Origin of the sequence: Psychroflexus salinarum (assembly GCF_042677225.1) — a bacterium.
Taxonomy (GTDB): domain Bacteria; phylum Bacteroidota; class Bacteroidia; order Flavobacteriales; family Flavobacteriaceae; genus Psychroflexus; species Psychroflexus salinarum.
The window spans coordinates 230687-346029 of the sequence record NZ_JBHTIV010000005.1 but is presented as its reverse complement, the minus strand read 5'-3'; the positions used below and the strand labels follow the sequence as shown (position 1 = coordinate 346029).

Here is a 115343-nt window from a genome sequence, read left to right as displayed (position 1 = left end):
ACCACTCTTGAAGATGGTCTTGGTTTACCGGAAACCACTTTTCCAACTTTTCTTGCCGATCCAGGTAACGAACCAGCTTTTACTAATGAAGCAAATGTTACTTTTTCAGCGAATTTTCAAGGTGGTTTAAAATATAAAATTACTAAAAGATCTGACTTATTTGCTGAATTAAGATGGCACTATTATTTTTCAGATTTTGTAGATGGCTTAGAACCTATTGGTGACCAGAATAAGTACAACGATTGGATGTTTTGGTTTACTTTCGGTTATAACTATACTTTAGATTAGAAGTGGTTGTCATTGTAAAAAAGTATTTTAATATTTAATCTAAAGCTTGTTTTAAATCTTCCAGTAAATCTTCTTTATCCTCAATTCCAACACTAAGTCGAATTAGCGAATCTACAATTCCTATTTTTTCTCGTTCTTCTTTTGGAATGCTTGCATGTGTCATACTGGCTGGATGTCCAGCTAAAGATTCAACACCGCCGAGAGATTCAGCAAGTGTAAATACCTTCAGATTTTCCAGAAACTTCACCGCATCTTTAGTAGAATTGCCTTTGATAGAAAAAGAAATCATACCTCCAAAATCCTTCATCTGTCTTTTTGCAATTTCATGATTTGGATGACTTTCTAAACCTGGCCAATACACATTTTCTACTTTAGGATGATCTTTTAAAAACTCAGCTACAGCTCTTCCATTTTCAGAATGACGCTGCATTCTCAAGTGAAGTGTTTTTATCCCTCTCAGGATCAAAAAACAATCCATAGGTCCTGGTATGGCACCACTAGCATTTTGAATAAAGTATAGCTGTTTCGCAATATCGTCGTCATTAACAACGAGAGAACCCAAGACAACATCACTATGGCCTCCAAGATACTTGGTAGCACTTTGCATCACTATATCCGCACCAAGGTCAAGCGGTTGTTGAAGATATGCAGTAGCAAATGTATTATCAACGGCTAGCAAAATTCCATGTTTTTTAGAGACTGTCGAAATTGCTTCAATGTCAATGATATTCATCATAGGGTTGGTTGGAGTTTCAGTCCAAATTAATTTAGTTCTTTCGTTGATGCAGGATTCAATTTTTTCAACACTCTGCATCCCGATAAAATGAAATCTTATTCCAAAGTCCTTATATATCTTATTGAATAACCTATAAGTACCACCATATACATCATTAGTAGAAATCACTTCGTCGCCCGGCTTTAATGTTTTTATGATAGCATCAATCGCGGCTAATCCGGATCCAAATGCAATACCATGTTTTCCATTTTCGATAGAAGCTAGAGATTTTTCTAAAGCGGATCTTGTAGGGTTGCCACTTCTAGAATACTCATAACCATTATGATTGCCGGGAGATGTCTGGCTATAAGTTGTCGTTTGATAAATAGGAGCCATTACTGATTTATATGCAGGATCTATATTTTCTTGACCACCGTGTATTGCTTTTGTATTGAACTTCATTTGAAAATGTTTTAAGACTAAATTACGATGTTGTTCTATATATCAGTAATCAGTGGTTTTAGTTTATCCTATTCTTAACAAAATCAAGTACTCAAGCCTCTCAAAAGTTTTATTTTTACGTCACTATTGAAATTCAAATTATGAAAGACAGATTTTACAATTACATAGAACAGCTTCAAGATACCATCACAAGTAAATTGGAGGCTATTGATGGGACTGCATCTTTTGCACAGGATCTTTGGGAAAGAAAAGAAGGTGGAGGTGGCAGAACCAGAGTCATACAAAATGGCTCTGTTTTTGAAAAAGGAGGAGTTAATATTTCTGCTGTTCATGGCGATTTGCCTGAAGCCATGCAAAATTATTTCAATGTGCAAGACTGTGATTTTTTTGCTTGTGGTATTAGTTTAGTTCTTCATCCTAAAAGTCCGTTGGTTCCTACTGTTCATGCAAATTTCAGGTATTTTGAAATGTATAACAGGAAAGGTAAGATTATTGACCAGTGGTTTGGCGGAGGACAAGATCTTACGCCTTATTACCTATTTGAGGAAGACGTTAAACATTTTCATGAAATTTCGAAACAAGCTTGCGATCCTTTTGGTGAAAATTTATACTCAGATTATAAAGCTAATTGTGATAGATATTTTTGGAATTCACATCGTGAGGAAGCTCGAGGTATTGGCGGGTTGTTTTTTGATTATTTAAAGCCAACTTCTGAAAGAAGTCTTGAAGGAATTTATGATTTTGTGACTCATGTAGGAGACAGCTTTTTGGAAGCTTATGTACCTATAGTTGAAAAGCGAAAAGACCTAGGGTATTCACAAGAACAAAGAAATTGGCAAGAAATACGACGTGGCCGCTACGTAGAGTTTAACCTTGTTCATGATAAGGGAACTTTATTTGGGTTGAAAACCAACGGGAGGATTGAAAGTATTTTGATGAGTCTTCCGCCTCACGTCCAGTGGCAATATAATCATCAGCCTGACTCAGGTTCTGAGGAGGAGAAACTATTAAAGGTTTTACAAAAGCCTAAAAATTGGGTGTAACAAAAAAGGCTGTTTTTTATAAAAAACAGCCTTTTTTGTTAACTCAAATCATTTATGATATTATTCATCATCTTCGTCTTCAACTTCTTTTAAAACAAAATCTTCCATAAACTTTGTCGTATAATTACCTTCCACATAATCTGGATGTTCCATCAATTGTATATGAAATGGTATTGTGGTTTTGACACCTTCTACAACGAATTCACTTAAAGCTCTCTTCATTTTGCTTATAGCCTCAGGTCTAGTTTGAGCTGTTGCAATAAGTTTAGCAATCATAGAGTCGTAATTTGGAGGTATGATATAGCCACTATAGACATGAGTGTCCACCCGTATTCCATGACCTCCGGGTAAGTGCAAGGTTTCTATTCTACCAGGAGAAGGTCTAAAGTTGTGGAAAGGATCTTCGGCATTGATTCTGCATTCAATAGAATGTAATTTTGGATAATAGTTTTTACCAGAAATAGGAACTCCTGCAGCAACTAGTATTTGTTCTCTTACGAGATCATGATCTACAACTTCATCGGTAATTGGGTGCTCTACTTGGATTCGTGTATTCATTTCCATAAAATAGAAATTCCTATGCTTGTCCACTAAGAACTCAATAGTTCCAGCACCTTCGTATTTGATATACTCTGCCGCCTTTACAGCAGCATTTCCCATTTTTTCACGAAGTTCATCGGTCATGAAAGGGGAAGGGACTTCTTCTGTAAGCTTTTGGTGTCTTCTTTGTACGGAACAATCACGTTCAGATAAATGACAAGCTTTACCTGTTTGGTCACCTACAATTTGTATTTCGATATGTCTTGGCTCTTCAATAAGCTTTTCCATATACATATCATCATTCCCAAATCCAGCCTTAGCTTCCTGTCTTGCAGACTCCCATGCAGCTTCAAGCTTATCCTCGCTTTTCACTGCACGCATACCTTTACCGCCACCACCAGCAGTTGCTTTAAGCATAACTGGATAGCCAATTTCTTTAGCTACTTTTTTGCATTCTTTAAAATCTTTTAAGATGCCTTCAGAGCCTGGTACGCACGGAACACCGGCAGCTTTCATTGTAGCTTTAGCGCTTGCTTTGTCTCCCATTCTACCAATCATCTCAGGACTTGCACCTATGAATTTGATATCGTGTTCTTGACAAATTTTAGAAAATGCTGCATTTTCAGACAAGAATCCATAACCAGGATGGATAGCATCTGCATTTGTTATTTCAGCTGCTGAAATAATATTTGGGATCTTTAGGTAAGATTCACTGCTTTGCGGAGGTCCTATGCATACAGCTTCATCCGCAAATCTTACATGTAAACTTTCTTTGTCTGCTGTAGAATATACGGCAACCGTTTTGATACCCATCTCTTTACAGGTACGAATAATTCGTAGCGCAATTTCACCACGGTTGGCGATTAGAATTTTTTTAAACATGAACGTTTGTTTTGGTTAAAGAAAAAATCTAAAACAATTGGTTTCCTTATGAAGGATCAACCAAGAAAAGTGGTTGATCAAACTCAACTGGAGAAGAATCATCCACAAGCACTTTTACTATTTTTCCTGAAACTTCACTTTCAATTTCATTGAAAAGTTTCATAGCTTCAATAGTACATAGAACATCACCTTCTTTCACTTCACTTCCTACCTCAACAAAAGCTTTTTTGTCAGGAGAAGGTTTTCTGTAAAATGTTCCAATAATAGGAGATTTGATGGTGATGTATTTGTCATCATCGTTCGCCTTTGGAGCTGATTTCTCTTCAGATGATGGAGATTGAGGTTGTTGATGGTTTTGTACTGGTGCTTGTTGTTGCATTTGTTGCTGTGGCATGTTCATAGGAATCTGCTGAACATAAGTTTTACCATCGTCTTCACTACCAGTTTTGATTGTGATTTTGACATCGTCCATCTCAAGCTTTACTTCACTTGCTCCAGATTTAGCAACAAATTTAATCAAGTTTTGAATTTCCTTTAAATCCATAGTTTTAAGTTTTTTAGGGATTAAGAGTTATAAGCCCATTTCAAATATATGGAGCCCCATGAGAAGCCGCCACCGAAAGCTGCAAATATAATATTATCTCCCTTTTTAAATTGTTTTTCGTAATCGCTTAATAATAAAGGTAATGTTGCGGAAGTTGTATTTCCGTAACGTTGTATATTCATTAATACTTTTTCTGAATCTAAATTCATCCTTTTGTAAGTTGCATCAACTATTCTCTTGTTAGCTTGATGGGCAACCAGCCAATCGACATCACTTGCTGCAAGATTATTTTTTCTCATAATTTCATCACTTACACCTGCCATATTGGATACTGCAAACTTAAACACAGTTTTACCATCCTGAAACACAAAATGCTGTTTATTTTTCACAGTCTTTTCAGAAGCTGGTAATTGAGAGCCTCCGGCTTCGATTTTTAAAAATTGGCGTCCGGTTCCGTCAGTTTTTAAAATTTCATCTTGTAACCCCAACCCTTCATTATTTGGTGAAAATAAAACTGCGCCACCTCCGTCTCCAAAAATAATACAAGTACTTCTATCTGTATAATCTATTATTGATGACATTTTATCTGCACCAACAAGTAAGATATTCTGATACTTTCCAGATTCAATATATGAGGAAGCTAAAGACATTCCATATAAAAAACTTGAACATGCAGATTGAAGATCAAATGAAAATGCATTGACAGCTCCAATTTCAGTAGCGAGATAAGCTGCGGAAGAAGCTACAGGCATATCTGGTGTTGCAGTTGCAAAAATCACTAAATCTATATCTTCTGGTTTTGTTGATGTTTTGCTGAATAAATCTTCACAAGCCTTTATTCCCAGGAAAGAAGAACCCTGTTCGGGTTGCTTCAAAATACGTCTTTCTTTAATGCCAGTTCTTGCTGTGATCCACTGATCATTTGTTTCAACCATACTCTCCAGTGCTTTATTGGTGAGAACATAATCTGGAACATATCCGCCTACAGCAGTGATGGATGCTTTTACATCACTCATAAATAGTAAAATTTCTTCTATATTCTGAAACTATTTTAGTTCAAAATAATAATATATGAATCTGCAAATAAAGTTGTTTTTTTCTAGTTGACAAAAAACCATTTAAAGATTTGATCTTAAGTAACTCAGAAAAAGATATTATTGACCTATTCTTGTTTAATCAGTGTTCTGAATATGATAAACAAAAAAATCAGGCCGTTTTAAACGGCCTGATAGTGTTATTAAAATTTACAAGTCAAACTTGATTCCCTGAGCAAGAGGAAGATCTTTGGTGTAGTTGATTGTGTTGGTTTGTCTTCTCATATAAACTTTCCAAGCATCAGAACCAGACTCTCTACCTCCTCCAGTATCTTTTTCACCGCCAAAAGCGCCACCAATTTCGGCTCCAGAAGTACCTATGTTAACATTGGCAATTCCACAATCCGATCCTTCTACAGATAAAAATCTTTCTGCTTCTCTAAGATTATTGGTCATGATTGCTGAAGATAGACCTTGTACAACTCCATTTTGAAGCTCAAGAGCATTATCTACTTCACCAGAATATTTCATAATATAGAGGACAGGAGCAAAAGTTTCATGCTGTACAATATCAAAATGATTTTCTGCTTCAGCAATTGCGGGTTTTACGTAGCAGCCGCTTTCGTAACCTTCTCCTTCCAAGACACCTCCTTCAACTAGAATTTTACCGCCTTCCTTTTTCACTTCTTCTAAAGCATGCAGGTAATTTTTTACAGCATCTTTGTCGATGAGCGGTCCAACATGGTTATTCTCATCTAATGGATTTCCAATGCTTATTTGCTGATAAGCATCAACAATCGCATTTTTCACCTTATCATAGATTGATTCATGAATGATGATTCGTCTTGTAGAAGTACAGCGTTGACCACAAGTGCCCACAGCCCCAAAGACAGCACCAATCACAGTATTTTTGATATCTGCATCTGGAGTAACAATAATTGCATTATTTCCACCTAGTTCCAATAGGGATTTGCCAAGTCTTTTGGCGACTTCTTGAGCTACGATTCGTCCCATTCTTATTGAACCTGTTGCAGAAATTAAAGGTAGACGTTTGTCTTGGGTCATGTACTCTCCAACTTTATGATCACCAGTAATTAATGAAGAAATTCCTTCAGGAACTTTATTTTCTTTAAAAACTCGAGCAGCAATTTTTTGGCAAGCTAACGATGTTAAAGGAGTTTTTTCTGAACCTTTCCAGATACAAGCATCGCCACAAACCCAGGCTAAAGCTGTATTCCAGGACCAAACGGCAACAGGAAAATTGAAGGCTGAGATAATTCCAACCACACCTAAAGGATGCCATTGCTCATACATACGGTGTCCTGGTCGCTCAGAATGCATAGTTAGTCCATGGAGTTGTCTGGAAAGTCCAACGGCAAAATCGCAGATGTCTATCATTTCCTGTACTTCTCCTAATCCCTCTTGGTAAGATTTTCCCATCTCGTAAGAAACCAATTTGCCAAGTGGGGCTTTAAGTCTTCTTAACTCATCGTTGAATTGACGAACAACTTCCCCTCTTGCCGGTGCAGGCCATGTTCTCCACTCCTTAAAACCTTTATGAGCAGTACTAGCTACTTTTTCATAATCTTCTTTAGTAGTCGCTTGCACCTTACCAATCAAAGCTCCGTCTACAGGAGAATAGGATTCTATGATTTGTCCATTAGAGAAAAATTCTTCTCCTACAGAAGTTCCTTTATTTTCGTTTTGGATATCAAGTTGCTTTAAGGCATCATCGATTCCAAATTCTTTCGAAATTTTACTCATTTTAATTAAATTTTAATTTGTAACGAATTTATGAAAATTAAACTAGTATAAAAATTAAGCTGTAAAACGTTCGTCTACAGGCATCACTTCGCCACACTTGTTACAGGTTCTTAATTTCTCATCAGAATAAAATTCTTCAAAGTGTTTTAGAAAATCCTTTTCTATATCATGGAGAGGAAAATAAACTTCATGCAGTTTATGATTGCAATTGTCACAAAACCAAAGCAAACCATCTTTAACATCAAGATGGCTTCTCTTTCGCTCAATCACCAAACCAATCGATCCTTCTTTTCTTACTGGAGAATGTGGGACTTTTGCTGGATGTAAATACATGTCACCAGGTCCTAAAACCATGGTTTTCTTCTTACCTTCTTCCTGAATATGAACTTCTATTTCACCTTCTAGCTGATAAAACAATTCTTCTGTTTCATTATAATGATAATCTTTTCGAGCGTTGGGCCCTCCCACAATCATTACAATGTAATCACCTGCATCTTTATACAAGTTTTTATTTCCAACTGGAGGTTTTAATACATCTCGGTTTTCTTTTATCCAATGATTAAGATTGAAGGGTTTTTGAATTGCCATAAATTTCAATTTTATTTTAAATGTATTAAAATAACGAGAACTGCCTTTTCAGCTTAAGTTTAGATTAGCATTATTTATTCCAATTCACTTTTCCACCCTTAGCAGAATCTACTTCAATTTTATAGTTTCTATCACCAGAGATAATCCACCTTACTTTTATCGACTCCATTCCAGGGATATTTGGAACTTTTATGGTTTCAGGATTGTGAACTTGTTCACTTACTTTATTGAAATCTTCATCTTCCACGATCATTCCTGCAACTACATTAGCATTAGATATCGTTATCAAATCGGGTCTTTCAATTTTGTATTTTAAATCCTGGCTGCTGTGTGTTGGCATTAATCGTTCATTATAAACTGTAGCTGTTATTTCTTTTAAGCCATTACCTAAAGATTTTTCATCCACGTCCAAGATGCTAAGTTTTGGAGTTTGATAAGCGTGATAAATTGTAAATGCCATGTTTCTATGAGCATCTTGCTCAAGAAGAAATCCAGGATGAGCTCTACTGAAATTCTTTTTGAATCCCCCAATTTCTATGGGGCCATATTGCGGATGATTGTATTCTTTCCAATCTACAAAAGCATCACCAAAAGTTAAGTATTTATCTACTTTCAATTCTTCTTCCTGGTTTCCTCTTCCTTCATTTTTATGGTAGTAGAGGTAGGAGACCATCAATTCATTGGTGTAAGTATAAATTCCTCTTCCACCATAAAACCAGTCTAACTCACCGCCAAATACTGAATATAAATCTTTGTAAACCGTAAGATAACGATAACCTGGTATCATTTCTTCACCTTTTTCAGCAATTGCATCGTAAATGCGAACATCTTCTTTATTGTATGTATCAGCATCTTCTTCTGCTCCGGGACCTCTCAGAATCATCCCGCCGTAGTTATGGTAACTTTGAGCTCCAGCTATATTAGGATGCTCCATTACAAAACCTGCTACGGCTCTATTTTCTGGTAAGCTAAACGGGTATTTGTAAGCACCACGTTGCACATAGTCTGGTTGCCATTTCCAGCCCCAGTCCCTGTTTGGGTCATAGTAACCTATGCCATCTTCATTGACTTCTCCGTCTCCATCTTTGTCGATGCCTTCATATCCGAGCATTTCATATTCACCTTGTTCTTCTATGGGAACTTTTATTAAGCGTCTGTCATCCTGAGGGTCTTTGATGTACTGACCTGTTGGAGATTTTCTTATCATATAAGTAATATGATTATCGCCATTGAGATCGTCAAAACCATCTTCCCCTGCTTCACCATCGCCGTCGTTGTCCAGAACAATCATCCCCGACCTTGGAGAATGTGGTGTGTTGGGTTCTTTCATGAAATTATCTCGTGCATCTGGGTTGATGGTTGGAACTATGTAAAAGGTTTTGTCTTTTAATAATTCATTGATGAAGTCTAAATCATCAAACATTTCAGTCAGATACCAAGCGGTGTAAAGTGAAAATTCTGCGCCTTGAATTTCGTTAGAATGGATATTTCCATCTATATACATCGCTGGTTTTTCATTTGGTTTTCCTGTGTTGAAATCAGAAACCGTTAGCATATAGATATCTTTACCTTCGTAAGATTTTCCAATGCTTTCTAGTCGAGTTAGTTCTGGGTAAGCTTTGGAGATCTTTTTCATTAGATCCACAATTCCATCGTAGGTATTATAGCGATTCCAGCTGGCTTCTACTTTGGGTTGGTGCGGTGTTCCAATAGCTCTAAAAAACTTTTCTTGAGCTTGAGAAATTGAGCCAGACATCAACAATATAGCGAGACAAAATAGTGAGGTACAATTGATAATTTTCATGGCTTATAAATTTATGTTTAGTTCTGAAAAACCTGAGTGTGGGGCACCAGCTTTCAAATTTAATTTTCCGTTTCCTTTCACAATCCAAGATAAAGATTTGGTTTCCAAAGCATCCATTTTTGTCACCAACTCAATTTTGTTTCCAGCCAAAATATTATCCTTGGAAGCACTTAATTCAATTCTGATTTTTTTCAACCAACGTGAGCGTTGTCCAAGTTCAGAATGGGTTGGTAAGTTGGCGTTATTGAGCAAGTCAACAGTAATTCTTTTAAGCCCGCCTTTTAGACTTTCGACTTTTAAATTATGGAACTCAAGTTTAGGTTGATGTTGTGCCAATTTCTGAATAAAATCAGTATGCTCTATGGCGATGCTATCTACTTTTGAAAACGGTGGATTATCCATCACAAAAGGCTTAACTCCACCAACTTCAACTGTTTGATTTTTAAAATCGGGGTGATTGATTTTTTCCCAATCCACAAAAACATTATCAATATTTTCTTGCTCTGCCCATTTCAAAAAGTTTGACTCTTTAGTGTCTTTTATTCTTTTATCTGAAGTTGATGTTGAATCTTTTTCAGCTTCTGGAACCCACCAACCTGGTGTACTGTAGCTTAATCTTCCAAAATGGAAATACGCCCACTGAAAAAAATCGCCATCGGTTCCCGTATTCTCCTGCATGTAAGGTTTTTTAGAAACGGTTTCATTGTACAATTCTGATATCATTTTGTTGATGGCAACATCTCCTTCCAAAGGTGAAGAAACGATTCTCTTTTTGGCTCCTTGAGAATTATATTTAAGTGGAGACGATAAATTATTTGCTGGACTAAAACTCACAAACGCAAAAATATTCCACTGTTTAAAGAGGTAATCAAGCAAAGCTCTGCTTTCTTTTTGAGAGACAGCATAATCTCCAGCTAATGGTTCAAAAGCTGGGAAGTTGTAGGTAAAACTTTTGTTGAAAGCTATACCTTCTTCTAAGTCTTCATTAAACCTTCCATCTTTGTCATTGTCGATGCCTTCAGTATAAAGTTGATAGCGTTTTGAATTTGAAGAGGTAGTGTCCACTTCAATCATCACTTTAGGATTCTCCGGATGAGCTACATGTTTACCTAATGGACTTCTTATTCGAATTTGAGTGATAAGACCATCATTGTTTAAATCTTCATAAGGGTCTTCGCTTAATCTGCCGTCACGGTCATGATCATATTCTGTTGCATTTCCTCTACGCTCGTATCTCAATTTGTGATGGTATTGAGCATAAGCTTCCGGAGACATATTAGGGAAGACGTAAAAGGTAGTTTTGTCCAGAGCTTCCTCTTCTGTAGCAATTCGCTCCGCAAATTGTAAAGCAAGTTCAACGCTCAACACATGTAAGCCTTCAACTCCTCCAACTACGGCTATAGCTGGTTTGTTGTCAAGGTCTCCTTTGCCAATTTTAAGAGCATAAATATGATTGCCTCCCATAGTTTCGGTTAATGTGGAGAGTTCAACGTTTGAATTTTTTTTCAAGACTTTGAGACGTTTGGATATCTCTTTTAAATCTGGGTAATCTTCTTGGGAAAAAGCAAAGCTCTGAACCAAAAACAGTAGAAGGAAAGCTGTAATGTGTTTCATTATTAAAAATTTTCATAAAAATAACTTTATTTTTTTCTTAAAAAAATGAAATTTTTGAGCTTAATTTGATGTTTAGATCTGTAACAAATAGACAGGTTTAATACTAATCAGACAAACTTCATTAAATGACTACCAAGCAATTTTTTGGACTAGAGTGGAAACAATTTAGGCGATCTTCTTTTTTTGAGAAAGGACTGGCTATAAAAATTTTAATGCTTTTAGCTGCTCTTTATTTTGCAGGAATAGCAATATTGGCTGGTGTGGGTATTTTTTTTATTTTCAAAAAATCTTTTCCAGATCAAGATCCTTTTTTGATCATTAATAACTATCTAATTTATTGGGTTCTTGGAGATCTCGCTCTTAGATATTTTATGCAACAGCTTCCTGTGATGAACATTAAACCAATGTTGTTGTTGCCTATCAAAAGACAATCCGTAATTCAGTTTTTACTTTTGAAGACTTCTTTTTCTTTTTTCAACATTCTTCCTTTATTGTTTTTTATTCCCTTGACAATAGTCTTGATGGTTCAGGGATATAATCCGCTTATGGCCTTATTATGGTTTGTAAGTATACTGGCCATAAGTTTTTCTATCAACTTCTTGAATTTCATTTTAAACAAAAACAACTCGGCATTCTATGTTGTTGTAGCAATATTAGCCTCGTTAATTTGCTTGCAGTATTTTGGTATTTTTGATATTACGCCTTATACTGGTGTTTTCTTTAATTCTTTTTATTCTATTGGATTTACAGTTCTTTTACCCCTAGCTTTAGTCGTCTTTTTATTTAAAGCCAATTATAGATTGCTCCGAAAGAATTTTTATGTGGACGGAGCAGTACAGGCCAAAAAAGAGAAATTCAAAAATTATAATCTCGAGTTTTTAAACCGATTTGGAACTTTAGCTACGTTTTTGAAAAATGATGTGAAAATGATTACAAGAAATGCGAGACCAAAACAGGTGCTACTCATGTCTTTCTTCTTTCTTTTTTATGGGCTATTTTTCTTTACACAAGATATATATAAAGACATGCCTGTGGTTATTGCTTTCGCTGGAGTCTTTGTAACTGGTGGTTTTTTGATGACTTTTGGGCAATTGGTGCCTTCTTGGGATAGTGAATATTATAAGTTGATGATGAGTCAAAATGTATCTTATAGAAAATACTTGGAATCCAAGTGGCTTTTAATGGCAATTGGATGTGGAGTTTCTTTTATATTGAGTACGCCTTATATTTATTTTGGTTGGGAAACATATGTAATGATTGCAGCTGGAGCTTCTTTTAATATCGGTCTTAATTCGTTCATTACCTTATTTGGTGGTGCATTAAATAGAGTTCCGATTGAGCTAAACCAAAAAGCGAAAGCTTTTAGTAACACACAAGGTTTTAATCCGACTCAGTTGCTCATCAGTTTGCCGAAAATCTTAGGTCCAGTGATTATCTTTTATATACCTTATAAACTTATCAACTTCAATGCTGGTATCGTAGCCTTGGCATTGAGTGGCGTTTTAGGTTTGGTTTTCAAATCTTACTTTCTCAAAATGATAGAGAAAATTTATCAAAAGAATAAATACAAAACAATTTCAGCCTTTTCAGAAAAAAAATAACAACATTCTATGGAAACGATTATTCAAGTTCAAAATTTATCCAAAAGCTATAACGCCGATAAAGTTTTAGACATAGAAGCTTTAGAAATTCCAAAAGGCCAAAGTTTTGGATTAGTAGGGAATAATGGAGCGGGGAAAACTACTTTTTTTAGTTTACTGCTCGACCTTATTCAGCCAACTACCGGGCAGATTGAAAACAAAGGAATAATTGTAAGTAAAAGTGAAGACTGGAAGCCCTATACTTCATCTTTTATAGATGAAAGTTTCTTAATAGGCTATCTTACTGCTGAAGAATATTTTTACTTTATTGGTGATTTACGTAACACATCTAAAGCTGAGGTTGACGAACTTTTAGCTGAGTTTGAAGACTTTTTTCACGGAGAAATTCTCAACCAGAAGAAATACCTCAGAGATCTTTCTAAAGGAAACCAAAAGAAAGCCGGTATCGTAGCAGCCCTTATCGGTAATCCTGAAGTTGTAATCCTGGATGAACCTTTTGCCAACCTAGACCCTACAACTCAAATTCGACTTAAGAAAATCATTAAGGATTTGTCAAAACAGAAACATGTGACAGTTTTAGTGTCAAGTCATGACTTGATGCATGTCACAGATGTTTGTGAACGTGTGGTGGTTTTAGACAAAGGTCAAATTGTAAAAGATATCTACACAAGCGAGGCAACTCTCAAAGAACTTGAGCTTTATTTTGAGAGATAACTCATAAATACGTCCAAAAACATCGAGTTTATAAATTCTACCTATTTTTACGAAATTATAATTTTGTCTATTTTTTTAAGTTATTAAATTAAGACTATTTTTCATGCGGCTAAAACTTCTTTTTTTACTCCTTTTTTGTGCTGTCTTAGTATCATCATGCTCAAGGAAAAAAGATAAATTCTTGAACAAGAATTTTCATGCTATGACTACTTATTATAATATTGTTTATAATGGTAATTTGGCCCTGGAAAAAGGTAAAAAAGAAGTTGAAGCTTCTTACATGGAGGATTATTGGACAGTTTTACCAGTTGAAAGGATGGCAATAAAAAAAGCTAAGCCTAAAACTTTTAATAAAAACACCAATACATCTGAAAATTCAAATTTTGAAATTGCAGAAGAAAAGGCAACCAAGTCTATCCAGAAACATTCTATGTTTATGGGTGGCAAAGAATACAATCCGCAAATTGATGAGGCTTTTTTACTTCTAGGAAAAGCTAGGTATTATGATCAACGTTTTGTTCCATCTAAAGATGCTTTTAATTTTATATTGAATCATTACCCAAAAAGTTCAACTATAAATGAAGCTAAGATTTGGGTTGAAAAGACCAATTTAAGACTTGAGTATTTTGATATGGCCATTGAGAATTTAGTTTCTCTCATTAATTCTACAGAATTAACTCCTTTGGAAAGCTTTGAAGCTTCAACGACTCTGGCGCAAGCATATATCTTTGAAAACGAGAAAAGACTTGCTATTCCACCTCTGAGAAGGGCTATAGAAACTGCTCCGGATGATGAAAAACGAGGTCGTTTACTTTACATAAAAGGTCAGTTATATTCATTGTTAGGAGAAAAGGATAGTGCTATGGCAAGCTTTGACGATGTTATTGCTTTGAACAGGAAGTCACCTCGACGTTATATGATTCATTCAAAATTGGAGAAATTAAGACTTCAGGGTTTTGAAAACGCACCTTGGTATGAGACGGAGCTGTCCTTTCAAGAACTTACAGAAAACCGTGAAAATCGACCTTTCTTAGACTTTATTCATTACGATAACGCAGTTTTTCGTCTAGCAAAAGATTCTGTTGATTTAGCTATTGATAAATTCAACAAGTCACTTAGACAAGAGCCAAAAGATAAATATTTAAAAAGCAGAAATTATTTCAATCTTGGAGAAATTTATTTTGACAGAGCCTCTTATGAAACATCTGGAAAATACTACGATAGTACTTTAAGCAATCTGGCTCAGGAAAGTCTGGAATATAGACAAGTCAAAAGAAAACGAGACAACCTCGAAGATGTTATTAAGTATGAAAAAATTGCAAAAGAAACTGATAGTATTTTGAATTTGGTAGAAGCTTCTGAAGAAAAGCGGATTCAATTTTTCACGACTTATATCGAAAAGCTTAAAGAAGAAGAAAAAAGTGTTTTTGCCAGTAACAAGACTTCAAAACTAGGCAATTCAAGATTCGGAGCACAAAAAAGCCAGATAGGTGGAGGAAGAGCCAATACTTCAGAATTTTATTTTTACAACATTACTCAAAAACAAAGAGGTGAAGAATCCTTCAGAAAGACTTGGGGTAATATAAAATTAACAGACGATTGGAGGAGAAATCCTTCTAGAAAGACTGATTTGGAAAATGATGAAGTTATTGTTGAAGAAGAGAGTGTGAAGCCCGAGTTTGATCCTCAAACTTATATTGCTGAAATCCCAAGTGATGAAAAAGTAATCGATAGTATTTCTGACGAAAGAAATTTCGCATATTATCAACTCGGTATTATATATAAGGAGAAATTTAAAAAATATAATCTTGCAATTTCAAAATTGAATTTTTTGCTTGAGCACAATCCTGAGGAGCGCCTGGTCTTGCCTTCTAAGTATTATCTGTATAAAATTTATGATGAGATAGGAGAGGTAGAATTAGCTAATCAATGGAAAAATGAAATATTAAAAAGCCATCCAGATTCAAGATACGCTAGTATTTTGAGAAATCCTGAGGCTTATAGAAGCGATGCAGAGAACCCTCAAAATATTTACAATAATCTATATAAGAGTTACAAATCTGGTAAGTATGAATATGTTCTAAATGAAATTGATACTTATTCTAAGGTTTTTGTAGGAAATTCAATTTTACCAAAATTAGAACTTCTAAAGGCTCGAGTACTGGCTAAGCATGAAGGGGTGAAGGCATATACAGAAGCTCTCAATTATGTTGCTTTAACTTACCCTCAGTCGCAAGAAGGCAAGTATGCTCAAAAGCGATTTGAAGAATTAAAACGAAATCCACCTTCTTCTGAATTTGACATGAACCCAGGTCCAGATGAAGGTTACTTACTAGTGTTTGATTTTAATAAAAATAATACCGAAGAATCTCAAATTCAGGAATTAAAAAATAAATTGGAAGCTTCAATCCAAGACGAGCAAGGTCTTGAATTGAGTTTAAATATAAATAATTATAGTCAAAATCAAACTTTATTAACGATAAATGGTCTTAAAAGTAAATTAGGTGCAGAAGGCTTGGCAGAAAAGTTTATAAAAAATGCCATTTTTGATAAAAGTTTCACTTATTTTGTGATTACAGAGGAGAATTATAAGATTGCTCAGATTAATAAAAATCTTGATGAATATTTAGAAAAAAAATAAACAGTATGTTTTCAGAAAAAAAAAATAACCCTATGAATTCAGATTTAACAAAAGAACAAAACAAGATTGCACAAGGCACCGTTTTCAAAGGCGGTATTGAATCTCAGGGGAGTTTTCGTATAGAAGGTAAAGTAATTGGGAATATTAAAACCCCCGGTAAAATTGTAGTTGGCAAAACAGGATATATAGAAGGTCAAATCGAGTGTGAAAATGCTGACTTCGAAGGAGAATTCAAAGGAGAACTTAAGGTGACCAAGCTATTAACTTTAAGAGCCACTGCAAAAATTGAAGGTGAGGTTTTTGCCGATAAACTTTCAATAGAACCTGGCGCAGTATTCAACGCTACCTGTAGCATGAAGGGCGCAATAAAATCCATATCTGGTAATGCCAAAAAAGAACAATCAGCCTAATCCTTGGTTGTATTTTTCCGGGCTAGGTTTTCAAATGGGTATCATTATAATAGGTTCAGTTTTTCTTGGAATCTGGCTGGATGAAAAGTACACAGATTCTTCCAAACTCTTTACTATCATATTATCGCTTTTAGGGATTTTCGTTGCTTTAGCTCAAGTTATAACTTCACTTAAAAAATTCAAGTAATACTTCATGAAAAACATTTTCAGAAATCCCTATGTATCCATATTCATATTTTCAATTGTTATAATTTTAATTCACTGGGGAATTGACTCCATTTTTTCAATTATAACATATTATTCTATTATTTCGATCTATGCATTCCACATCATATCAGCTTTAGTTGTGGCTGGAATTATTCAGTTGATTTATGCAAATTATAAAGACTATGCTGGTTTTGCCTTTATGGGGACAAGTCTATTGAAGATGCTAGCAGCCATTCTTTTTCTGCTACCAGGTTTTCTTTCTGAAGATAAGCCATCCTTTGCTAATATTCTCAATTTCTTTGTTCCTTACTTCTTGTTTTTGATTTTTGAAGCGGTCCAGGTTATTAAACTGATTAACCCAAAAGAATCAAATTAAATTAAATAATTTTCAATAAAAAGCGCTCAAAACAAATTATATCTTATTGAAAAAATATTTTTTTGATGCTTTCATTTAAAATTAGAAAGTAAAAACTTACATTTGCACGAAATTTTCGAATTGATATTAAGTCAACTATCTATGGCAACACACAAATCTTCAAAGATTACAGTGGCTTTAATGCTCATGCTTATTTTAAATTCTTTTTCATCCTTCGCTCAGGTAGAAACTGAAGAAGTTATTGACGAAAGTTTCAATCCTACCGAAATGATAATGCATCACATCAGTGATTCTCACGGATGGCATTTTTTTGGGGAAGGAGAAGATTCTTTTACGTTGCCTTTGCCAGTAATTCTGTGGACAGATAAGGGTCTTACTAGCTTCATGTCGAGTGAATTTCATCATGATGTAGAGGGTGAGTATGTGGTTGAGTCCAATGGTCAAAAATTCGTAAACTATCATGAGAAAATTTATGTATTAAACGAAGGAGAGAGTGCTCTGAAGTTTGATGAAGAATCTCACGCGGCTCTTAATGCTAACAGACCATTTGATATTTCGATAACAAAGAATGTAGCTTCTATGCTTATTTCTGCTATACTGCTTGTGTTCATATTTTTGGGACTTGCAAAACATTACAGAAAATCCAAAGCTGCGCCAAAAGGTTTTAAAAATATACTTGAGACACTAGTAATATTTGTTAGAGATGAAATAGCAAGACCTCAAATAGGAGAGAAAAAATATATGAAATTTATGCCTTTTCTTTTAACGGTATTTTTCTTCATTTGGATTTCTAACCTTATGGGTCTTCTGCCAGGCGCAGCAAATGTTACTGGTAACATATCTGTAACAGTAGCTTTAGGTTTATTTACGCTGGCACTTATTTTAATCAATGCTAATAAAGACTATTGGCAACATATTTTTTGGATGCCTGGTATACCAACATTTGTAAAGCCAATTTTGGCTCTTGTTGAAATTTTAGGTGTATTCACAAAACCTATTGCTCTTATGATACGTTTGTTTGCTAACATTACAGCAGGACACATTATTATCTTAAGTTTAATCGGATTGATTTTTATTTTAGAGACTGCGGGAGTTGCAGCCATCTCAGTCCCTTTTGCTTTGTTTATTACAGTTTTAGAATTACTTGTTGCATTTTTGCAAGCTTTTATATTTACAATGCTGTCAGCCTTATTTATTGGAATGGCAGTTCAAGAACATGAACATCATTAATCTTTAATTTTTAATATTTATTTACTATGGAATTATTACACGTAGGACTTGCAGCTTTAGGAGCTGGATTGGCAGTTTTGGGAGGAGCAATTGGTATCGGTAAAATCGGTGGATCCGCAATGGAAGCTATCGCTCGCCAGCCAGAAGCTTCTGGGAAAATCCAGACAGCTATGATTATTGCAGCTGCACTTGTAGAAGGTGTTGCTCTTTTTGGAGTAGTTGCTGCCTTACTTGGGGTTCTTACCTCATAAAAATGATGAAAACCCTCATAGCCAACGGTTGGTTGGGTGAGGGTTTTATTTTTATTTAAAAAAAACACTTATCATATATGGATTTAATTACTCCTGAATACGGTTTATTTGTTTGGCAAGTAGTTGTCATGATTATTTTGATTTTCTTGCTTACTAAGTTCGCTTGGAAGCCGGTAATGAAAGCTGTAGGCGAAAGAGAAGCTTCGATTAATGATGCCTTAGCTTCTGCTGAAAAAGCTAAAGAAGAATTGGCTAACTTGAAAGCTGATAATGAAAAGTTGCTTCAACAAGCCAGAGCTGAACGCGATGAAATGTTGAAAGAAGCTCAAGAAATGAAAAAGTCTATCATCGAGGAAGCTACTGAAGATGCTAATGAAAAATCTGAAAGAATTCTTGAGAAAGCTCAAGTCACAATTGAAAGTGAGAAGAAACAAGCTCTAGCAGAAATAAAGTCTCAGGTTGCTGAATTGTCTGTTCAAATCGCTGAAACTGTTGTTAAAAAGCAGTTGGATGATAAGAAAGAGCAAATGACTTTAGTGAATAAAATGCTTGACGACGTCAAACTTAATTAATAAGATACATGGGAAGTAGAGCAGGAAAAAGGTACGCGAAGGCAATCATAGAATTGGCTCAAGAAAACAAACTGGAAGACAAAGTTTTAGAAAACTTTAATTCTATATATTCTACCGTTTCCAACAATAAAGATCTTAAACTGATGCTTACAAGCCCATTAATTGAAGTAAGCAAAAAAGAGGCTGTGCTTTTAGAAATTTTTGATGAAGTCGAAACTTTAGTCAAAAAACTTATTAAAACGCTTGCTCATAATAATCGTGTTGAATTATTGGAGCATGTCTCAGAACAATATATTGAACTTTATAATACCAAGCATCACATTCAATATGCAACTGTGACAACAGCTGTCGAAATGACTAAAGATCTTGAAGATAAAGTGCAAGAAAAAATTAAAGAAATTTCTGGTTACACAGCAAATCTAACAAACCAAGTCGATGAATCTATTCTTGGTGGATTTATACTCAGATTGAAAGACCTTCAATTTGATGGAAGTGTTTCTAGCGGTCTTAAACGATTCAAAAGACAATTATTATAAAACTAAGCGGTATGTATTTACCATTTAATGCAAAATAAATTATGGCTGAAGTAAACTCTGCTGAAGTTACAGCAATCTTAAAAAAGCAAATCTCGGGTTTCGAATCTGAAACCTCTTTAGATGAAGTAGGAACAGTTCTTAGAGTTGGTGATGGTATCGCCAATGTTTATGGTTTGACCAATGCACAACTTGGAGAGCTTGTAGAATTTGAAGGAGGACTTAACGGGATGGTGCTTAACCTAGAGGAAGACTCTGTAGGTGTGGTGCTTTTAGGTAAGTCCAATGACATTAATGAGGGAGATTCCGTAAAGAGAACCAAGAAGATTTCTTCTATACAAGTAGGAGAAGGAATTGTTGGTCGTGTTGTAAACACATTAGGAGAAACTATCGATGGAAAAGGTGATATCGAAGGTGAAACTTTCTTAATGCCTATCGAGAGAAAAGCTCCTGGAGTTATCTACAGACAGCCAGTAACCGAACCTATGCAAACTGGTATCAAATCTATTGATGCAATGGTTCCTGTAGGAAGAGGCCAAAGAGAATTGGTGATTGGCGATAGACAGACTGGTAAAACATCTGTTTGTATCGATACAATTCTTAATCAAAAAGAATTTTACGATAAAGGTGAGCCTGTATATTGTATTTATGTAGCGATCGGGCAAAAAGCTTCTACTGTTGCTGGTATTGCTAATCTTTTAGAAGAGAGAGGAGCTTTAGCTTATACTACAATAGTTGCCGCTAATGCGTCAGATCCTGCTGCTATGCAGGTGTATGCTCCACTTGCTGGTGCTGCAATCGGTGAATATTTTAGAGATACTGGAAGACCAGCTTTAATCATTTATGATGATTTATCTAAGCAGGCTGTTGCATATCGTGAAGTGTCTCTATTGTTAAGAAGACCTCCAGGTCGTGAGGCTTATCCTGGGGATGTATTCTACCTTCACTCAAGATTATTGGAGCGTTCAGCAAAAATTATCAACGATGATAATATTGCTAAACAGATGAATGATTTACCTGAAGCTTTACAAGGTAAAGTTAAAGGTGGTGGATCTCTTACTGCTTTACCAATTATTGAAACTCAGGCAGGAGATGTCTCTGCTTATATCCCTACCAACGTAATTTCGATTACAGATGGACAGATTTTCCTAACTTCAGATTTGTTTAACTCTGGAGTAAGACCAGCTATTGATGTTGGTATTTCTGTATCTCGTGTTGGAGGTTCAGCTCAGATTAAGTCTATGAAGAAAGTTGCTGGTACATTGAAACTTGACCAGGCACAATATAGAGAACTAGAAGCGTTTGCTAAATTTGGTTCAGACCTTGATGCTTCTACTCAAAATACGATTGAAAAAGGAAAGCGTAACGTTGAAATCTTAAAACAAGCAGAAGCAAATCCATTTGCTGTTGAAGATCAAATCGCAATCGTTTTTGCAGGAACTAAAAACTTAATGAGATCTGTTCCTGTTGATAAAATTAAAGAATTTGAAAAAGATTACTTGTCTTACTTAAACTCTAAGCACAGAGATGTCTTAGATCAATTAAAAGCAGGTAAATTGACAGATGAAATTACTGACACACTTACAAGTGCAGCCAAAGAAATATCTGCAAAATACAAAGCATAAAGTTTAGTTTATGGCTAATTTAAAGGAATTAAGAAGTAGGATAACATCGGTATCGTCAACGATGCAGATTACAAGTGCCATGAAAATGGTGTCTGCTGCAAAGTTAAATCGTGCTCAAAATGCGATTGAGGACATGCGTCCTTATGCTGATAAACTTACTGAATTATTACAAAGTTTGAGCGCTTCATTAGACAACGATACGAGCAGCCCTTATTCCAACCAGAGAGAAGTAAAATCTGTATTGATTGTTGCTATCTCCTCAAATAGAGGATTGGCTGGTGCTTTCAATACAAACATTGTAAAGCGAGTAAGAACTCTCATTGATGAAACCTACTCTAGCAAATCAGTTGATATTATTGGTATAGGTAAAAAGGCTGGAGATGTCTTGAAGAAGAAGCGTGAGATTAAATCTTCTCACAATGACATATATGACGATTTATCTTACGATGATGTAGCTGAAATAGCCGAGCATTTAATGGAAATGTTCAAATCTGAAAAGTATGATAAGATAGAGCTTGTTTATAATAGTTTCAAAAATGCTGCAACTCAAATTGTCACTAATGAGCAGTTTTTACCTATAAAACCAGCTAGTAAAAAGGGCGGAGAAAGTATTTCATCTGATTATATCTTTGAACCTAATAAAGTTGAAATTGTAGAAGAATTAATTCCGAAGTCACTAAAGATCCAATTGTTTAAAGCAATCAGAGATTCTGTCGCTTCAGAACATGGTGCAAGAATGACAGCAATGCATAAAGCAACTGATAATGCCACCGAATTAAGAGATGATTTGAAATTATCTTATAACAAAGCAAGACAAGCATCAATTACCAATGAGATCTTGGAAATTGTCGCAGGAGCTGAAGCTTTGGCAGATAAATAATTGTCTAAAATTTCAAATAATAAAAAAACCTCTTCCAAGAGGTTTTTTTATTTTCTTTAAGAGCCTATTTATATCTATGTCTTGTCCTCTTTATAATAAAACGTATTTTTGACGTTTTCAATTAAAACATTTATGCTCAATCCCTTCAAGATACGTCTTTTTCTAGTTTTAATAGGCTTTACCATTATCTCCTGTAACGACGATATCGAAGACGCTCAGCCCAGTGAAATTACCGAATCTATTAGTATAGAGCCAACTCCAGAGCCTAAGATTTTTGGATTTGCGTTAAGCGACTACGAAGTCGTTTTTGATACGGTAAAGAAAGGAGAAACTTTTGGTACTATTATGGACAATTATGGAGTTTCTCCCGGAAAAGTTTACCAGATTACACAAAGTATTCCAGATTCAGTAATGAATTTTAGAAGAATTAATTACGGTAAGCCTTATGTGATAGTTAAAAGTAAGGACTCTACTCAGAAAGTTGAGCATTTTGTGTACCAAAAATCTGTAATTGATTACGCAGTTATAAGCCTTGACAGTGTTAGAGGTGAAGCCAAATCAAAACCAGTCAGCATAAAAAGGAAGACAACTTCTGGAGTCATATCTTCATCACTTTCAGCAGCAATTGACGAAGCAGGTTTAGACTATTTGCTTACCAATAGATTTGCGGATATTTATCAATGGAGTGTCGATTTCTTTAAACTAAAGAAAGGAGACCAGTTTAAGCTTATTTATAAAGAAAGATACATAGATGATACAATCTACGCTGGATTAGAAAGTATCGATGCAGCTCTTCTGAAGCATAATGGGAGAGAGTTTTATGCTTTCGAATTTGAAATGGATTCTTTAACCGGTCGTACAGATTACTTTGATGAAAACGCCAAAACACTTAGAAAATTTTTCTTGAAAGCTCCTTTGCAGTTTAGTAGAATATCTTCCCGCTACACAAGACGTCGTTTTCATCCAGTTCAGAAACGTTGGAAAGCGCATAAGGGGACAGATTATGCTGCTGGAACAGGAACGCCTATTTGGTCAACCGCAGATGGGGTAGTAACTAAATCAAGTTACACCAGGGGCAACGGTAATTATGTAAAGGTGAGACATACAAATCAGTATGAAACACAATACTTGCACATGTCTCGTAGAGCTGTAAAAGTTGGTCAGTATGTAAAGCAAGGTGAAATTATTGGCTACGTAGGCCAAACCGGTTTAGCAACTGGACCTCATGTTTGCTATAGATTTTGGGTTAATGGAAGACAGGTAGATCCCTACAAACAAGATCTCCCAGAAGCAGAGCCTATGGAAGAAAAACTTAAGCCTTCTTATTTTGAATTTATTGCTCCTCTAAAAGCCAAAATTGATCAAGTTGAGTATAAAGAGATTCTTTAAAATTCAACTTCAAGATTTACTACAATAGCATTTTTAAGAAGCTAATCGCAATAAAAAACTATTTTTTTATTTCAATTAAGATTTAAGCTTGATTTTAGTAGCATCAGTAAAATTCAAATTTAATTTTTTAACAGTGTTTCTTAACATTGGCTTAATATTAGAACTTTTATCCTGAGCTTACTTTGCACCAAAATATAAACAAAAAAAATTTTCAAATGAAAAAATTGCTACTTGGCTTATTCTTGTTGATAGGAGTAGGTGTATTTGCACAAGGGGTAACGACTTCCTCTATTAACGGTCAGATTACAGACAATAACGATCAGCCTCTTCCCGGGGCAAACGTGATTGCTGTTCATACACCTACTGGGACGCAGTACGGTGTGGTTACCGATTTTGATGGGTACTACAGAATTCCAAACATGCGTGTTGGTGGTCCTTACACATTGACTATCACTTACGTTGGTTTTGAGGATATTCTATTAGAAGGAGTTTTTTTAAGACTAGGTGATTCTGAAAGAATTAGCAGACAAATGTCTGAATCTAACAACGCGTTAGATGAAGTAATCATTTCAGCTTCTAAAAACGGTATTTTTGATTCAGGTCAGACTGGATCCAATACTAACATTTCTCAGAGACAAGTTAAAAACTTGCCTTCTGCAACACGTTCTTTAGGAGACTTCATTAGAACTACTCCAGAAGCTCAGGTGGGCGAGAATGGAAGTATTTCATTAGGTGGTCAAAACAACCGTTACAACGCTATTTATATTGACGGTGCTGTCAATAATGATGCGTTTGGTTTGGCAGGTTCAGGAACAAACGGAGGTCAGACTGGTGTAAGCCCAATTTCTATTGATGCAATTGAGTCTTTCCAGGTTAACCTTTCTCCTTTCGACGTAAGACAATCTGGTTTTGCAGGTGGATCTATCAATGCGATTACGCGTTCAGGTTCTAATAATACAGAAGGGTCTGCTTATTACTATTTAAGAAATCAAGACTTAGCTGGTAAAACACCAACAGCACTTAGGGAAGACAATAGAGAAAAACTGACTGACTTTACAGCAGAGCTTTTTGGAGCTAGAGTAGGTGGGGCAATTGTTGAAGATAAATTATTTTACTTTATCAACTACGAAAGACAGGATGAACAAACACCTCAGCCATTTGTATTTGATCGTTACCAGGGTAATGCTTCAGCACAGGATCTAGCAAATCTTAAACAAGGGCTTATTAATAATTATGGGTATAACCCAGGGATATATGATAACAATACCACTTCACTTATTAGTGATAAATTGATTGCTCGTATCGACTGGAATGTGAACGATAAAAACACCATAACTTTAAAGAATAGTTATGTGAATGCTGAAAATACAGACCCAAGACAGAGTGGAGACAGAAGTATCAACTATACTAATGCTGGTGTATTCTTTCCGTCAAGAACCAATTCTACTACTTTAGAGTGGAGTACGACAAATGGTTCTAACATGTCTAACAACTTACTCATTGCTTATACTGATGTTTTAGACGATAGAAATCCTACTGGAGATCCATTTCCATCAGTTCGAATTTTTGATGGATCTGGTGCTATTTACTTTGGTTCTGAACCTTTCTCTACAGCAAATTTACTGGAACAGAAAGTGTTGAACATTACCAATAATTTTGAAGTATATAGCGGACGTCACAAATTGACTTTCGGAGCCAACTTCGAGTATTTTGATTCTAAAAATGTATTTTTTAGACAAAACTACGGATCTTATACTTTCAATTCATTGTCTGATTTCAATACATACCTAGATGATGTTGATGGAAATGAAGCTCCTGCAAGATTTTTTGATAGAGGATATTCTCTTCTTGGTGGTACAGGAGACAGCTCTTTAGGAGCAGCAGAATTTAGTTATTCTCAGTTAGGTTTTTATGCACAGGACGATGTTGACCTGACAGATGACTTTAAACTAAGTTTAGGTCTTCGTATTGATTTACCTTTCTTTGAAGATGGGTTAGTAAATAATGACTTTAACACCAGAACTGTTGAACTACTTGAAGCAAACGGAAAAGACTTACAAGGTGCTAGAGTTGGACAGGGTATCGATACTCAAGTACACTTTTCTCCAAGATTAGGATTTTCTTGGGACGTTGGTGGAAACAAAACAACTCAAGTAAGAGGTGGTGTAGGTGTATTTACCTCTAGAATTCCTTTGGTATGGCCAGGTGGACAATATAACAATAATGGAGTTACTGCTGGATTCGTAGACGAAAGAGCTATAGATGGAGATGTGTTTTTTAATCCAGACCCATTTGATCAGCCAGTTCAACCAGGAGCTGAACCAGGTACTGGTGCTACAGGTGGACAAATCGACTTATTCGCTCCAGACTTTAAATTACCTCAGGTTGCGAAATATAATATTGCAGTAGATCAAAAATTACCAGTATGGAACTTAATTGCATCTGGAGAATTCTTATACAATGATGTCTTAAATGCTGTTTTTTATGAAAACTTGAACATTAGAGGACCGGTAGGGAATTTTAACGGTGCAGACGGGAGACCTTATTACAATAGAAGAGATTTAATAGACGACAATTATTCTAGTATCTTTTTAGGAACTAACACTAGTGAAGGTTACTCTTATAATGCAACATTTAAATTGACTAAACCTTTCTCTAATGGATTTGCTGGGCAAATAGCCTATACGTATGGTGATGCTTATGAAATTTTCCCTGGCACATCGTCCCAAAACTCTTCCCAGTGGAGAAACCTTGAAACTGTTAATGGTAAAAATGCAAACCCAGGTATTCAGCGTACAGGCTTTTCTGTAGGCTCTAGAATTACAGGTAATGTTTCTTATGAGCACGAATGGAACGACAACGTGAAAAGTACAGTTTCTTTATTCTATGCAGGAGAAGAAGGGCGTCCATTTACTTACTTATACAACAGTAGAAATGACAACATCATTAACGATGACTCAAGAGATAATGCACTTATTTATATCCCTAGAGACGCCAGCGAGATTACTTTTGAAGGAAATCCTACAGAGCAACAAGAACAGTGGGAAGCTTTTAATAGCTATATTAATTCTAGTGATTACTTGAGCGAAAGAAGAGGACAGTATTCAGAACGAAATGGTGAAAGAGGACCATGGAGTCATATAGTAGATTTAAAATTCTTACAAGACTTCAGCTTAGACTTTAATAATAAAAAGCACACGTTCCAATTGTCATTTGATATTTTCAACTTTACTAACCTGATCAACAAGGATTGGGGTCGTAGACCTTTCATACCTGGAAGTATAGGTATTTTAGATGTTGAAGAAGGTGGACCAGATCCAGTATTTAGTTTCAACGCTGATGATTTTCAGTCTGAAGCAGATATCGAAAACTTTGATGATTCAGGCATCTTATCTTCAAGATGGCAAATGCAAGTTGGTTTGAGATATATCTTTAACTAATAATCAATTAGCATTTAATTTTTCTAAAATAGATCCGCCTTAGGCGGATCTATTTTTTTTACAATTAATTCAAACTTGTCTGAAGCTAAGTTGACTTTTTTCCTGTAATTTTAGCCAAGTCTATGATTAACAAGCGTCTCCTTATAAAAAATCTTCTTGCTCATAGTGGCGAGAATAGTTTCTACGACAAGAAATTGCGTGTTGATATTGGATCACGAGAAGGTAAAGCCAAATTCTTAAAACATGTTTGCTCTTTATCCAATACCAATCCCAAAAGCAATGGCTACATCGTCATAGGTATTGAAGATGAAAACAACCGAATACTAGGGGTGGATTTTTTCGATGATAGCAAGATTCAGAATCTGGTTAACGCCTACCTAGAGAACCCGCCAATTGTTTCTTATGAGAATATCCAGTTCCCACATTTACCAGAAGATAAAGTGGTTGGGCTGGTGACTATACGGCCTAAAATGGATAATAGCATTTGTGCTTTGAGAAAAAACATTTGGAAGTATTGGGGCGGGACCGTTTTTATGCGAGAAGGTAGCATAAGTAAACCCAAGGTTTTTGATATCGAAATAAAAGATATCAATTCTGAAATTGTCGCTGCCATAGAACAAAACTCACAGAACAATATTGAATTAACCCTCGATGGCTTTCATGATTTCATTTTGAAAAGCCGTGATTATGATCCCAAATACAAAGTCTTCAAGGAATATTTTGTGCTCTGCTGGGCTGCTAAACCTAAAACCGTTGGAGACAAAACCTTTTATTCCAGAGTAAATATTCAGTTGATTAACGAGCAGGTAAAACTCTTTTATTCTGATTTAGATGAAGTCGAAATTCAATACGATGATGATAAATTTGAGATTTTAGAATATGTGCATCTTGGACTTCAGAATAAATTTCAGTATTATCCCTTAGAAAAGGTGTCCATTCAGTTTAGAGATAATATGCATTATGATATCGAATCAGAATTGGTTTTTGAACCACCTCAATTCGATCAAAAAATGCTTAGACACTATCTTAACCATAACGATAGTTTATTGAAAAAGCTTGAAAAGAAGTTAGCACTAAATTCAGCAGAAAAAAAAGAGCTTGTAAATATGTCGACAATTTACCTTATTGCCTATCTTAATGGCTTTGAGAATTCTTTGGATAAACTGGAAGAAGCAAAACCCTTGCTAAAACAAATTCAGCGTAAAGCCTACCAACGGCTTAAAGATAATATGAGAATTTTACGAAAAATAAAATACAATTAGAATGAGCAGAACACTTGTGATTGGAGATATACATGGTGGATTTAAGGGATTAGAACAGGCTATGCAGCGCTCTGAAGTAACAAAAGAAGATCAGTTAATTTTCCTTGGAGATTATGTAGATGGTTGGAGTGAGACCCCAGAATTGTTGTCATATCTCATTCAATTGAAAGAAGAACAGGATTGTATTTTTATAAGAGGGAATCATGATGATTTGGTTTTAACCTGGTTCCGGACAGGCGAGTCCAATCCCAAATGGTTAGAACATGGCGGAAAAAGCACAATGCTTGCTTATGAAGATGTGAGTTCCACCATTAGAGACATGCACCATAGATTTTTAGAGAATCTGACCAACTATCACATCGATAAACAGAATCGATTGTTTTTACACGCTGGATTTTCCAATCTCCACGGTCCTCAGGCAGAGTTTTATCCTAACACGGTCTATTGGGACAGATCGCTTTGGGAGATGGCAAAAGCTATGGATAAATCCCTTTCTCCAGAAGATTCATTTTACCCAGATCGATTGAAATTGTTCAATGAAATTTATATAGGCCACACTCCAACAACTCGCATAGGGAAGACCGATCCTGTTAACTTAGCCAACGTCTGGAATATCGATACTGGCGCAGCCTTCAAGGGACCAATTAGCATTTTGGACATCGACACCAAAGAAGTTTGGCAAAGTGATCCTGTTTATAAGTTATATTCCGATGAGCCTGGCCGAAATAAAGATTAATGAAGAATTGAAAGAATCTTTTCCTTTATTTTTTTTGAAGAAATCCCCGCTAAGTCATAGAGTTCATCAGTGTCGCCATGTTCTATAAATTGGTCTGGAATTCCCATTTTGTGAATGTCACCTTTGTAGTTTTGAGTTTGAGCAAATTCTAAAACCGCATCTCCAAATCCGCCTTTCACCGCGCCATCTTCAATAGTGATAATCTGCTGAAATTTATTAAAAACAGAATCCAGTAAGTTTTCATCCAGAGGTTTCAAAAAACGCAGATCATAATGCGCTATACTGAATCTGCCACCGATGGCTTCAATACTTTGAGATACATTGCCTGAAATACTTCCTAAACTTAAAATCGCCACATCAGAACCTTCCTGAAGGCATCTTCCTTCGCCAATGTTGAGCTTTTCGAACGGTCTCTTCCAGTTTTTGATATGTCCGCGTCCTCTAGGATACCTGATTGCCATTGGCTGTTGCAGGTCTTGAGTGGCTGTATAAAGAAGCTGTCTCAATTCTATGGCATCCGCCGGTGCGGCGATAATCAAATTAGGAATACAGCGCAAAAATGCTAAATCAAACACACCGTGATGCGTTGCTCCGTCGTTGCCCACCAGTCCAGCTCTATCGATACAAAAAATCACCGGAAGATTCTGCAAAGCCACATCATGAATCACCTGATCGTAAGCCCGTTGTAAAAAGGTGGAATAAATAGCACAAAACACTTTATGGCCCTGAGTCGCCATGCCGGCAGCTAGGGTGACTGCATGTTGCTCTGCAATGCCGACATCGAAGGCGCGATCTGGAAATTCCTCCATCATATACTTCAACGAGCTTCCCGTTGGCATAGCCGGAGTAATACCAACGATCTTATCATCAGTTTTAGCGAGTTCTAATATCGTCAGGCCAAATACATCTTGAAATTTAGGCGGTAAATCCTGATTGTTTTTGGGCAAGACTTCGCCTGTGGTTTTATCAAATTTGCCAGGCGCGTGGTATTTGACCTGGTCTTCCTCAGCTTGTTTTAAGCCTTTGCCTTTTTTGGTGATGACATGCAAAAGTTTAGGCCCTTGTTTTGTTTTTAGGTTTTCAAAGGCTTTCAAAAGTTCGGGTAAATCATGCCCGTCGATCGGGCCTTCGTAATGAAAATTCAGGGCTTCAATGATATTATCCTGTGATGGTTTTTTACCGATTTTAGCTTTGGTCAAATAAGTTTTGAGCGCACCTACGCTTGGATCAATACCGATGGCGTTGTCGTTGAGTACAATTAAAAGATTGGCTTTGGTCACCCCCGCATGATTGAGGCCTTCAAACGCCATCCCTGAAGCTATGGAGGCATCGCCAATGACAGCGATGTGCTGTTTGTTGAAATCACCCTTCAGCTGAGAAGAAATCGCCATGCCTAATGCAGCTGAAATCGAGGTGGAACTATGCCCGGTGCCAAAAGTATCGTAGATGCTTTCTTCACGTTTAGGGAAACCAGAAATACCGTTAAGCTTTCTGTTAGTCTCAAAACTATCTCGACGCCCCGTTAGGATTTTATGGCCGTAAGCCTGGTGACCAACATCCCAGACCAGTAAATCATCAGGGGTTTCAAAACAGTAATGTAGAGCAATAGTCAACTCTACCACGCCAAGACTTGCTCCTAGATGACCTTCTTTGGTCGACACAATATAGATGATAAACTCTCTCAACTCTCTGGCCAATTTTTCCAATTGGTTAGTCTCAAGCCGACGTAAGTCTTCGGGTGAATTTATTTGTGAAAGCAAATCTAAAGTCATGATACAAAGTTACCAATAGTCTTTGAGTTTTTGAGTGATGTGAGTTTGATAGTATTCAATTTTGGGAAGCATCACTACATGTTTTAACTTCGTGCGGAGTCGAAAAGTGGAATAAAGATCAATAATTAATGGTTCTCGACTTTAGTTTATCCTGAGCAAAGTAGAGGGACTCGAATATAAACAAAGCAAATTAATCTTCATAATTATGAGTGGAAAAACCGAATAGTTCTGATTTAGAAATACTATTTTTGACTATGCTAACTCCTTTTGACGATACGTATTTTATGAAAAAAGCTTTGGAAGAAGCCCATTTGGCTTTAGACAAAGGCGAAGTTCCTGTGGGAGCTATTATCACACATAAAAATCAGATCATCGCTAGAAGTCATAACCTCACCGAATTACTCGTCGATGTCACTGCCCATGCCGAAATGCAGGCGATCACGTCGGCGGCTAATTTTATCGGTGGGAAATACCTCAGAGACTGTACCATGTACGTCACTCTAGAGCCCTGCCAGATGTGCGCCGGTGCGTTATATTGGAGTCAGTTGTCTCGACTGGTGTTTGCTGCCGAAGATGAAGTCCGTGGTTACAGAGCCATGAACACACAGCTGCATCCCAAAACCAAAGTGGATTTTGGAACGATGAAAACAGAAGCTTCTCAATTACTGAAGACTTTTTTTATTCAGAAGCGGAATTTGAATTGATTGTGTTAAATTCTAAAATAAATTAACTACATGTTTAGTTTATTGTTAGCTTTATCAAAAATCTATTTCTATGAAAGCTTTAATTCTACTTATAGTTTCAAGTGCAGTGTTGTTCTGTCATAACATTAACGCCCAAACTGGCATAGTAAATTACGGTGAAGTTCAGAGCATGCAGATGGGGGCTCCTATTGGCACAGATTATAAGGCCATGTTGGTGTTTGATAAAAATAACTCTCTATATATAACTAGAAAAGATTCTTTAGAAGGAGAAAGCATTTATGAACAGGAATCTTATTTTAATAGTTCAGGCGATGGATATTACATTACAGTAGCTACCAATCCTGAAGGCTTTCAATATTATTACAATCCTAAAGAACAGGTTCTATATTCTCGTGATTTAGGATTTCGATATGTCAAGGATAAGACCATAGATATATCATGGGACATCACAGATGAAACAAAAAAAATTGGAAGGTATGAAGTGCAAAAAGCAACCGCTCATTTTAGAGGTAGAGATTATACCGCTTGGTTTACATCAGAAATTCCTCTGCCCTACGGTCCATGGAAGTTAGTAGGCTTACCAGGTTTAATTTTGGAAGCTTACGATACTGATAAAGAAATATACTGGTATTTCAAAAATATAGAATATCCTACTAAACATACTCATTTATTAAAACCTGTCGATAATCCCCATGCATCTTGGGTTTCTAATGAAGAGCAAAAAGAATTCCTGATCAACTCTTTTATTAACGCTCGATACGGGGGTAGAATGATAGCAGAAAACATGTGGATATCTGGTTCAGAATCCAAAGTTTTGAAGACTGAAGGTTTTATTGAAGTCTATGAAATTAAAAAGAAGTAGTCAACTAAATTTATAATGTTAAACTCTAAACTAATCAAACTATATATTTAGTTTATTATTAGCTTTATCACAAATCTATTTTTATGAAAGCTTTAATTCTACTTATAGTTTCAAGTGCAATGCTGTTCTGTCATGACATTAACGCCCAAACCGGTATAGTTAATTATGGACAAATAGAAAGCTTTGGAATGGGTGCGCCAATTGGTCCAGATTTTAAGACTATGCTAGTATTTGATAAAGATAATTCTCTTTATGTAATGAAAAAAGATTCCTTAGAAGGAGGACATATTCGCGAGCAAAATTCATATTTTAATAGTTCAGGGAATGGATATTATATTACTGTAGTGACCAATCCTGAAGGCTTTCAGTATTATTACAACCCTAAAGAAAAGGTTTTATATTCTCGTGATTTAGGATTTCAATACGTTAAGGATACGACCATAAATATATCATGGGACATTACAGATGAAACAAAAAAAATTGGAACCTATGGAGTGCAAAAAGCAACTGCTCATTTTAGAGGTAGAGATTATACCGCTTGGTTTACTTCACAGATCCCATTGCCTTATGGTCCTTGGAAATTAGTAGGTTTACCAGGTTTAATTTTGGAAGCTTACGATACCAATAAGGAAATCTACTGGTATTTCAAAAATATTGAATATCCTATTAAACACTCTTATTTGCTTAAACCAATAGACAACCCGAATTCATCTTGGATATCATTTGAAAGCTTTAAAGAAAACCAAATTAAATCCTTTCTTGACGCCAGAATGGGGGGAAGAATGGTAGCGGAAAATATGGGTATATCTAGTGGAGAATCGAAAGTTTTAAAAACAAATTATTTTATAGAAGTTTTTGAAATCAAAGAAAAGTAGTCAACTAAATTTATAATGTTAAACTCTAAAACAATTAAACTATGTATTTAGTTTATTATTAGCTTTATCAAAAATCTATTTTTATGAAAGCTTTAATTCTACTTTTAGTTTCAAGTGCAATGTTGTTCTGTCATAACATAAATGCCCAAACAGGCATCGTAAACTACGGGGAAGTTCAAAGCATGGAAATGGGAGCGCCAATTGGTCCTGATTATAAAGCCATGTTGGTGTTCGATAAGGATAATTCTTTATATGTAACAAGAAAAGATTCCTTAGAGGGAGGACATATTCGCGAGCAAAAATCATATCGAGCTTCTCCTGAACAAGGCTTTTCTATTACTGTAGTGACTAACCCTGAAGGGTTTCAATACTATTACAAACCAAAAGAAAAGATTTTATATTCTCGAGATTTAGGGTTTCGATATGTCAAGGATAAGACCATAGATATATCATGGGACATCACAGATGAAACAAAAAAAATTGGAAGGTATGAAGTGCAAAAAGCAACCGCTCATTTTAGAGGGCGAGATTATACCGCTTGGTTTACATCAGAAATTCCTCTGCCCTACGGTCCATGGAAGTTAGTAGGCTTACCAGGTTTAATCTTGGAAACTTATGATACTGATAAAGAAATCTACTGGTATTTTAAAAACATAGAGTACCCATCTGAGAAGTCTTACCTCCTGAAACCTATAGACAATCCGAACTCTTCCTGGATTTCATTTGAAGAACTCAAAGAAAGGCAAATCAAAGCCTTTCTTGATGCCAGAATGGGAGGCAGAATGATAGCAGAAAACATGGGAGTATCTGGTTCAGAATCAAACGTATTGAAAACAGATAGTTATATAGAAGTCTATGAAATTAAGGAATAATATTAGCTAGTTATCTTTTTAATCAAAATTCAATTACTTGAAAATCTTTCATTTTGTGCTTCTTCTTGTTTGCTTTATTGGATCTGCTATAAGTTATGCCCAAGAGTTTAAAATAAAAGGTCAAATCCTAGAAAAGGAAACTAAGATACCGCTTGAAGGGTCTAGTATCGTTGTAAGTACATCTTCCAATAGCATTTTGGGGTACACTTATTCTACAGAAAATGGGAAGTATGAACTAGCAGTAGATTCAGAGGCAGATTCACTTTCTATTAAAGTGAGTAGTTTTGGTTATGAGGCTCAGGAAATCATGATTTCCAATACTAAGTCTACTATCAACCAAGATTTTGAACTCAGTTCTAAAGTAGAACAGCTCAATACAGTTGTTCTGGAGACTGAAGAAAAAATCAAAGTCAATAGAGATACGGTCGCTTATCGGGTATCTGCTTTTGCAGATGAAACCGAGCAAACCGTAGAAGATGTTTTAAAAAATTTGCCGGGCATAGAAATAGATGAGGATGGCAACATCAAAGCCCAAGGCAAGGATATTCAAAAAATACTCATAGAAGGAGATGATCTTGCCGACAGAAATTACAAAGTGATTTCCAAAAATCTGGATGCCGATGTCTTAAGTAAAGTGGAGGTCATCAACAACTATAGCGAAAATCCAGTGTTGAAACAATTCCTGGATAGTGAAACCGTGGTGCTCAACTTAAAGCTAAAAGACAAAGCCAAATCTATTTGGTTTGGAGCTGCAAAAGCTGGATTAGGAAATGACAGTCGCTATGAAGCGGATCTTAATCTTGGCCTCATCCGGCCTGAAATTAAGTTTCTGGATTTAGGAAACCTCAATTCCATAGGCAAGCCTGCTGGAGAACAGTTAGATAATTATGTGTATCAGCAAATGGGGTTTAATGATTTTGATGAAAACTTCAGTTTAGATCAAGATTCGTTTCTGAACTTGAGACCAAGTTCTATATTAATCGACGACAAATTTTATATCGAGAACCAAAGTCTTTCCAATAACCTTTTAGCGAATAAAAGCATCTGGGGGGACAGTAAACTTAGGAACTCCCTGTTTGTCAACACAGATCAGCTCAACAGTGATTATAGGAATAGGATTTCTTATTTTCTGCCAGACGGTGATATTGATTTTCAGGAAGATAATGCCTTTGACACCCGAAATTTAAATTTAAAGAACGATTTTGAAATTAAACATTCTATAGATGAAGACCATTTCATCACGTTTCAAACCGATATATCAGGGACCAATTCTGATGTGAATCATGAGTTGCTTTTTAATGCTGATGAAAGCATTGCTCAGGTCTTGGATGAGCGCAACTTAAGCTTATCAACCAATGTTCATCTCACCAAGAAAATCAAGAACGGAGCGCTAAGCTTTTACGGGTTTACGGGTTATAATGAAGATCGGCAGACGTTTGATATTTCATCAAATACTATTTCTGAAGAACAAAATTCAAGTCAACTTCAAACCGAAATAAAAGACAATACGGTATATCAAGGTCTTGAAGGAAGTTCCATTTTTCAGTTCAATGAACTCAGTTTTGCTGTAAAACTAGGGGTTTTAAATCAAGATCGAGAGTTTAATTACGGTGCTTTAGACCTGGAAAATGACTTCGGTACTTCTGAAATCGATAGCCTATCGGGATCAAATTCAGAAGCAAGATTCAAATCCTTTGTAAATTTTAAAACCAAGTATGACTTTATTCCCGATCGATTGATAGCTGAAGCGGATGTAGAAGTATCTCATGTGAACATGAGAACCCATGTGGATTCCAGAAGTTTCTTGTTTTTTAACCCTAATGTTGCTCTACGTCTTAGAAAAACAAAAGTTGGCAGTTTTTCTTTGCGTTACAAACGAATTAATGAACTTCCAAGTTTAACCGACCTTAACCAGAATTTTATCGTTCAAGATTATAGAAGTTTAGTTTTGGGTGTCAATAGGCTTGAGCAAATGACTAGAAACCAATATTCGTTTAATTATATCTTTTCAAGACCCAAAAAACGAATTCTTATTGAGGCTGGTGTATCTTATTCAGATTATGAACAACAGTTATCTGCCGATAATCTGCTAAGTGAAAGACTCAATTTATCACAGCGTCAATTTATACCTGGTGGAAGTCTACTCACAGCAAGACTTGGATTTACCACTTTTTTAAAGTTTATAGATGCCACATTGAAGCTGGGGTATACTAAAACCAGATTTGAAAATCCGTTTGTTTTGAATGATAATTTGTTTGAAGTGACCAATGAGAGTGATAATTACTATTTCCGGGGAACAACCTATTGGAATGGAATCTTAAACTTTAAATTTTCTGGAAGTTTAAATTCTAATTCTGGAGGTATTGGAAATTCTTCTAATACTAACAACATTTACAATGCTAAACTAGAAACTGTTCTGAAACTCTACGATAGGCTTTTCGGAAATTTCAAAAATGAAATTTATGATGTCGATTCTGAACTTTATCAAACCAGTAGCTTTAATTTAGAATATCGACCGAAGCAAAAATCCTATGTATTTGGAATCGATGCTCAGAATATATTCAATACAAAGAATTATACCTTTAGTTCCATTACCAATTTCCAAAGAGTAGATTTGGTGTATAGAGCTGTCCCCAGGTTTTTTGTAGGTTATATGAAGTTTAGGTTTTAAGTTCAACACCTAAACCAGTAGTAGCTCCGCTAAGAATCGAACTTAGATCTAAAGTTTAGGAAACTTTTGTTCTATCCATTGAACTACGGAGCCTTAATTTAATTGTTTTGAGAATTGGGATGATCTTCATACCAATCCTTAAAGGTTTTTTCAGTTTGGTAATCGTCAGTAAGCACTTTATACACCGCAAAAACAAGTAGAACCTGTCCTAAAACGGTAAGATAAAATACCCATGAAAATGCTAAACCTAACGAGGCGAATATAGTAACTAGAATTAGAACTAAAGTCGTTAGAATCAATAAAGGTATACCGAGATTTTTCATTTTTACTTTAAAGTTAAATGATAGACTCGACAGTTATGTGAAATTTTTATCAAAAAAACTTATTTACCCATCAGTTCCATCATTAGTTTCGGCTTCTTCTTTCTTTTTGATGAGGTAGAGATAAACAGGGAAGTGATCACTGTAACCGCCAGTAAATCCTCCATCTGCAAATGACCTGAATGGATAGCCTTTATAGCGCCCCTTTGGGTTTTGTAAATAATAAGGGTTAAATATATTGGCTTGATAAAGCGTATAGCTATTATAATCATTTTTATTAATAAGTGGCTTGGTGACCAAAATCATATCAAATAAATCCCAGGTATCTCTCCATGCAATTGTTCCTACTCCTTTTTTGTGAAGTTTTTCGAAGGGATTGTATAAGCCCACAAGTCCTACATCTTCAGCATGTTCTTTTGCTTCAAGGACTTCTTTTATACTTTCGTTATAAGGTCCATCGTTGAAGTCACCCATAATCATGATTTTAGCATAAGGTTCTTGCATTTGTATGGAGTCTTTTATTTTCTTGGTCAGCTTCGCAGCACTTACTCTACCAGGTCTGCTCTTCTTCTCACCACCGCTTCTGGAAGGCCAGTGGTTAACTATAAAATGCATTTCCTCACCATCCAATTTGCCTTTTACATAAAGTTGATCTCTAGTATACTTTCTTTTATTTCTGTCAGAATCATTGTATAAAACTAGTTCATGAGCTTTTGAGTGAATTGGACGAAATACTCTTTTTTGATATAGTAAAGCCACATCAATACTTCTGGCGTCTGGTGAATTATAATGAATGATACCATAATCAAAAGGAGATAGCTTTTTATCATTCACAACATCTTGTAGGACTTTAAAGTTTTCAATTTCACAAACCCCAATTACTGCAGGAGGCATTCCAGTGACTTCAGAACCTATGTCTGCAATTACTTTGGCCATATTTGCAACTTTCTCCTTGTAAATAGCCTCTCGTTCACCTTCAGCAATTTCCATTATAGGTGATGCTTCATCAAACTTATCTGGATCATCTTCGGTGTCAAATAGATTTTCCAGATTGTAAAAAGCAATAGTATTAATTAGAAATTCATCCGCTTTTTGAGAAGTGGATGTTGTCTTTTGAGTTGAGCTACAGCTTATGAATAAGAAAATAAATCCTAATAGATAGGCCTGGAGTTTGAGGTTTGTAATCATCTTAATATTAATTAATTGTAAATTCTTTTATTTTTTTAAATACAAAAGTACTACTTATCTAGTTTTAAAATATATTTGTAATGCATTAACAAATTTATGTTAACATTAAGATAATATAGAGTAATATGATAAGTTGTCAACGATTAGCTTTTGCGTTTTTGTTAATACTAAGTAGTTTCGGGATTCATGCTCAACAAACCGATGTAATTGGTTCCGTTTTAGACATAGATACTGAAGAGCCATTACCTGGTACTAAAATTACTATTGAAGGCGCCGGAATTGAAGTTTTAACAGATTCAAGAGGAAATTTTTCCTTTACTGATCAAGACTTACCTCTTGGTGAACAAATTTTAGGAATTAACCGAAATAATTATGAGTCAAAACGCTATCCAATAATAATTGAGGAAGGAAAAGTTCTTGATCTTGGAAATCTTTTTCTCGAAATAGATTTAAGCGAAGAAAACAGACAAATAGGAACGATTTCTCTTTCTGAAGACGAACTCGATGGGGACGACGCCTCATCATTCAATATTTCAGGACTTCTAGCCTCAACTCAAGATACCTATTTACGTGCAGCAGCTTTCGATTTTAGTGCTGCATTTTTTAATCCCAGGGGTTTAGATAATGCTAATGGTAAAGTACTTATTAATGGCTTAGAAATGAACAAGCAATTCTCTGGAAGACCCAACTGGGCTAACTGGGGAGGTCTGAATGACGTGCAGAGAAATCGCGTATTTTCTATGAGTACCACAGCAAGTGATTACACCATAGGAGATGTCGCTGGTGTTTCAAATATAATTATGAGAGCTTCCAAAATGCGGAAAGGTGGCCGGGTATCTTATGCTAGTTCCAACAGAAGTTATGAAGGAAGAATTATGGGAAGCTATAATTCTGGCTTACTCGAAGGTGGCTGGTCGTACTCCTTATTATTATCGAGACGATTTGGGGAAGAAGGCTTTAGAGAAGGAACGCTTTATGATGCCAATTCGATTTCGTTATCTCTTGAAAAAAGAATTAATGATAAGCATAGCTTAAATTTTACAGGGTTTTATGCTCCCAACCGAAGAGGAATGGGTACAGCGGTAACTCAAGAAGTTGTCGATTTAAAAGGAATTGAATATAATCCTAACTGGGGGCTTTTTGATGGCGAACAAAGAAATTCTAGGATTCGTAAGACTGAAGAGCCTGTCTTTATGCTAAACCACTATTGGGAGATTAACGATAAGTTGTCATTGAATACAAACGCTGGTTATCAGTTTGGTTTCTTTTCAACGACTAGAGTCGACAATGGAGGGACTCGACTTTTAGTCGATCCTAACACTGGTGATCAAGCTTTTCTAGGTGGTGCGAGAAATCCATCACCTATTTATTACCAAAATTTACCTAGTTACTACCTGAGAGAATCCAATCCGACTCCATTAGATTATCAAAGTGCATATTTAGCTCAAAGAGAGTTTCAAAGAGATGGTCAATTTCAATGGGATGATCTTTATTTTGCTAACTATTTAAATCAGAATAGAGGAGGTAATTCAACTTATGCACTCCAATCCGATCGAGTAGAGGATAAAATGTTCATGGCGAATACCATCATGGATTATAAATTGGAAGATAATATTACAATAAATGGTCGGCTTAACTATAGAAAGCTTGAAAGTGAGAATTTTGCCCAGATGGAAGACCTCCTTGGTGGAGAGCGTTATTTAGACGTTGACTTCTTTGCTGAAGAAACGGCTCTGCTCACAGGCTTAGGCTCAGAGTTGGCTCAAGCAGATCTCAGAAATCCAAATCGAACTGTCCAGGAAGGTGATCGCTACAAATATAATTATAAAGTTGATGTTGAAGTTTTTGATGGGTTTTTACAATCTCAATTTCAATATAGAAGTATAGATTTTTATACAGGACTTAGTTTTGGTAAAATAAAGTATCAACGTACAGGGTTTTACGAAAATGGGTTTTTCCCAGGAGATCGTTCTTTTGGGCCCGGGGAGGAATTGGATTTCTCAACTTATGCGTTTAAAACAGGTGCAACTTATAGATTATCTGGGCGTCATGTTTTTACAATGAATGCAGCTTACTTTCAAAATGCACCAACAATAAGAAATTCCTATAGCAATGCCAGACAAAATGGAGATGTTGTAGATGGAATTACAGAGGTGAAAATCCAATCTGCAGATCTGAGTTATATTTATAAATCGCCGATTCTAAGTGGGCGAGTAACAGGATTTTATACTGGCTTTCAAGATGAAACTAATGTAGGGTTTTATTATTCTGAAGAACTCACAGGTTTGCCCTCTGCAAACAATCAAAATAATGCCTTTGTACAAGAAGTGATGACGGGTATTGATAGACTGCATTATGGAGTTGAATTTGGCGTTGAAGCTCAAGTTTTACCAACGCTGAAGTTAAAAGCTGCAGGCTCTTTTGGTCATTACATCTATGATAGTAATCCAGATATTTACTTAACAAGTCAAAATTTCCCTGACATGAAGTTAAAGTTTGGAGATGGAAAAACTGACATGAAAAACGTAAGAGTTCCAGGAGGACCCGAACGTGTTTTTCAACTTGGTTTTGAATACAGAGATCCTGAATATTGGAACGTAGGACTAACTTCAAATTTCTTTTCACATTCTTATATAAGCCCAAGTGGCTTACTAAGATCAGATAATTTCTCTTTAGATACAGATGGTATTGTTTACAACGACTATGATGAAGCAATGGCCAGAGATATCCTTAAACAGGAACGTTTTGATGACTATATGCTTATCAATGTAATTGGGGGAAAATCTTGGAGAGTTGGAGATTATTTCATCGGATTTTTTGGAGTGATCAACAACGTACTAGATAAGGAATATAAAACTGGTGGATTTGAACAATCCAGAACTAGTAATTTCAGGAGTCGAGGTGAAGATCTGAATAGAGAAAATGGACCATTGTTTGGCAACCGCTATTTCTTTGGGTTTGGAACTACATATTATTTAAGTGCTTACATAAGATTTTAAAAAAATAAAACTATTAAGATGAAAATTTTTAATCACAATTTACTTTTTCTATTCCTTGGTTTAGGAATGATATTATCAACATCTTCCTGTGTTGAAGATGATGATTTTAACGCGCCACAATTTGAACAGACTCCTCCTGATATTGAAGGGAATATCGTGAGTCTTTCTGTATTAGAAGGTATTTTGGAGCAGAATGATAACGGTCCGTTTACATTTAATGATACAGATAATGTAGTAGAAGCCTACGTTATTTCCAATGATGAGTCGGGAAACTTCTTTAGAGAACTTATCGTTCAGGATCTACCAGAAAATCCAACCTACGGTGTTGCTATTCAGGTAGATGTAAATCCGCTCTTTACTAAATTTGATTTTGGAAGGAAGATTTATATAAAATTGGATGGTCTGTCAATAGGGCAAAGAGAAGGCAATGAGCCAAGATTAGGTATTGCAGACGGTACCGATATTGCAAGAATTCCAGAAGCTTTTGTTGACGAATCAATTATTAGAGACACCCTTGTTGCTGATATTGTTCCTGTTCAAAGGCAACTTTCGGAATTGGAATTTTCAGATGTGAATACCTACGTGGAACTTACAGACGTTCAATTTTCAAAAATTTACTTTTCAGAAAACACATCGGCAAGTTATGCTTCAGAGACAGGAGATAGTTTCGATGGGGAACGCATTCTAGAAAGTTGTGCTAGTTCTAATGAATTAATTTTTAGTACAAGTACATTCTCAGATTTTAAAGGCCTATCACTGCCTCCAGGGTCTGGTTCTATGAAAGGAATTGTTACTAGAGACTTCTTTGGTGAGTTTTTTACTTTTTACATCAATTCGCCCGAGGCTGTTGATATGACAGGAGAGCGTTGCGATCCACTAGTCTTTTCCTGTGGTTTAGCTGCTTCTTCTGCAGAAAATGAATTTCTAAATGTAGATTTTGAGGATCAGAACATTAACTCTCCAGTAAACATTCCTGGATGGACAAACTATATTGAAGCAGGCTCAGAAGCTTGGGAAGCTTTTGTAGATAATGGAACTAATCAATCTTTAGGAATTTCAGCTAGAGTTGGCTCATTCAATTCTGGTGATGATAGCACTGTCTCTTGGTTAATTTCTCCCGAAATTCCTGTGGATAGTAATTCAAAGATTACTTTAGAGTTTAAAACTTCCAATAGCTTTTCAGATGACAGTATTATGGAAGTTCTTTATTCTGTTGATTGGGATGGAACAGAAGAAGGCATTAGTAGTGCAGAGTGGGGTGTTATTGACGATGCTGCAATAGTTTCGGACAGTCAGTTTTTTGCTGATTGGATAAGTTCGGGACTCGTAGACATGTCTTGTTTTGAAGGTAATGGTCATATTGCTTTCAAGTATACAGGTAGCGGGCAGCAAAGCGAAGATGGTACTTATGAGCTGGATGATATTGTAATCAGTGTAGAGTAACTACTATTCCAATATTTATTCAATATAAACTGCCCTGCCACCGCCGGGCAGTTTTTTATTTATGGCTTTTCATCCCCATATTCTACTAGATTGAAAAAATCAATCGTAACCTGTAGTCTCTGCAAAAAGCTTTTTCAAAACACATTCTATTTATGGAAGAGTCACATTCATTCCAAGAATTTTTTTGGTAATTTTAGTGTCGCTCTTCACCAGTGTTTCATTTCAAAACCAAGCCAACCCCTATTTTCTCTAATAAATAGGGATTGTGTTCAATCACTAAAATATCATTATCAACACTAAGTTTTTCCAAAATAGTGTAGAGTAAGTCAATATCCGCATAATGTAAACCTGTACTCGGTTCATCTAAAACAAAGAGTTCATGTTTTGGAGCATCAAGTAACCAGTTCAAAAGCAATAGGCGCTGCTTTTCACCAGAGGATAAAGACAGTACGGTCTGTTCCAATTTGAGATGTTCTAACCCTACGGCTTCCAAACTCTTTATAAAATTCATAGTCTTTTCTGGTACCTTAAAACCTGTAAACCATTTTTTTAGTTCTAGAATGTTCATGGACAATACCTCAGCAATATGCTTGGATTTTACTTTATGATCTAAGATATGTTGCTGGTAACGCTTTCCCTGGCAGACTTCACAGGTTTCAATCGAGTTAGCTGTGATATCCAGACTGGTTTCTAAAAATCCTTTTCCTTTGCAATTTGGACATTGACTCTTTTTGGTTTTATAGGAAAAGTCACTGACTTTCAGTTTGGTTTCCCTGGCAAAAACGCTAGTGATTACTTTTAGAAAATCCAAATAAGACACTACCAAGGTGCTGGCGTAAGCTCTAAGTTTTTTAGGTTCAAAATAATGTGCCCCATTATAGGCCTTTGGAAAATCTATGGCTGAGCAATTCACGGGTTGACTATTATTTATACTGGGTATCAGAATGTCTTTGACCAAAGTAGTTTTTCCCACGCCAGATCTACCTGTTAAAGCTGTAATGCCACCAATAGGTAATTCTAAGCGATTTTTCTTTAAGCTATGTTTGGCTAAGTTTTGTATGTTGATGTGGGTCTTTGCTGCTTTAAGTTGCCTTGTTTTGCTTGGTGATTTAAGAAAAGAGTGGGTGTCTTTGTGTTGTAGTAAACCTTCAAAGTCACCCTGGTAGGTGATATAACCCCCAGACTGTCCTGCTTTAGGACCGATTTGAACAATATGATTTGCTGCCCGAATAATGGATTTATCGTGTTCGATGACGATTACAGTATTTCCCTTTTCAACTAGCTCTTTTAAAATCTGAATCAGATCTGGAATGTTTTCTTGAGATAAACCTGCAGAAGGTTCGTCTAATAAATAAGTAATTCCTTTCAGAGGGCTATTCAATTGCTTAATTAAGGCCAAACGTTGATTTTCGCCACCAGAAAGGCTAGTCGATTTTCGGTTGAGTTGCAAGTGATCAATATGGAGTTCTTTAGCCCTGGTAATCGTATTGATGAGGTGTGTTTCAATTTTGGCAAGTAATTTTCCATCTACTGTTTTAGCATCAGTATGTTTTGATATCCAAACCTTAAGGGTTTTAAAATCCATCGATTTGATGGTGTTTATCGATTTTCCTGCAATAGTAAACTTTAAACGTTCGGGTTTTAAGCCACTAGCCTTACAATGATTGCATTCCCGATAAGAAAATAAAGCCGTCAACTGGCTGATGTTTTTGTTTTTTCGAGTTTTCAAATATTCATCCTGCAAATAGCTGAAGAGACCATCCCAGGTCATGGTTAGCGCTTGAGTTCCTTGACGTGTTTTAGTTTGGTAAACCCAGTCAGCCTCCCAGATTTTATCACCTGTACCATAAAGCAATACTTGCTTTTGTTGGGGAGTTAAAGCTTTAAAAGGCGTGTTCAGATCGAAGCCATAACTCGCTCCAACCTTTTTCAAAATAGCCATATGCTGCCCTTTAGGGTCGCCATAATATCCAATGGCTTTGTTGTGTGCAAATAATCCTGTTGCAATGCTTTTTTCCTCATCCAAAACAAGCTTGTTGAGGTCTGGAAGTAATTCTTGCCCATGGCCTTCGCAAACTTCACATTTTCCTAATTCATGGGTGTTTGAAAAATGGCTGGCAGACAGCTCTTCTCCTTCATAGTGTGCTTTTCTGGAAAACGCAAAACGCAGCAGCTTATCTATTCCGGTTTGCTTAGCGATATCTGAACGCTGAGCGTGATTCTTTTGTTTTCTCGTCACACAAATGCTAGGTGTGAGACCTTCAATATGATCTACTTCAAACTGAAAATTAACTCCAACTCTCGACTGCTGATATGCTGAAAATTGCTTTGTCATTTCTTGCAGACCAAACCCATGTATGGTGTCTATGACCAAAGAAGATTTGCCTGAGCCAGAAACACCCGTGACTACTGAAAGCTGATGTTTAGGAAAATTGAGATCCAAATCTTTTAACGAGTGAGTTCGTGCTCCTCGAATCGAAATATGCTCTTGTTGCTGAGGTTTTCCAGTTTTTAGCTCAATAGGTTTTACCTTTAAAGCATTATCAACCCAGATATCGCAATGCTTTTGAAATAGAGAATGATTTTCAAAACAAAGTATACCAGCAGTTTGCTGCTTTAACTGATTTAAAGCATCCAACAACTGATTGACGTTTTGGTAATGCAGTCCTATACTGGGTTCTTCCAGCACCAAAAGTGTCTGTTTTGACCTTTTAGCAAAGTGTTTGGTGAGTTTTATGCGTTGGGCTTCACCTCCAGACAAGGTATTGGAAGGTTGACCTAGTTTGATATAACCTAAACCTAGCTGTTTCATTAAAGACAGAATTTCTGTGATTTTTTTCTCACCCTCAAAAAAATCAAAGGCGTCTTCAATGCTAAGACTATAAATATCTGCAATGTTTTTTTCTTTGTAATGGACGTCAAGCACTTCAGGCTTAAAACGCTTTCCGTTGCATATGGGGCACACCTGATTAATTGTACCCATGGCGCTCATAGATAGCGTAATGACTCCAGCACCTTCACATGTGCCACAACGCCCTTTTTTATTATTGAATGAAAAGTAACTTTTGGTTAGCTTTCTGGATTTTGCAGTTGTAGTTTTCGCCAGTAGATCTCGAATTTTATCCGCTAAACCTGTATAAGTTGCAGGATTGCTACGGGGAGTTTTCCCGATGGGCTGGTCAGTAACAGTGAGGAGGTTTAAATTTTCATTTTCACAAAATTTAGTAATGCGTTCTACAAGCTTAGGCGTTTTATGGCTGATGACCGAAAGTGTATTCGCTTGAGGTTGGAAGCTTTCTGCAGATACTTTTTTTGAACCCTTCTTGTAGTTGTCGATATTTGAAATGTTCGATTCCAAAGCAGATAAGGTGGGGCTCTCAAGATGTTTAGCTTTCAAGAAATTTTCCTTAGCTCCATTAAAGATTACCTCTCCGCCATTTATCCCAGCTTTAGGACCTAGCTCTATGATCCAGTCTGCAGCTTTTATGAAATCTAAATCGTGTTCTACCACCATCACTGTATTTCCTCGCGGTATAAGTCGATTAAGAATATGGATTAAATAGCTTTGATAATCTGCTGAAAGACCAATCGAAGGTTCATCGAATACATATAAAATACCCTGTAATCTCGAGTTGACCTGATTGATGAGCTTAATGCGTTGTCCATCACCCGATGAAATGTCCAGGCTAGGCGTACTTAGGCGGTAGTTACCCATACCCAGACGAATCAGATCCAAAACTTGAATACGTATTTTATCAACTAAATACGTTTCTCCAGTAGAGAGCTTCAATGCATTTAACTTATCATACAGATCGTTCAGCGTTAAATCCATCCAGGCCTTAAAATTTTGACCCTTCCACTTATATTCCAGATGTTCTGCTTTAATACGTCCACCCTTACAGCTAGGACATATTTTAGAACTAGCGAATTTTAGAATATTTGGGTTTCTATCTAGTCTTAAAATATTCTGCATAATGGGCAGCATGCCCTTGTAATAGCCTTCTTCCCTTGGTTTGGCTTTAATTCCAGACCACCTCAAGCGGGATTCCAAGCCATGTTTCCCATAGAATACTTTGAGGCGATCGCTACCATTCAAGACTACGTTTTTTTGTTCTTCTGAAAGCTCCTTCCAAGGAATATCGACGTGAAAGCCATGGGCTTTGCAGACTTTATTCAATTCTTCTACAGTGATTTGTGAATACACAATGTAGCCGTTGGGTAAAGTGGTGGTGATGGCGCCTTCCCTTAAGGTTTTGTTCTCATCACCAATGACTTTGTTCAGATCTATATATTCAGCTTCGCCAATACCGCGGCAAACTTCACAGGCGCCTTTGGGATGGTTAAAAGAAAAAAGAGACTTACTCATGGTTTCCTCTCCAGAATACCGAGCGAATAAGATTCTGAAGATGGAAGTTAATTCAGAAAGTGTACCAAACGTAGTAGTGATGGATTGAAAACGCTTGGACTGCTCGACTTTAATGACGGGCGGCAAGTCCTGGATTTCGTCTACTTCAGCAGTCGGAATGGCTTGTCCATTTTGCTGATTGTAAGCTGGAAGACTTTCCAGGAAATGCCGATAGCCTTCATTGGCAATCACATTCATAGCCAGGGATGATTTTCCAGATCCTGATAAGCCAGTCATTACAATCAATTGATGCTCTGGAATTTCCAAATCCAGGTTCTTAAGGTTATTTTGATAGGCGTTTTTTATCTTCATTCTATATTACGTTTTCCTTTTGAAGACTAAGGCACAAAAGGATTCTTGATAATTTATGATTTGCAGAAGCTGTCTCAAAACCTCCATATTTGTCATTTCGAGAGGGGTCGAGAAATCCAAGTTATTGAAATTCAAGATATTTTGACTACGCTCAATATGACATTCTTCGATTTATCTTATTTTGAGACAGCTTCAAACATTTAGTAGTTTGATTCCTTTTACCCAATATTCTTGTTAAGTACTTAGGTTTTGAAATTTAAAATTGAAAGATAAGAAGATTGATAGAGTACAACTAAGCAGTCCTAAGCATTGGTTTAACCTTAACTTTTAAAAATAAAGACAGTTTATACTGAGCTATTAGAATTCAATTTCTTTTAATGCAGCTTGAAAACCATTGAATTTAGTCGAAAGTAAGTGATAAACGCGTGCCCCTTTTTGATTCCATATTTTACTACATTTGACAAATCAATTTCAACCTGTGAGTATCTACAAAAAACTTTTTCAAAACACTTTTATTTACGGAGTAGCTACAGTCATTCCCAGGATGCTTTCGGTGATTCTGGTTCCGCTTTACACGGGAGTTTTAGAAAATACTTCCTTCGGAGATTACTCGATTATCTTTTCGTATTTCGTGATTTTTAATGTGATCCTGGCTTATGGGATGGAGACTGCTTTTTTTAGATTTTACAACAAAGAAGAAAATAAACCTCAAGTCGTATTTACCTCCACCTGGTCTATCATAGCTACAACTATTGGGTTTGTGATGTTAGCCTATCTTTTCATTACTTCCATTCAAGACTTTACCAGAATAAGTCTGCAAAACCTTAAGTTGATCATTTGGATCTTGGCTTTAGATGCGCTTGCGATTATTCCTTTTGCCTGGTTGAGAGCCAACTCAAGACCGGTGAAGTTTGCAGTAATCAAAACGATAAATGTTGCAGTCAATTTAGGCTTAAATGTCTTTTTCCTGCTGTACCTGAAAGATTTGGCAGACTCAAGCACTTTTTTTAAGTCTATTTATATTGCCAATTTTGAAGTGAGTTACATTTTTATCTCCCTTATTATTGCTAGTGGTCTCACGCTTTTATTGCTTACTCCTTTTTACTCTCGTATACAATTCCAATTTGACTGGAGTCTCTGGAGATCCATGATGAAATATGCGCTTCCTGTGCTAGTAGCTGGTGTTGCATTTTCGATTAATGAAGTTGTGGACCGTTTGTTTCTAGAGCGGATGCTGCCCGAAGACATCGCTAAAGAGCAAATTGGTATTTATTCTGCCTGTTACAAGCTAGGGATGTTCATGACTTTGTTCGCGACGGCCTTTAGATTGGGAATAGAACCCTTCTTTTTCAGCCATGCCTCGAGTAAAAATCCAAAAACGGCTTATGCCATGATCACAAAGTATTTTGTCATTGTGGGCACTGTGATTCTACTCTTCGTTATTGTATTTGTGGATCTATTCAAAGTGCTTTTGATCACTGATGAAAGCTACTGGGAGGCGATGAAAATTGTCCCAATTATTTTATTGGCCAATTTATTTTTAGGCATTTATCACAATCTTTCTGTGTGGTACAAAATAACCGATAAAACTCACTACGGGGCTTATATTTCATCCATTGGTGCGATTTTTACAATAGGGATCAATATCTGGTTAATTCCACTTATTGGTTACGTTGGCTCAGCCATTGCAACGCTTACAGCCTATGGAAGCATGATGTTGATTTCTTATTTCATCGGACAAAGGCATTATGCGATTCCTTATAAATATGGTAAAATGTTAATTTACCTCTTTGTTTCCATTCTATTTTCTCTAATTTCGTTTTACTATTTTAGAGAAAATTACGTTGTAGGTGTTCTACTCTTACTATTCTATTGTAGTGGCGTTTTTATCTATGAAAAAAAAGAAATTTACAGGCTTATCAAAAGCAATTAACTTATGAAAGTAAATATTATCAACCGTTCTGGATTCGATTTACCTCACTATGAAACCACTTTGTCTGCTGGTGTAGATCTTAAAGCCCATATCGAAGAATCTATACATTTGGAAAGCCTGGAGCGCTGTCTGGTCAAGACAGGCTTGTTTCTGGAGCTTCCTGCGGGCGTAGAAGCGCAAGTGAGACCTAGAAGCGGCCTGGCCCTTAAAAAAGGGATTACTGTACTCAATTCTCCTGGCACTATCGATGCCGATTACAGAGGCGAAGTTGGAGTTATTCTCATCAATTTATCCAAAGACAAATTCAGTATAAATCCTGGCGACCGTATTGCTCAGTTGGTATTTGCCAAACATGAACAAGCCGATTTTCAAGTTGTAGAATCACTTTCTGAAACTGACAGAGGGGAAGGTGGTTTTGGAAGTACCGGCCAGTAAAAAACATAAAAGTATTTAAAACAATATTATATGAAGATTATAGTTCCCATGGCCGGAAGAGGCTCAAGACTAAGACCCCATACACTTACTATTCCCAAACCTTTAATCCCTATAGCAGGTAAACCTATTGTACAACGTTTGGTTGAAGGGATTGCTGAGGTTTTGGAAGAAGAGATCGATGAAATTGCTTTTATTATTTCTGAAGATTTTGGTGCAGAAATTGAATTAAAGCTGAAAGAAATAGCTAAAGACCTGGAGGCAAAATCAACTATTTATTATCAAGATAAACCACTTGGAACTGGTCACGCGATTATGTGTGCCAAGGAATCTTTGGAAGGGCCTGCAGTCATAGCTTATGCCGACACTTTATTTAAAGCTGATTTTAAATTAGACAAAGATGCAGATGCGGTGATGTGGGTCAAGAAAGTTGATAACCCTGAAGCTTTTGGAGTTGTGAATTTGAATGATGATGGACAAATCACTGAGCTTGTTGAAAAATCTGAAGATTTTGTTTCTGATCTTGCAGTAATTGGAATTTACTACTTTAAAGACGTTGCTCAATTGAAAATTCAGCTGGAAAAAGTTATTGAAGAAAATATTATGCATGGTGGAGAATACCAAATCAACGATGGTATCAAGAAAATGCGAGAAAATGGAGCAATATTCAAGCCTGGTCAGGTAGAGGAATGGATGGATTGTGGAAACAAGCACGTGACAGTTGAGACCAATTCACGTATGCTGAAATTTATTCATGAAGACGAAAAAGAAAAACTTATTTCCTCTACAGTGAAAATCGAGGATTCTGAAATTATAGAACCTTGTTTCATCGGCGAAAATGTGTTTTTGAAAAACGCTAAAATAGGCCCAAATGTTTCTATTGGTGATGGCACGATTGTAGATAACTGTTCAATAAAAAATTCCTTAATTCAAGAACATTCTGAAATCACAAATGCCAAGCTAGACAAAGCTATGATAGGAAATTTCGCAAAGTTTAATGGTAATTTCACCTCGGTTAGTATCGGAGATTACTCCACTTTAGAATAAAAAATATGCCTTATTCTCTTCGTCTTTTTCTTTTTCTATGCCTTGCTTTAGTTCTCAATAGCAACGCTCAGGACAAAGACAACTTGTCGGATGAGATTAATGTTGATGATCTGGGGAATAATACGGACGAATTTCAGGAGGTGTTTTTTAAAGCGATTGCTCAGCGTGCCGTAGAAAATCCGCAAAAAGCCATAGAAGAGTTGGAGCGATGTTTAAAAATTGAACCCAATAACACTGCGGTTTTCTATGAAATGGCTAAAAATTATATCGATCTCAAAGCTTACGAGAAAGCTGAAGAATACCTTCAAAAAACATTACAGGATCCATCTTATAAAGATGATACAAATATTCACAAGCAATTATTCTACGTCTTTTCCATGCAGAAAAGCTATAATAAAGCAATAGCTGAAGCAGAATTAATTTCTAAAACAGATCCCATTTATTATCAAGAATTGGCCAATTTATATTTAATTCGAAAAGAATACAAGCTAGCCTTAAATGCTTTAGATAACTATGATACGGTTAAGGGCATTGATGAATTTCGAGATGAATTCCGGATGATCATTTACAAAGAAGGTTCAATTTTGGAAGAAGGTATTGATTTTTTCAAAAAGCGATTTCAGAATTCTAAAGAAGACATAAGATCTGCAACCTTATTAATGGAGCTTTACAGGCTAAATAATTCTCCTGAAAAAGCTATCGCAGTTGGTAAAGAATTAGAGCGAAATTCAGTTAATGACCCAGAGTTTTACGTAGAAATGGCAATGGCTCACCTTGTGAGTAGAAATATTAATGAAGCTAAAATTTACAGTAAAAAAGTTGTGGAAAGCCTTACCCTCGAAGAAGAAAATAAGGTTAAAGTTATTAATACTTTCAAAGCTTTAGCTTTGCAAGACCCAGAAGCTCAGAGTGCTTTTGTGAGTGTATTGAATTCAGCTCTTTCTTCAGAAAAAAATTCTTCCAGTAAAGCAGAATTGGGGGAGTTCTACAAATCCAGGGATAAGGAAAAGGCATTAGAAAATTTCAAATTTGCTTTACGCAATAAGCCAAATGATTTTGAGTTGATTAAAAATATTTTGGAACTGGAGTTGGAGTTGAAAAAATATGAAGATGTTCTTAAAACCAGCGAAAATGCTCTGGAAAGTTTTCCTTCTCAAGCGTTATTGTATTATACCAAAGGATTTGCTTTGGGACAGCTGAGTAAACATAAAGAAGCCGTGGAGTTTTTGAAAGACGCTCTGGATTATATTTTTGACGATAAAGAGCTAAAACAAAAAGTTTACAGTGCATTGAAAGAATCCTATCTTGCTTTGGGAAATCAAGAAAAGGCAAATTCTTACAAGCAGAAATTAATCATAATCTCAAATTGATGCATAAAAGTTTAAAAAGAATAAGTTTAATTTTAATCGTTTTTATATCCCTAACGGGTTGCAAATCTTCCAAAGCTGGTGCTGGAGAGGACTCAAAAGAAAAATCGGCTAGAGCTGTTTTAAGATCTTTTGAAAACAATCTCGCTGAATTCAAGACAGTAAACGGTAGGATTAAAGCTGGATACGAAACGGAAACTAATTCACAATCTATCAGTATAACTTACAGAATAGAGAAAGACAAAGCGATCTGGATGAGCGCTAAAATAATGGGCTTATTACCTGTAGCTAAAGTTTTCATTACACCAGATCGGTTTCAGTATTACGAAAAAATAAATGGGACTTATTTTGATGGAGATTTTTCTATGGCTAAAGAATTTCTTGGGGTAGAAGTAAATTTTGAAAACCTTCAAAACTTACTCATAGGAAGACCTATGTATGAACTGAAAAGAAATCAGATGCTTTTTGATAAAGATGCTTATGTTTTTCTTCAAAATATTAAATCGATTTTGGCTTACTCTGCCATCATTGATGGTCGTAAGTTTGAAATAAAATCTCAGGCCTTGCAAAATGTCAAAAATGAAAGTTTAAAGGTTGATTACTTCAATTTTCAATCTGTAGATAGAAAAAGATTCCCCTCCAAATTGTTGATGACTGCCAAAAAAGAAGATGAAGTAGTTCTTATAGATTTTGAATATCGCTCAGTTGTTTTTGATGAAGATCTTAGCTTTCCATTTTCAATTCCTAGTAATTACGAACGTTTAGAATTATAATGAAATACTTTCAGTACATACTTCTTTTTATAACGCTCACATCGAGTTTGTCCTTTCAAGCTCAAACAAGAGAAGAACTTGAGGCTAAACGTCAGGCCATTCAGCAGGAAATAGATGAAATCAATAGCATCATCAAAACCACAGAATCCAAGGGTAAATCTGCCTTAACCGAGTATGAAGATCTTCAGAAAAGAATAAAAGCAACCGAAAGATTAATCCAGGTTAATAATCAAGAAGCCAATTTACTCACTCGAGAGATAAATGCTAATGCTAATAAAATTGATAGACTTAGGAATGAGCTTGAACAGCTGAAGGCAGATTATGAGCAAATGATTCAGAAGTCTTACAAAAGCAAATCAAGCAAAAGTCGAATCATGTTTCTATTTTCTTCAGAATCTTTTTTTCAAGCTTACAAAAGGATTCAATACATGAAACAATTTGCTCAATACAGAAAAAAGCAGGGAGAAGAGGTGATGATACAAACCAAAACTCTTCAAGAATTGAATACAACATTATTTGATCAACGAAGAGATCAAGAAAAAATACTTGCGGAAAATCGCAAGACAAAATCCAATCTGGTAAGTGATAAAAACAATCTTGAACAACTACTAGTCAGCATAAACAAGCAGAAAGAAAAATATGCTCAAGAGCTCAAGCAAAAACAGCAAGAAGTAAGTAGGATAGATCGAGAAATTGACCGTTTAATACGCGAGGCTATTGCCAAAGAAAATAAAAAGGTAGGATCAGACTCTAAAGCTACCTTCAAGTTGACTCCAGAAGCCCAAGCTTTGGCCAAAGATTTTGCTCAAAATAAGGGTAAACTTCCATGGCCTGTTAAGTCCGGAGAGGTTTCTATGCGTTTTGGAGAAAGGCCGCACCCCATTGTAAAAACAATAAAAATTATGAGTAATGGTGTGAGAATAGACACTGAGAAAAATGGGAAAGCCAGAGCGATTTTTGAAGGGGAGGTAAGCCAGGTAAGTAAGATTCCTGGAGCCAATGTTGTGGTAATGATTCGCCATGGAGATTACTTATCTGTATACAATAATTTGCAAAAAGTGTTTGTGAAATCAGGTGACAAAGTAGCTAGAGGAGAAGAGGTTGGAGAAGTTGGAATTAATTCTTCATCAGGAAAGACAACCCTTATTTTTCAATTATTCAAGAATACCAATAAATTGAATCCTGAGCAGTGGATTTATAAGTTGTAAATTAAAATAATCCTTTATCTTTTTTGCATAATCATAAGCTTATCGTAAATAGCTGATTTTTAACCAAGCATTAACAACAGGAAATATATTAAATTTTCAATTTGCGTCCACGATATAAGAAAAGGTTATAATACAATAAGAAATATAATATGGAACAAGATCAAGCTAATGTAGACATTGCCTCCATTAACGAAAAGATAGAAAAAGAGAGTGCCTTCGTAGACCTTCTTACAAATGAAATGAATAAAGTCATTGTAGGTCAAAAGCACATGGTAGAACGATTATTGATAGGCCTTCTTGGTCAAGGACATATTCTTCTAGAAGGAGTTCCTGGTTTGGCAAAAACACTTGCCATCAATACTCTATCAAAGGCAGTGCATGGTAGCTTCAGTAGAATACAGTTTACTCCAGATTTACTCCCTGCAGACGTTGTAGGAACGATGATCTACAACATGAAGGAAAATAGTTTCAACATCAAGAAAGGTCCTATTTTCGCCAATTTTGTACTGACAGATGAGATTAACCGTGCTCCAGCTAAAGTACAGTCCGCACTGCTTGAAGCCATGCAGGAAAAGCAGGTAACCATAGGTGATGAAACGTTTATACTTGACAAGCCATTTTTGGTGATGGCTACCCAAAACCCTGTTGAACAAGAAGGAACTTATCCTTTGCCAGAAGCACAAGTTGATAGATTTATGCTGAAAACGGTAATTGATTATCCAAATCTTCAGGATGAGCAATTGGTCATGAGAGCTAACTTAAACAATAGTTTTGGCAAAGTAAATCCAGTTGTTTCAACAGATCAAATTATACGAGCTCAAAGTGTAGTGAGAGAAGTTTACATGGATGAAAAAATAGAGAAATATATCTTAGATATAATTTTTGCAACGCGTTATCCAGAAAAATACAAACTTGCCGAAATTAAGCCCCTTATTAGTTTTGGGGCCTCTCCCAGGGGTAGTATTAACTTAGCAATTGCAGCCAAATGTTATGCTTTCATCAAGCGAAGAGGTTATGTGATTCCAGAAGATGTCCGCGCTGTTGTTTACGACGTGTTAAGACACAGAGTTGGGATTACTTACGAAGCTGAGGCAGAAAACATTAAATCTGAAGATTTGATAAGCAAAATTATAAACGAAGTAGAGGTCCCTTAAGATTTGCTTCTGAATTTATTCAGAACAAAATGACAAGTTTTTAGATAAATTGCTTTTTTGATTTAGTACTAAATCGAACAAAAGTTGACACACTACATGGATACCAAATCTCTTTTAAAAAAGGTAAGAAAAATTGAAATCAAAACACGTCGTTTGAGCGATCACGTGTTTGGTGGAGAATATCATTCCACATTCAAAGGTCGGGGAATGACCTTTAGTGAGGTTCGCGCTTACCAATTTGGCGATGATGTAAGATCTATAGACTGGAATGTAACAGCTAGATATAACGAGCCATTCGTTAAGGTTTTTGAAGAAGAACGCGAATTAACTATGATGCTGCTCGTCGATATTTCAGAATCTACAGCCTTTGGAACCCGGGAAACTTTCAAAAAAGATATTATTACAGAAATGGCCGCTACACTTGCTTTTTCTGCCACCAAAAATAATGATAAGATTGGCTTAATGCTGTTCTCAGATCAGATAGAACTTTACATTCCGCCCAAAAAAGGGAGAATGCATGTGTTGAGAATCATAAGAGAATTGATAGAGTTCAAGCCATCACATAAAACTACAAATCTCACAAAAGCCTTTAAATATCTCATTGACATGATGAAGAAAAAGGCGATTGTATTTGTATTATCAGATTTTTTGACAGACGAATATGAACATACTTTAAAAATATTTGGAAAAAAACATGATGTCACAGGCATCAGAGTTTATGACGAGCGAGAAGAAAAGTTACCAAATCTTGGAATGGTTCAAATGAAAGATGCCGAGTCTGGAAAAGCGATGTGGGTAAATACTTCTAGTGGTTCAACTAGAAAAGCATATACAAAGTATTATAGAGAAAGAGTAGATTATTTTCAAAAAGCATTTAAGTTGAGTGGTTCAGGATTTTTGAGTACGCGTGTGGATGAAAATTACGTTATTAAACTTCTTGGATATTTTAAATCCAGATAATTATATATGAGTAGAAAAATACTTTTTACGAATAATGGTTTAACATCAAACTCTTTTATGCTTTTGATGTTGCTTTTAGTTAGTGGCATTGGTTATTCTCAGGAAGTAAGTTTCCAAACTGATAAAGACACCCTACAGATTGGTGAACAGATTGATTACCTAATAAAAGTAGATGGGGTAAGCGAAGAGGATTTGGTTGTATTTCCAAAAGATCAAACCTTTGTGCCCTTAGAAATGGTTGAGGATTACAAAATTGATACGTTAAATCCTCAGGCCAAAGCTTTTACTCTCACAAAACTTTATAAGCTAACACAATTTGATTCTGGCAGTTATTCAGTACCTCCACAGCTGGTCAAAATCAACGAAAAAGCTTTTTATACAGATACGCTAACAGTAAGAGTCAACGACGTGGTGCTAGATACAACAAAGCAAAAGTTGTATCCTATCAAGCCTTCTATAGGCGTTGAAAAACCTTTTGCAGTGCCATCCTGGTTTTGGTGGACTTTAGCTATAATTCTGATTTTAGCTGGAATAGCTTTTCTCGTTTTTAAACTGAAGAAAAAACGCGATGAAGCTAAGCGTAGAATTCCCCCTTACGAGCAGGCTATGATCTCTTTAAAAGAACTAGATAAATCTTCAGCTCTAGAAAACAGAGACTTTAAAGAATATATTTCTGAGTTAACTTACATCACGAGAAGGTATTTAGAAGAAAAACTAGAGATAAGAGCTCTGGAATATACCACCAACGAACTTATTTCTGAATTAAAATTCAAAAAGGAAAAGAAGAAATTAGCGCTCAAAGAAGACATGATTTCTGAATATGAAAAGATTTTGAAGCGAGCAGATCTTGCTAAGTTTGCCAACAGCAGACCAGATCTTATCACTCTAAAGTCAGACAGAAAGCAAATAGGTAAATTTCTAAAGCAAGTACAAAGTTCTATTCCACAAATTACAGAAGAGGAAAAGAAAAAAGACGAAGCTTTCCAGAAAGCCCTTGCAAAAAAGCGTAAAAAACAGAAATGGATCGTTGGAATTATACTTGGACTGATATTGATTGCTGTTACGGTGACTGCTGTAGTAGCTACAAAAGGGTACGAATATTTAAAGGATAGTGTTGTGGGGAATCCGTCTAAAGAATTACTCGAAGGAGACTGGGTTACTAGTGATTACGGTGTTCCACCAATAAGTATGACAACTCCAGATGTACTCGTAAGAGGGGAACTGGAGCTGCCTGAAAGCATCTTAGAAAATGTTGCTAATAAGGAAACTTACAGTTTCGGGACTTTATATCAAAACTTGTACGTGACGCTTAATAAAGTTAGATTCAAGGAGTCTCAAGACATCGACTTAGATGTCATTGTAGATAGAATATACGAGAACCTGGAGGAGCGTGGTGCTTACAATATCATTACCAAGTCAGAAGATTTTGAAACATTAGGAGGAGTAAAAGGTAAAAAGGTGTTTGGAAGCTTTTCAATTGAAAACCCGATCACCAAAAAGGACATAAAGAAAGAATACAAGATCGTTAACTTTGGAAAAGGTGGCTTTCAGCAGATAATTATCTTTTATGACCGTGATGATGAGTACGGTGAGAAGATCGCGGACAGAATATTGAATGCAGTGGAATTTAAAAACTTAGGACAATGATTTTTGAAAACTTCACGTTTGAAAATCCAAACTGGTTTTGGTTGTTATTGTCTATTCCATTAGCAGTGTTTTGGTATTTTAAGAAGCGTCAACAACAAGCGGCGACTCTCAAAATTTCCAGCACACAAGGTTTTACCAAAAGCACTTTAGCTCAGCTTCGTCCTTTACTGTTTATTCTTAAAATGTTGGCTCTTGTTTTTTTAACTATTGCTATGGCAAGACCGAGGACTGTAGACGTAACAACTAAAGTAAAAAAAACCGAAGGTATAGATATCATCATGGCTGTTGATATTTCTGCTAGTATGCTTGCAAGAGATTTGGAGCCAAACCGCCTGGAAGCTTTAAAAGAAGTTGCAAACAATTTTGTAAACGGCAGACCAAATGATAGAATAGGTCTCGTGATCTATGCAGGAGAAAGTTATACCAAAACTCCACTTACAAGTGACAAGTCTATCATTATAAATGCTATAAGCGATCTCAATTATACACAGAATATTGAGGGTGGAACAGCTATAGGAATGGGGCTCGCCACTTCTGTAAATAAACTAAAAGACAGTAAAGCAGAAAGCAAAGTCATAATCTTATTGACAGATGGAGAAAATAATGCAGGATTTATAGACCCAATTACCGCAACGCAATTAGCAACAGAGTATGACATTAAAACATACACTATTGGTGTTGGCAGTAATGGAATGGCTTTATCGCCAGTAGGAATTAAACCCAACGGCCAGTTTGAATATAGAAATGTTGAGGTGAAAATTGATGAAGCACTTTTGAAGACGATTGCTGAAAGTACTAGTGGTAAATACTTTAGAGCTACAGACAATGAAAAATTTCAAGCGATCTATGAAGAAATTGATGCCTTGGAAAAAACAGAAATTGAAGAATTTAAGTTTTACAACTATGATGAGAAATACAGATTTTTCTTAATAATAGCTGGAGCCTTATTATTCTTGGAATTTTTATTAAAACACACACTTTTTAGAAGTTTTGTATAGATGTTTATAATAGAAGAACATATTTATTTTTGGGGTTTTCTGGTCTTGCCAGTCCTACTGCTCTTGTTTCTGAGTTACGTATACTGGAAAAAGAAAACTCAGAAGAAATTTGCCGAGGTAAGATTGTTCAAAAAATTGGCGCCGGAACAGTCTAGCTTTAAGTCAAACTTAAAGTTTATAGTGCTTTCACTTGGTTTCGCCTGTTTTGTGTTGGCTCTTGTCAATCCAAAACTCGGCACAAAGTTGGAAACTGTGAAACGAGAAGGTGTGGACATTGTCTTTGCCTTGGATGTTTCAAAAAGTATGCTTGCAGAAGATATTGCCCCCAACAGACTTGAAAAATCCAAACGTATTATTACTGAAATTATTAATAACTTAACTTCAGACCGTGTTGGATTAGTTGGTTATGCAGGAAGTGCTTTTCCTCAAGTTCCTATAACTACAGATTATGCCAGTACAAAAACGTTCTTGCAAAGCATGAATACAGATATGGTTTCCAGTCAGGGAACAGCCATCTCTCAGGCACTTGATTTGGCAAGATCGTATTACAATGACGACGATCAAACCAATAAAGTATTGGTCATTCTATCTGAAGGAGAAGATCATGATGGCAATGCTGAAAGTATGGCAGAACAAGCAGCAGAAGAAGGTATTAGAATTTATACAATAGGAGTAGGGACTGAACGTGGAGACCCTATCCCTATAAGAAGTGATGGAAGAATCCAATCCTACCTAAAAAATGATGCTGGTGAAACTGTAATTACAAAAAAGGATACAGAGACTTTACAAAGAATTGCAGAAATCGGAAATGGCAGTTATATCGATGGCGCTAGCACCTCTAAAGCAGTAGACGAAATATTGGGAGAATTGCAAAAAATTGAAAAAACAGAATTTGAAGCCAAACAATTTGCTGACTTTAAGAGTAAATATCAATGGTTTTTAGGTTTTGGTATATTTTTGGTACTGTTTGATATACTCTTGCTGGAAAGAAAAACAGCTTGGATACGAAGACTAAATTTATTTAATGAGAGAACGAAAGATGAAGATTAGAAGTATAATTTTATTTGTTTTGATAAGCTTGTTTACTGTATTTTCAATGCAGTCTCAAAGCTTTTCTGATGCGCCCAAAAAAGCTAAAACTTTATTGGCTGAAGCAGAGTCTAGTGACTTGAGCTTTCCTGTTTCTGAAGCTAAAATCAGAAAAGCTAAAGCGATAGATAAAGACAACTCAGATATCAGTTATAATTTTGGAAACCTATACATAAAGAACAATGAGCTGGAATCTGCTAGACTAAGACTTATTGAATCTATTGAAAGCACAGATGATAAATCGTTGAAGCATAAAAGTTATCATAACCTCGGTAACGTTCTGATGGAAGAAGAACAATACCAGATGGCTGTAGATGCCTATAAAGATGCTTTAAGAAACAATCCTACAGATGAAGAAACTCGCTATAATTTAGCTTATGCTAAGTCTAAATTGAAAGATGAGAAGAACGATGATAGTAAAGATGGTGACGATAATCAAGACGAAAGTCAAGATAAGGATGAAGACCAAAGCGAGGATAACAAGGATGAGGGAGAAAACGAAGACAAAGAAAAAGACCAGCAAGATAAAGATCAAGAGAACGACAAGGGTGATAAGAATGAAAATGAGGAAGATCAAAAAGACGATCAAGGAAGTAAAGATAAAGAGGAAAAAGAGAAAGATGGCGAAGGTGGAGAAGATGAACAAAAGCAGCCTCAACAGCCCCAAAATCAAAAAGGACAGATTTCTCCACAGCAAATTCAGCGTTTGCTAGAAGCTATTGAGAATCAGGAAAAAGACGTCCAGGAAAAGCTAAATGCTCAGAAAGCAAAAGGTCAAAAATCTAAAACAGGAAAAGACTGGTAAAATGAAACACTTAGTATTTTTATTAGTTTTTCTACTTGGTTGGAGTTCTTCTGCTCAGGTTACTTTTACTGCAGAGGCAAGTAGATCTACACTTGGAATCAATGAAAGATTGAAAGTTGAATTCACTGTTGATGCTAATGGGGATAACTTTTTACCTCCAAGCTTTGAAGGTTTAAAAAAAATTGGCGGACCTAACCAATCCTATTCTCAGCAATACATAAATGGCAAAAGTTCTTTTCAAAAAAGCTATACCTATTTTTTTCAGCCAGAACGAAGAGGAACAATTACCATAGGTCAAGCAGAGATCACTGTAGATGGTCAAGTTTATAAGACTTCACCAATAAAAGTAGAAGTCACAGCGGCCGTGGATACGCCAAACCAGTCCAAAGCTGTTGCAGAAGCTGGAAGTGGCATTCATCTGATCGCAGAAGTAAGTAAACCTAAGCCATATTTGAATGAGGGGATTTATGTGGTGTATAAATTGTTTTTTAGTCAGAGTGTAAACATTAGAAATTGGAGGCCTCTTGATGATCCTAAATTTGAAGGATTCTGGAGCCAAAACATCAATATAGATCAGCTTGAGGTTAAAGAAGGCGAATTTGGGGGACAACCTTTTCGTTATGTAGAACTTCGTAAAACCGTTTTATATCCACAGAAAACAGGAGAACTAAAAATTGAACCTTTATCCCTGGCCGTTTCTGTTGAAGTGCCGACAGATAGAAGAGATTTTTTCGGTAGACGAATGTATGATGTAGTTGAAAAAAACTTCTCTGCCAATACTAGGACTGTAGACGTAAAGCCTCTCCCAGAAGAAGGTAAACCAGCAGGATTTTCTGGGGCGGTTGGCGAATTTGATTTCAAACTGAAAGCGAATAAGAAAGAACTCGATGCTCAAACATCTTTAGAATTAACGTCAGAGGTAAGTGGAAGAGGGAACTTGAAATTATTCAACCTGCCAAAAATTCAAACTCCTTCATCTTTTGAAGTTTATGAGCCAGAGCGAAATGAAAATGTAAGAACTTCAAGTCTTGGTATGCGCGGAAGTATTTCAGAAAAATATACGGTTATACCTGAGTTTAAAGGTGAATATGTGATTCAACCAACATCATTTTCATATTTCAATCCGAATAGTGAATCTTACGAAACTTTACAATCTAGTCCAATTACTATTCAGGTAAATTCAGGTCCAGAACGTCCAAAAGAAACTCAGGTAGCTTCAGAAAACGATTCCAATAGACCTCAGAATATTATTTCTTCAAAAAGCAATTTCAATTATATCAAATTGAAAACAAACTTGAAGGAAAAAGATCAATCACAATTCTTTCAATCTCCACTGTATTGGGCTTTGTTTTTCATACCGTTCTTAAGCATCCCCTTTATGCTGATTTTTGGTAAAGTAAAAAACAGAGAAATTGATCAGAACCAGGCACAACTTAAACGCGCAAATAAATTGGCTAAACGCTATTTGTCTGAAGCCAAAAAGAATATTGGTGACTCTAAAGCTTTCTATGAGTCTTTGGAGCGTGCTCTGCATAATTACATGAAGGCAAGATTGAAGATCCAGACTTTAGATATGCAAAAGGATAAAATCCAGGAATTGCTTTCAGAAAAAGGGGTTTCTCAAGAAGCAACAAAAGACTTTTTGAAAATTCTGGAAAGTTGTGAATTGGCAAGATACACGCCATCAGTCACTGAAGACATGAAAAATGATTTTGATAAAGCCGCTAAAGTTATTTCAGAAATTGATAAAGAAGTTTAATATGAAGTTTTATAGTTACTTATTGATATTCTTAATCAGTTGTACAGTATTTGCTCAAGCAGAAGATACTTTTGATAAGGCCAACTCTGCTTATGCAGATAATGAGTTTGGACAGGCGGTAAAGCTGTATAACAATATATTAGAAGAGGGCTTGTCATCAGCTGAATTGCATTTCAACTTGGGAAACGCATATTTTAAACAGAATGATTTAGCCAATGCTATTTACCATTATGAAAAGGCGCTTCAGTATAATCCTGCTGACCAAGAAATAAAAGAAAATCTTGAGATAGCAAATACACAAACGATAGATAAAATTGAAAATGCACCTGAGTCCAACCTCAATTCTTTAATGTTTACGATTACACATGCGATGAAACTAAATTCCTGGGCTTGGTTGAGCATAGGTCTTTCAGTGTTATTTGGTGTATTTATGGTACTTTATTTTAGAAGCTCTACAACTAAAGGGAAACGCAGAAACTTTTCAATAGCAATATTTCTTGTCGTTCTGGCTGTTTCGAGTTTACTGTTTGGTCATTTCCAAAATCAACGTCAGATAGAGCAGTCTTATGCTATTATTTTTGAAAATCAACTGCCTGCATATGTTGAGCCTAGTCCTAGAAGCGACATCAATTTTGAATTAAACAAAGGAACTAAAGTAATTTTGGGGTCCACTTTTAGAGAGTTTACACAAATTGAACTCTCCGATGGATCTAAGGGTTGGGTAAAAACTAACTCTTTCAAAAAATTATAACAAGAATTTTTAATTCATCATTTAACAAATCCATATATTTACTAAATATATGAGATTAAAATTATTTATACTTATTTTTTCCTTTGCCAACCTCTTGGTAACCCCCACTCTCGTTATGTTATATGATGGTGGTGAGAATATTTCCTTTTTCATTAATCTAAATGAAGAAGAAAATTCAGAAAAAAATAATGTTTCATTTGGTGAATATCTCTCTGATGAATCTGACAAGATAATTAGTTCATCAGATTTTTATTATTCAAGATCTTTTTTACACTACACATCAAGTTATAAAAGTGTCTATCAAAAAATAGTTTCTCCCCCTCCAGATTTTAAATTGAATTATTTCATTTAATCATTTTAATTTCAATTTATAACTCTAAGTGCTTTTCTATGAAAAGCACCATTTCAAATATTTTATGTTTAAACATTTAAACAAAGACGTACCAGCTAGTATAGTTGTCTTTTTTGTAGCACTACCATTATGTCTAGGTATTGCTTTGGCCAGTGGAGCTCCACTTTTTTCAGGAGTAATTGCTGGGATTGTGGGGGGAATAGTCGTAGGAGCTTTAAGTGGGTCATCACTAGGTGTGAGTGGTCCTGCTGCAGGACTTGCGGTTATTGTACTTGGTGCAATAGCCAGTCTTGGTAAATATGAATACTTTCTTGTCGCTGTTGTTATAGGTGGTGCCATACAAATCCTTTTAGGCTTTCTAAAAGCTGGAATTATCGGTTATTATTTTCCCTCTTCAGTTATTAAAGGAATGCTGGCGGGTATAGGTATCATTATCTTTCTTAAACAGTTTTCCGTTGCTTTTGGTTTACCAGATGAGTATAATTTTTTTGATTATAACATCTCCGTTATGCTAGATAACGTTGTTATTGCATGGAATCAACTTTCTGTTGGTACATTAACCATTACTATTCTCAGTATTGCTATCATGTTACTTTGGTCCAATGTTCTTGAGAAAAAACATCAGATATTTAAAATCATTCCGGGACCTTTAGTAGCTGTTGTTGTAGGTGTACTGTACAAGCTTTTTATCGATGACGCTAGCTTGTTGGGGATTTCAGATTCTAACTTAGTTTCTGTTCCAGTACCCGATAATTTCTCTGACTTTATAGGTCAGTTTACGTTTCCAGACTTTTCAATTATTACTTCAAGTGAAATCTGGATAGTAGGTTTAACTTTAGCAATTGTAGCGAGTTTAGAGACACTGCTTAGTGTTGAAGCGACAGATAAGCTCGATCCAAGAAAAAGGGTAACTCCAACCAATCGAGAATTGCTTGCTCAGGGAACTGGAAATATGGTTTCCGGATTCATTGGCGGTCTGCCTATCACACAAGTTATCGTAAGGAGTTCTGCAAATATCCAATCTGGTGGACAAACCAAATTATCAACTATTTTACACGCCTTATGGTTATTGCTAGCTGTAGTCTTTATCCCAAATTTGCTAAACCTTATTCCTTTGGCTGTATTGGCTGGAGTTCTTTTAATCGTTGGATATAAGCTGGCCAAGCCTTCACTTTTTATAGATCTATTCAAGTTAGGTAAAACTCAATTCTTACCTTTCATCGTCACCGTTTTAGGTATAGTTATAGGGGATTTGCTTATTGGTATTGGACTAGGTCTAGCCGTAGGAATTACAATGGTTCTGATCAATAGTTTCAAAAATTCACACTTCTTACACATTAAGAGAACTGAAGGTGAGGATAAAAATGATGTTATTAATATGACTCTAGCCGAAGAAGTTACTTTCTTTAATAAAGGGACTATTTTAAAAACATTAAACGATATTTCCAGGAATACCAACCTAACTATCGATATCAGAAAATCAAAATATTTGGATTATGATGTCTTAGAAATTTTAGATGATTTTTCTATAAAAGCAAAAAATCGCAACATTAATATCACAATCATTTCAAAACTTGGAGAGTTTGAAAATCCAGAGAAATTCGATAAGTTTTTCAATATAAATTTAAAAGAAGATTAATTATGTTAAATAAAATAATTACAAAACAAGAACAAGAAGCTCTAACTCCAGATGAGGTTTTAAAAGACCTTATGGAAGGTAATAAGCGATTTACTTCAGAAGATTTCCATTCAAGGGATTATAACGCTATGAAAGTAAGTGCAACAGGTGGTCAATATCCAAAAGCTGTGGTTTTATCTTGTGTAGATAGTAGAGTGCCGGTAGAAACAGTCTTAGACCAAGGAATTGGTGATGTATTTGTAGCTAGAGTTGCAGGCAACTTTGAAAATACAGACATCCTTGGAAGTATGGAATATGCATGTAAAGTCGCAGGGAGTAAACTGGTCTTCGTTCTAGGCCATGAAAGTTGTGGAGCAGTAAGTGCAGCTTGCGACGGAGTAGAATTGGGTAATATCACTCATTTACTTAGCAACATTAAACCAGCAGTGGAAGCTGTAAAGACTGATGGAAAAAGAGATTCTTCCAATAAGGAATTTGTTCACAACGTGGTTCAAAAAAATGTCGAACTTACCATGAATAGAGTTAGGGAAAAAAGTTCAATTCTAAAAAGCATGGAAGAAAAAGGAGAAATTAAAATAGTTGGAGGTGTTTATTCTCTTCAAACAGGTGAAGTAGAATTACTTTCTTAATCACTTTTTTCATTATTTAAATTATAACCCTCAAATTTTGTTTGAGGGTTTTTTATGCGTCTTTATCTCCATTCAAAAGTTCACTTTTATTTAGTAATTCTTCTAAAGAAGGCAAAAGCGTTGAGCTTAATTCTCTTATGGTAGTGACTACGACAGAACTATTCAGTTTTGTTTCTGAAATAAACCTGCCGTCACCATTTATGTAATCAAAAATAAGAAGTAAGATAAAAATGAAAAGTCCTGTTTTGATCACACCAAACACAGAGCCGAATATCCTGTTGATCAGTCCTAATGCGATACTATGAACAATGGTAGTTAAGATTTTAGCAATGATAGAAACTAAAATTACTATACCAATAAACACAATAAAAAAGCTGGCAATTTCAATACTTGATGAGGACCAATTTGTCCATTTTTCAAGATAACTTTCAGCGATGTATCCGTAATTTAAACCTCCGAATATCCCAGCTAATAAAGCCACTATTCCAGCAAGCTCTACAATGAATCCTTTTTGAAAACCCCTAATAAAACCTAGTAGCAGGAAAACACCAAGAACAATATCTATCACATTCATAGCGTCAAATATAATCAATTCGGTTAAAGCGAGTACCTTTGTAGCATGAGAGATGAGTTACTAAAAACACGTTGGGAAAGCCTTCAAAATAAGCTATCCAATCAATTTGCAGATGGCGAACTAATGGATATAGATGCTATTATATACTTAGTGGGCGTACAGGAGCTTGGTAAACCACAGGCTAAGTTCAAAAAGGATGATAAAATCAATTTAATGCATATTGCTATTTGTACATTATTGGAACCTTACGGATTTTATGAATTTGACTTTATTGATGAAGATGGTTGGCCACATTTCACCAACACTTCTAAGCTGCCAGCACTCAAAGCAGGCGAGCAAACTGTCTTGATGAAAGAGGCTCTTGTAAGCTATTTTCTCAAACGCAAGTACTTAGAATAGTATAAGGTTTTAAATAATAGATTTTCTAAGTAGGAAACAGTCTATTTTTTCTAAATTTGCGAATTCATTTTACCAACTACCATGATAGATAAGATAAAGGGTTATATAGATGAGGTTGAGCGTTTTACAGCAGATAAAGCTGAAGATGTTGAACAATTCAGAATACAGTATTTAGGAAAAAAGGGAATTTTAAATGAGTTTTTTGCTGAATTCAAAAACGTTCCTAATGAGGAGAAAAAGGAATTTGGTAAGACTATCAATCAGTTAAAAATTTCTGCCCAGGAAAAAGTCGATCAATTAAAACGCGAAATAGCTTCAAAAGTTGAAGAGAAAGGAATTTATGGTGATCTCACCAGACCTGGCGAACCTATGGAAATAGGAGCGAGGCATCCTATATCTTTAGTCAAAAATAGAATCACAGAAATATTTTCAAACATCGGTTTCAATGTATCCGAAGGACCTGAAATTGAGGATGATTGGCATAACTTCACTGCATTAAACTTGCCGGAATATCACCCTGCAAGGGATATGCAAGATACGTTCTTCATCCAAACCGATCCTAAAGATATTTTGTTAAGAACACATACCTCCAGCGTTCAAGTGCGCTATATGGAAAATAATGAACCTCCTATCAGAACAATTTCTCCTGGTAGAGTCTTCAGAAATGAGGATATTTCTTCAAGATCACATTGTATTTTTCACCAAGTCGAAGGTTTGTATATCGACAAGAATGTATCCTTCAAAGATTTAAAACAAACTTTAATTTATTTCACCAAAGAGTTATTTGGAAAGTCAAAAATCAGACTAAGACCTTCTTATTTCCCATTTACTGAGCCTAGTGCAGAGGTAGATATTTATTGGGGTTTGGAAACTGAAACTGACTATAGAATTACCAAAGGAACAGGCTGGTTAGAAATTATGGGTTGTGGAATGGTCGACCCTAACGTTTTAAAGAATTGCAATATTGATCCTAAAGAATATAGTGGTTTTGCTTTTGGTATGGGTATAGAACGTATCGCTATGCTACTGTATCAGATAGGAGATATCCGTATGTTTTATGAAAATGATGTACGTTTTCTAGAGCAATTCAAATCTTCTTTATAAGCTATTATGAAGAAGGATATCGATAAACATATTCCTGAAGTTGAGAATGTCTACATCGTTGCTTCGTTTGAATATAACATAACATTCAAGGTTGATGAGTGGACGATTTATCTAGTCAATGATAATTCTGAAGCCTTAGAAACTGTTTTAATTGTTTCTAAAGGTGAAAGTAGATCCAAAACAACTTCCATTCTTAGAAAGAAATTAGATGTTTTACCACCAAAATCTTTTGCTAAACTGGAATTCTTGCATGAAGATGTATTGGAGGTGGATAATATATTTCAAGTCACCTATTTTTTAGATGGTAAATTGATGCATAAAGATTTTAAATTTCCAAGACACAGCTTGAAACCTAAAGACATCAAGACATTACCCCTGCTGACTTCAAAAGGAATTGTAGCGAAGTAGATTTACTTTTTATGTTTGTCTGCTTAATAACCTAAAAATAATTTTTGTCTCCCTTAGTACTTTGACTTCGCTCTGGAAAAGGGGGATGTTGCTAGACTTGAGAATTTGTTCAAATAAGCTTTTAGGCTTCTTGGCGGATATGCGATATTCTTTACAACGGCTCTTTCTGAACCTTCCTCAAGTTCATAAGTACTATTGAAGACAAAATCAGAAGAATACCAATCCATTTATATATGTTTTGATCCTCATTTAGGACAAAATAACCCATAAGCACAGCTACAGGAAGTTCTATAGACGAAATGATAGCTCCGAGTCCAACGTTTATTTTAGGCATGCCTGCCGTGAAGAATAATGGCGGTAAAATAGTTCCGAATAAGGCTAAAACAGGTCCCCAAATCATAAAAATGCCATAATCTATATACTCGATAAGCTCGGGTAAAGTTATTGCAGAAACAATGATGAGTCCACCAAACATCATCCATTTGCTTCTGGTAATCGGGTGGTATTGTGTACCAACACTATTAGATGTCATAATTGTAATTGTATAGGATAAGGCTGCTAGGATTCCAAAGCCAATACCTGCCAGACTCACATCTTGTTTCTCGATCAGTAAATCTGCAGCGAGAACCGTTCCTATCAAAATAAGAATGACAGAGATGATTTTGATTCTAGTCGGTTTTATTTTGTTGATGATACTATCCAAAACAACTCCAATCCATACGCTTTGCATCAATAATACAATGCCCACAGATACAGTGATGTATTGCATTGCCAGATAATAAAATATACTTGTAAATCCTAAGGATGTTCCAGCAAGCATAAGATAGAAAATTGTTTTATGTTTTAACTTTTTGTCTGTAATAGGTGGTTTTTTCTTTTTCAGAAAAAGATTCAAAATCATTAGAGCAATAAAGCCAAGTAACATTTGTGAAAAAGTAACTTCATAAACGGTATAATGCTCTTCGTATGCTAGTTTTACAAAAGTTGTAAGTAAACCATAGCATGAAGCGCCCAGGGCAACAAAAATGCCACCTTTCAAGGTTGAATTCATTTAGATAATTTATTAATTAAGCTTGTCAGCTAATTTTTCGAAGACTTTCTTGGGATTCTTTCCTTCGTATAAAACTTTGTAAACTGCGTTTATGATGGGTGTTTTTGCCTTTTTATTACCGAATGATTTACTGATTTCGTAAGCAGAATTGGTGGCATAATAACCCTCTGCAACCATACTCATTTCCATTTGTGCACTTTTTACAGTGTAGCCTTTTCCAATCATGTTTCCAAAATATCTATTGCGACTAAAGACGGAATAACCAGTAACCAATAAGTCTCCTAAGTAAGCAGAATCATTGATGTTTCGTTTCATTTTGTAACGCTTTTTAATGAAGCGTTTCATTTCTCGTATAGCATTACTCATAAGAACACTCTGGAAATTATCTCCATACCCTAAGCCATGAGCAATTCCTGCAGCAATAGCATAAATATTTTTGAGCACAGCGGCATATTCTGTTCCTATAATATCTTCAGACACATTACATTTTATGTAATCACTGCTTAGAAATTGAGCCAATGTTGTGGCATGATCTTCTTTAGCACAAGCAATAGTTAAATAAGATAAGCGTTCCAAGGCTACCTCTTCTGCGTGGCAAGGCCCAGTGATAACGCCTATTCTATCAAAAGGAATGTCGTATTGTTTATGGAAATGTTCTCCCACTAGGAGCTGTGATTCCGGGACAATTCCTTTAATAGCACTGAAGATAATTTTATCTGAAATATCTACTGTGATCTTATCTAGCTCTTTTTTCAAAAAAGCTGAGGGTACAACAAAAATCAAAAAATCTGATTCTTGAACAACCTTATTGATATCGCTAGATAATTTAATTTGTTTAGGATTAAACTCTACCGCGCTAAGGTAGTTGGGGTTGTGATGTTCTTTTTCAATATGGTCTATGACTTCCTGATTCCTCATGTACCAATTTACCTCAGGAACATTTTCACAAAGCATTTTCACGATAGCTGTAGCCCAACTTCCGCCGCCAATTACACCAAAATTTGGATTAGGATTTGTCATATGTTTTGTGTTTGTAAAATTTGTCGTCTGTATCTAATCGTGATTTACAATAGATTCAAAACTTGATAAATATTAGTGTTTCTTAGCTCAGATTAACAAAGTTTTAGTCCTCTTACCTGTAAAAATTCATCTCATCTATATACTCCCAGACTTTATGCTGAAGTAGAGGTGTTACATTTTTACCAGACTTTATCATTTTCCTAATCAAAGTAGATGAAATTTCCATGAGTGGAGTATCTGTGGCAAATATTTTTGGATGATTTTGAAACTGCTCTGGTATTTCAGATCTTGTAGCCCTTGGACAGACATAGATTTCATGATGTTCTAAAATTGTCTCGTAGTTTTTCCATTTGTGGAAATTCACTAAGTTATCTTCTCCCATAATCAATGCAAAACTTAAATCTGGATGCGAATCTTTAAGCTCTGCCAAAGTTTTGGAAGTATAATTTGGCTGTGGTAATTTGAACTCCACATCACATGGCTTCAGCTTTTCATAACCTTCTGTCGCACGATATACCAATTCAAACCTGTGATGATTATCTAGTAGGTTATTTTTCTTTTTGAAAGGGCTCTGAGGGGTTGTTACAAGCCAGATTTCGTCTAAATCTGTGTTCTCTGCTAAATGATTGGCAATAATCAAATGACCAATATGAAAGGGATTGAAAGTTCCAAAATATAAGCCTATTTTTTTCATTTGATAAAATTTTTGACCAAATGATAGGCTTCATCAAGTGCCGTCTCCAAATCTTCATTGACGATAATATGGTCAAACTGTGGGGCAGTGGCCATTTCAATAGACGCTTTGGCAACTCTCATGGCAATACGATCCTCAGATTCAGTTTTTCGCTTTTTAAGCCTGATTTTGAGTTCTTCAATGCTAGGTGGCTCTACAAAAACAGCCAAAGTTTGCTCTGGATATATTCTTTTGATGTCTAATCCGCCAACTACATCAATATCGAAAACCACATGTTTTCCCATCGCCCAGATACGCTCGACTTCGGCATTTAAAGTTCCGTAAAAATTGTCTCGGTAAACTTCCTCCCACTCCAGGAAATCATCATTTTTGATGTGAGACTTGAATTCTTTCAAATCCATAAAATAATAATCCTTGCCATCCACTTCATTTTCTCTAGGGGCTCTGGAAGTCGCCGAAATTGAAAATTCTAAATTCAAATCTTCTTGCTTCAGGAGATGTCTCACAATCGTTGTTTTTCCAGAACCAGATGGTGCAGAAAACACAATAAGTTTACCTTGTTTTTTGTCGTCCATACTTAAAGTACGTTAAGCAATTGTTCTTTTATTTTCTCGAGCTCATCCTTCATTTGCACTACCAGTTTTTGCATAGGAGCAAAGTTGGATTTACTTCCTATCGTATTGATTTCCCTGCCGATTTCCTGGCAAATAAAATTGAGTTTTTTTCCGTTAGAATCTGAAGAATTCAGCGCTTTGATGAAATAAGATAAGTGGTTGTCTAGTCTTGTTTTTTCCTCAGTGATATCGTATTTCTCAATGTAGTAGATCAATTCTTGTTCAAATCGATTTTCATCTATTTTTTCTTTCAGCTCTTCAATTCCTTTTCTCAGTCTCGTTTTCACGTGTTCAATGCGCTCAGGATCTACGGATTTTATTTCTGAAAGTAATTCCGTTAGGTTATGAATGCGAAGTTCAAAGTCTTCTTTCAAAACTTTACCTTCATCAGTTCTGAAGGTATTGATTTGTTCTAAAGCCAAACCTAACACCCGATATACCGCTTCAGAATCTTCTTTTTCCAATTCATTCTTTTCTGAACTTAAGGCATTAGGCATCGACATTGCTATCTGAAGCAAACGGTTATAATCTCCGTTGGTTGATGATGGAAACTGCTGAAGTTGTTTCAGGTAATTTTCAACGACTTTAGTATTGATTTTGGCAGTGCTTTCTTCTTCATGTTTTTCGACCTGAAGAGAGAAATCCACTTTTCCTCGGCTTAGGCTTTGCGAAAGTTTGTTTCTAATGGGAAGTTCCACCTCTCTAAATTCTGAAGGAATTCTTACGTTGGCATCTAAATTTTTGCTGTTGAGAGATTTTATCTCGACGGTAAAAGTTTTACCAGCTATTTCTAGCTTGCTTTTTCCGTAACCAGTCATGGATTGAATCATAAATTCTTTGTCTTAAAAAGATTTTGCAAATGTAGCAAATCCCACAGGAACTCAAGAATGAACTTGCATCTAAGCTTAAGGTCTAATGTTTATTTTATCGTAATTTCGTTTTTAGATATTAGCAAACAAATTAGATGAAATATTATATCATAGCTGGAGAAGCTTCTGGAGATCTTCACGCTTCCAACTTGATGCAAGCTATACGGGAAAAAGATACTTCTGCAGACTTTAGATTCTGGGGAGGTGATCTTATGCAAGAGGTGGGTGGAACGCTAGTAAAACACTACAGGGAACTTGCTTTTATGGGGTTCTGGGAAGTGATCACTAACCTGAAAACGATATTGAAAAACATTAAAATTTGTAAAGAGGATGTTTCTCGGTTTCAACCAGACGCTATCATTTTTGTCGACTATCCAGGCTTCAACATGAGAATTGCTAAATGGGCTAAAGGACAAGGTATTGCAACGCATTATTATGTCTCACCTCAAATTTGGGCCTGGAAAGAAAACAGAATCAAAGACATCAAAAGAGATGTTGACCACATGTATGTCATCCTCCCTTTTGAAAAAGACTTTTATGAAGAAAAGCATGATTTTAAAGTTCATTTTGTAGGGCATCCATTACTAGATCAGATCGAAAAGCGCAAAGAAATCAGTTTTGAAGATTTCAAGCACAAGCATCAATTGGACGATAAACCTATCATTGCCTTGTTGCCAGGAAGCCGAAAACAAGAAATTTCCAAAATGCTTACCGTGATGCTTTCAGTAGTTCCTAATTATCCGTCATATCAATTTGTGATAGCAGGAGCTCCAAGCCAGGATGAAGAATTTTATAAGTCAATAGTATCAGATTCCAAAGTAAAATTAATTCAAAATGACACGTATAATCTGTTGAGTAAATCTCATGCGGCGCTGGTGACATCCGGAACTGCAACCTTGGAAACGGCTCTGTTTGATGTGCCGGAAGTGGTTTGCTACAAAGGAAATTTGATTTCGTATTTGATCGCTAAGCAAATCGTAAAACTTGATTATATCTCTTTGGTGAATTTGATCATGGATAGAGAAGTAGTGAAAGAATTAATTCAAAATGAATTCACTTCCAAAAAGCTTAAAATTGAGTTAGACAAAATTTTAGATTCTTCCAAAAGGAAAACTTTGCTCAGTGATTATAAAGACTTAAAAACTAAGCTCGGCGGAGTGGGAGCGAGTCGCCGTACCGCCGAGTTGATTGTAAATAGTTTTGACCTCAAGTAAATCTCATTCTGAGCTTTCTCATTTCGAGACTGCCTAAAAAGCGATATTATAAAAGCTGTTTCCTCGAGCGGAGTCTAGAGGGTTAAGAATTTAGTAACTTTAAATACTATCGACTCCGCTCAAACTGACAAATTCTAATCCTTTGGATAGCCCAAATCACACGATAAGGTTTTTTATCCATTAAAGGCTACCACATTATTGATTTTGCCTTGAAGCATTTCTTTGAGCATGGTCTCGATGCCATTTTTCAGGGTGATTGTCGAAGAAGGACAACCACTACAGGCGCCTTGTAAGATGACTTCAACATCCTTGGATTCTTTATTATAAGACTTGAAAACGATATTTCCCCCGTCGCTCGCAACAGCTGGCTTGACGTATTCTTCAAGAATTTGTACTATTTCCTTTGAGATATCATCAAGATTGGAGGTGTCAATTTTTGGACTTGTTGCGTCTCCTGATTTCTCTTTTGAAACAGAACCCGTTTTTAAGATGGGACCACCTTCTTCAATATAAGTCTTGATGAAGCCTCTTAATTCGTTTGTGATCATGTCCCACTCGGCCATATCGTATTTGTTGATTGAGATGTAATTCTCATCCATGAATACCTCTTTCACGAAGGGAAAATGAAATAATTTCTGTGCCAAAGGTGAGCGATCTGCATCATCTATGGTTTTAAATTCAGCAGATTCCAAAACCAGTTTTTTATTAGCTACAAATTTCATTACTGAAGGATTCGGTGTGCTTTCTGCATAAACAGTAACAGGTATTTTCTTAGTGGACTCTGCCTCTTCTTCCTCTACGATTTTTCCACCTTCATTGAGGTGTTTTAGAAGTTGCTCAGCTACTTCATCTTGCACATCTTCCCACTCTATAATATTGTATTTATCTATGGCGATAAAGTTTTGGGAGATATAAACTGTTTTTACAAACGGTAAGTAAAACAGCTGAGAGGCTAATGGGGAATTGGAAGCTTCTTCTATATTGTGATATTCGTAGCCTTTTTGTTTAGTTAGAAATTCATTGAATTCAAACTTTAATATGGAAGGTTTGTTAGTTGTTTTTATTTCTACGGTGTAATTCGACATAATCCTACATTTTTGTGCAAAATTACAAAACAAAACTCTAGAAATGTTTGATTTGAGTTTCTATTAGGAATAGTAATTTCGATAAAAGTAATTTTTACAAAAGCAGTATTCGTAATATTTATAGCAAAAATTAAAAATAAACATCAATAATAAGTTATATTTGAGTTAGTTAATTTTAAAGTCTCAAATTGGACTATTTTGGTTTATATATAAATTTTCAAAAAGTATCTTTATTGATACTACGTTTTTTTGTTATATTAATTACAAGTTCGATATATTCTCAAGAACTTAGTTTGCCTATTTATTCTGATTATTTAACAGATAACTACTATCTGGTACACCCTTCTATGGCTGGTGCTTCTAACTTTAATAAAGTGAGACTCACAGCCAGACAGCAGTGGTTTGATGTAAATGACGCTCCCAGTTTACAAACTCTGAGCGTAAATGGAAGAATAAATGATAAAGTAGGCCTGGGCGGAGTTTTTTATAATGATTCTAATGGTAGGTTTAGTCAGCAAGGAGCCTTTGCGACCTTTGCTTACCACCTTATGTTTTCCAGATCTACAGCAGATATCAATCAGCTTTCATTTGGTCTAAGTGCTGGTATTATTCAGGATCATTTAGATCAAAGTGAACTCTTAGGGACTGGTGACCCAGCAATTGATGGGCTTCAGTATTCTGAAATGGGATTCAATTTAGATATCGGAGTTTCTTATTTTTTTTTAGATTTCTTTGCACATGTTACATTGAAAAACCTGTTGCCTCAACAGCGTAAAGTTTTTTCTGAATTTTCAGAACCTGATAATCAGCGACAATACCTAGCTTCAGTAGGCTATACGATTATTCCATTGCAATCTCGTTGGCTCTTTGAGCCTTCTTTGTTTTTTCAATATAGAGAAGCAATTAATCAATCTAATGTTGATTTAAATGCTAAAGCTTATTATCAGCTTAATGTTGGTCAGGTTTGGGGTGGAGTTTCATATAGAAGAGCTCTAGATGGATTAAAATTTACAGTCTCAGGAGCTCAAACTCAATCTCAAAACCTTCAATACATCTCTCCTTTTGTTGGTTTCAATTATAATAGGTTTATGGTGGCTTATACCTATTCTCATCAAGCTTTTTCCGAAGTGATTTCTACAAGTGGATTTCATCAGATAACTCTTGGTTACGACTTTGGAGAAAACAGAAAACGACAAAAGTGTATTTGCCCAGCGGTGAATTATTAAAAATCTTTTCGACTCACTTTCGCATTCGGGATTTCTTCGATAAGTTTTTTTATATGAAATATATTATCTGCATTGGAATAAATTTGAACTCTTCCCTTTCCCCTAAAAGAAGTTTTCAGTTTATTCTTCTCTAAAATAGCCTCAGTTTGTTTAGCGACCGCTCTGCCAGAATCTATAATTTTCACATGAGGTGGTAGAATTTGTTTGAGTTGAGGTATGATGTAAGGAAAATGAGTACAACCCAAAACTAGATAGTCTATGTTTTCGTTTATAAAAGGATGTAGCTGTTCTTTCAATTGTTCAATAAACTTTTCTTCTGCCGTCCAGCCACCTTCAACTGCTTCAACTATTCCTTTACCAATAACTTCTATGACATCAATGCCTTGTGTAAAAGCTTCAGAGGTCTGTTTAAACAATTCACTACTTAGCGTTCCTTTAGTGGCTAAAATACCAACGCTTTTGACTTCTGAATTTAATGCTGCTGGTTTTATTGCGGGCTCTATTCCTATAAATGGAAGTTTATATTTTGATCTTAAGTAAAAAATAGCATTGGTTGTAGCAGTGTTACAAGCTACTACTATCAATTTAGCCTTCATGCTTAAAGCTAGTTCTGTGTTTTTCACACTTAAATCTATAATCTCTTGAGGTGTTCGTATACCATATGGTGCGTTTTTACTATCGGCCAGATAGATGAAATCTTCATGAGGTAAAAGCTTAACTACCTCTTTCAAAATAGAAGTTCCTCCTACGCCAGAATCAAATAAAACAATTGGTTGTTGGGACATATCAAATAAAAAAGACCATCACAAAGATGGTCTTTTTCTATGAATTATGAGTAAATGGAATTACTCTCCTATAGCAGCTTTTGCATCAGCCATCAAGTCGTAACCGTCTGCCATCAATACTCCAGCTCCAATTGAAGAATCAAGAACATAGTCATAACCTTTAGCTCTAGCCACTTCTTGAATTACATTTCTAGCTCTTTCTAAAACAGGTCTCATCAGCTCTTCTTGTTTTTTCTGAAGATCTTCAGATGCAGTTTGTCTATACTCCATGATAGATTGTTGCATTTCCTGAAGCTCCATAGCTCTTTTTTGATTTTCTTCTTCTGTTTTAGTACCTGCTTCTCTTTGGTAACGCTCATTGGTTTTTTGCGCTTCCTTCAACAAGTCGTCTATTTCTTTACGATATGTTTTTTCGCGTTGGTCTAACTCTGTCATTACAGACTTATAACTTGGTAAATTTTGTACAAACTCTTGAGAGTTTATGTGTGCAATTTTAGATTGTGCATTTGTGGTTGCCATCAATCCAAAAGACAATACCAAGGCTATTACAATTGTTTTCAAAGTTTTCATTCTTAATTTTAATTTAGTGATTATGATTTATTGTTTTCTCTTGCGTTTCTTATAGAGTCTCTTTCTCTTTGTTGTTCTTCTCTTTGTTTTAGTATTCTGGCTCTTCGCTCTTCAAATTGTTTCTGTCTGGCTTCTCTAAGTGAATCCCTCTTTCTTTGGCGCTCATCAATTAAAGCTTCTCTTTCGCTCTTTCGCTCTTCCTCCTTAAGCGCTTTTTCTTCCTCCTTAATTTCGTCCTCTTCTGCCTTTCCAACAGATTTATAATCATCTAGTTCTTCAATCACATCAGCGGTCTCTATTCCCGCACCTCTGGAATTTCTATTTATTAACTTTAAAATGACTTCACTTAAATCATGTCTTCTGGCAGAAAACAAAAGTAAAGTTTCTGCAGAGTTTTCAAAAATAAAATCATAATCTCTACTTTCTCCAATTTCTTGAATAGCATTGAAAATTTGATCTTGTATGGGTTGAATCAATTGTCTTTTCTGAACGATAAAATCACCAGAAACTCCAAAGCGTTTATTACGATATTCTAATAATTTATTCTCTAAATAACTAATTTCATCTTCCATGTCTTGAACAAGTTCAGCTGTAAGAAGAGGTCTTTCGTTTTCTAGTTCAGCTTTCAAGTCATCTATTTCGTTTTGCTTGCTTTCAATTTCCGTTCTCCATTGCTGAGCTTTCATATCTAGTTGATTTGAAGCCTGCTTATATTCCGGGAGCTTGTCTAAGACGTAGTCGATGTCTACATAAGCAATCTTTAAACCACTTTGACCAACCATCGAAAAAGTGAAAAAACTTAGGAATAAAACATATTTAAATAACTTCATAACTCTAATGTATTAAAAACTATGCCAACTTTAAAATTGTTGTCCAATGATAAAATGAGTTTCCCATCCATTTGCACCGGTATTCGATCCTGGTATCGGATCAAATCCATATCCAAAGTCAATACCAAGCAGACCAAATGCAGGCATGAATATTCGTAAACCTGCACCGGCAGAACGACTCATTTCAAATGGAGTGAAATCTTTAAACTGATCGAAAGTAGCACCACCTTCCAAGAATGCAAGTCCGTAAATAGATGCCGAAGGCTTCAATGTGATTGGATATCTCAATTCCATCGTGTACTTATTATATATAGAAGCACCATCGTTAAAACTTTCCTCTCCTCCTACAGTTCTAGATCTTGGAAGGATCGATTGATTTGGGTAACCTCTCAACGCAACGATCTCACGACCATCTAGTGCAAATCCAGCAAGGCCATCACCTCCTAAGAAAAATCTTTCAAAAGGCGGAATGCCTCTGTCATTGTTGTAAGCTCCTAAAAACCCATATTCGAACTTTGTTCGTAAAACTAATTTATCAAACAAATTATTATACCAATCTCCGCTAAATTTAACTTTGTAAAATTCTAGCCAATTAAATCTTTGTTGATCTATATCTGCTAGCGCTTCAGCATCGTTGTTTGCCAGAGCTTCATTTCTTTCAGTTCTAAGCTGCCCATAATCTACATCGTTGAAAGCAGAGTAAGGCAGGGTGAATTTAACAGAGAAATCAAATTCAGATCCACCCATTGGGAATATAGGATTTGTAAAAGTATTGTTTCTGTTTAATCCTACTGTAAAGGAGAGATTGTTGGATTGCCCATTTGGGAATCTAAATAAACCAATATTATAATTATTCAATTGAAAATTCTGATAACCAATTGCTGTAGATAGAGTAAAGTTTTGATCTGGTTCTCTCAGACGTTTTGCAAAACCTACGTTGATTCCTGATATTGTAAAACTTCTATCGTTATCTGCCCTTCTTGTTAATGGATTAAATAAGAACTGAATGGTTTGAGATAAAGATACAGAGAGCTGTACCGGTTTTTTTCCTCCAAGCCAAGGCTCAACAAAGGATAAACTGTAGTTCTGGAAAGCGATACTTGCTTGTGCTCTAAGCGAAAGCGATTGCCCATCACCCATTGGAACTGGTTTGTATGCCTCCTTATTGAATATGTTCTTGATAGAAAAATTATTGAATCTTAGTCCAAGAGTTCCGATGAAACCACCACCACCGTAACCACCTTGTAGTTCAATCTGGCTACTTCCTTGTTCTTCTACAATATAATGCAAGTCTAAAGTTCCAGACTGAGGATCCACATTCTCAAACTTTGGCTCAAGATTTTCAGCGTTGAAAAACCCGAGTTGTCCGAGTTCACGAATGGTATTCATCACGTCTTGCTTGCTATATTGCTGTCCTGGACGTGTCCTTAAATTTCTGAAGATGACATTATCATTGGTCTTGTCGTTTCCTGTAACCAGAATCTCGTTGAAGTAGGCGATCTTTCCTTCGTTAATTCTGATTTCAAAATCAATTGTGTCGTTGTAAATTTTTGTTTCTACAGGGGTTATATTTGAGAATAAATAGCCGTTGTTTTGATATAAATTTGTAATATCATCTGCGTCTGGTTTTTCATTATTCGCAATTTTATTTTGTAAAATAGTCCCATTGTAAGGATCGCCTTTACGAATTCCCATTAACTGATTAAGTTGAGCATCGCTGTAAGCAGAATTTCCAAGGAATTCGATATTTCCAAAGTAATATCTGTCTCCTTCTTTCACTTTAAGATTTATAGCAATATCTGTATCAGATTTCACAGTAATAGAATCGCTCACTATTCGTGCGTCTCTATAACCTTTTTCTTTAAATTTTTTGACAATCCTCTTTTTATCGGCCTCATATTCGTCTTCAACAAACTTGGAGCGCTTCCAGAATCTTAAGAAAAATTTCTCTTTAGTTTTCTTCATCATACGTTTAACCTTCCAGTCTGAAAACTGCTCGTTTCCTTCAATATTGATAGAGCTTATCTTTACTTTATCTCCTCTCTCAATATTGACGGTCATATCTACCAGATTATCTGTTGAAGTGGTGTCTACAACAGGAGTAGTATTGATTCTTGCCTTCGCGTTAAGAAATCCTTTCTCTTTATACTTATCTTGAATGTTGTTACGCAGATTAATGATAAAGTTTTCTGTGACCTTCGTGTTTTTTTGTAATTTATTATCTTTTACAATTTCAGATCTTTTACGTTTTTTTACGCCTCGAACTTTTACATCATTAAGTTTTGGGACTTCAACTATTTCTAATTGTAAATCTGCAGTATCTCCATCCACATTTTTAAGATAAAAGTTGATGTCACTAAACAAATCAAGATCCCAAAGCTTTTTTAAAACTTTACTTATTTTATCTCCAGGAATATAGATCTCATCACCTTTTTTGAGCCCGGTAAAAGCAATTACAGTTTGCTCGTTGTAGCTAGTAGAGCCAATGACTTCTATTTCTCCAAGAGTATATTTTTTGCCGGCGGCCTCTAGTGGTGAGTTTTGAGCACTTGTAAGTGTGCTAAATAATATAATCGCTAGAACAGATATACTTCTAGTTGCTCTAGCAAACAATAAGGAGTACTTAGAGTTGTTCACTTGTTTTTCCAAATCTTCTTTCTCTTTTTTGATATTCGTAAATTGCTTCAAAAAGGTTATCTTTTCTGAAATCTGGCCAAAGAACATCTGTAAAATATAATTCTGCATAGGCCATTTGCCATAGTAAAAAATTACTAATCCGTTGCTCACCGCTCGTGCGAATCATGATATCTACATCTGGCAAATTTTGGGTGTAAAGATGCTTATTTATTGTAGATTCATCAATACTTTCTGAATCTATTATGTTATTTTTTACCTTTTCACTTATTACCTTCACAACATGGGTTAACTCTTCTCTAGAGCCATAACTCAATGCAAGAGTGAGAGTCATGTGGTCATTGTGAGCAGTTTTTTCAATAACCTCGTTGAGCTCCTTTCTGGCTTTGGAAGGTAAATTATTAATACAACCGATGGCTTGAAGCTTTATTTTGTTGTCTTGTAAAGTTTTTATTTCTTCTTTTAAAGATGAGACAAGAAGTTTCATAAGTGTCTGAACTTCTAACTTTGGTCGGTTCCAGTTTTCTGTAGAAAAAGCATAAAGGGTTAAATTTTCAACACCAAGCTCTGCACAACCCTCAACCGTTTCTCTCACAGCCTTAGTCCCCTTTTCATGACCTCGCACTCGCAATAAACCTTGCTTTTTTGCCCAACGGCCATTACCATCCATGATGATGGCAATGTGTTTAGGTAACCTCTCTACTATAATATTTGACTTATAATCCATTCACTAAAAATTGCAGTAACAAGGCTTACGACCAAAGGTATAAGTAAGCGTTATTCCTGAAAAAATGTACCAATCGTTCATATTTGAATTTCCAAAGGTAGGATAAATTGTTAGACTGTTTATTTCATCTGGCGCACTTCCGTCAAGATTATCTGTAAGGGTGTATCTGGCACCAAATTCTGCAGCCAATACCCAGTGTCTGCTTAAGGTTCCTTTTACGCCAATGATAAGTGGTATGGCAAAATTTGAAGTAGAATTTCCTTCTACAAGCTGTCCTCTGTCTAAATAAAATTCATTTGTAAAGAAATAAGTAGGGCCAGTATACAAATAAGGAGTAATTAATGGACGTTTCAATTCATGCAGATCCCACTCAAAAAAATTAAATTCAAGACCTAAAGAGAGTTCAGTAATATCAGTCTCAAACGTATAACCTCGGTTTTGTTTCCTTGGTTCATCCGACCTGAAGTCACTTCCGAAAGTATTTATTTTCATTGCGGTGAAGCGAAAAGCATGCCTTGGGCTTCGATTCCATTTTAAAATGGCTCCATAAGAAACTTTATCCTGGCTGGAATAATCTTTAGGATTAATGAAAGACGATGAGCCCACATCACCAACAAAATTTGTGCCTCCAAAGACCAAGCCTGCTTCATAGGTTTGTGCATTAGCTAAGCTGATTCCAAAACATAAATAAATGCTTACAAGAATATATCTCATGGCGTTTCAAAAGTTTGCAAATATAAAAATATCGGACTTAATGAATTTTATTTTTATTTATCTGTCTCCTACAAACACTTTTAGGTAGGATTTATTGTTTTAGTTACGTTTATCTTGTCCCCATAACAGCTTTTTCCTTAGAGTAGTAATAAAACTATCGCTATGAAGCCAAACGAGTTTAATTTTGAAATCTGCTTTTTTAATACGTACGATAGTGTCTTTGTTTAAACTAGCTAATCTTGAGTCCAAAGAAATTAAATATTGATCTTCTCTTCCAGAAATTTTTAGTTTTATTTCCAAATCATCTGGTATGACAAGTGGTCTAGCATTAAGGTTGTGAGGTGCAATAGGGGTGATAATAAAACTCTTGGTTTGAGGTGTAACGATAGGTCCGCCACAACTTAGCGAATAACCAGTTGAACCAGTAGGGGTAGATATGATGATCCCATCTGACCAATATGAATTTAGAAACTCATCATTTAGCCAAGTTTCTATAGTGATCATTGAGGTTGTTTCTTTTCTGCTGATAGCTACGTCGTTTAGAGCAAAAGGGAAATTGCCTAATATTTTGTCTTCAGACTCAAGCCTTACTTCTAGCAATGAACGCTCGGAGACCTTGTAATTTCCAGAAAGAATTTCTTCAATACTCTTTTTGATTTCATCTTTATGAATCGTTGCCAGGAATCCTAGCCTTCCTGTGTTTATCCCTATAATAGGAATGTCGAGGTTCTTGATGAATTTCGATGCAGATAAAATGGTACCATCTCCACCAATAGTGAAAAACAAATCAACAGATTTGTCTAAATTTTCAAAAGTTGAAAATTTTTCTAAATTACCTACTAGTTTCTCCTCTTTAAGTAATCTGGAATACTCTTTTTCTATGGTTATATTAATATGATTTTCCTCTAAAACATCTAATAACTGAATGAGATATTTTTCAGTTTCAGGATAAAAAGACTGACCAAAAATTGCGACACAATTCACCATAAATTATATGTCTAAGTATTTATTAAGATAATCTGAGTGTTCTTTAAGATCTTCAGCGAAAAGATCTTCAGGATGTTCGCTGACTATTTGATATTCATACCTTCGGAAAGTTTGCAGGATTTCGTTGATGCCTTGATGTTCCACTTTGACAGTTATTTCTACAAATTCTTCAGAAAGCTTACTTACATACATTCCTGAAACTCTGGCATTCAAAGTTTCAATAAGCTGAGCAACTTCACTAAAGGCAAATTTGCTTTTTTCTTTCCTTAATATCATCACCTCACCTTCATTTGCTACAAATGGACTTTCTCCAAAGAGGTCTAATGTATCTTCCAGTTTTATGACTCCTAAGTATTTTTTGTCTTGGTCCAGAATAGGAAGCAGGTTGGTTTGATGATTTGCAAATTCATGGATAAGATCCAAGTTAGTTTTATGACTCTCTACATAAAATACTTCCAATAAATAGTTGAAATCTGAAAGGGAAGATGTTGGCTCTAAGTCCAAAAGATCATCGATATGAACGCTTCCTTTGAAAACTTCCTTTTTGAAAACGGGCAGATGATTAAATTTTGAAGCTTTGAAGGCTAATTTAATTTCTGAAATAGTATCTGAAACCTGTATAGGTTTTAAAGTTTGGTCTATAAAATTTTGCCAAATCATAAAATCATCTTTTACTGCAAAATACATAAAATACAAGCAAAGTCTTTCTTTTGATTGTATTTTTGTTTAAAAACTAACAATGATAAGACTTAGTGTTAATATTAATAAAATCGCAACTTTAAGAAACGCCAGAGGAGGGAATACACCTAATGTAGTAGAAGCAGCAGAGCGTCTGGAGTCTTTCGGAGCTCAGGGGATTACAGTTCACCCAAGACCAGATGAACGTCACATCAGATATGCAGATGTAAGAGATTTAACAAAAGTAGTCACTACTGAGTTTAATATAGAAGGTAATCCAAATCAAACGTTTATAGATTTGGTTTTAGAAACAAAACCAACTCAGGTGACTTTAGTACCAGATGCTGAAGATGTGCTTACTTCCAATGCAGGTTGGGATACTATTAAACATAAGGACTTCTTGAAAAAAGTTGTTTCAGATTTTAAAGCTCACGGAATTAGAACTTCCATTTTTGTAGACCCTGATATTTCTATGGTGAAAGGTGCGGCAGAAGTTGGTACAGATCGCATAGAGCTTTATACAGAAGCCTACGCTCAAGGATTTTCAAAAAACAAAGAGCAGGCCATACAACCCTATGTGAAATGTGCTGAAGAAGCAAAACGTTTAGGTTTAGGAATTAATGCCGGGCATGATTTGTCACTAGATAACATCGAGTTTTTTGCTGAAAAAATCCCATTTGCAGATGAAGTTTCAATAGGTCATGCTCTTATTTCTGAAGCGCTATATGATGGCTTAGAATCTGTAGTCAAGTCTTATCTCAAAAAATTAAGCTAGATGAAATCGACATGATTAGAATAATCTTTTAATCCACAGGATAATGATTGTTTAAGTCATCAAAGATTACATGTGACCATTAAAAAAACAATAAAATAAACACATGAAATTACATTCAAAAGTAAAAGGCGAAGGGCAGCCACTCATAATCTTACACGGGTTTCTGGGTATGGGTGATAACTGGAAAACATTGGCAAATTCTTATGCTAAAGAAGGTTTTGAAGTGCACCTTGTCGACCAAAGAAATCATGGAAGAAGTCCTCATGACGAGGCTTTTAGTTATGATCTTTTGGCAGAAGACCTAAAACAATATCTCGAAGAAAAAAGTATTGATTCTGCCTCAATTATGGGCCATTCTATGGGAGGAAAAACTGCTATGAGATTTGCAACTATGTTTCCTGATCAAGTGAATAAATTAATAGTTGTAGATATTGCACCAAAATATTACGCTCCACATCACCAGCAAATACTAGACGGTCTTACTAAAATTTCTGAAGCGGAACTTTCCTCAAGATCCGATGCAGATGAGCTTTTGGCAAATTATATTTCAGAAAAGCCTATAAGGCAATTTCTTCTTAAAAATTTGTACTGGAAAACCCAGGAAGTGCTTAATTTAAGACTCAACCTAAAGGCTTTGAAGCAAAACATTGAAGAAGTGGGAAAAGGACTTCCTCAAAATGCTAAGTATTCTGGTGAAACTTTATTTATAAAAGGTGGTAAATCCAATTATATAAAAGAAAGCGATAAATCTGATATAGCTTCTCATTTCGAAAATTTTAAAATTAAATCTATTGAGAATGCCGGACACTGGATTCATGCCGAAAAAAGGAAAGAATTCTTCAGTCTATCTTTAGATTGGCTCAAATCATAAATCAAGATTTTTTTTAATATGCATGCATAATATTTTAAATTTATGTTGTCAAATTATTAATAATTGATAAATTTGATTCATATTTTTAGAATTTCATAACTAAATAAATTCAATATGAAGAACTTTTTGATTTCAGGTTTATTTCTAATGCTAGCTTCAGCTACGGCTTACGCGGGAGGTTATAGAGTAGCAGCTCAAGGCCAAAGGGCTCTGGCGATGGGTCATGCCGGTGTTGGTGTGGTCAATAGTGCTGAAACTGCTTTTTTTAATCCGTCCGGTTTAGTGTACTTGGAGGATAAATTTACTGTATCCGCTGGTATAACAGGTGTTTTTTCAAATGTAAAGTGGCAAAACACATCTACAGGACAGTTTGCAGAGACCCAACAAGATCCAGGGACTCCATTTTATTTTCACGCTGCATATAAAGTTAATGAATGGATGAGTCTTGGCTTATCGGTTTCAACCCCTTACGGAAGTTCTGTAGAGTGGGAGAGAAATTGGCCAGGTTCTCACTTAGTCAATGACATTGATCTTGCGGCGATTTATATACAGCCTTTAGTATCTATTAAACTATCAGAACATTTTAGTATTGGTGGTGGACCTATATTTGTAACAGGTAATGTCAATTTCAACAGGAATGCAAACCGTACTCTTACAGATGAACAGGGGAATAGATCCAATATAACAGTTGATGATTCTGGAGTAACAAACACCGGCTGGAGCGCTAGTTTTATGTTTACACCTGTGGAAGAACTTAGAATTGGATTCAATTATAAATCCGAAATACTTCTGAATGCTGAAGCAGGAGAAGCTACCTTTAGTAATTTTCCAAATTCTACGCTAACACCTCAAAATGGAACAACAGCATTTGACGCTACTCTTCCAATGCCGGCTGAGTTAACCATTGGCTTTGCATACGAAATGAACGAAAAGTGGTTATTTGCTTTCGATTACCAGAGAGCTTTTTGGGAAGTTTATAATTCTTTAGATATTGATTTTGCAAACCCTAATGTTGCGACTTCTGTTAATCCAAGAAATTACAAAAATGCTTCTATTTATAGATTTGGTGCCCAATATGTTGCTACAGACAGATTAACCTTAAGAGCGGGATATTATTTTGATGAATCCCCTGTTCAAGCAGGCTTTTTCGCGCCTGAAACTCCTAGAAATGATGCGAATGGGTTCACTGCAGGGCTTTCTTTCCAGGTTTCAGAGAGGTTAGCGATTGACGCTTCATTTTTATATGTAAGATTCCAAGAGGTAGATGCTTCTTACGATTCTTACGTGGAAAATGGACAAAGTGTTCCTTTTGAAGGAACTTACAAGTCCAATGCATTTTTACCTGGTATTGGAGTAACTTATAAACTATAATTGAAAACAATGAAAAACTATATAAAATACTTACCGTTTCTGGCTTTTGGACTTATCGCTTGTGAGCCTGAGTTAGATGAAGCTATCGAGGATAATGAAGTTTATACTTCTGGTGAAGCAGATTTTTCAAACTATGTTGCTTTAGGAAATTCACTTACAGCTGGATATGCAGATAACGCTCTCTACGTCCAGGGGCAGGAGAATTCTTATCCCAATATTTTGTCAGGCCAGTTTGAACTTGTTGGTGGTGGAGAATTCACTCAGCCGCTGATGGCAGATAACCTTGGAGGACTAAAATTGAATGGCAATCAAATAGCCAATAACAGACTGGTTTTATCTTCTAATGCAGGACAGCCTGTAATTCCTCCAATGCCATTGGCAGGAGATCCACAGACTGAAATTACAAACAAACTTTCTGGTTCATTTAATAACATGGGAGTTCCTGGTGCTAAAAGTTTTCACCTGCTAGCTCCTGGATATGGAAATGTGGCTGGCTTGCCAAGCCAGGCAAATCCCTATTTTGTAAGATTTTCTTCTTCAGATAATACTACAGTTTTAGCAGATGCAGTAGCACAGAGTCCTTCATTCTTTTCCTTATGGATAGGTAACAATGATATTTTAGGATATGCTACTAGCGGTGGAACTGGGGTAGATCAAACTGGAAATTTAGATCCGTCCACTTATGCGTCAAACGATATTACAGATCCAAATGTATTCGCTGGGGTTTACAGTGAATTGATTGGAAATTTAACGGCTTCAGCTTCTGGGGGTGTGGTTTATAACATTCCAAATGTAACTGACATACCGTTTTTTACAACTGTACCTAATAATGCTTTAGTACTTGACGCACCAACTGCAGCAAATTTAACCGGATTCTTCCAGGCTGTTGCTGGCATTTTCACCCAGGGACTAATTCAACAAGGTGTCCCGCCAGCACAAGCGCAGGCTCTTGCGGCACAATATGCGATCACATTCAATGAAGGCCCTAACCGTTTTATTATAGATGTTCCAGTAACTCAAGCCAACCCACTCGGTTTTAGACAAATGCAACCTAATGAATTGTTATTGCTAACTATCGATCAAGGTGCTCTGGCTCAAGGCTATGGTTCAGTTGTTCTTACTCCTGAAGTAATGCAAGTGTTAGGTCTTCTTCAGCAAGGGGGTTCACCAACACCAGCTCAGGCTCAGCTTGTATTAGGAGCAGTTAGTGGAATTGATGATAAAGATGCTTTAGATTCAAGTGAATTACAAGCTATTACTACAGCTAGACTATCTTATAACGCTACAATCCAAGGTTTAGCTCAAGCCAACGGTTTGGCTTTTGTTGATGCTGATGGATTGCTACAAGACGTTAGTCAGGGGGTAAGCTTTCCTGGTGGAGTTATAACTTCAGATTTTGTAACTGGAGGTGGGTTTTCATTAGATGGTGTTCATTTGACACCTCGCGGATATGCTTTAGTAGCAAACGAAACTCTAAGAGCTATTAACCTAACCTATGGTTCAAATTTACCAGAAGTCAAAGTAGGTTCTTATGGGACAATAACATTAAGCGACAACGTTAATTAAATAAGACTTCATAATCTTAAAAAACTGCTTCAATAGATTTATTGAAGCAGTTTTTTTACTTTTGGTACTCAACAAAAACCTCAACCGATGAAAACTCTATTACAAATCATACTTACAGGTATAATTGTTCTTGTATTATCCAACATATTAGGTGGTGTGCAGGTGGACGGCTTTTTTACAGCTATAGTTGTAGCTGCTATTTTAGCTTTATTAAACATTTTTGTAAAACCAATTTTACTAGTTCTCACTCTTCCCGTAACAGTCGTAACCTTTGGTCTGTTTTTATTGGTCATTAATGCGCTTATCATTTTGATGGCAGATTGGCTTGTAAGTGGTTTCAATGTAAATGGGTTCTGGTGGGCTGTATTGTTTAGTATTTTATTGTCTTTCTTGCAATCACTTATTTTTTCCGTAGCAGAACGATCTGAAAGAAGATAAATAGAACAACTTATGGGATTATCCAAAAAAGCCATGTTTGGCTTATCCGTATTTACTCTATTCGGATTTAGTGGTATTGCTTATTTTATTCTTTTGTTTTCTGAGACTGTTCAGTATTTCGACATGTTTAAATATGACAATTTGTTTTTGTCTGTTCCTGTTGGATTAGCTTTTGGGGCTGTTGGAGCCTTAGCAGGTATTTTGCTTCTTAAATTACCACAGTTACAAGAGACAAATACGTTTTATGCAAAACTATTCAAAGGGATGGAGCTTCACTGGACAGATATACTGTTCTATTCGTTTTGTGCTGGAGTTGGAGAGGAAATATTATTCAGAGGAGCACTCCAGCCTTTACTGGGTTTATGGTGGACAGCTATTTTGTTTGTCATTCTTCATGGCTATATTGTTTTGAGTGACTTAAGGAAATCTATTTACGGTTTCTTTCTGATTTTTGTTTCTGCAGGATTTGGTTACCTTACTTTATATTTTGACATCTATGCAGCAATGGCTGCGCATTTCATTTTTGATGTTATTATGTTTATTAAACTAAAACAAGATTCAAAATCTATAGATGATCAAAATGAATAAATTCTTTTGATTTATTTAAGGTTTAGAAGAGTTAGCCAGTTTATAAAAACTTGGTAAGCAGTGAAATAAATTGTAATTTTGCACTTTTAAAAAATAATCCTTTAGAATGAATATAACGAGAGAAGACAAAGATCAACTGAATTCTATAGTCAAAATTAACATTGAAAAAGAAGACTATAGTCCTAAGGTAGAAAAGGTACTTAAAGACTATCGTAGAACTGCCAACATCCCAGGCTTTAGAAAAGGCATGGTTCCTATGGGAATGATCAAAAAGCAATATGGTCAGGCTGTTCTGGTAGATGAAGTTAATAAAATACTACAAGAATCTTTAAATTCTTATATCACGGAAGAAAAGATTGATATTTTAGGAAATCCACTTCCTAAACCTCAGGACGACCTTAATTGGGAGTCAGATAACTATACTTTCGAATTTGAATTAGGACTTGCTCCAGAATTTGATGTGAATTTAGAAGGTGAAGGACCTGTGACTTACTACAATATTTCTGCAGACGAAGAAATGATTGACAATCAAATCAAAACAATTCAGCGTCAGTACGGGAAACTGGTAACTCAGGAAGAGGTTAAAGAGGATTATACCGTTGTCGGGACTTTCCATAATGAAGAGGAAGGGATTGATAATGAAGCTACGTTCAAAGTAGAGGATATCGACGGGAAAACCAACAAAAAAGAACTTTTAGGGGCTAAAGTTGGCGATCAAGTCACATTAAAGTCAAATAAGCTTTTCAAAGATGATGAAACTCTAGCTAGACACTTAGGTCTTGAGAAAGATAAAGTAGAAGGTCTTAAAGTAGATCTTACATTTACTATCAAGGAAATCAACGAACAAATTTTAGCTGAACTTAATCAGGAGTTATTTGATAAAGCTTTTGGTGAAGGCGAAGTCACTTCAGAAAAAGAAGCCAGAGAGAAAATAGCAGAGCAATCTAAAGAAACGTTCAAACAACAAGGTGATCAGCAATTTTTCAACGATGTAACAGAACATTTGATTGAAAAAGCAGACATGGAATTGCCTGCAGAGTTTCTTCAGAAGTGGTTGCAAACTCAGGGCGAAAAGCAACTTTCTCCAGAGGAGGCTAAAGAAGAATACTCCAAAAGTGAAAAAGGAATCAAGTATCAATTGATCGAAGCTCAAATAGCAAAGAAAAACGATATCAAAATTGAAGTTGAAGACATTAAAAAAGTAGCTAAAGAGAAAATAAAAATGCAAATGCAGCAGTTTGGTCAAATGGATTTTCCTGAAGACCAAATGGATGGTATCATTCAGAATTTGATGTCCAACGAAGAACAAGTAAGACAATTTTCTGAAGAAGTAATGGTTCAAAAATTACTTCAGTTGTATAAAGACCAAATGAAAGTTGAAGAAAAAGATGTAACTTATAAAGAGTTTGTCGACAAGATTTACAAGTAAATCAATTCAACATATAAAGATAAAGCTTATAGCTTGAAGTTAACATTTAGTAAAAGGACAACTCTAGTGTTTAGCTTCAAGCTATATTCGTTTTAAAATAGAGAGGATACTATGAAAATAGATAAAGAATTTAAAAAGTTTGCCACAAAGGATCACGGTGTCAATGCCAATTATTACGATAAGGTTATCACTAGCATGATTCCTACGGCGATGACGCCAAATATTATTGAAGAGCGTCAGATGAATGCTGTGGCTATGGACGTTTTTTCTAGATTGATGATGGATAGAATTATCTTTTTAGGAACACCTATCAATGATCAAGTAGCGAATATCATCCAGGCTCAGTTATTATTTCTAGAGAGTACAGACTCTTCAAAAGATATTCAGATTTATATCAATTCTCCAGGTGGTAGCGTTTATGCCGGACTTGGAATTTATGATACAATGCAATTTATCAAACCTGATGTAGCGACTATCAATACGGGGATCGCAGCATCTATGGGCGCAGTTTTGCTTTGTGCTGGAACAGCTGGAAAACGTAGTGGTCTGCCACATTCTAGAGTGATGATTCACCAGCCAATGGGAGGAGCTCAAGGCCAGGCAGATGATATAGAAATTACTGCAAAACAAATAGTTCTTTTAAAAGAGGAGCTTTACAAAATCATTTCTAAGCATTCAGGCAAATCTTACGACACCGTTTATAAAGATGGTGATAGAGATTTCTGGATGAAAGCAGAAGCTGCTAAAGAATATGGAATGATCGATGAATTATTGACAAGAGAGTAAATTATGGCAAAAGAAGAGTTAGAATGTTCGTTTTGCGGACGTAAAAAAGCAGAAACCAACCTGCTCATAGCAGGCTTGGATGCCCATATTTGCGACCGATGCATAGAACAGGCTCATGGAATTGTTTTAGAAGAATCCAAGCAGGATAGCACCGAGGAATTAACTTCAGAATTGAAGTTGAGAAAGCCAAAGGCGATCAAAGATTTCTTGGATCAATATGTTATAGGACAGGACCAAACCAAAAAAGTGATGTCTGTAGCTGTGTATAATCATTACAAACGTTTATTGCAGCCAACTTCCAAAGATGATATAGAAATTCAAAAGAGTAATATCATTATGGCTGGTCAGACGGGTACAGGTAAAACATTAGTGGCCAAAACTATTGCCAGAATGTTGAATGTGCCTTTGGCCATTGTAGATGCTACAGTTTTAACTGAAGCTGGATATGTAGGAGAAGATGTGGAAACTATCTTAACCAAACTTTTGGCTGCAGCAGATTATAATGTTGAAAAAGCAGAACACGGAATTGTGTTTATCGATGAGATTGACAAAATTGCTCGTAAAAGTGATAATCCATCGATAACAAGAGATGTGAGTGGAGAAGGTGTTCAGCAGGCTTTACTAAAACTTCTGGAAGGCACTACAGTAAATGTTCCGCCAAAAGGAGGAAGAAAGCATCCAGATCAGAAATTTATAGAGGTCAATACCGAGAATATCTTATTTATCGCTGGTGGTGCGTTTGATGGGATTGAAAAAAACATCTCCAAACGATTGAACATGCAGGCGGTAGGTTATGGAGCTTCTAAGTTAGGCGAAAGTGTAGACAAGGAAAATATCCTCCAGTACATCATACCTAAAGACCTTAAAGATTACGGACTTATTCCTGAGATCATAGGTCGTTTACCTGTACTGACGTATATGGATCCGCTTGATAAAGATACTTTACGACTGATTTTGACAGAGCCTAAAAATGCGATCATCAAGCAGTATCAGAAGTTATTTGAAATGGATAATATCAATTTTCAAATTACGGATGGGGCTTTAGACTTTATTGTCACCAAAGCTTTAGAATACAAGCTTGGCGCCAGAGGATTGCGTTCACTTTGTGAAGCTATATTGACCGATGCTATGTTTGATATGCCTGAAGGTGATGAAACAGAGCTTAAAGTGACTAAATCTTATGCTGAAAAAGCTCTAGAAAAAACAAGTCTTAGAAAACTAAAAGCAGTAGGATAAATATTTATTATAAATAATAAGAACCTCATCAATTTGTATTGATGAGGTTTTTTTATGCTTTAATGTTTATTTTTAAAGTCAAACTTAAAGATTGATTCCATGAAATATTTTTGCCAATTTATTTTAATACTCTTATCGTTTTCAGCATTTGCCCAAGATCTTGCTGTCCTATCTCAGAAAAAACAATCTGAAGTCATCGATAAATGGCTTGGTGAACGTTTAGAAACAGTTCTACCAAAAATGATGGATCGGGCAGATATTGATATGTGGCTGGTCATTTCCAGAGAATACAATGAAGATCCAATTATTAAAACTCTTCTCCCAAGTGCCTGGCTTGCTGCAAGACGTAGAACGATTCTATTAATGTACAAACCAGACTCTGGCAAAGAAGTAGAAAAGCTGGCTGTGGCTAGGTATAATGTGGGAGAGCACTTCAAAAAAGCCTGGGACCCAGAAACACAACCCGACCAATGGAAACGTTTGGTAGAACTGATCAAAGAACGAAACCCAAAATCAATCGGAATCAATACCTCGGAAGATTTTGGACATGCGGATGGTCTTAATCACACAGAATATAAGCTGCTTTTAAAGCATTTACCAAAGTCCTTTCAGAAGAAACTGACTTCTGCAGAAGACCTGGCAGTAGGCTGGCTGGAAACACGAACCGCTTCAGAAATGGCTACTTATAAGCATATCCAAACCATTGCTCATGATTTAATTCAAGAAGGCTTGTCCGAGAAAGTGATTACTCCCGGAGTGACGAGTACAGCAGAAGTGGTATGGTGGTACAGAGACAGGATAAAGGAACTAGGTCTGGAAGCCTGGTTTCATCCCACAGTGGATATTCAGAGAGCGAGTAATGAAAGTAAAGAACACTTAAGGACTTTTGATAACAGTCCAGATTCTGAAATCATTAGGCCTGGTGATGTGTTGCATATGGATTTTGGAATTACTTATTTAAGGTTAAATACCGATACACAGGAATTGGCCTACGTTTTAAAAGCTGACGAAAAGGAAGTTCCACAATATTTAGTAGATGCTCTGGCGGTTGGTAACCGTTTACAGGATATCCTAATAACAAATTTTAAAACAGGACGCACAGGAAATGAAATCTTAAGAGCTGCCAGAACACAAATGAAATCAGAGGACATTAAGGGCACCATTTACACCCATCCCATGGGATATCACGGACATGCTGCCGGACCTACCATCGGCATGTGGGACAATCAAGGCGATACCCCAGGAGCTGGAGATTATCAGTTGTATCCACATACTGTTTATGCTATTGAATTGAATGCTGAAGTTTATCTGGAAGAATGGCAAAAGCCCTTAAGAGTGATGCTGGAAGAAGGTGCCTATTTCAACGGTGAAGATGTCATTTATCTTAACGGAAGGCAGAAAGAATTTTTAACTATCCCAAGACAGAAATCTTATTTAAAAAATTAATTTTTTGAATTTAATCATTGTTTTGAGTTGTTTATTCAAAATAAATTTTAATTTAGACTTGAAATTATTTACAAATGACATCTCGTTTTTATTTTTATTTCAACTTTTATTTTGCTGATCTAGCGAAACGAGGTTGATATGAAATAAATTCAGTATCAAAAAATTCAAAGCCTCGTTTTATACGGGGCTTTTTTAGTTTATGAAAACAAAAATAGCTTTACAGGGAATCAAAGGATCCAATCATTACAAAGCACTTACCGAGCTTTTTAATGAAAAGGGAGTAGACGCTTTAGAATGCACCACATTCCAGAGGCTCATCAGTGCTGTAGTTACAGGAGAATCTGAAAAAGCAGTGATGGCCATAGAAAATTCTATTGCGGGGAGTATTTTGCCCAACTACCGTCTCATTTTGGATCACCAACTCCAAATCACTGCGGAATACTACTTGAATATCAGCCATAATCTGGTGGCCTTGCCAGGTCAGGATTTAGAAGATTTGGTTGAGGTGAAATCTCATCAGATGGCTCTGCATCAGTGTAGTGATTTTTTCAGCAATCAGCTTCATATCAATTTGATAGAAGATGTAGATACAGCACTCCCTGCTCAGATCATTGCGCAGCAACAAATCTTTGGAGTAGGTGCTTTGGTGCCAAAAGGCACGGCAGAACTTTTCAATCTGAAGGTGATTGCTGAAGATGTTCAGAACAACAGTTTAAATGAAACTCGATTTGTAGTCATTGAAAAGCAGGCAAATACCAACCCAGATGTTGACAAAACGACCATTCAGTTTGAAATTGCCCACGAATCTGGAAGTCTTGCAAAAGTGCTGAATAAAATGGCAGAGCATGAATTGAATTTATCTAAAATTCAAAGTATTCCAATTCCTAATGACATTTGGAGATATGCGTTTATAGTGGATGTGAGTTTTTCTAACCCAGTTCACTTCCAGAAGGCATTTTCAGAAATTTCAAAAATCAGTATCAATCCGACCTGTGTAGGTCAATATAAAAGTGGAAAGTCATGATTTCAGTATCTAACCGACTTCAGGAAACCAAAGAATACTACTTCAGCAAAAAGTTGAGGGAAGTCGCTCAGCTCAAAAAACAAGGCAAACCTATCATCAATTTGGGAATCGGCAGCCCGGACCTGGCTCCGCCAAAGGGTGTGGTGGAAGAGTTGATGAAGGCGACTCAGGCACCAGGGGCCTATCAGTATCAGGCTTACAAAGGGCTTGATGAACTTCGTGAAGCGATGTGCGACTTTTATAAAACCCATTACAAAGTGAATGTTGATCAGGACCAGGAAGTCTTACCGTTGATGGGGTCTAAAGAAGGGATTGCTTTAATTTCGATGGCGTTTCTGAATGAAGGCGACGCAGTTTTGGTGCCCAATCCTGGTTATCCTACTTACCAGGCGGCGACCAAATTGCTTAATGCCAGGCTCATTTCTTATAATTTAACCGAAGATCACTCCTGGCATCCCGATGTGGAAGCGCTTAAAAAGTTAGACTTATCCAAGGTAAAACTGATGTGGATCAATTACCCCAACATGCCCACCGGCGAACCCGTCAATAAGCAAAAACTCCAGGAGCTTATCCGGTTTGCTAAAGCGAATGACATTCTCCTGGTCAACGACAATCCTTATAGCATGGTCTTAACCGATGAAAAATTCTCTATTTTTCAATTGGAAGGGGCTAGCGACGTGTGCCTGGAGTTGAATTCGTTGAGTAAATCCTTCAATCTGGCTGGCTTCCGTGTTGGTTTTCTGGTGGGCAACCCTGAATTTATTTCAGCGGTACTCAAAGTAAAAAGCAATATGGATAGTGGTATGTTTTTTCCCATTCAGAAAGCAGCCACCAAAGCTTTAAACTTAGATTTGGCCTGGTTTGAACAGCAAAATGAAATTTACAAACAACGCCGAGCTATTGTTTGGGACATTTGCGAATCTTTGGACCTATCTGTCAATACAAATGCAGTGGGATTATTCGTGTGGGCTAAAATCAATTCTTCTCTTTCTGCCGAAGCACTTGCAGATGAATTGCTTTATGAGCGTGATATTTTTGTGACTCCGGGTACTATTTTTGGATCTAACGGAGCAAATTATGTTCGGTTTTCACTTTGCGTTTCAGTAGAAGACTTGAAACTGTGCCGAGAACGCATCTTAAAACCTAAATCCGTATGAATATAGCAAGTATAGGCTTAGGTCTAATCGGTGGTTCTTTCGCCTTATCCCTCAAAAAATATTTTCCTGAAATCAAGCGCTTTGGAATGGACAACAATCCCGAACATCTTCAAAAAGCACTGGAGTTGAATATTATTGATGAAGCTCTACACGATGAAAATCTATTCAAAATGGATGTGGTGATCGTCAGTATACCGGTGGATAAAGCAAGTGCTGTTGTTCAAGATATATTAGATAAAGTACATCCCAAAGCTTTGGTTATGGACATGGGTTCGACGAAGGGAGCGCTTTGTGCAGCAATTGCTGCACATCCTAAGCGAAGTCAGTTTCTAGCAGCGCATCCCATAGCTGGAACCGAGTTTTCTGGTCCGGAAGCCGCTTTTAGTTTGCTTTTTGATAAGAAAACGATGATTTTTTGCGATGTTGAAGCTACCCAGCCAGAGCTTGTAGATATAGCCTTATCACTAGTGGCACCAATGGAAATGACCATTAAATACATGGGAGCTAAAGACCATGATAAGCATTTGGCTTATGTCTCACACTTGTCACATATCAGCTCGTTTATGCTTGGTAAAACGGTGCTTCAGGTGGAGCAAAACGATAAAACTATTTTCGATTTGGCTGGCAGTGGGTTTGCTTCAACTGTAAGATTGGCTAAATCTAACCCTGTCACTTGGACAGCTATTTTTAAAGAAAATAAGGGTGAAGTTGTTCAGGCTTTAGACGAATATATTCAAAACTTAAAAACATTTAAAGCAGAATTAGAAACTCAGAATTATACAGAAATACATCAGCAATTGGTAAATGCCAATGAACTCAAGCCTATTTTAAACGGAATTTTAAAAAAAGAAAACCATGGAAATTAACAAGTCTCAAAGACAATGGCTGGACGCCTTCAATCTCGATCACCCTCTTGTCATTGCCGGCCCATGCAGCGCAGAAACTGAAGAACAGGTTGTGAAAATCGCTCATCAACTGAAAGACACCGATACAAGTGTGATGCGTGCTGGCATTTGGAAGCCAAGAACACGACCTGGAAATTTTGAAGGGGTCGGTGCCATCGGTCTGGACTGGTTAAAAACTGCAAGAGCTGAAACAGGAATGAAATTAGCGACCGAAGTTGCTAATAAAACTCATGTGGGAATGGCTCTTAAAGCAGATATTGATATCCTTTGGATAGGAGCGAGAAGTACAGTAAGTCCTTTTATAGTGCAAGAAATTGCAGATGCCTTAAAGGGAACAGATAAAATTGTATTGGTTAAAAATCCGGTGAACCCAGATTTAGCGCTTTGGCTGGGAGCCGTGGAACGATTGTATGATGCCGATATCAAAAACTTAGGGGTGATTCACAGAGGATTTTCGACTTATGAAAAAACGAAATACCGAAACAACCCAGAATGGCAAATCGCAATCGATTTGCAAACTGAATTCCCAGATTTACCAATCATTTTAGACCCTTCACATATTGCAGGTCGTCGAGACATCATATTTGATATCTGCCAGACAGGACTGGATCTCAATTTTGATGGGATTATGGTCGAAACGCATTTTGATCCAGACAATGCTTGGAGCGATGCCAAGCAGCAAATCACCCCTAAGGCTTTAGATCAAATGACGATCGACTTAAAAATGAGAAAGGAGTTTACTGAAGCCACTGCTTTTCAAAATAAACTTCAAACCTTGAGAACTCAAATTGATGTGGTGGATCATCAACTCATTGATCTTTTGGGCAAGCGAATGAAAATCGCAGATGATATTGGTAGATTAAAGAAGAAAAACAATGTGGCTATTTTACAGGCCAAACGCTGGAATTTCATTTTAGATACGATGATTGCCGCTGGATCTGAGCATAATTTGAGTGAAGAATTCATTACTAAAATTTTAAAAGCCATTCACGAAGAATCTATCAGTCATCAGCATAAGATTATAAGCGAGTAATAATTAAGTATATGCTTTGTCGTTAAGATGTCAGGGCTAACGCCCCTCAATGTTTTGATTTACATTTTTTTACGAAGATAACGGGGCGCTGCCCCTTAATTTTCATGTAAAAGTTGAATTTAGAAAATGGGCTTTTCCCTGCCATCTTCGTAGCAATAAATGGAATGTAAATCCGAGTGGAGGGGCGTTAGCCCCGTCATCTTCGTAGATTTTTGGATTATATTTGATTGGCGTGATACAGACAAAGGGGCGTTAGCCCTGACACCTTTAATATTGTGTTGATATTTAATTATTTAATAAATTTGAATGTAATCATTACACGATGGCCAATACCTACACACAATTATATATTCAATTTGTATTTTCTGTAAAAGGACGGTATAACCTCGTTAATGAAGCATTTGGTGAAGAATTGGAAAAGGTAATGTGTGGAATTGTGAGCAACCACATGTGTAAGACCTATGCGATTTACTGTAACCCAGACCATACGCATATTTTCATAGGAATGCATCCAGATATTTCTCCATCTAAATTAATGGAGCAGGTAAAATCTGGTTCTTCAAAATGGGTGAATGAAAAGAGGTTTGTAGCAGGTCAATTCAACTGGCAGAAAGGTTTTGGCGCATTTACCTATTCCAAATCACATATCGATAGAGTAGTAAAATATGTTTTGAATCAGCCACAACACCATAAAAAGCAATCTTTTAAAGATGAGTACCTGTTGCTTTTAGAAAAGTTTGATGTGGATTATGATACCAGATATGTGTTTGAGTTTTATGATTAATTAAGGTTTTATGTCAGGGCTACGCCCCTAATTAAGATATCGGGGCTCTGCCCCTAAATGTTTTGGTGTATAGTTTTTTTACGATGATTTCAGGGCTTTGCCCCTCATTTTTCATAAAAAAATTGGAATTTAGAGAAAGGGGGGCAGAGCCCTTCCATCTTCGTAGATTTGTGATTGAAAAAATTCATGTTTAATATAGGGGCGTTAGCCCTGTCACCTTCTTAGATTTGAATGTGATTCGTGTTTTTAGGATATTTTCAAAAGGGGCAGCGCCCTGACATATTCTTTTATTTTGGAGGTTTCAGGCTTTGCAAATTGATCAGGATGTCGAATACATTCAATTTTTTTCTGGAAACCCTGATCTTAAATTCAAGTGAACCTGAGGCTGAAAGCTTACTCTCTAAAAACATCTAATTTTGCTGAGACAAATTCCGAAGAAATCCTCATTTAACTTTTGTTTTTTGCTAATTTTATAATCCAAAATTTTGCCCCATGTACATCATTTTTGATACTGAAACCACTGGCTTACCTAAGCGCTGGAATGCTCCTATGACTGACACTGATAACTGGCCAAGAGCGATACAGATCGCCTGGCAAGTCCACGATGAGTGGGGGAATTTGGTGGAGGCTAAGGATTATCTGGTGCGTCCGGATGGTTTTGATATTCCGTATGATGCCGAGCGGATTCATGGGATTTCCACGGCTTTGGCTCAGGAAAAGGGAGAGTCGCTGGAGTTTGTTTTAGGAGAGTTCAATGAAGCCCTTTTGAAATCCAAATTTGTTGTCGGGCAGAATGTTGGTTTTGATGTGAATGTGATGGGCGCTGAGTTTCATAGAGCTCAGTTCGAGACCCCAATGACTGCCATGCCTGTTTTGGATACCTGTACCGAAAAAACAGCGACACTGTGTAAAATACCCGGAGGTCGTGGGGGGAAATTTAAACTGCCGACGCTTACAGAATTACACGAACATTTGTTTGGTGAGCCTTTTAGTGAAGCGCACAATGCTACTGCCGATGTGGAAGCGACGACGCGTTGTTTTCTGGAACTAATACGCATCGGAAACTACACTGAAAAAGAACTTCAGGCGCAACCTGGCTACTTACGGGATTTTAAAGCTAAACATCCACAACCTATTGATAAGGTTGGGTTGAACCACATCAATCTAAAAAAAGCCTCTGCTAAGCTTAAACAGAAACAAGAGGCAAAATCAGATGACCAAAAACCCTCCAAAGCTGAGCTTGATGAAAATCTGGAACAGCTCCAGGAGTCGAGTTTTGTACATCTGCATAACCATACGCAGTTTTCGGTATTACAATCGACAACTTCAGTCCCGGATCTTGTTGCTGCAGCAGCAAAACATAATATGCCGGCGGTGGCGATTACAGATCACGCTAACATGATGGGGGCGTTTCACTTTGTGAATGCCGTCAAAAAACACAATGCGTCGGTGGCTTCTGAAGAAGGGGAAAGTTCCTCTCAGCCTATTAAACCGATTATTGGATGTGAATTTTTTGTGTGTGAAGATCATTTGGATAAGTCTCATAAAGACAATGGATACCAAATGGTGATTTTGGCTAAAAATAAAAATGGCTATCACAACCTGGCAAAAATGTCATCAATTGGATTTACCAAAGGCTTTTACTATTTGCCACGAATCGATAAAAAAGTCATTGAAACTTACAAAGAGGATTTGATCGTATTATCGGGAAGTTTGTATGGTGAAATCGCCAGTAAAATTTTGAATCTTGGAGAAAATCAGGCGGAAGAAGCTCTGCTATGGTGGAAAGAAACTTTTGGGGATGATTTTTATTTGGAAATCATGCGTCACCAACAGGAAGATGAAGAGCGTGCCAATGAAGCCTTGACTCGTCTGGCTCAGAAGCATGAGGTCAATCTGGTGGCGACCAACAATACGTATTACGCCGACCAAAAAGATGCCAATGCTCACGATATTTTGTTGTGTGTAAAGGACGGTGAAAAACAGGCAACGCCAATAGGGCGAGGTCGAGGTTATCGCTATGGTTTGCCAAACGATCAATATTATTTCAAGTCGGCGGAGGAGATGAAATCTTTGTTTAAAGATTTACCTGAAGCCATTTCCAATACTGAAAAAATTTCAGAAAAGATAGAAGCTTATGAGTTGGCCAGGGAAGTCTTGCTGCCAGCTTTTGAAATCCCGGAACAATTTCTCGATGATAAAGACAATGAAGATGGAGGCAAGCGTGGTGAAAATGCCTATTTAAAACATCTTACGTTTGAAGGGGCTAAAGAGCGATACGGGGATTTCAGTGACGAAATTAAAGAGCGATTGGAATTTGAATTGTCGGTAATTGCCAATACAGGTTATCCCGGGTATTTCCTGATTGTGGAAGACTTCATTCGGGAAGCTCGAAAAATGGGCGTTTCTGTCGGTCCTGGCCGAGGATCGGCGGCGGGTAGTGCCGTAGCTTACTGTTTAAAGATTACCAACATCGACCCCGTCAAATACGACTTGCTTTTTGAGCGGTTTTTGAATCCTGAACGTGTGAGCATGCCCGATATTGATATTGATTTTGATGATGAAGGACGAAGCAAGGTCATGGATTATGTGATTGATAAATACGGAGAAAATCAGGTGGCTCAGATTATCACCTACGGAACGATGGCGGCCAAGTCAGCGATACGAGACACCGCAAGAGTTTTAGATTTGCCGCTTTACGAAGCCGATCGGATAGCGAAATTGATCCCAGACATGTCCAAGTTGGGCAAGATCTTCGGCATGAATGAGAAAGAAATTCGGAAGAAATTCAGGGCAGAAGAAGTAGATAAAGTTTTAGAACTGGTAAGTCTTTCAGAACAGGATTCTCCTGAGGCGGAGACGGTCAACCAGGCCAGAATTTTGGAAGGCTCAGTAAGAAATACAGGGATTCATGCCTGTGGAGTGATTATTACGCCCGATGATATCACCAAATTTGTCCCGGTTTCTGTAGCCAAAGATTCCAATTTGTACGTCACTCAGTTTGACAACTCGGTGGTAGAAGATGCAGGTCTGCTGAAAATGGACTTTTTGGGCTTAAAGACACTAACTCTGATTAAAGATACCGTCGAAATTGTAAAAGCACGTCATGATCTAGACTTGGATCCTGAAGCTTTTCCTCTTGATGATGAAAAGACCTACGAGCTCTTCCAGCGTGGAGAAACTGTTGGGATCTTTCAGTATGAGTCGCCTGGGATGCAGAAGCATATGAAGGATTTGAAACCAACGGTTTTTGAGGATTTGATTGCGATGAATGCGCTTTACAGACCTGGGCCGATGGAATATATTCCGAGTTTCATTAAACGTAAACATGGTGAAGAGGAGATTTCTTACGATTTACCTGAAATGAAAGAATACCTGGAAGAAACTTACGGGATCACGGTGTATCAGGAGCAGGTGATGCTGCTGTCGCAGAAGTTGGCCAGTTTTACCAAAGGTGAGGCGGATATCCTTCGTAAAGCCATGGGTAAAAAGCTGAAGGACGTGCTGGCCAAACTCAAACCCAAATTCATCAATCAGGCGAAAGACAATGGTCACGACGAAGAGAAGTTAGAGAAAATATGGAAAGACTGGGAAGCCTTTGCGAGTTATGCTTTCAACAAATCCCACTCGACTTGTTATGCGTTTATCGCTTACCAAACCGCTTATCTCAAAGCCCATTACCCAGCGGAATATATGGCAGCAGTACTTTCCAATAACATGAGTGACATCAAAAAAGTCACCTTCTTTATGGAAGAATGCAAGCGTATGGATTTACCCGTTTTGGGGCCGGACGTGAATGAATCTTACTATAAATTTTCAGTGAACAAAGACAATGCCGTACGTTTCGGAATGGGAGCTATCAAAGGTGTTGGCGGTGGAGCTGTAAACACTATTGTGGAGATTAGAAAAAAAGAAGGTCATTACTTATCGATTTTTGACTTAGCTAAACGCATTGATTTGCGAGCAGCCAATAAAAAAGCATTTGAAAGTCTGGCTTATGCAGGAGCGTTTGATAGTCTTGGAGAAGTGCATCGCGCTCAGTATTTTCAAGTCACCGAAGGGGAATTGACGTTTTTGGAAAAGGTGATAAAATACGCAGCAAGGTATCAGGAAAATAAAAATTCTGCGCAGGTGAGTTTATTTGGTGAATCCAGTGATGTACAAATCCCGGAACCTGAAGTCCCGCCTTGCGAGCCCTGGCACACTATGCGAACGCTAAAGGCTGAAAAAGAAGTGGTCGGTTTATTTTTATCGGGTCATCCCCTGGATGATTTTAAATTGGAAATCAAGTCATTTTGCAATTCAAATCTTAGAGATATGGCTCATATCGAAGATAATTTAAATAAAGAAATCAGCTTGGCTGGTGTGGTGACCGATGTGAATCACAGAGTCAGTAAAACTGGTAAAGGCTTTGCGACTTTTGTGCTCGAAGATTATAACGAAAGCCACGAATTCTGGATTTTTGGAGAGGAATATTTGAAGTACAGGCACTTTTTGATTCAGGATAATTTTGTGCACGTGAAGCTGAAAGCCACACAATTCATGAATAGAGAAACGGGTGAGCCCGGACGAACGAGAATAGGCTTTTTAGGATTCAAACAACTCCAGGATGTGCTAAAAGAAAACGCCAAAAAGCTGACCATTCAAATGGATGTTGCAGACTTAACTGAATCACAGGTCCTGGCCATGCAGGATTTATTATCAAACTATACTGGAGATCATATTCTGAATTTTGTCGTGTATGAAATGAAGAACAAAATCAAAATCCACATGCCAAGTAAGTCTAAGAAGGTGAATATTTGTAACGAATTGATATCAGAACTGGAACAGCAAAAGATCAGTTTTAAACTGAATTAAGTGGTTGGAATCCTGATGAATAAGCAATATTATAAACGCTAGTGATGTCAACGCAATAATTAGGTCGGTTAGAGAGGAATTAAGACTTTTTATCAGCCAGGAAAATTTACATTGCCTCCCGACTTTGGTCTAGCCAAAGCGCTGTAGAAGTGCTCAGGGAGGCATCGGTCATGATTAGCATATACCTTAAAAATCTAAGGTAAATTGCGCTACAGTTTATTGAAAATTGCTTAATTTTCATTTTATTGCTTCATTAATCTGATTTTGAAATAGATAAGAGCTTAATTTGAAGACTGTTCCATATTCTCAACTCTATTTTTTATATATTTGGACCAAATACATCCTTTATGAAAACACTATTACATCCTAGGCTCTTAGGACTTTTACTCATCTTCCTATTTGCTACCCAATCCAATTATGCTCAAGACGTGATCCACTGTTGGGATTTTAATACTCCTACTGGTGTAGTAAGTGATCAATATCCTTCAGAAATAAATACAGCTAACAGAGTCTCTGGAAATGGGACTATATCTCATATTCTTAATACTACTTCAAAGTTTATTGGTTCTCTAACTAATGCCTGTTCAGGTAGTGCTCCAGGTGATGCTTTTTCAGTTCAAAGAAGTACTTTAGGTACAGATGGAAATACAGGCAAAACTGTTGATTTTAAATTTTCTTCGGAAGGATATGAAAATTTGACTTTTTCTTTTTGGTCTAGAAGAACTCTTAATGGCTTTGATAATAATCAAATTCAATATTCAGTTGATGGTACAAACTTTACAACTGTAGATAGTTATAGTCCTCCAAATTCAACAAGTGGACAATTATTCTCTTATGACTTGTCTACTATCTCTACAGATGTTAATGACGAATCTCAATTGGTGATTAGGATAACTTTTGGATATACAGACGGCAATATTGGCTCAGCGACTGGAAACAACAGAATTGATAACGTCAAGCTTGAAGGTGACTTTCTTTATGATGATGATTCTGTTGTCCTTGAGCCGGGTACTCAATCGCCATCAAAAACCATAACAGCTGCTGATGTGACAGATCCGACTCAGTCTGAAGAAATATTCAAATTCAAAATTCAAGATCCTGGAACCAATGATAATCTAGATACAGATGTGAGTCAAATGAGATTTGTTCCTGGCCCGAACAATACGGCAAGCTGGTCTACAACGCTTAAAGATGTAATTATAAAAGATGCCGGAGGAGTTGAAATTTCAGGCACTTCTACAATTTCAGATACTGAGGTAATATTCACCCCAGCCACTGCTGTAAAAGTTACAGATGGTGCGATTCTGGATTTTTCGGCTGATATTGTCTTAGAAACGACTGGAATTATTGATCAAAGCAATATCCAATTTCAAGTAGAAGGTGATAATTCTGGATTCACTGCTCTGCCTTCGGGATCGGCTTTTGGTTCTTCTTTTGTTGATGTCATTGGTAATTTAATGACAATCGACGTTGTAGCTTCTGATATTGCTTTCTTACAAGAACCTACAGACGTCAATCTTTTTGCAATCATGCAGCCCGATGTACAAGTCGAATTTGTCGACGTAAATGGCAATAGAGACCTTGATATTATAGATGCTGTTTCAATTTCTTCCTCTGGAGATTTAGATGGAGATCCTGTTTCTGTAACTGCTAATGATGGAGTGGCGACATTTTCAAATTTGGTACATTCTACTGCAGGAACTAATCTAGCATTAACTGCTACTACTGCAGATCCTTATTCAGCTTTAAGTGTATTCTTTGATGTTATTGCCAACGATCAAACCTCAGAAGTGGTTGCAACCGATCCAATAAATGAAGTTCCATCGACGACCATTACTGCTAATAATTCCACGACATTAGGTGCTGGTGAGCCAGTCTTCAGTTTTGATATTTCAGACTCTGGAAGTGGAGATGGTTTGTCAACAATAGTGAATCAAATGCGATTTGTTCCGGGAACAGGCAATACTGCAAATTGGTCAACTACACTTCAAGAAGTCATTGTAAATGATAATTCAGGTCAGCGAATACAAGGAAGTTACTCTATTTCTGACACCGAGATTATTTTTACACCAGCTTCACCTGTAGTTGTTGCTGATAATTCAACTTCAAATTTTTCAGTTGACATTGTTTTAAACGAGACTGGAATTATCGATCAAAGTGTCATTCAGCTTCAGGTGGATGGAACAGATTCTGGTTTTACAGCAGATTTTTCAGGTTCATTGTTTAGTTCTTTATTTTCTGATGGAGACGTTGAAGGAAATGAAATTACTATAGACGTAATAGCTTCACAGCTCGCCTTTTTACAACAGCCTACAGATGTAGAGGTCAATGCATTTATCGCGCCAGCGGTAAGAGTAGGTTATGTCGATGAAAATGGAAATGTAGATACATCTATTACAACAGATATAACTTTAACTTCATCTGGAGGAAACTTGGTTAACCCACTTGGATCTTTTCCTGCAGTGGAGGGTGTGGTGACCTTTCCAAATATAGGTTATTCTGCAGAGGCTACAGGTCTAACTTTAACGGCAGAAACGGCTCAAACTTTAATCAGCCCAAACTCAATTACAAGCGTTCCTTTTGATGTAGGTCGTCCTGTGATTGCCATTCAGGATTTTGATAACAACCAACCAGAATGGCTTTATACAACCAGCATACCTGCTTTTGATGATGGATGGGGTACGGACTATTTTGGAGTGATTAATAGTGATGATGCTCTTCCATTGTCTAGTGGAAGTTTTATAAATAATATTTTTGGCGAAAATGACTTAAATTCTTCAAATGGTACTTCAGGCTTTGCATCTTTGAATTTTGTTACCGTTGATGTTTCCGGTTTTACAGACGTAGAGCTTAGCTTTGATTGGGAAGTCGTAGGTTACAATGTCAGTGAAGATGAAATAGAATATCAAGTTTTTCATGATGGAATATTACAACCACGTGTCGATCTCTTCACTGGAAGTGAACTAACTTCAGACGGATCTGGAAATGAATTGATTGAAATTCCAAATACAGTATCTGAAGTATCATTTCGCTACTATATTAAAAACGATGGAGCTGAAGGTTATTCTGGTTTAGACAATGTAAAACTTACAGGTAACTCCAATGCCAGGGATACTGATATTATTGAGCCTGTAGTAGCAGGTCAGGTTCCTGCGGGAACTCTTGTCGCAGATGTAAATGATGAGTTAGCTGAGGCAGTTGAGGTGTTTAGTTTTGAAGTAGTAGATTCTGGAAATTTTGATAATCTTCCAACGAATATCACAAGATTAAGATTTGTACCTGGCACGAATAATACAGCTAACTGGGCAGAGGTAATTGAAGGAATTTCGATTTCTGATGGTAGCGTGAATAGTTTGGATTTAGTAAAGACTGATGCTAACTTAACAATTACACCAACTGAAATTATAGTTGACATCACTTCAGATCCAGACGATGTGTTTGTTGTTGGCGATGCCAATTCTCAAGCATATACCTTAAGCTTGTTTTTAAATCAAACAGACATAATAGATCAAAAGGTCATTCAATTTGCTATTGCATCTGGCAATGAAAATCAGTTGGCCTCCAATGATGGCTCTATTTTTTCTAACAATATAACAGGTTTTGAAGGCAATGAATTTTTGATAGATGTCGTTGGTAACGGATTGGAATTCATTGTTCAGCCTACCAATACCTTGATCAATGAAAATATGTTCCCTATAGTTAGGGTTGCAAATACAGATGCTAACGGTAATCTTGACTTAGCTAGTGTTGGAGTGGGTGTTGAAGTTGCCTCTTCAGGAACGTTAACTGGTGATCCAATTACTAAAACTATAACTGCAGAGGGTTACGCGAATTTTAATCCACTTGTACACACAGCTTTAGGCTTTGATTTAACCTTAACTGCAAGTGCTAATGGATTTACAGGCATCACAAGTGATGAGTTTGATATAACTTATGAAAGCAATCTTTTAATTTCTGAGATAGCAGCAACAGATGGAAATACTCAGGTTATAAGAGATAATAGTAGGTTTGTCGAGCTATTCAATATGAGCGTTGAGCCGATCAACTTCAACGAAAAATCTTACTTTTTGCATAATGCAACTTCAGGGTTTAGTGTGGAACTAACTGGGACTTTAGCTCCAAAATCCTATTATATCATCAGCTTTGCAGATGCAACGGCTTTCGAAGATTTATACGGAGTGACAACAGATCTAGTAAGTACAGAAGTAGTCTCATCGAATGGGATAGATTCTTATTATCTATCTATTCAAAATTCAAGAGCTTCTTTAGTCGATGTTCATGGAGTTCCAGATGAGTCTGGGGGGAAGCCACTTTGGGAGTACACAGCCGGACGTTTTTATAGAAATATACCAAATGTGAGAAATTCTAATCCGGTTTATGATGAAGCAGGAGAATGGATAAAAGAACAAGTAATTGCAACTGCAGATGCAACTCCCGGTGTGGGGGATAATGATTTTGTTTACAGCAATGATACAGATGGATGGATTCCAGTTGGAATAGGAGAGTCCCCTGAAGGGTCTAGTGGTGGACTCAACGATGACAAAAGTATTTTTGTAGAGAATGGTACTGTTACTTTAACGGATGACAATCTGATTTCAGATGTGGTGGTTAGAGCAGGTGGTACATTAATCCTTAATAAAGCTATAACCTTAAATGGTGATTTTGCTAATTTTGGTAAAGTGATTTTTAGAAGTACTGTAAAAGAAACAGCAGCACTAGGCCCTTTTGACGGTAATAACAGAAAACTCGTAGGAAATAACTTTGAAATTGAACGTTATATTCCTAAAAACAATAGAGCCTATAGATATTTAGCGCCTTCTGTAACTACTTCTTTATCTCCAAAAGCTACTATCAATGCTAACTGGCAAGAAGGACAAAATAATACACAAACTGGTGATGGTAATAATAGCAATACACTAAACGGTTTCGGAACTCATATTACGGGCTCAACAACTGGAGAAAATGGGTTTGATGCAACTCTTACTGGCAATCCTTCTATGTTTGAATGGAACGCAAGTAACCAACAATGGAATTCTATACCTAATACAGATTTAAAAGGCTTCAATGTTGGTGAAGCTTATGCTATTTTAATTCGTGGTAGTAGAGAAACAACGCTTAATTCCAATACAGCAGTAGGACCATCAACTACCTTACGAACTACGGGTAGATTGGCTGTGGGATCAAGAAGTGCTCCAAATCTCTCATCAACTGTTGGTGAGTTCTCACTTATAGGGAATCCCTATCAAGCAAAAGTTGATATGGGAACTCTGCTTACAAGTGGTAATTCTGCTGGGCTTAGCTCTCAGTATGTTTATATCTATGATCCCACGTTAGGTTCGGTAGGAGGGTATGCGACAGTAGACTTAGGTGATGGGTCTGCCACGCCTGTAGGTTCAGATGCCAATCAGTTTTTGGATCCCAACCAAGCCTTTTTCGTTGAAACAGTTTCAGCCACTTCTACACCTATAGTATTTTTTAGAGAAAGTTATAAATCGACAGATGTTGCCAATAATGCAACCTTTAGAACTTCTGGAGAATTAACCAATCTTAATATCAATCTATATTACGACGAATTAGAAACAAAATCAGTAGACGCTGTAAAGGTCAAATTTAGAGAAGGGGGTAACAATGCTAAAGATACTTTAGATGCAACCAAGATTTGGAATTACGAAGAATCTTTTGCTATTAATAGACATCCAAACTATATGTCTATAGAGACGAGAGATATGCCTAAAGCTGAGGATAATGTACCACTTTACTTTGGAAATTCAACGCGTAGCAATTACCGTTTAGAAATAAAACCAGAAAACTTTACTGGAACTAAAGCGTATTTATATGACAGGTATTTGGAAACTTCAACAGAGTTGTCTTCAGATGTGACGACATCGGTTTCATTTGAGCTAGACAAGTCTATCCCTGCTTCCAGGGCTACTGATAGATTTGTGATCAAATTTGAAGAGGTATCGCTAAGCGATGATGATTTTGAATTGAATTCTTCTATAGCGGTATACCCAAACCCTGTAAGAGGGGAAAGTTTCAGTATTTCTCACCAGCAAGCCTTCAATGGAAATGAGGTAAGTTTAAAACTGTTTGACCTTCAAGGTCGATTGGTCCTGGATCAAAAGATCGACAATGCACCAAGAGTTGAAGTTAATGTAGGATCCGATTTATCTGCAGGGGTTTATATACTAAGCCTTTCAGATGGAAAAGCAAGTCAGTCAGTGAAGCTGATTGTGGAATAAATAAAGGTGAACTAGCAGACGGGTCAACGGTCTGCTAGTTGCCATTTATTAAGCTTTAATTTCTTAATAGCAGGCAACAGTAAACTGACAACTAATTACTATCAACTCCTACTTACACTTCGTATTATAATACCGAATCATATCTGTAGTAGTCACTATGCCTACCAATTTGTCATTTTCTAGTACTGGTAATGCATGAAAGTTTTTATTGATAAACAACTCTGCGGCATCTTCGATAGAGTCTGATGCATTGACAAAAGCTACTTGCTTAGACATCACTTGCTCCAATGTAAACATATCATACACTGTGGTTTCTACAGTGTCCCCGTCATCGTTGGCGGAGTCTGCAAACGAGATACGCAATAAGTCATTATAACTAAGCATACCTACAATCTTATCACCGCTTACAACAGGCAGGTGCCTGATCTTGTGGCTTTTGAATAAGGATTCTGCTTTTGTAAGTTGATCCTCTAGATTTAGTTTCACAAGATTTCGGGTCATCAATTTGTGAATGGGTGTCGTTTTCATGGCTTCTGAATTTTAATTCGTTATAAAGATGCATCAGATAAGCCGTTTATACCATGACGAAAATCATAATTTCACGAAATTGTTGAATCTGAAGACTTTACCGTTTATAGTCGTTAACAGTTTTCAGTTCATCGTGTAATGAGATATTAGTAAAATCGAGTAGTAGTTTTTATTCAAACTGGTAGAACTGGTCTATTGGGGCTGAGTCTGCCTGTATTTCCTTGTTAAAGGCAGGTATCCACTTTAGGCGGGTGTATCGAAGCTACATTTAGTTATAAGGACAGAGTTATCGGTGTCTGTTCGAGTGCTGATTTATGTCGATAGACTAAAATCAGTGTATCGAGAACTCGACCCAACTAAAGCAGAACTTGTCTACACTAAATCTTTTCTCAATAAACGCACTGAAAAAGCGTATTCCTTTAGATTAGTTTTTTACAAAACGATTAAATTATAAACGGAAAAGATCCACCACTCCACAACCATTAACTCCAACCCTAAAGGGAGTCTACTTACGTCAAGATTTCATTGCATGTCGAATTTAGAAACCTGGCCTACTTTTTATGTATCTAAAACAGTTGTCGGTTTCAGCACCTGACAGTAAAGTTGTGTGAAAGAATATGATAATTAATGTCATTTCGATACATCCTAACGAACCCTGTCGGAACACTAAATGACCGATTTAGACTGTGGCCTGCTGGCTGAGTGATTCGACGATAGGAGAATTGTATCGAAGCCATAAAAGCTGTAAATCAGTTGTCGATAAATCGTGATTTGTGTCTAGCGACTGGTTCTTCGTGTAATGGAGGAGTGATATAGTGGAAAATTTAAATCAATTAATAATTACTAATTTAAAATTTTTAATTCCTGAATCCACCAGTACATATTCTTGACTCTCGACACTTAATTCTCGACTCCTAACCATTCTATTATACAACTACCCGATGACGCGAATAACCAAAAGACTCACTCTCTTTGCCGACCAGCCAGGCTCGTCGAAGCAAAAGCTTTCCCAACGCTTAGGGATCGGAATGAAAACCCACCGCTACTAACGTCACGCTCGTTCAAATGAATATATACTGCAATGTGTTTTACAAAAAAGCACTTATGTATAATATTAAAAAAACAAGTTTAGTTATTGTTTTACAGTAACAAAAACTATATTTGTTATCGTAAAACAATAATCACCGATCTTGATGAAAACTATTTTACACACACTTTACCTTGGAGTTCAGGTTCTGCGTTTGGTCTTAAGTGCCTGTATTGTTACTCCGGTTGTTTTATTAATCACTGGCGCAGAAAGAATAAGAGAAACAAATCTTGAATCTGTTATTTTGTTCCTTCCAGTTTTTATATTTTGGGTGTTTGCTTTTATTTCTCTTAATCGAATTGTACCTGTAATAAAGCGTTGTAAACGGGGTGATTACTTTAACAAATCCAACGCGTCATCCGTACGATTTCTGGCTTATGTTCTCATTGTTTATGCGATAGGCATCCCTGTTCTGAAATTTATTTTGAAAGCTTTTGTACAAAACAGACTTGAACTCAGTTATGTATTTGACATAGAGTACGCCTTTGTCAGTCATCTGGCTTTAGGCCTAATTCTCCTACTACTTGCCAAAATTATCGACCGTGGCAGAGCCTTGGAAATCGATCATAAACTCACCATTTAAATTCTATTTTATGTTTAAAAAATCTAGCTTCAAACTCATTTTTGATATATTATTTATCCTGGTGGTTATCAATTCAATAGCTACTCTTATTATGATGTTTTTTGAAGGTTTTGATATAAGTCGCTCTAACTCTATTTATGAACCTAAAAGTGAATTTTCAACATCGCTTTATATTGGAGCCATCAATGAAATTATTTTTTTAGTGGCCTTTGTATTCGTCGCCTACCATTTGCGAAAAGCAGCCAAAATATTTATGCTGAATGCAGATTTCAAGTCTTTTAATCTTGCCAAACACCTTAAGCGTGGCGGGCAGTTTTTGGTTGTGATAGGAATTTGTCTGATGATTAAAAAAGCCTTTTTGAGCTATCATTTCGAGCTCACCAATCATTATTTCCAAAGCAATTCAGTTATTTATCTGCTTTTAGTGGTCCTTGGACTAAGTTTTATACGCTTAAGCAAAATGCTTAAGTTATCCATTCAGGCGAAACAGGATCAGGATTTAACGATATAATTATGTCTATTAAAATCAATTTAGATCAGGTCCTGGAAGAGCGTGACATGCAGTCAGTAGATCTGGCAAATGCCATTGGCATTACTAAGGCTAATTTGTCTATTCTGAAAACAGGCAAAGCTAAAGCTATTCGCTTTTCCACCCTGGAACGTATCTGCGAGGTATTGGATTGTCAGCCTGGAGACTTAATAAGTTATGAGGCTGAGGATTAAGTTTCAATTCAATTTCTGTATTCAAAATGACTCTAAAATTATCGTCAGTTTAAGTGATCTGTTTGTTGGTTAACAATTAGATTGTATCGAAAATGCTTTCGTAAAGCTTGTAAATGAAATAAAGCCTGAGGTCTTCGCGTTCATCACTCAGCCCTCGACTATACAACTACCCGATGACACGAATAACCAAACATTCCCTGACTGTGCCATCAGCCAGGCTCGTCGAAGCAAAAGCTTTCCCGACGCTTCAGGATCGGAATGACAACAATAAAAAAGAAGAAATTAAAAAAGCAAGGCGGTTACGCCTTGCTTTTCATTGGAACGGTCTCAAAATCAGATGAAATTTTGACAGTGTTAATTGGATTAGTTATGCAAATGTCAGTTATTAAAAAGACTTTGAGTTACGGTTCGACCGTACATTTACTACGGTCGAACCGTACAATTTTTTTAACATTTGCTTCCATATGAATTGATTTTTTATCAAAATATATCGGGTTCGTCCAGCGTATAATAATTCACTAGTCATAACTCACTGCCTATAGATAGTGGAATACTAGTCATCCAAAGCCTCTTCCAGCATCTTCATCATATAACCATAATGCGCTTTTAAAACTTTAGTGTTGGTATTCATTTTAGTTTTAAAGTTGGATAAAAGCTCATTTTGAAGTGACAGGCTATGACCTTTTAGCTCCAGAGCCAGGTCTTTGTCTTTCTCCAATTCGATCAACTGATGGACCAAATGCTTCTGTAACTCACGCTCCACCTGATCTGGCGTTGTTCTGGACGTTAGGATATCTTTTACCAAAGCATCAAGAAGCTCCTGAGGTGATAAACCATTTCCTGGTAGGGTAGAATGGGTGTCCCACATCCTGTTGAGTCGCTTTGCAATTGTAAGGCGATTGAGCACTCCTTTATTTATACTGATAAGGCTCTCCAGCTTTCCGCTTTCCGCAAACTTGGAAACCAAAGCTTCATCCACAAGCCAGTATTGTGGTGTCCATACATTATCGCTAATGAACTCCAGGGCATCTTGCTGCTTTGTTTTGTCTACAGCCTGGTATGGAATTCCCTCCTGACCTTTATGTAAAAGAGTTTCATGAACCCCGCCAACCATAGAAACTACATGATAAATATAGCGTCTGTACACACCCAGCATTTCGCCGTATAGCTCTTCCAGATTGTCAAAATCTTCCCCTTCAGAAGTTGTCCAGGAGTCGAGGTTCTTGGCCACAATCTTGAGGTTGCTCAGACCATAGGTACTTGCCTTAACAGAATTATCACCGATATCTTCCGTCTGTGCATTGGGATCGTTTCCTCTGCCGCCAAACATGTACATAGGATCTGTGCTGCGTTTGTCCACAAAGCTTTTCAGGATGTCCTTGTCCTGTTCCGGAGAGCTGTTTGGAAAATAACGGTAACCCCATTCAATGGCATAATCATCATAAGGCCCTAGTTTTCTTACAAAACGGATGTTTTTATCTCCAGGCTGCGCCACATAATTGTATCGGGCATAATCCATGATAGTCGCCGCAATTCCCATTTCCTGTGTGAAGCTTCCAGATCTTAACTGCTCTACATCATAAGCAGAACTCGCTTTCATGTTATGAGGTAACCCCAGGG

The 115343-nt window shown here is 36.4% G+C and carries 96 protein-coding genes and 1 tRNA gene (2 of these 97 running past the window's edge); 67 read left to right on the top strand and 30 right to left on the bottom strand.

The window, feature by feature from the left end:
- On the top strand, positions 1–288 hold the end of the coding sequence (locus tag ACFQ0R_RS03725; RefSeq protein WP_379657033.1) for a THC0290_0291 family protein. 492 nt of this gene lie to the left of the window's left edge; the window shows 288 of its 780 coding nt (coding positions 493–780); its start codon lies beyond the left edge, outside the window; its stop codon occupies positions 286–288.
- 34 nt (positions 289–322) lie between these two features.
- Here ACFQ0R_RS03725 and ACFQ0R_RS03720 read toward each other — a convergent pair whose 3' ends face one another.
- Positions 323–1465, bottom strand: a complete 1143-nt coding sequence (locus ACFQ0R_RS03720) for a cystathionine gamma-synthase (protein WP_379657032.1) — start codon at positions 1463–1465, stop codon at positions 323–325.
- Between the two features lie 140 nt (positions 1466–1605).
- Here ACFQ0R_RS03720 and hemF point away from each other — a divergent pair, with 140 nt between their 5' ends.
- Positions 1606–2508 (top strand): oxygen-dependent coproporphyrinogen oxidase, encoded by a 903-nt coding sequence (gene hemF / locus ACFQ0R_RS03715; protein ID WP_379657031.1) that lies wholly within the window; start codon positions 1606–1608, stop codon positions 2506–2508.
- Positions 2509–2568: 60 nt separating this feature from the next.
- On the opposite strand, the gene accC is transcribed toward hemF, so the two are convergent.
- From accC to ACFQ0R_RS03680, 7 genes are all read right to left on the bottom strand, one after another.
- Positions 2569–3930, bottom strand: coding sequence for an acetyl-CoA carboxylase biotin carboxylase subunit (gene accC, locus ACFQ0R_RS03710; RefSeq protein WP_379657030.1), 1362 nt, complete (start codon positions 3928–3930; stop codon positions 2569–2571).
- 46 nt (positions 3931–3976) lie between these two features.
- Positions 3977–4474 carry an acetyl-CoA carboxylase biotin carboxyl carrier protein gene (accB, locus tag ACFQ0R_RS03705; protein ID WP_379657029.1) on the bottom strand — a complete coding sequence of 166 codons (498 nt, stop codon included), beginning with the start codon at positions 4472–4474 and terminating at the stop codon, positions 3977–3979.
- Between the two features lie 20 nt (positions 4475–4494).
- Positions 4495–5490, bottom strand: a complete 996-nt coding sequence (locus tag ACFQ0R_RS03700; RefSeq protein WP_379657028.1) for a beta-ketoacyl-ACP synthase III — start codon at positions 5488–5490, stop codon at positions 4495–4497.
- Positions 5491–5718: 228 nt separating this feature from the next.
- The gene (amaB, locus tag ACFQ0R_RS03695) at positions 5719–7272 is read right to left on the bottom strand and encodes an L-piperidine-6-carboxylate dehydrogenase (protein ID WP_379657027.1); all 1554 of its coding nucleotides are present in this window, start codon (positions 7270–7272) and stop codon (positions 5719–5721) included.
- A 54-nt stretch (positions 7273–7326) separates the two neighbouring features.
- The gene (locus ACFQ0R_RS03690) at positions 7327–7860 is read right to left on the bottom strand and encodes a 3-hydroxyanthranilate 3,4-dioxygenase (protein ID WP_379657026.1); all 534 of its coding nucleotides are present in this window, start codon (positions 7858–7860) and stop codon (positions 7327–7329) included.
- 70 nt (positions 7861–7930) lie between these two features.
- Positions 7931–9664 (bottom strand): M14 family metallopeptidase, encoded by a 1734-nt coding sequence (locus ACFQ0R_RS03685; RefSeq protein WP_379657025.1) that lies wholly within the window; start codon positions 9662–9664, stop codon positions 7931–7933.
- A 3-nt stretch (positions 9665–9667) separates the two neighbouring features.
- Positions 9668–11278 (bottom strand): M14 family metallopeptidase, encoded by a 1611-nt coding sequence (locus tag ACFQ0R_RS03680; protein WP_379657024.1) that lies wholly within the window; start codon positions 11276–11278, stop codon positions 9668–9670.
- Between the two features lie 125 nt (positions 11279–11403).
- Between ACFQ0R_RS03680 and ACFQ0R_RS03675 the strand changes: the two genes are divergently transcribed.
- From ACFQ0R_RS03675 to ACFQ0R_RS03600, 16 genes are all read left to right on the top strand, one after another.
- Positions 11404–12879: a DUF5687 family protein gene (locus tag ACFQ0R_RS03675; RefSeq protein WP_379657023.1), complete on the top strand. Its 1476-nt coding sequence runs from the start codon at positions 11404–11406 to the stop codon at positions 12877–12879.
- A 9-nt stretch (positions 12880–12888) separates the two neighbouring features.
- Entirely contained in the window at positions 12889–13593 is a 705-nt protein-coding gene (locus tag ACFQ0R_RS03670) for an ABC transporter ATP-binding protein (RefSeq protein WP_379657022.1), read from the top strand.
- 103 nt (positions 13594–13696) lie between these two features.
- The gene (gene porW, locus ACFQ0R_RS03665; protein ID WP_449314340.1) at positions 13697–16234 is read left to right on the top strand and encodes a type IX secretion system periplasmic lipoprotein PorW/SprE; all 2538 of its coding nucleotides are present in this window, start codon (positions 13697–13699) and stop codon (positions 16232–16234) included.
- Between the two features lie 5 nt (positions 16235–16239).
- The gene (locus tag ACFQ0R_RS03660) at positions 16240–16644 is read left to right on the top strand and encodes a bactofilin family protein (protein ID WP_379657020.1); all 405 of its coding nucleotides are present in this window, start codon (positions 16240–16242) and stop codon (positions 16642–16644) included.
- Complete coding sequence (locus tag ACFQ0R_RS03655) at positions 16619–16831, top strand: AtpZ/AtpI family protein (protein WP_379657019.1); 213 nt, start codon at positions 16619–16621, stop codon at positions 16829–16831. Before ACFQ0R_RS03660 ends, ACFQ0R_RS03655 begins: the two co-directional genes overlap by 26 nt.
- Before the next feature lie 6 nt (positions 16832–16837).
- On the top strand, positions 16838–17227 hold the full coding sequence (locus ACFQ0R_RS03650; protein ID WP_379657018.1) for a DUF6168 family protein: 390 nt from the start codon (positions 16838–16840) through the stop codon (positions 17225–17227).
- Between the two features lie 141 nt (positions 17228–17368).
- Positions 17369–18457 (top strand): F0F1 ATP synthase subunit A, encoded by a 1089-nt coding sequence (gene atpB / locus ACFQ0R_RS03645; protein WP_379657017.1) that lies wholly within the window; start codon positions 17369–17371, stop codon positions 18455–18457.
- A 26-nt stretch (positions 18458–18483) separates the two neighbouring features.
- Positions 18484–18708, top strand: a complete 225-nt coding sequence (gene atpE / locus ACFQ0R_RS03640) for an ATP synthase F0 subunit C (RefSeq protein WP_379657016.1) — start codon at positions 18484–18486, stop codon at positions 18706–18708.
- A 77-nt stretch (positions 18709–18785) separates the two neighbouring features.
- A complete protein-coding gene (locus ACFQ0R_RS03635; RefSeq protein WP_379657015.1) occupies positions 18786–19280 on the top strand; it encodes a F0F1 ATP synthase subunit B in 495 nt (164 codons plus the stop codon).
- Between the two features lie 8 nt (positions 19281–19288).
- The gene (atpH, locus tag ACFQ0R_RS03630) at positions 19289–19816 is read left to right on the top strand and encodes an ATP synthase F1 subunit delta (RefSeq protein WP_379657014.1); all 528 of its coding nucleotides are present in this window, start codon (positions 19289–19291) and stop codon (positions 19814–19816) included.
- A gap of 41 nt (positions 19817–19857) precedes the next feature.
- Positions 19858–21438, top strand: coding sequence for a F0F1 ATP synthase subunit alpha (atpA, locus tag ACFQ0R_RS03625; RefSeq protein ID WP_379657013.1), 1581 nt, complete (start codon positions 19858–19860; stop codon positions 21436–21438).
- 10 nt (positions 21439–21448) lie between these two features.
- A complete protein-coding gene (gene atpG, locus ACFQ0R_RS03620) occupies positions 21449–22318 on the top strand; it encodes an ATP synthase F1 subunit gamma (RefSeq protein ID WP_379657012.1) in 870 nt (289 codons plus the stop codon).
- A gap of 132 nt (positions 22319–22450) precedes the next feature.
- Complete coding sequence (locus ACFQ0R_RS03615; RefSeq protein WP_379657011.1) at positions 22451–23707, top strand: peptidoglycan DD-metalloendopeptidase family protein; 1257 nt, start codon at positions 22451–22453, stop codon at positions 23705–23707.
- 215 nt (positions 23708–23922) lie between these two features.
- Positions 23923–27147, top strand: coding sequence for a TonB-dependent receptor (locus ACFQ0R_RS03610; RefSeq protein ID WP_379657010.1), 3225 nt, complete (start codon positions 23923–23925; stop codon positions 27145–27147).
- A gap of 122 nt (positions 27148–27269) precedes the next feature.
- Positions 27270–28409, top strand: a complete 1140-nt coding sequence (locus ACFQ0R_RS03605; protein WP_379657009.1) for an ATP-binding protein — start codon at positions 27270–27272, stop codon at positions 28407–28409.
- 1 nt (position 28410) lies between these two features.
- Positions 28411–29145, top strand: a complete 735-nt coding sequence (locus ACFQ0R_RS03600; RefSeq protein ID WP_379657008.1) for a metallophosphoesterase — start codon at positions 28411–28413, stop codon at positions 29143–29145.
- On the opposite strand, the gene dxs is transcribed toward ACFQ0R_RS03600, so the two are convergent.
- Positions 29142–30917 carry a 1-deoxy-D-xylulose-5-phosphate synthase gene (gene dxs, locus ACFQ0R_RS03595; RefSeq protein WP_379657007.1) on the bottom strand — a complete coding sequence of 592 codons (1776 nt, stop codon included), beginning with the start codon at positions 30915–30917 and terminating at the stop codon, positions 29142–29144. The genes ACFQ0R_RS03600 and dxs overlap by 4 nt on opposite strands.
- 254 nt (positions 30918–31171) lie before the next feature.
- Here dxs and ACFQ0R_RS03590 point away from each other — a divergent pair, with 254 nt between their 5' ends.
- From ACFQ0R_RS03590 to ACFQ0R_RS03570, 5 genes are all read left to right on the top strand, one after another.
- Positions 31172–31621 (top strand): nucleoside deaminase, encoded by a 450-nt coding sequence (locus ACFQ0R_RS03590; RefSeq protein ID WP_379657006.1) that lies wholly within the window; start codon positions 31172–31174, stop codon positions 31619–31621.
- A 70-nt stretch (positions 31622–31691) separates the two neighbouring features.
- Entirely contained in the window at positions 31692–32483 is a 792-nt protein-coding gene (locus tag ACFQ0R_RS03585; RefSeq protein WP_379657005.1) for a GLPGLI family protein, read from the top strand.
- An 83-nt stretch (positions 32484–32566) separates the two neighbouring features.
- Positions 32567–33358, top strand: a complete 792-nt coding sequence (locus tag ACFQ0R_RS03580; protein ID WP_379657004.1) for a GLPGLI family protein — start codon at positions 32567–32569, stop codon at positions 33356–33358.
- A gap of 83 nt (positions 33359–33441) precedes the next feature.
- Positions 33442–34230, top strand: a complete 789-nt coding sequence (locus ACFQ0R_RS03575; protein WP_379657003.1) for a GLPGLI family protein — start codon at positions 33442–33444, stop codon at positions 34228–34230.
- A gap of 37 nt (positions 34231–34267) precedes the next feature.
- Complete coding sequence (locus ACFQ0R_RS03570) at positions 34268–36901, top strand: carboxypeptidase-like regulatory domain-containing protein (protein ID WP_379657002.1); 2634 nt, start codon at positions 34268–34270, stop codon at positions 36899–36901.
- 21 nt (positions 36902–36922) lie between these two features.
- Here the strand turns inward: ACFQ0R_RS03570 and ACFQ0R_RS03565 are convergent.
- The 3 genes from ACFQ0R_RS03565 to ACFQ0R_RS03555 all read right to left on the bottom strand — a co-directional run bounded on the left by ACFQ0R_RS03565 (position 36923) and on the right by ACFQ0R_RS03555 (position 38409).
- Positions 36923–36994: transfer RNA gene (locus tag ACFQ0R_RS03565), tRNA-Arg, on the bottom strand.
- A 5-nt stretch (positions 36995–36999) separates the two neighbouring features.
- Positions 37000–37224, bottom strand: coding sequence for a hypothetical protein (locus tag ACFQ0R_RS03560; protein ID WP_379657001.1), 225 nt, complete (start codon positions 37222–37224; stop codon positions 37000–37002).
- Positions 37225–37287: 63 nt separating this feature from the next.
- Positions 37288–38409, bottom strand: a complete 1122-nt coding sequence (locus ACFQ0R_RS03555; protein ID WP_379657000.1) for an endonuclease/exonuclease/phosphatase family protein — start codon at positions 38407–38409, stop codon at positions 37288–37290.
- A gap of 125 nt (positions 38410–38534) precedes the next feature.
- Here ACFQ0R_RS03555 and ACFQ0R_RS03550 point away from each other — a divergent pair, with 125 nt between their 5' ends.
- Together ACFQ0R_RS03550 and ACFQ0R_RS03545 are read left to right on the top strand one after the other, a co-directional pair.
- Positions 38535–41408, top strand: a complete 2874-nt coding sequence (locus tag ACFQ0R_RS03550) for a carboxypeptidase-like regulatory domain-containing protein (protein WP_379656999.1) — start codon at positions 38535–38537, stop codon at positions 41406–41408.
- 18 nt (positions 41409–41426) lie between these two features.
- Positions 41427–42851, top strand: coding sequence for a DUF5689 domain-containing protein (locus ACFQ0R_RS03545; RefSeq protein WP_379656998.1), 1425 nt, complete (start codon positions 41427–41429; stop codon positions 42849–42851).
- 217 nt (positions 42852–43068) lie between these two features.
- Here ACFQ0R_RS03545 and ACFQ0R_RS03540 read toward each other — a convergent pair whose 3' ends face one another.
- Entirely contained in the window at positions 43069–47568 is a 4500-nt protein-coding gene (locus ACFQ0R_RS03540) for an AAA family ATPase (protein ID WP_379656997.1), read from the bottom strand.
- A 478-nt stretch (positions 47569–48046) separates the two neighbouring features.
- On the opposite strand from ACFQ0R_RS03540, the gene ACFQ0R_RS03535 reads away from it, so the two are divergent.
- The 17 genes from ACFQ0R_RS03535 (at position 48047) to ACFQ0R_RS03455 (ending at position 66111) form a co-directional block, all read left to right on the top strand.
- Positions 48047–49501, top strand: coding sequence for a lipopolysaccharide biosynthesis protein (locus ACFQ0R_RS03535; protein ID WP_379656996.1), 1455 nt, complete (start codon positions 48047–48049; stop codon positions 49499–49501).
- Positions 49502–49504: 3 nt separating this feature from the next.
- On the top strand, positions 49505–49936 hold the full coding sequence (gene dut / locus ACFQ0R_RS03530; protein ID WP_379656995.1) for a dUTP diphosphatase: 432 nt from the start codon (positions 49505–49507) through the stop codon (positions 49934–49936).
- A gap of 30 nt (positions 49937–49966) precedes the next feature.
- The gene (locus tag ACFQ0R_RS03525; RefSeq protein WP_379656994.1) at positions 49967–50980 is read left to right on the top strand and encodes a sugar phosphate nucleotidyltransferase; all 1014 of its coding nucleotides are present in this window, start codon (positions 49967–49969) and stop codon (positions 50978–50980) included.
- 5 nt (positions 50981–50985) lie between these two features.
- Entirely contained in the window at positions 50986–52350 is a 1365-nt protein-coding gene (locus ACFQ0R_RS03520; RefSeq protein WP_379656993.1) for a tetratricopeptide repeat protein, read from the top strand.
- Positions 52350–53120 carry a DUF4292 domain-containing protein gene (locus ACFQ0R_RS03515; RefSeq protein WP_379656992.1) on the top strand — a complete coding sequence of 257 codons (771 nt, stop codon included), beginning with the start codon at positions 52350–52352 and terminating at the stop codon, positions 53118–53120. The genes ACFQ0R_RS03520 and ACFQ0R_RS03515 overlap by 1 nt, the downstream gene beginning before the upstream one ends.
- Positions 53120–54328: a murein hydrolase activator EnvC family protein gene (locus tag ACFQ0R_RS03510; RefSeq protein ID WP_379656991.1), complete on the top strand. Its 1209-nt coding sequence runs from the start codon at positions 53120–53122 to the stop codon at positions 54326–54328. The genes ACFQ0R_RS03515 and ACFQ0R_RS03510 overlap by 1 nt, the downstream gene beginning before the upstream one ends.
- A 149-nt stretch (positions 54329–54477) precedes the next feature.
- Positions 54478–55482, top strand: coding sequence for an AAA family ATPase (locus ACFQ0R_RS03505; RefSeq protein ID WP_379656990.1), 1005 nt, complete (start codon positions 54478–54480; stop codon positions 55480–55482).
- 96 nt (positions 55483–55578) lie between these two features.
- The gene (locus ACFQ0R_RS03500; RefSeq protein WP_379656989.1) at positions 55579–56442 is read left to right on the top strand and encodes a DUF58 domain-containing protein; all 864 of its coding nucleotides are present in this window, start codon (positions 55579–55581) and stop codon (positions 56440–56442) included.
- Positions 56443–56499: 57 nt separating this feature from the next.
- The gene (locus ACFQ0R_RS03495; RefSeq protein WP_379657440.1) at positions 56500–58089 is read left to right on the top strand and encodes a hypothetical protein; all 1590 of its coding nucleotides are present in this window, start codon (positions 56500–56502) and stop codon (positions 58087–58089) included.
- Complete coding sequence (locus ACFQ0R_RS03490) at positions 58086–59087, top strand: vWA domain-containing protein (protein WP_379656988.1); 1002 nt, start codon at positions 58086–58088, stop codon at positions 59085–59087. The genes ACFQ0R_RS03495 and ACFQ0R_RS03490 overlap by 4 nt, the downstream gene beginning before the upstream one ends.
- Positions 59088–60137 (top strand): VWA domain-containing protein, encoded by a 1050-nt coding sequence (locus ACFQ0R_RS03485; RefSeq protein ID WP_379656987.1) that lies wholly within the window; start codon positions 59088–59090, stop codon positions 60135–60137.
- Positions 60112–60981, top strand: a complete 870-nt coding sequence (locus ACFQ0R_RS03480; protein WP_379656986.1) for a tetratricopeptide repeat protein — start codon at positions 60112–60114, stop codon at positions 60979–60981. The genes ACFQ0R_RS03485 and ACFQ0R_RS03480 overlap by 26 nt, the downstream gene beginning before the upstream one ends.
- 1 nt (position 60982) lies before the next feature.
- Positions 60983–62740: a BatD family protein gene (locus ACFQ0R_RS03475; protein ID WP_379656985.1), complete on the top strand. Its 1758-nt coding sequence runs from the start codon at positions 60983–60985 to the stop codon at positions 62738–62740.
- Position 62741: 1 nt separating this feature from the next.
- Positions 62742–63491 carry a tetratricopeptide repeat protein gene (locus tag ACFQ0R_RS03470; protein ID WP_379656984.1) on the top strand — a complete coding sequence of 250 codons (750 nt, stop codon included), beginning with the start codon at positions 62742–62744 and terminating at the stop codon, positions 63489–63491.
- A gap of 49 nt (positions 63492–63540) precedes the next feature.
- A complete protein-coding gene (locus ACFQ0R_RS03465) occupies positions 63541–63843 on the top strand; it encodes a hypothetical protein (protein ID WP_379656983.1) in 303 nt (100 codons plus the stop codon).
- A 64-nt stretch (positions 63844–63907) separates the two neighbouring features.
- A complete protein-coding gene (locus tag ACFQ0R_RS03460; protein ID WP_379656982.1) occupies positions 63908–65482 on the top strand; it encodes a SulP family inorganic anion transporter in 1575 nt (524 codons plus the stop codon).
- Positions 65483–65484: 2 nt separating this feature from the next.
- On the top strand, positions 65485–66111 hold the full coding sequence (locus ACFQ0R_RS03455; protein WP_379656981.1) for a carbonic anhydrase family protein: 627 nt from the start codon (positions 65485–65487) through the stop codon (positions 66109–66111).
- Positions 66112–66163: 52 nt separating this feature from the next.
- Here ACFQ0R_RS03455 and ACFQ0R_RS03450 read toward each other — a convergent pair whose 3' ends face one another.
- Complete coding sequence (locus tag ACFQ0R_RS03450; RefSeq protein ID WP_379656980.1) at positions 66164–66685, bottom strand: CvpA family protein; 522 nt, start codon at positions 66683–66685, stop codon at positions 66164–66166.
- A gap of 45 nt (positions 66686–66730) precedes the next feature.
- Between ACFQ0R_RS03450 and ACFQ0R_RS03445 the strand changes: the two genes are divergently transcribed.
- The 3 genes from ACFQ0R_RS03445 to ACFQ0R_RS03435 all read left to right on the top strand — a co-directional run bounded on the left by ACFQ0R_RS03445 (position 66731) and on the right by ACFQ0R_RS03435 (position 68596).
- Positions 66731–67084 carry a hypothetical protein gene (locus tag ACFQ0R_RS03445; protein WP_379656979.1) on the top strand — a complete coding sequence of 118 codons (354 nt, stop codon included), beginning with the start codon at positions 66731–66733 and terminating at the stop codon, positions 67082–67084.
- An 81-nt stretch (positions 67085–67165) separates the two neighbouring features.
- Positions 67166–68188, top strand: coding sequence for a phenylalanine--tRNA ligase subunit alpha (pheS, locus tag ACFQ0R_RS03440; RefSeq protein ID WP_379656978.1), 1023 nt, complete (start codon positions 67166–67168; stop codon positions 68186–68188).
- A gap of 6 nt (positions 68189–68194) precedes the next feature.
- Positions 68195–68596: a hypothetical protein gene (locus tag ACFQ0R_RS03435; protein ID WP_379656977.1), complete on the top strand. Its 402-nt coding sequence runs from the start codon at positions 68195–68197 to the stop codon at positions 68594–68596.
- A gap of 151 nt (positions 68597–68747) precedes the next feature.
- Here the strand turns inward: ACFQ0R_RS03435 and ACFQ0R_RS03430 are convergent, their stop codons facing one another.
- From ACFQ0R_RS03430 to ACFQ0R_RS03410, 5 genes are all read right to left on the bottom strand, one after another.
- Complete coding sequence (locus ACFQ0R_RS03430) at positions 68748–69647, bottom strand: EamA family transporter (protein ID WP_379656976.1); 900 nt, start codon at positions 69645–69647, stop codon at positions 68748–68750.
- 12 nt (positions 69648–69659) lie between these two features.
- Positions 69660–70667, bottom strand: coding sequence for an NAD(P)H-dependent glycerol-3-phosphate dehydrogenase (locus ACFQ0R_RS03425; RefSeq protein ID WP_379656975.1), 1008 nt, complete (start codon positions 70665–70667; stop codon positions 69660–69662).
- A 112-nt stretch (positions 70668–70779) separates the two neighbouring features.
- Positions 70780–71361 carry a nicotinate (nicotinamide) nucleotide adenylyltransferase gene (nadD, locus tag ACFQ0R_RS03420; protein ID WP_379656974.1) on the bottom strand — a complete coding sequence of 194 codons (582 nt, stop codon included), beginning with the start codon at positions 71359–71361 and terminating at the stop codon, positions 70780–70782.
- Complete coding sequence (gene gmk, locus ACFQ0R_RS03415) at positions 71358–71936, bottom strand: guanylate kinase (protein ID WP_379656973.1); 579 nt, start codon at positions 71934–71936, stop codon at positions 71358–71360. Before gmk ends, nadD begins: the two co-directional genes overlap by 4 nt.
- 2 nt (positions 71937–71938) lie before the next feature.
- Positions 71939–72805 (bottom strand): YicC/YloC family endoribonuclease, encoded by an 867-nt coding sequence (locus ACFQ0R_RS03410; RefSeq protein WP_379656972.1) that lies wholly within the window; start codon positions 72803–72805, stop codon positions 71939–71941.
- Between the two features lie 134 nt (positions 72806–72939).
- Between ACFQ0R_RS03410 and lpxB the strand changes: the two genes are divergently transcribed.
- Positions 72940–74058: a lipid-A-disaccharide synthase gene (lpxB, locus tag ACFQ0R_RS03405; protein ID WP_379656971.1), complete on the top strand. Its 1119-nt coding sequence runs from the start codon at positions 72940–72942 to the stop codon at positions 74056–74058.
- 173 nt (positions 74059–74231) lie between these two features.
- Here lpxB and ACFQ0R_RS03400 read toward each other — a convergent pair whose 3' ends face one another.
- Entirely contained in the window at positions 74232–75143 is a 912-nt protein-coding gene (locus ACFQ0R_RS03400) for a NifU family protein (protein WP_379656970.1), read from the bottom strand.
- A gap of 188 nt (positions 75144–75331) precedes the next feature.
- Here ACFQ0R_RS03400 and ACFQ0R_RS03395 point away from each other — a divergent pair, with 188 nt between their 5' ends.
- Positions 75332–76369: a PorP/SprF family type IX secretion system membrane protein gene (locus ACFQ0R_RS03395; RefSeq protein ID WP_449314339.1), complete on the top strand. Its 1038-nt coding sequence runs from the start codon at positions 75332–75334 to the stop codon at positions 76367–76369.
- On the opposite strand, the gene murI is transcribed toward ACFQ0R_RS03395, so the two are convergent.
- The 8 genes from murI to ACFQ0R_RS03355 all read right to left on the bottom strand — a co-directional run bounded on the left by murI (position 76366) and on the right by ACFQ0R_RS03355 (position 84303).
- Positions 76366–77154: a glutamate racemase gene (murI, locus tag ACFQ0R_RS03390; RefSeq protein WP_379656968.1), complete on the bottom strand. Its 789-nt coding sequence runs from the start codon at positions 77152–77154 to the stop codon at positions 76366–76368. The genes ACFQ0R_RS03395 and murI overlap by 4 nt on opposite strands.
- Positions 77155–77214: 60 nt before the next feature.
- Positions 77215–77724, bottom strand: a complete 510-nt coding sequence (locus tag ACFQ0R_RS03385; RefSeq protein WP_379656967.1) for an OmpH family outer membrane protein — start codon at positions 77722–77724, stop codon at positions 77215–77217.
- 20 nt (positions 77725–77744) lie between these two features.
- Positions 77745–78554, bottom strand: coding sequence for an OmpH family outer membrane protein (locus tag ACFQ0R_RS03380; RefSeq protein WP_379656966.1), 810 nt, complete (start codon positions 78552–78554; stop codon positions 77745–77747).
- A gap of 30 nt (positions 78555–78584) precedes the next feature.
- Positions 78585–81242: a BamA/OMP85 family outer membrane protein gene (locus ACFQ0R_RS03375; RefSeq protein ID WP_379656965.1), complete on the bottom strand. Its 2658-nt coding sequence runs from the start codon at positions 81240–81242 to the stop codon at positions 78585–78587.
- Complete coding sequence (locus tag ACFQ0R_RS03370; RefSeq protein ID WP_379656964.1) at positions 81178–81915, bottom strand: isoprenyl transferase; 738 nt, start codon at positions 81913–81915, stop codon at positions 81178–81180. Before ACFQ0R_RS03370 ends, ACFQ0R_RS03375 begins: the two co-directional genes overlap by 65 nt.
- Before the next feature lie 3 nt (positions 81916–81918).
- Positions 81919–82629 carry a type IX secretion system protein PorG gene (gene porG, locus ACFQ0R_RS03365; RefSeq protein WP_379656963.1) on the bottom strand — a complete coding sequence of 237 codons (711 nt, stop codon included), beginning with the start codon at positions 82627–82629 and terminating at the stop codon, positions 81919–81921.
- A gap of 99 nt (positions 82630–82728) precedes the next feature.
- On the bottom strand, positions 82729–83616 hold the full coding sequence (locus ACFQ0R_RS03360; RefSeq protein WP_379656962.1) for an NAD kinase: 888 nt from the start codon (positions 83614–83616) through the stop codon (positions 82729–82731).
- Between the two features lie 3 nt (positions 83617–83619).
- A complete protein-coding gene (locus ACFQ0R_RS03355; RefSeq protein ID WP_379656961.1) occupies positions 83620–84303 on the bottom strand; it encodes a CBS domain-containing protein in 684 nt (227 codons plus the stop codon).
- 52 nt (positions 84304–84355) lie between these two features.
- Between ACFQ0R_RS03355 and ACFQ0R_RS03350 the strand changes: the two genes are divergently transcribed.
- From ACFQ0R_RS03350 to ACFQ0R_RS03270, 17 genes are all read left to right on the top strand, one after another.
- The gene (locus ACFQ0R_RS03350) at positions 84356–85069 is read left to right on the top strand and encodes a pyridoxine 5'-phosphate synthase (RefSeq protein WP_379656960.1); all 714 of its coding nucleotides are present in this window, start codon (positions 84356–84358) and stop codon (positions 85067–85069) included.
- A gap of 103 nt (positions 85070–85172) precedes the next feature.
- Entirely contained in the window at positions 85173–85940 is a 768-nt protein-coding gene (locus ACFQ0R_RS03345; protein ID WP_379656959.1) for an alpha/beta fold hydrolase, read from the top strand.
- A 114-nt stretch (positions 85941–86054) separates the two neighbouring features.
- The gene (locus ACFQ0R_RS03340) at positions 86055–87311 is read left to right on the top strand and encodes an OmpP1/FadL family transporter (protein ID WP_379656958.1); all 1257 of its coding nucleotides are present in this window, start codon (positions 86055–86057) and stop codon (positions 87309–87311) included.
- Positions 87312–87320: 9 nt separating this feature from the next.
- Positions 87321–88877, top strand: coding sequence for a G-D-S-L family lipolytic protein (locus ACFQ0R_RS03335; RefSeq protein WP_379656957.1), 1557 nt, complete (start codon positions 87321–87323; stop codon positions 88875–88877).
- Positions 88878–88964: 87 nt separating this feature from the next.
- The gene (locus tag ACFQ0R_RS03330; RefSeq protein WP_379656956.1) at positions 88965–89315 is read left to right on the top strand and encodes a phage holin family protein; all 351 of its coding nucleotides are present in this window, start codon (positions 88965–88967) and stop codon (positions 89313–89315) included.
- A gap of 12 nt (positions 89316–89327) precedes the next feature.
- Positions 89328–89903: a CPBP family intramembrane glutamic endopeptidase gene (locus ACFQ0R_RS03325; protein WP_379656955.1), complete on the top strand. Its 576-nt coding sequence runs from the start codon at positions 89328–89330 to the stop codon at positions 89901–89903.
- 106 nt (positions 89904–90009) lie between these two features.
- Positions 90010–91332 carry a trigger factor gene (gene tig, locus ACFQ0R_RS03320; protein ID WP_379656954.1) on the top strand — a complete coding sequence of 441 codons (1323 nt, stop codon included), beginning with the start codon at positions 90010–90012 and terminating at the stop codon, positions 91330–91332.
- A 111-nt stretch (positions 91333–91443) separates the two neighbouring features.
- A complete protein-coding gene (locus ACFQ0R_RS03315) occupies positions 91444–92118 on the top strand; it encodes an ATP-dependent Clp protease proteolytic subunit (RefSeq protein WP_379656953.1) in 675 nt (224 codons plus the stop codon).
- 3 nt (positions 92119–92121) lie between these two features.
- Positions 92122–93354, top strand: a complete 1233-nt coding sequence (gene clpX / locus ACFQ0R_RS03310; RefSeq protein ID WP_379656952.1) for an ATP-dependent Clp protease ATP-binding subunit ClpX — start codon at positions 92122–92124, stop codon at positions 93352–93354.
- Between the two features lie 99 nt (positions 93355–93453).
- Positions 93454–94800 carry a M24 family metallopeptidase gene (locus tag ACFQ0R_RS03305; protein ID WP_379656951.1) on the top strand — a complete coding sequence of 449 codons (1347 nt, stop codon included), beginning with the start codon at positions 93454–93456 and terminating at the stop codon, positions 94798–94800.
- Positions 94801–94999: 199 nt separating this feature from the next.
- Entirely contained in the window at positions 95000–95824 is an 825-nt protein-coding gene (locus ACFQ0R_RS03300; RefSeq protein ID WP_379656950.1) for a prephenate dehydratase, read from the top strand.
- Entirely contained in the window at positions 95821–96981 is a 1161-nt protein-coding gene (locus ACFQ0R_RS03295) for a pyridoxal phosphate-dependent aminotransferase (RefSeq protein ID WP_379656949.1), read from the top strand. The genes ACFQ0R_RS03300 and ACFQ0R_RS03295 overlap by 4 nt, the downstream gene beginning before the upstream one ends.
- Positions 96978–97847, top strand: coding sequence for a prephenate dehydrogenase (locus tag ACFQ0R_RS03290; protein ID WP_379656948.1), 870 nt, complete (start codon positions 96978–96980; stop codon positions 97845–97847). Before ACFQ0R_RS03295 ends, ACFQ0R_RS03290 begins: the two co-directional genes overlap by 4 nt.
- Positions 97837–98919, top strand: coding sequence for a chorismate mutase (locus ACFQ0R_RS03285; RefSeq protein ID WP_379656947.1), 1083 nt, complete (start codon positions 97837–97839; stop codon positions 98917–98919). The genes ACFQ0R_RS03290 and ACFQ0R_RS03285 overlap by 11 nt, the downstream gene beginning before the upstream one ends.
- 322 nt (positions 98920–99241) lie before the next feature.
- On the top strand, positions 99242–99703 hold the full coding sequence (gene tnpA, locus ACFQ0R_RS03280; RefSeq protein WP_379656946.1) for an IS200/IS605 family transposase: 462 nt from the start codon (positions 99242–99244) through the stop codon (positions 99701–99703).
- 492 nt (positions 99704–100195) lie between these two features.
- On the top strand, positions 100196–104560 hold the full coding sequence (gene dnaE, locus ACFQ0R_RS03275; protein ID WP_379656945.1) for a DNA polymerase III subunit alpha: 4365 nt from the start codon (positions 100196–100198) through the stop codon (positions 104558–104560).
- Between the two features lie 347 nt (positions 104561–104907).
- Entirely contained in the window at positions 104908–110802 is a 5895-nt protein-coding gene (locus ACFQ0R_RS03270; protein WP_379656944.1) for a beta strand repeat-containing protein, read from the top strand.
- Positions 110803–110910: 108 nt separating this feature from the next.
- On the opposite strand, the gene ACFQ0R_RS03265 is transcribed toward ACFQ0R_RS03270, so the two are convergent.
- Positions 110911–111330: a CBS domain-containing protein gene (locus tag ACFQ0R_RS03265; protein WP_379656943.1), complete on the bottom strand. Its 420-nt coding sequence runs from the start codon at positions 111328–111330 to the stop codon at positions 110911–110913.
- 1193 nt (positions 111331–112523) lie between these two features.
- Between ACFQ0R_RS03265 and ACFQ0R_RS03260 the strand changes: the two genes are divergently transcribed.
- From ACFQ0R_RS03260 to ACFQ0R_RS03250, 3 genes are read left to right on the top strand one after another with little or no spacing between them, the layout of a single operon-like run.
- Complete coding sequence (locus ACFQ0R_RS03260; protein ID WP_379656942.1) at positions 112524–113000, top strand: DUF2975 domain-containing protein; 477 nt, start codon at positions 112524–112526, stop codon at positions 112998–113000.
- Positions 113001–113010: 10 nt separating this feature from the next.
- Positions 113011–113511, top strand: a complete 501-nt coding sequence (locus ACFQ0R_RS03255) for a hypothetical protein (protein WP_379656941.1) — start codon at positions 113011–113013, stop codon at positions 113509–113511.
- A gap of 2 nt (positions 113512–113513) precedes the next feature.
- A complete protein-coding gene (locus ACFQ0R_RS03250; protein WP_379656940.1) occupies positions 113514–113723 on the top strand; it encodes a helix-turn-helix domain-containing protein in 210 nt (69 codons plus the stop codon).
- Between the two features lie 553 nt (positions 113724–114276).
- Here the strand turns inward: ACFQ0R_RS03250 and ACFQ0R_RS03245 are convergent.
- Positions 114277–115343 carry the final stretch of a zinc-dependent metalloprotease gene (locus ACFQ0R_RS03245; protein ID WP_379656939.1) on the bottom strand. Its footprint extends 1267 nt past the window's final position, so 1067 of the gene's 2334 nt are visible here — the last part of the coding sequence; its start codon lies off the right edge, out of view; the stop codon is at positions 114277–114279.

Coding starts and splice junctions, on each gene's coding strand:
- ACFQ0R_RS03720 (WP_379657032.1), bottom strand. CDS start 1,465: ATGAAGTTCAATACAAAAGCAATACACGGTGGTCAAGAAAATATAGAT.
- hemF (WP_379657031.1), top strand. CDS start 1,606: ATGAAAGACAGATTTTACAATTACATAGAACAGCTTCAAGATACCATC.
- accC (WP_379657030.1), bottom strand. CDS start 3,930: ATGTTTAAAAAAATTCTAATCGCCAACCGTGGTGAAATTGCGCTACGA.
- accB (WP_379657029.1), bottom strand. CDS start 4,474: ATGGATTTAAAGGAAATTCAAAACTTGATTAAATTTGTTGCTAAATCT.
- ACFQ0R_RS03700 (WP_379657028.1), bottom strand. CDS start 5,490: ATGAGTGATGTAAAAGCATCCATCACTGCTGTAGGCGGATATGTTCCA.
- amaB (WP_379657027.1), bottom strand. CDS start 7,272: ATGAGTAAAATTTCGAAAGAATTTGGAATCGATGATGCCTTAAAGCAA.
- ACFQ0R_RS03690 (WP_379657026.1), bottom strand. CDS start 7,860: ATGGCAATTCAAAAACCCTTCAATCTTAATCATTGGATAAAAGAAAAC.
- ACFQ0R_RS03685 (WP_379657025.1), bottom strand. CDS start 9,664: ATGAAAATTATCAATTGTACCTCACTATTTTGTCTCGCTATATTGTTG.
- ACFQ0R_RS03680 (WP_379657024.1), bottom strand. CDS start 11,278: ATGAAACACATTACAGCTTTCCTTCTACTGTTTTTGGTTCAGAGCTTT.
- ACFQ0R_RS03675 (WP_379657023.1), top strand. CDS start 11,404: ATGACTACCAAGCAATTTTTTGGACTAGAGTGGAAACAATTTAGGCGA.
- ACFQ0R_RS03670 (WP_379657022.1), top strand. CDS start 12,889: ATGGAAACGATTATTCAAGTTCAAAATTTATCCAAAAGCTATAACGCC.
- porW (WP_449314340.1), top strand. CDS start 13,697: ATGCGGCTAAAACTTCTTTTTTTACTCCTTTTTTGTGCTGTCTTAGTA.
- ACFQ0R_RS03660 (WP_379657020.1), top strand. CDS start 16,240: ATGTTTTCAGAAAAAAAAAATAACCCTATGAATTCAGATTTAACAAAA.
- ACFQ0R_RS03655 (WP_379657019.1), top strand. CDS start 16,619: ATGCCAAAAAAGAACAATCAGCCTAATCCTTGGTTGTATTTTTCCGGG.
- ACFQ0R_RS03650 (WP_379657018.1), top strand. CDS start 16,838: ATGAAAAACATTTTCAGAAATCCCTATGTATCCATATTCATATTTTCA.
- atpB (WP_379657017.1), top strand. CDS start 17,369: ATGGCAACACACAAATCTTCAAAGATTACAGTGGCTTTAATGCTCATG.
- atpE (WP_379657016.1), top strand. CDS start 18,484: ATGGAATTATTACACGTAGGACTTGCAGCTTTAGGAGCTGGATTGGCA.
- ACFQ0R_RS03635 (WP_379657015.1), top strand. CDS start 18,786: ATGGATTTAATTACTCCTGAATACGGTTTATTTGTTTGGCAAGTAGTT.
- atpH (WP_379657014.1), top strand. CDS start 19,289: ATGGGAAGTAGAGCAGGAAAAAGGTACGCGAAGGCAATCATAGAATTG.
- atpA (WP_379657013.1), top strand. CDS start 19,858: ATGGCTGAAGTAAACTCTGCTGAAGTTACAGCAATCTTAAAAAAGCAA.
- atpG (WP_379657012.1), top strand. CDS start 21,449: ATGGCTAATTTAAAGGAATTAAGAAGTAGGATAACATCGGTATCGTCA.
- ACFQ0R_RS03615 (WP_379657011.1), top strand. CDS start 22,451: ATGCTCAATCCCTTCAAGATACGTCTTTTTCTAGTTTTAATAGGCTTT.
- ACFQ0R_RS03610 (WP_379657010.1), top strand. CDS start 23,923: ATGAAAAAATTGCTACTTGGCTTATTCTTGTTGATAGGAGTAGGTGTA.
- ACFQ0R_RS03605 (WP_379657009.1), top strand. CDS start 27,270: ATGATTAACAAGCGTCTCCTTATAAAAAATCTTCTTGCTCATAGTGGC.
- ACFQ0R_RS03600 (WP_379657008.1), top strand. CDS start 28,411: ATGAGCAGAACACTTGTGATTGGAGATATACATGGTGGATTTAAGGGA.
- dxs (WP_379657007.1), bottom strand. CDS start 30,917: ATGACTTTAGATTTGCTTTCACAAATAAATTCACCCGAAGACTTACGT.
- ACFQ0R_RS03590 (WP_379657006.1), top strand. CDS start 31,172: ATGCTAACTCCTTTTGACGATACGTATTTTATGAAAAAAGCTTTGGAA.
- ACFQ0R_RS03585 (WP_379657005.1), top strand. CDS start 31,692: ATGAAAGCTTTAATTCTACTTATAGTTTCAAGTGCAGTGTTGTTCTGT.
- ACFQ0R_RS03580 (WP_379657004.1), top strand. CDS start 32,567: ATGAAAGCTTTAATTCTACTTATAGTTTCAAGTGCAATGCTGTTCTGT.
- ACFQ0R_RS03575 (WP_379657003.1), top strand. CDS start 33,442: ATGAAAGCTTTAATTCTACTTTTAGTTTCAAGTGCAATGTTGTTCTGT.
- ACFQ0R_RS03560 (WP_379657001.1), bottom strand. CDS start 37,224: ATGAAAAATCTCGGTATACCTTTATTGATTCTAACGACTTTAGTTCTA.
- ACFQ0R_RS03555 (WP_379657000.1), bottom strand. CDS start 38,409: ATGATTACAAACCTCAAACTCCAGGCCTATCTATTAGGATTTATTTTC.
- ACFQ0R_RS03550 (WP_379656999.1), top strand. CDS start 38,535: ATGATAAGTTGTCAACGATTAGCTTTTGCGTTTTTGTTAATACTAAGT.
- ACFQ0R_RS03545 (WP_379656998.1), top strand. CDS start 41,427: ATGAAAATTTTTAATCACAATTTACTTTTTCTATTCCTTGGTTTAGGA.
- ACFQ0R_RS03540 (WP_379656997.1), bottom strand. CDS start 47,568: ATGAAGATAAAAAACGCCTATCAAAATAACCTTAAGAACCTGGATTTG.
- dut (WP_379656995.1), top strand. CDS start 49,505: ATGAAAGTAAATATTATCAACCGTTCTGGATTCGATTTACCTCACTAT.
- ACFQ0R_RS03525 (WP_379656994.1), top strand. CDS start 49,967: ATGAAGATTATAGTTCCCATGGCCGGAAGAGGCTCAAGACTAAGACCC.
- ACFQ0R_RS03520 (WP_379656993.1), top strand. CDS start 50,986: ATGCCTTATTCTCTTCGTCTTTTTCTTTTTCTATGCCTTGCTTTAGTT.
- ACFQ0R_RS03515 (WP_379656992.1), top strand. CDS start 52,350: ATGCATAAAAGTTTAAAAAGAATAAGTTTAATTTTAATCGTTTTTATA.
- ACFQ0R_RS03510 (WP_379656991.1), top strand. CDS start 53,120: ATGAAATACTTTCAGTACATACTTCTTTTTATAACGCTCACATCGAGT.
- ACFQ0R_RS03505 (WP_379656990.1), top strand. CDS start 54,478: ATGGAACAAGATCAAGCTAATGTAGACATTGCCTCCATTAACGAAAAG.
- ACFQ0R_RS03500 (WP_379656989.1), top strand. CDS start 55,579: ATGGATACCAAATCTCTTTTAAAAAAGGTAAGAAAAATTGAAATCAAA.
- ACFQ0R_RS03495 (WP_379657440.1), top strand. CDS start 56,500: ATGCTTTTGATGTTGCTTTTAGTTAGTGGCATTGGTTATTCTCAGGAA.
- ACFQ0R_RS03490 (WP_379656988.1), top strand. CDS start 58,086: ATGATTTTTGAAAACTTCACGTTTGAAAATCCAAACTGGTTTTGGTTG.
- ACFQ0R_RS03485 (WP_379656987.1), top strand. CDS start 59,088: ATGTTTATAATAGAAGAACATATTTATTTTTGGGGTTTTCTGGTCTTG.
- ACFQ0R_RS03480 (WP_379656986.1), top strand. CDS start 60,112: ATGAGAGAACGAAAGATGAAGATTAGAAGTATAATTTTATTTGTTTTG.
- ACFQ0R_RS03475 (WP_379656985.1), top strand. CDS start 60,983: ATGAAACACTTAGTATTTTTATTAGTTTTTCTACTTGGTTGGAGTTCT.
- ACFQ0R_RS03470 (WP_379656984.1), top strand. CDS start 62,742: ATGAAGTTTTATAGTTACTTATTGATATTCTTAATCAGTTGTACAGTA.
- ACFQ0R_RS03465 (WP_379656983.1), top strand. CDS start 63,541: ATGAGATTAAAATTATTTATACTTATTTTTTCCTTTGCCAACCTCTTG.
- ACFQ0R_RS03460 (WP_379656982.1), top strand. CDS start 63,908: ATGTTTAAACATTTAAACAAAGACGTACCAGCTAGTATAGTTGTCTTT.
- ACFQ0R_RS03455 (WP_379656981.1), top strand. CDS start 65,485: ATGTTAAATAAAATAATTACAAAACAAGAACAAGAAGCTCTAACTCCA.
- ACFQ0R_RS03450 (WP_379656980.1), bottom strand. CDS start 66,685: ATGAATGTGATAGATATTGTTCTTGGTGTTTTCCTGCTACTAGGTTTT.
- ACFQ0R_RS03445 (WP_379656979.1), top strand. CDS start 66,731: ATGAGAGATGAGTTACTAAAAACACGTTGGGAAAGCCTTCAAAATAAG.
- pheS (WP_379656978.1), top strand. CDS start 67,166: ATGATAGATAAGATAAAGGGTTATATAGATGAGGTTGAGCGTTTTACA.
- ACFQ0R_RS03435 (WP_379656977.1), top strand. CDS start 68,195: ATGAAGAAGGATATCGATAAACATATTCCTGAAGTTGAGAATGTCTAC.
- ACFQ0R_RS03430 (WP_379656976.1), bottom strand. CDS start 69,647: ATGAATTCAACCTTGAAAGGTGGCATTTTTGTTGCCCTGGGCGCTTCA.
- ACFQ0R_RS03425 (WP_379656975.1), bottom strand. CDS start 70,667: ATGACAAATCCTAATCCAAATTTTGGTGTAATTGGCGGCGGAAGTTGG.
- nadD (WP_379656974.1), bottom strand. CDS start 71,361: ATGAAAAAAATAGGCTTATATTTTGGAACTTTCAATCCCTTTCATATT.
- gmk (WP_379656973.1), bottom strand. CDS start 71,936: ATGGACGACAAAAAACAAGGTAAACTTATTGTGTTTTCTGCACCATCT.
- ACFQ0R_RS03410 (WP_379656972.1), bottom strand. CDS start 72,805: ATGATTCAATCCATGACTGGTTACGGAAAAAGCAAGCTAGAAATAGCT.
- lpxB (WP_379656971.1), top strand. CDS start 72,940: ATGAAATATTATATCATAGCTGGAGAAGCTTCTGGAGATCTTCACGCT.
- ACFQ0R_RS03400 (WP_379656970.1), bottom strand. CDS start 75,143: ATGTCGAATTACACCGTAGAAATAAAAACAACTAACAAACCTTCCATA.
- murI (WP_379656968.1), bottom strand. CDS start 77,154: ATGTCCCAACAACCAATTGTTTTATTTGATTCTGGCGTAGGAGGAACT.
- ACFQ0R_RS03385 (WP_379656967.1), bottom strand. CDS start 77,724: ATGAAAACTTTGAAAACAATTGTAATAGCCTTGGTATTGTCTTTTGGA.
- ACFQ0R_RS03380 (WP_379656966.1), bottom strand. CDS start 78,554: ATGAAGTTATTTAAATATGTTTTATTCCTAAGTTTTTTCACTTTTTCG.
- ACFQ0R_RS03370 (WP_379656964.1), bottom strand. CDS start 81,915: ATGGATTATAAGTCAAATATTATAGTAGAGAGGTTACCTAAACACATT.
- porG (WP_379656963.1), bottom strand. CDS start 82,629: ATGAGATATATTCTTGTAAGCATTTATTTATGTTTTGGAATCAGCTTA.
- ACFQ0R_RS03360 (WP_379656962.1), bottom strand. CDS start 83,616: ATGGTGAATTGTGTCGCAATTTTTGGTCAGTCTTTTTATCCTGAAACT.
- ACFQ0R_RS03355 (WP_379656961.1), bottom strand. CDS start 84,303: ATGTATTTTGCAGTAAAAGATGATTTTATGATTTGGCAAAATTTTATA.
- ACFQ0R_RS03350 (WP_379656960.1), top strand. CDS start 84,356: ATGATAAGACTTAGTGTTAATATTAATAAAATCGCAACTTTAAGAAAC.
- ACFQ0R_RS03345 (WP_379656959.1), top strand. CDS start 85,173: ATGAAATTACATTCAAAAGTAAAAGGCGAAGGGCAGCCACTCATAATC.
- ACFQ0R_RS03340 (WP_379656958.1), top strand. CDS start 86,055: ATGAAGAACTTTTTGATTTCAGGTTTATTTCTAATGCTAGCTTCAGCT.
- ACFQ0R_RS03335 (WP_379656957.1), top strand. CDS start 87,321: ATGAAAAACTATATAAAATACTTACCGTTTCTGGCTTTTGGACTTATC.
- ACFQ0R_RS03330 (WP_379656956.1), top strand. CDS start 88,965: ATGAAAACTCTATTACAAATCATACTTACAGGTATAATTGTTCTTGTA.
- ACFQ0R_RS03325 (WP_379656955.1), top strand. CDS start 89,328: ATGGGATTATCCAAAAAAGCCATGTTTGGCTTATCCGTATTTACTCTA.
- tig (WP_379656954.1), top strand. CDS start 90,010: ATGAATATAACGAGAGAAGACAAAGATCAACTGAATTCTATAGTCAAA.
- ACFQ0R_RS03315 (WP_379656953.1), top strand. CDS start 91,444: ATGAAAATAGATAAAGAATTTAAAAAGTTTGCCACAAAGGATCACGGT.
- clpX (WP_379656952.1), top strand. CDS start 92,122: ATGGCAAAAGAAGAGTTAGAATGTTCGTTTTGCGGACGTAAAAAAGCA.
- ACFQ0R_RS03305 (WP_379656951.1), top strand. CDS start 93,454: ATGAAATATTTTTGCCAATTTATTTTAATACTCTTATCGTTTTCAGCA.
- ACFQ0R_RS03300 (WP_379656950.1), top strand. CDS start 95,000: ATGAAAACAAAAATAGCTTTACAGGGAATCAAAGGATCCAATCATTAC.
- ACFQ0R_RS03295 (WP_379656949.1), top strand. CDS start 95,821: ATGATTTCAGTATCTAACCGACTTCAGGAAACCAAAGAATACTACTTC.
- ACFQ0R_RS03290 (WP_379656948.1), top strand. CDS start 96,978: ATGAATATAGCAAGTATAGGCTTAGGTCTAATCGGTGGTTCTTTCGCC.
- ACFQ0R_RS03285 (WP_379656947.1), top strand. CDS start 97,837: ATGGAAATTAACAAGTCTCAAAGACAATGGCTGGACGCCTTCAATCTC.
- tnpA (WP_379656946.1), top strand. CDS start 99,242: ATGGCCAATACCTACACACAATTATATATTCAATTTGTATTTTCTGTA.
- dnaE (WP_379656945.1), top strand. CDS start 100,196: ATGTACATCATTTTTGATACTGAAACCACTGGCTTACCTAAGCGCTGG.
- ACFQ0R_RS03270 (WP_379656944.1), top strand. CDS start 104,908: ATGAAAACACTATTACATCCTAGGCTCTTAGGACTTTTACTCATCTTC.
- ACFQ0R_RS03265 (WP_379656943.1), bottom strand. CDS start 111,330: ATGAAAACGACACCCATTCACAAATTGATGACCCGAAATCTTGTGAAA.
- ACFQ0R_RS03260 (WP_379656942.1), top strand. CDS start 112,524: ATGAAAACTATTTTACACACACTTTACCTTGGAGTTCAGGTTCTGCGT.
- ACFQ0R_RS03255 (WP_379656941.1), top strand. CDS start 113,011: ATGTTTAAAAAATCTAGCTTCAAACTCATTTTTGATATATTATTTATC.
- ACFQ0R_RS03250 (WP_379656940.1), top strand. CDS start 113,514: ATGTCTATTAAAATCAATTTAGATCAGGTCCTGGAAGAGCGTGACATG.